The 115,343-nt window shown below is 73.7% G+C and carries 80 protein-coding genes and 3 pseudogenes (2 of these 83 only partly in view); 45 read left to right on the forward strand and 38 right to left on the reverse strand.

All coding sequences use genetic code 11. The features are described 5' to 3' along the window. The 3 genes and pseudogenes from OG618_RS06325 to OG618_RS06335 form a co-directional block, all read right to left on the reverse strand. Positions 1-598: pseudogene (locus tag OG618_RS06325) on the reverse strand (type I polyketide synthase); its annotated part reaches 8,954 nt to the left of the window's first position; the annotation flags it as partial. 140 nt (positions 599-738) lie between these two features. After that, the gene (locus OG618_RS06330) at positions 739-14,907 is read right to left on the reverse strand and encodes an SDR family NAD(P)-dependent oxidoreductase (protein WP_329486223.1); all 14,169 of its coding nucleotides are present in this window, start codon (positions 14,905-14,907) and stop codon (positions 739-741) included. Positions 14,908-15,224: 317 nt separating this feature from the next. Then, positions 15,225-16,208: a quinone oxidoreductase family protein gene (locus OG618_RS06335; protein WP_329486224.1), complete on the reverse strand. Its 984-nt coding sequence runs from the start codon at positions 16,206-16,208 to the stop codon at positions 15,225-15,227. 111 nt (positions 16,209-16,319) lie between these two features. Between OG618_RS06335 and OG618_RS06340 the strand changes: the two genes are divergently transcribed. Then, entirely contained in the window at positions 16,320-16,889 is a 570-nt protein-coding gene (locus tag OG618_RS06340; RefSeq protein ID WP_329486225.1) for a TetR/AcrR family transcriptional regulator, read from the forward strand. A gap of 32 nt (positions 16,890-16,921) precedes the next feature. On the opposite strand, the gene OG618_RS06345 is transcribed toward OG618_RS06340, so the two are convergent. After that, the gene (locus OG618_RS06345) at positions 16,922-17,623 is read right to left on the reverse strand and encodes an SDR family NAD(P)-dependent oxidoreductase (protein WP_329486226.1); all 702 of its coding nucleotides are present in this window, start codon (positions 17,621-17,623) and stop codon (positions 16,922-16,924) included. A 243-nt stretch (positions 17,624-17,866) separates the two neighbouring features. On the opposite strand from OG618_RS06345, the gene OG618_RS06350 reads away from it, so the two are divergent. Then, entirely contained in the window at positions 17,867-18,910 is a 1,044-nt protein-coding gene (locus OG618_RS06350; RefSeq protein WP_329486227.1) for a ketoacyl-ACP synthase III family protein, read from the forward strand. An 84-nt stretch (positions 18,911-18,994) separates the two neighbouring features. On the opposite strand, the gene OG618_RS06355 is transcribed toward OG618_RS06350, so the two are convergent. Then, positions 18,995-20,329, reverse strand: coding sequence for a helix-turn-helix transcriptional regulator (locus OG618_RS06355; RefSeq protein ID WP_329486228.1), 1,335 nt, complete (start codon positions 20,327-20,329; stop codon positions 18,995-18,997). Between the two features lie 908 nt (positions 20,330-21,237). On the opposite strand from OG618_RS06355, the gene OG618_RS06360 reads away from it, so the two are divergent. Further along, positions 21,238-24,522 (forward strand): AfsR/SARP family transcriptional regulator, encoded by a 3,285-nt coding sequence (locus OG618_RS06360; RefSeq protein WP_329486229.1) that lies wholly within the window; start codon positions 21,238-21,240, stop codon positions 24,520-24,522. 126 nt (positions 24,523-24,648) lie between these two features. On the opposite strand, the gene OG618_RS06365 is transcribed toward OG618_RS06360, so the two are convergent. Then, a complete protein-coding gene (locus tag OG618_RS06365) occupies positions 24,649-26,238 on the reverse strand; it encodes an FAD-binding oxidoreductase (RefSeq protein ID WP_329486230.1) in 1,590 nt (529 codons plus the stop codon). Between the two features lie 302 nt (positions 26,239-26,540). On the opposite strand from OG618_RS06365, the gene OG618_RS06370 reads away from it, so the two are divergent. Together OG618_RS06370 and OG618_RS06375 are read left to right on the forward strand one after the other, a co-directional pair. After that, positions 26,541-26,882, forward strand: a complete 342-nt coding sequence (locus OG618_RS06370; protein WP_329486231.1) for a hypothetical protein — start codon at positions 26,541-26,543, stop codon at positions 26,880-26,882. Between the two features lie 436 nt (positions 26,883-27,318). Continuing rightward, complete coding sequence (locus OG618_RS06375) at positions 27,319-28,140, forward strand: AfsR/SARP family transcriptional regulator (protein WP_329486232.1); 822 nt, start codon at positions 27,319-27,321, stop codon at positions 28,138-28,140. Positions 28,141-28,169: 29 nt separating this feature from the next. On the opposite strand, the gene OG618_RS06380 is transcribed toward OG618_RS06375, so the two are convergent. From OG618_RS06380 to OG618_RS06410, 7 genes are all read right to left on the reverse strand, one after another. Beyond that, a complete protein-coding gene (locus OG618_RS06380; protein ID WP_329486233.1) occupies positions 28,170-29,105 on the reverse strand; it encodes a class I SAM-dependent methyltransferase in 936 nt (311 codons plus the stop codon). 11 nt (positions 29,106-29,116) lie between these two features. Continuing rightward, a complete protein-coding gene (locus OG618_RS06385; RefSeq protein WP_329486234.1) occupies positions 29,117-31,336 on the reverse strand; it encodes a glycosyltransferase in 2,220 nt (739 codons plus the stop codon). A 77-nt stretch (positions 31,337-31,413) separates the two neighbouring features. Further along, positions 31,414-32,310: a UbiA prenyltransferase family protein gene (locus OG618_RS06390; RefSeq protein WP_329486235.1), complete on the reverse strand. Its 897-nt coding sequence runs from the start codon at positions 32,308-32,310 to the stop codon at positions 31,414-31,416. Positions 32,311-32,321: 11 nt separating this feature from the next. Next, complete coding sequence (locus tag OG618_RS06395; protein ID WP_329486236.1) at positions 32,322-33,344, reverse strand: NAD-dependent epimerase/dehydratase family protein; 1,023 nt, start codon at positions 33,342-33,344, stop codon at positions 32,322-32,324. Then, positions 33,338-34,738, reverse strand: a complete 1,401-nt coding sequence (locus tag OG618_RS06400) for an aspartate aminotransferase family protein (protein ID WP_329486237.1) — start codon at positions 34,736-34,738, stop codon at positions 33,338-33,340. The genes OG618_RS06395 and OG618_RS06400 overlap by 7 nt, the downstream gene beginning before the upstream one ends. Beyond that, a complete protein-coding gene (locus OG618_RS06405) occupies positions 34,725-35,648 on the reverse strand; it encodes a lysylphosphatidylglycerol synthase domain-containing protein (protein WP_380391484.1) in 924 nt (307 codons plus the stop codon). Before OG618_RS06405 ends, OG618_RS06400 begins: the two co-directional genes overlap by 14 nt. After that, positions 35,648-36,703 carry a glycosyltransferase family 2 protein gene (locus OG618_RS06410; protein ID WP_329486239.1) on the reverse strand — a complete coding sequence of 352 codons (1,056 nt, stop codon included), beginning with the start codon at positions 36,701-36,703 and terminating at the stop codon, positions 35,648-35,650. The genes OG618_RS06405 and OG618_RS06410 overlap by 1 nt, the downstream gene beginning before the upstream one ends. A 102-nt stretch (positions 36,704-36,805) precedes the next feature. Here OG618_RS06410 and OG618_RS06415 point away from each other — a divergent pair, with 102 nt between their 5' ends. Continuing rightward, positions 36,806-37,864, forward strand: a complete 1,059-nt coding sequence (locus OG618_RS06415; RefSeq protein WP_329486240.1) for an endonuclease/exonuclease/phosphatase family protein — start codon at positions 36,806-36,808, stop codon at positions 37,862-37,864. Between the two features lie 30 nt (positions 37,865-37,894). Here OG618_RS06415 and OG618_RS06420 read toward each other — a convergent pair whose 3' ends face one another. After that, positions 37,895-38,470, reverse strand: coding sequence for a hypothetical protein (locus tag OG618_RS06420; protein ID WP_329486241.1), 576 nt, complete (start codon positions 38,468-38,470; stop codon positions 37,895-37,897). A 218-nt stretch (positions 38,471-38,688) separates the two neighbouring features. On the opposite strand from OG618_RS06420, the gene OG618_RS06425 reads away from it, so the two are divergent. Further along, a complete protein-coding gene (locus OG618_RS06425) occupies positions 38,689-39,930 on the forward strand; it encodes a GNAT family N-acetyltransferase (protein WP_329486243.1) in 1,242 nt (413 codons plus the stop codon). Between the two features lie 145 nt (positions 39,931-40,075). Here OG618_RS06425 and OG618_RS06430 read toward each other — a convergent pair whose 3' ends face one another. The 3 genes from OG618_RS06430 to OG618_RS06440 form a co-directional block, all read right to left on the reverse strand. Continuing rightward, positions 40,076-41,014 carry an aldo/keto reductase gene (locus OG618_RS06430; protein ID WP_329486244.1) on the reverse strand — a complete coding sequence of 313 codons (939 nt, stop codon included), beginning with the start codon at positions 41,012-41,014 and terminating at the stop codon, positions 40,076-40,078. A gap of 152 nt (positions 41,015-41,166) precedes the next feature. Beyond that, on the reverse strand, positions 41,167-41,604 hold the full coding sequence (locus OG618_RS06435; protein ID WP_329486245.1) for a GNAT family N-acetyltransferase: 438 nt from the start codon (positions 41,602-41,604) through the stop codon (positions 41,167-41,169). 74 nt (positions 41,605-41,678) lie between these two features. Further along, the gene (locus tag OG618_RS06440; protein ID WP_329486246.1) at positions 41,679-42,374 is read right to left on the reverse strand and encodes a class I SAM-dependent methyltransferase; all 696 of its coding nucleotides are present in this window, start codon (positions 42,372-42,374) and stop codon (positions 41,679-41,681) included. A 360-nt stretch (positions 42,375-42,734) separates the two neighbouring features. Between OG618_RS06440 and OG618_RS06445 the strand changes: the two genes are divergently transcribed. Next, positions 42,735-43,913, forward strand: coding sequence for an ROK family protein (locus OG618_RS06445; protein ID WP_329486247.1), 1,179 nt, complete (start codon positions 42,735-42,737; stop codon positions 43,911-43,913). Positions 43,914-44,052: 139 nt separating this feature from the next. Here OG618_RS06445 and OG618_RS06450 read toward each other — a convergent pair whose 3' ends face one another. Next, complete coding sequence (locus OG618_RS06450; RefSeq protein WP_329486249.1) at positions 44,053-44,826, reverse strand: GntR family transcriptional regulator; 774 nt, start codon at positions 44,824-44,826, stop codon at positions 44,053-44,055. A gap of 284 nt (positions 44,827-45,110) precedes the next feature. On the opposite strand from OG618_RS06450, the gene OG618_RS06455 reads away from it, so the two are divergent. Together OG618_RS06455 and OG618_RS06460 are read left to right on the forward strand one after the other, a co-directional pair. Beyond that, positions 45,111-45,917 (forward strand): exodeoxyribonuclease III, encoded by an 807-nt coding sequence (locus tag OG618_RS06455; RefSeq protein ID WP_329486250.1) that lies wholly within the window; start codon positions 45,111-45,113, stop codon positions 45,915-45,917. Between the two features lie 333 nt (positions 45,918-46,250). Then, a complete protein-coding gene (locus OG618_RS06460) occupies positions 46,251-46,697 on the forward strand; it encodes a hypothetical protein (RefSeq protein WP_329486251.1) in 447 nt (148 codons plus the stop codon). 93 nt (positions 46,698-46,790) lie between these two features. On the opposite strand, the pseudogene OG618_RS38005 reads toward OG618_RS06460, so the two are convergent. Next, positions 46,791-47,139, reverse strand: a pseudogene (locus OG618_RS38005) (transposase); the annotation flags it as partial. Positions 47,140-47,380: 241 nt separating this feature from the next. Between OG618_RS38005 and OG618_RS06475 the strand changes: the two are divergent. Together OG618_RS06475 and OG618_RS06480 are read left to right on the forward strand one after the other, a co-directional pair. Next, entirely contained in the window at positions 47,381-51,022 is a 3,642-nt protein-coding gene (locus OG618_RS06475) for a DUF4132 domain-containing protein (protein WP_329486252.1), read from the forward strand. Between the two features lie 66 nt (positions 51,023-51,088). Further along, a pseudogene (locus tag OG618_RS06480) lies at positions 51,089-51,226 on the forward strand (exodeoxyribonuclease III); the annotation flags it as partial. A 73-nt stretch (positions 51,227-51,299) separates the two neighbouring features. Here OG618_RS06480 and OG618_RS06485 read toward each other — a convergent pair. The 5 genes from OG618_RS06485 to OG618_RS06505 all read right to left on the reverse strand — a co-directional run bounded on the left by OG618_RS06485 (position 51,300) and on the right by OG618_RS06505 (position 56,201). Beyond that, positions 51,300-52,307, reverse strand: a complete 1,008-nt coding sequence (locus OG618_RS06485) for an ArsR/SmtB family transcription factor (protein ID WP_329486253.1) — start codon at positions 52,305-52,307, stop codon at positions 51,300-51,302. Between the two features lie 57 nt (positions 52,308-52,364). After that, positions 52,365-53,309 carry a chlorinating enzyme gene (locus tag OG618_RS06490; protein WP_329486254.1) on the reverse strand — a complete coding sequence of 315 codons (945 nt, stop codon included), beginning with the start codon at positions 53,307-53,309 and terminating at the stop codon, positions 52,365-52,367. 20 nt (positions 53,310-53,329) lie between these two features. Beyond that, positions 53,330-53,599, reverse strand: a complete 270-nt coding sequence (locus OG618_RS06495; RefSeq protein WP_329486255.1) for a hypothetical protein — start codon at positions 53,597-53,599, stop codon at positions 53,330-53,332. A gap of 68 nt (positions 53,600-53,667) precedes the next feature. After that, entirely contained in the window at positions 53,668-55,593 is a 1,926-nt protein-coding gene (locus OG618_RS06500; protein ID WP_329486256.1) for a B12-binding domain-containing radical SAM protein, read from the reverse strand. A 98-nt stretch (positions 55,594-55,691) separates the two neighbouring features. After that, a complete protein-coding gene (locus OG618_RS06505; protein ID WP_329486257.1) occupies positions 55,692-56,201 on the reverse strand; it encodes a phosphopantetheine-binding protein in 510 nt (169 codons plus the stop codon). Positions 56,202-56,655: 454 nt separating this feature from the next. On the opposite strand from OG618_RS06505, the gene OG618_RS06510 reads away from it, so the two are divergent. Then, the gene (locus tag OG618_RS06510; protein WP_329486258.1) at positions 56,656-57,891 is read left to right on the forward strand and encodes an MFS transporter; all 1,236 of its coding nucleotides are present in this window, start codon (positions 56,656-56,658) and stop codon (positions 57,889-57,891) included. A 153-nt stretch (positions 57,892-58,044) separates the two neighbouring features. On the opposite strand, the gene OG618_RS06515 is transcribed toward OG618_RS06510, so the two are convergent. After that, on the reverse strand, positions 58,045-58,950 hold the full coding sequence (locus OG618_RS06515; protein WP_329486259.1) for a phytanoyl-CoA dioxygenase family protein: 906 nt from the start codon (positions 58,948-58,950) through the stop codon (positions 58,045-58,047). A 752-nt stretch (positions 58,951-59,702) separates the two neighbouring features. Between OG618_RS06515 and OG618_RS06520 the strand changes: the two genes are divergently transcribed. The 11 genes from OG618_RS06520 (at position 59,703) to OG618_RS06570 (ending at position 77,072) form a co-directional block, all read left to right on the forward strand. Next, entirely contained in the window at positions 59,703-62,879 is a 3,177-nt protein-coding gene (locus OG618_RS06520; RefSeq protein ID WP_329486260.1) for a non-ribosomal peptide synthetase, read from the forward strand. Positions 62,880-63,178: 299 nt separating this feature from the next. Continuing rightward, on the forward strand, positions 63,179-64,342 hold the full coding sequence (locus OG618_RS06525) for a cytochrome P450 (protein WP_329486261.1): 1,164 nt from the start codon (positions 63,179-63,181) through the stop codon (positions 64,340-64,342). Positions 64,343-64,450: 108 nt separating this feature from the next. Next, positions 64,451-65,671, forward strand: a complete 1,221-nt coding sequence (locus OG618_RS06530; RefSeq protein ID WP_329486262.1) for an ATP-grasp domain-containing protein — start codon at positions 64,451-64,453, stop codon at positions 65,669-65,671. Between the two features lie 137 nt (positions 65,672-65,808). Continuing rightward, complete coding sequence (locus OG618_RS06535) at positions 65,809-67,080, forward strand: LLM class flavin-dependent oxidoreductase (protein ID WP_329486263.1); 1,272 nt, start codon at positions 65,809-65,811, stop codon at positions 67,078-67,080. Then, entirely contained in the window at positions 67,073-68,812 is a 1,740-nt protein-coding gene (locus OG618_RS06540; RefSeq protein WP_329486264.1) for an alpha/beta fold hydrolase, read from the forward strand. Before OG618_RS06535 ends, OG618_RS06540 begins: the two co-directional genes overlap by 8 nt. Further along, a complete protein-coding gene (locus tag OG618_RS06545; protein ID WP_329486265.1) occupies positions 68,809-70,200 on the forward strand; it encodes an amino acid adenylation domain-containing protein in 1,392 nt (463 codons plus the stop codon). The genes OG618_RS06540 and OG618_RS06545 overlap by 4 nt, the downstream gene beginning before the upstream one ends. A 295-nt stretch (positions 70,201-70,495) precedes the next feature. Continuing rightward, positions 70,496-72,001, forward strand: a complete 1,506-nt coding sequence (locus tag OG618_RS06550) for a peptidoglycan DD-metalloendopeptidase family protein (RefSeq protein ID WP_329486266.1) — start codon at positions 70,496-70,498, stop codon at positions 71,999-72,001. Between the two features lie 80 nt (positions 72,002-72,081). Next, positions 72,082-73,467, forward strand: coding sequence for a hypothetical protein (locus OG618_RS06555; RefSeq protein ID WP_329492028.1), 1,386 nt, complete (start codon positions 72,082-72,084; stop codon positions 73,465-73,467). Between the two features lie 212 nt (positions 73,468-73,679). After that, positions 73,680-74,447 carry a serine/threonine protein kinase gene (locus tag OG618_RS06560; protein WP_329486267.1) on the forward strand — a complete coding sequence of 256 codons (768 nt, stop codon included), beginning with the start codon at positions 73,680-73,682 and terminating at the stop codon, positions 74,445-74,447. Between the two features lie 11 nt (positions 74,448-74,458). Next, the gene (locus tag OG618_RS06565) at positions 74,459-75,865 is read left to right on the forward strand and encodes a serine/threonine-protein kinase (protein WP_329486268.1); all 1,407 of its coding nucleotides are present in this window, start codon (positions 74,459-74,461) and stop codon (positions 75,863-75,865) included. 142 nt (positions 75,866-76,007) lie between these two features. Beyond that, positions 76,008-77,072 (forward strand): AfsR/SARP family transcriptional regulator, encoded by a 1,065-nt coding sequence (locus OG618_RS06570; protein ID WP_329486269.1) that lies wholly within the window; start codon positions 76,008-76,010, stop codon positions 77,070-77,072. Between the two features lie 82 nt (positions 77,073-77,154). On the opposite strand, the gene OG618_RS06575 is transcribed toward OG618_RS06570, so the two are convergent. Next, the gene (locus OG618_RS06575) at positions 77,155-77,823 is read right to left on the reverse strand and encodes a cutinase family protein (protein WP_329486270.1); all 669 of its coding nucleotides are present in this window, start codon (positions 77,821-77,823) and stop codon (positions 77,155-77,157) included. Between the two features lie 554 nt (positions 77,824-78,377). Between OG618_RS06575 and OG618_RS06580 the strand changes: the two genes are divergently transcribed. Beyond that, positions 78,378-79,139 (forward strand): maleylpyruvate isomerase N-terminal domain-containing protein, encoded by a 762-nt coding sequence (locus tag OG618_RS06580; protein ID WP_329492029.1) that lies wholly within the window; start codon positions 78,378-78,380, stop codon positions 79,137-79,139. A 219-nt stretch (positions 79,140-79,358) separates the two neighbouring features. Here the strand turns inward: OG618_RS06580 and OG618_RS06585 are convergent, their stop codons facing one another. From OG618_RS06585 to OG618_RS06605, 5 genes are all read right to left on the reverse strand, one after another. Beyond that, the gene (locus tag OG618_RS06585) at positions 79,359-80,393 is read right to left on the reverse strand and encodes a LacI family DNA-binding transcriptional regulator (protein WP_329486271.1); all 1,035 of its coding nucleotides are present in this window, start codon (positions 80,391-80,393) and stop codon (positions 79,359-79,361) included. 279 nt (positions 80,394-80,672) lie between these two features. Then, a complete protein-coding gene (locus OG618_RS06590; RefSeq protein WP_329486272.1) occupies positions 80,673-82,643 on the reverse strand; it encodes a glycoside hydrolase family 5 protein in 1,971 nt (656 codons plus the stop codon). 327 nt (positions 82,644-82,970) lie between these two features. Further along, positions 82,971-83,186, reverse strand: a complete 216-nt coding sequence (locus tag OG618_RS06595) for a hypothetical protein (RefSeq protein WP_329486273.1) — start codon at positions 83,184-83,186, stop codon at positions 82,971-82,973. Between the two features lie 95 nt (positions 83,187-83,281). Then, on the reverse strand, positions 83,282-83,440 hold the full coding sequence (locus OG618_RS06600) for an acyl carrier protein (RefSeq protein WP_329486275.1): 159 nt from the start codon (positions 83,438-83,440) through the stop codon (positions 83,282-83,284). Between the two features lie 52 nt (positions 83,441-83,492). After that, positions 83,493-85,133: an ATP-binding cassette domain-containing protein gene (locus tag OG618_RS06605; protein ID WP_329486276.1), complete on the reverse strand. Its 1,641-nt coding sequence runs from the start codon at positions 85,131-85,133 to the stop codon at positions 83,493-83,495. Between the two features lie 321 nt (positions 85,134-85,454). On the opposite strand from OG618_RS06605, the gene OG618_RS06610 reads away from it, so the two are divergent. From OG618_RS06610 to OG618_RS06660, 11 genes are all read left to right on the forward strand, one after another. Then, positions 85,455-86,711, forward strand: a complete 1,257-nt coding sequence (locus OG618_RS06610) for a hydroxymethylcytosylglucuronate/cytosylglucuronate synthase (protein WP_329486277.1) — start codon at positions 85,455-85,457, stop codon at positions 86,709-86,711. Between the two features lie 72 nt (positions 86,712-86,783). Next, positions 86,784-87,773 carry a cytosylglucuronate decarboxylase gene (blsE, locus tag OG618_RS06615; RefSeq protein ID WP_329486278.1) on the forward strand — a complete coding sequence of 330 codons (990 nt, stop codon included), beginning with the start codon at positions 86,784-86,786 and terminating at the stop codon, positions 87,771-87,773. After that, the gene (gene blsF / locus OG618_RS06620; RefSeq protein WP_329486279.1) at positions 87,761-88,849 is read left to right on the forward strand and encodes a CGA synthase-related protein; all 1,089 of its coding nucleotides are present in this window, start codon (positions 87,761-87,763) and stop codon (positions 88,847-88,849) included. Before blsE ends, blsF begins: the two co-directional genes overlap by 13 nt. Before the next feature lie 174 nt (positions 88,850-89,023). Next, entirely contained in the window at positions 89,024-90,190 is a 1,167-nt protein-coding gene (gene blsG / locus OG618_RS06625; protein WP_329486280.1) for an arginine 2,3-aminomutase, read from the forward strand. Continuing rightward, on the forward strand, positions 90,187-91,368 hold the full coding sequence (locus tag OG618_RS06630; protein WP_329486281.1) for a DegT/DnrJ/EryC1/StrS family aminotransferase: 1,182 nt from the start codon (positions 90,187-90,189) through the stop codon (positions 91,366-91,368). Before blsG ends, OG618_RS06630 begins: the two co-directional genes overlap by 4 nt. Continuing rightward, on the forward strand, positions 91,365-92,606 hold the full coding sequence (locus OG618_RS06635) for an ATP-grasp domain-containing protein (RefSeq protein WP_329486282.1): 1,242 nt from the start codon (positions 91,365-91,367) through the stop codon (positions 92,604-92,606). The genes OG618_RS06630 and OG618_RS06635 overlap by 4 nt, the downstream gene beginning before the upstream one ends. 81 nt (positions 92,607-92,687) lie before the next feature. After that, positions 92,688-94,007: an MFS transporter gene (locus OG618_RS06640; protein WP_329486283.1), complete on the forward strand. Its 1,320-nt coding sequence runs from the start codon at positions 92,688-92,690 to the stop codon at positions 94,005-94,007. A 127-nt stretch (positions 94,008-94,134) separates the two neighbouring features. Continuing rightward, the gene (locus OG618_RS06645) at positions 94,135-96,027 is read left to right on the forward strand and encodes a hypothetical protein (protein ID WP_329486284.1); all 1,893 of its coding nucleotides are present in this window, start codon (positions 94,135-94,137) and stop codon (positions 96,025-96,027) included. 25 nt (positions 96,028-96,052) lie between these two features. Then, positions 96,053-96,673, forward strand: a complete 621-nt coding sequence (locus tag OG618_RS06650; protein WP_329486285.1) for a class I SAM-dependent methyltransferase — start codon at positions 96,053-96,055, stop codon at positions 96,671-96,673. A 100-nt stretch (positions 96,674-96,773) separates the two neighbouring features. Continuing rightward, complete coding sequence (locus OG618_RS06655) at positions 96,774-97,292, forward strand: nucleoside 2-deoxyribosyltransferase (RefSeq protein ID WP_329486286.1); 519 nt, start codon at positions 96,774-96,776, stop codon at positions 97,290-97,292. A gap of 125 nt (positions 97,293-97,417) precedes the next feature. Continuing rightward, a complete protein-coding gene (locus OG618_RS06660; protein ID WP_329486287.1) occupies positions 97,418-98,899 on the forward strand; it encodes a M1 family metallopeptidase in 1,482 nt (493 codons plus the stop codon). A 111-nt stretch (positions 98,900-99,010) separates the two neighbouring features. On the opposite strand, the gene OG618_RS06665 is transcribed toward OG618_RS06660, so the two are convergent. Then, a complete protein-coding gene (locus OG618_RS06665) occupies positions 99,011-100,642 on the reverse strand; it encodes an ADP-ribosyltransferase domain-containing protein (RefSeq protein ID WP_329486288.1) in 1,632 nt (543 codons plus the stop codon). 271 nt (positions 100,643-100,913) lie between these two features. On the opposite strand from OG618_RS06665, the gene OG618_RS06670 reads away from it, so the two are divergent. From OG618_RS06670 to OG618_RS06680, 3 genes are all read left to right on the forward strand, one after another. Beyond that, complete coding sequence (locus OG618_RS06670) at positions 100,914-101,591, forward strand: macro domain-containing protein (protein WP_329486289.1); 678 nt, start codon at positions 100,914-100,916, stop codon at positions 101,589-101,591. 155 nt (positions 101,592-101,746) lie between these two features. Next, entirely contained in the window at positions 101,747-102,184 is a 438-nt protein-coding gene (locus tag OG618_RS06675) for a hypothetical protein (RefSeq protein ID WP_329486290.1), read from the forward strand. A 257-nt stretch (positions 102,185-102,441) separates the two neighbouring features. Beyond that, complete coding sequence (locus OG618_RS06680; protein ID WP_329486291.1) at positions 102,442-103,527, forward strand: restriction endonuclease; 1,086 nt, start codon at positions 102,442-102,444, stop codon at positions 103,525-103,527. Between the two features lie 31 nt (positions 103,528-103,558). Here OG618_RS06680 and OG618_RS06685 read toward each other — a convergent pair whose 3' ends face one another. After that, complete coding sequence (locus OG618_RS06685; RefSeq protein WP_329486292.1) at positions 103,559-103,915, reverse strand: DUF6234 family protein; 357 nt, start codon at positions 103,913-103,915, stop codon at positions 103,559-103,561. Positions 103,916-104,047: 132 nt separating this feature from the next. Here OG618_RS06685 and OG618_RS06690 point away from each other — a divergent pair, with 132 nt between their 5' ends. Continuing rightward, positions 104,048-104,608, forward strand: a complete 561-nt coding sequence (locus tag OG618_RS06690) for a hypothetical protein (protein WP_329486293.1) — start codon at positions 104,048-104,050, stop codon at positions 104,606-104,608. Between the two features lie 84 nt (positions 104,609-104,692). Here the strand turns inward: OG618_RS06690 and OG618_RS06695 are convergent, their stop codons facing one another. Continuing rightward, on the reverse strand, positions 104,693-106,000 hold the full coding sequence (locus tag OG618_RS06695; protein WP_329486294.1) for a cytochrome P450: 1,308 nt from the start codon (positions 105,998-106,000) through the stop codon (positions 104,693-104,695). 77 nt (positions 106,001-106,077) lie between these two features. After that, a complete protein-coding gene (locus tag OG618_RS06700) occupies positions 106,078-106,227 on the reverse strand; it encodes a hypothetical protein (RefSeq protein WP_329486295.1) in 150 nt (49 codons plus the stop codon). A 245-nt stretch (positions 106,228-106,472) separates the two neighbouring features. On the opposite strand from OG618_RS06700, the gene OG618_RS06705 reads away from it, so the two are divergent. The 5 genes from OG618_RS06705 to OG618_RS06725 all read left to right on the forward strand — a co-directional run bounded on the left by OG618_RS06705 (position 106,473) and on the right by OG618_RS06725 (position 110,782). Next, positions 106,473-106,601: a hypothetical protein gene (locus OG618_RS06705; protein ID WP_329486296.1), complete on the forward strand. Its 129-nt coding sequence runs from the start codon at positions 106,473-106,475 to the stop codon at positions 106,599-106,601. A 161-nt stretch (positions 106,602-106,762) separates the two neighbouring features. After that, positions 106,763-107,917 (forward strand): hypothetical protein, encoded by a 1,155-nt coding sequence (locus OG618_RS06710; RefSeq protein WP_329486297.1) that lies wholly within the window; start codon positions 106,763-106,765, stop codon positions 107,915-107,917. Continuing rightward, the gene (locus tag OG618_RS06715; protein WP_329486298.1) at positions 107,914-108,801 is read left to right on the forward strand and encodes a phytanoyl-CoA dioxygenase family protein; all 888 of its coding nucleotides are present in this window, start codon (positions 107,914-107,916) and stop codon (positions 108,799-108,801) included. Before OG618_RS06710 ends, OG618_RS06715 begins: the two co-directional genes overlap by 4 nt. A 27-nt stretch (positions 108,802-108,828) precedes the next feature. Next, the gene (locus OG618_RS06720; RefSeq protein ID WP_329486299.1) at positions 108,829-110,214 is read left to right on the forward strand and encodes an MFS transporter; all 1,386 of its coding nucleotides are present in this window, start codon (positions 108,829-108,831) and stop codon (positions 110,212-110,214) included. Positions 110,215-110,506: 292 nt separating this feature from the next. After that, complete coding sequence (locus OG618_RS06725; protein ID WP_329486300.1) at positions 110,507-110,782, forward strand: hypothetical protein; 276 nt, start codon at positions 110,507-110,509, stop codon at positions 110,780-110,782. Positions 110,783-110,799: 17 nt separating this feature from the next. Here the strand turns inward: OG618_RS06725 and OG618_RS06730 are convergent, their stop codons facing one another. The 3 genes from OG618_RS06730 to OG618_RS06740 form a co-directional block, all read right to left on the reverse strand. Beyond that, the gene (locus tag OG618_RS06730) at positions 110,800-111,801 is read right to left on the reverse strand and encodes a LuxR C-terminal-related transcriptional regulator (protein ID WP_329486301.1); all 1,002 of its coding nucleotides are present in this window, start codon (positions 111,799-111,801) and stop codon (positions 110,800-110,802) included. A 613-nt stretch (positions 111,802-112,414) separates the two neighbouring features. After that, entirely contained in the window at positions 112,415-113,224 is an 810-nt protein-coding gene (locus tag OG618_RS06735; RefSeq protein ID WP_329486302.1) for a methyltransferase, read from the reverse strand. A 288-nt stretch (positions 113,225-113,512) separates the two neighbouring features. Continuing rightward, a protein-coding gene (locus OG618_RS06740; RefSeq protein WP_329486303.1) for a helix-turn-helix transcriptional regulator crosses the window boundary here: on the reverse strand, positions 113,513-115,343 show its 3' portion. The gene runs 1,076 nt beyond the window's last position; 1,831 of the gene's 2,907 nt are visible here — the last part of the coding sequence; its start codon lies off the right edge, out of view — the gene reads right to left on this strand; the stop codon is at positions 113,513-113,515.

A 115,343-nucleotide genomic window follows, 5' to 3' on the forward strand; every position in this document is an offset into this window, starting at 1 on the left:
GCGCCACCAGGGAGGAGGAGCAGGCGGTGTCGACGGTCAGGGTCGGACCGGTGAAGCCGAAGGTGTAGGCGACCCGGCCGGACATGATGCTGGGTGCGCCGCCGGTGAGGACGAGCCCCTCCACCTCGGCCGGGGTCTCGTCGACGCGGGGGCCGTACTCGTGGCCGCTCGCCCCGACGAACACCCCGGTCCGGCTGCCGTGCAGCGCCACCGGGTCGATGCCCCCGTGCTCGAAGGCCTCCCACGCCGTCTCCAGCAGCAGCCGCTGCTGCGGGTCCATGGCCAGCGCCTCCCGCGGCGAGATGCCGAAGAAGCCCGCGTCGAACAGGCCCGCGTCGTAGAGGAATCCGCCGTCCCGGGCGTAGCTGTGACCGGCGGCCTCCGGGTCGGGGTCGTAGAGCAGGTCGAGCTCCCAGTCCCGGTCGGTCGGCAGCCCGCCGATGGCGTCGACGCCGTCGGCGACCAGCTGCCACAGGTCCTCGGGCGAGCCGACCCCGCCGGGGAACCGGCAGGCCATGCCGACGATGGCGATGGGCTCGTTCGCCTTCTCCTGGACCTCTTCGAGCTGCCTCCGCACGTCACGCGCGTCGGCGATCGAACGCTTGAGGTATTCGCGGAGCTTGGATTCGTCGGACACGCGCGGTCACTCCCTGGTCGGTCGCATACGGCAGGCGGTGTGGAACATCGGGCGGTGGAACAGTGGGCGGCGGAAGCACACCCCTCCTTGTCCGAGAAGCCCTAGGGCCGGTCCTGGTCGACCAGGGCGAACAGCTCGTCGTCGGTGGCCGCGTCGAGGTCGTCGTCGTCCCCCGCGCCGTCCGCGGCGGGCGCCGCGCAGGCGTCCAGCAGTTCCCGCAGACGGGCGGTGACGCGGCGGCGCGACTCCTCGTCGGTGAGGGCGCCCGCCAGGGAGTCGCCGACCGCCCGGAGGCCGGCCATCACCGGGTCCTCGTCGTCCTCGGGGAGCGCGAGCGCGCCGAGGATGTGGTCGGTGACCCGGGTCGGGCTGGGGTGGTCGAAGACCAGGGTCACCGGCATCCGCAGGCCGCTCAGGGCGGCCAGCCGGTTGCGCAGTTCGACCGCGGTGAGCGAGTCCACGCCGAGTTCCTTGAAGGCGCGGGCGTCCCGCACCTGGGCCGGGTCGGAGTGCCCGAGGACGGCGGCGACCTGCGCGGTGACCAGGTCGAGCAGCGTGCTGCGCCGGTCCGCCCCGGACAGCCGGGCCAGGCGCTCGGCGAGGGACTGCGATCCGTCGCCGCCCGCCGCGGCGGTGCGCCGGACCACCGCGGTCCGCACCAGGTCGCGCAGCGGCGCGGGCACGCCGTCGGGGTCGGCGCGCAGGGCGCGGGTGTCGAGCCTGGCCGGGACGACCACGGGCTCGCCGGCGGCGAGCGCGGCGTCGAAGAGGGCCAGCCCCTCCTCCGCCGTCATCGGCACCAGCCCGCCGCGGGCCATCCGGGCGCGGTCGGCCTCGGCGAGGTGCCCGGTCATTCCGCTGGCCTGGTCCCACAGACCCCAGGCGAGCGAGAGCCCGGCCCGGCCGCTCGCGGCGCGGTGCGCGGCGAGGGTGTCGAGGAAGGTGTTGGCGGCGGCGTAGTTGGCCTGGCCGGCGGCGCCGTTGACGCCGGCGATGGAGGAGTAGAGGACGAACGCGGCCAGGTCGAGGTCGCGGGTGAGGTCGTGCAGGTGCCAGGCGGCGTCCAGCTTCGGCCGCAGGACGCGGTCGACCTGGGCCGCGTCGAGCGAGGTGAGCACCCCGTCGTCGAGGACGCCGGCCGCGTGGACGACGCCGGTCAGCGGGTGCTTCTCCGGGATGTCGGCCAGCAGGCCGGCCAGTGCCGCGCGGTCGGCGGTGTCGCAGGCGGCGAGGGTCACCCGGGCACCGGCCGCGCGGAGTTCGGCGGCCAGCGGGCCGGCCCCCTCGGCGGCCGCGCCGCTGCGGCTCGCCAGCAGCAGGTGCCGGACACCATGGGCGTGCACCAGGTGGCGGGCGATCATCCCGCCGAGCAGCCCGGTGGCGCCGGTGATCAGGACGGTGCCGTCGGGGTCGAGCGCGGGCGCCACGGTCAGGACGTTCTTGCCCACGTGCCGGGCCTCGCGCAGGTGCCGGAAGGCGTCCCGGGCCCGGCGCACGTCCCAGGCCCGGACCGGTGAGAGGGTCAGCGCGCCGGCCCGGAAGAGGTCCAGGATCTCGCGCAGCATCACCCCGATCCGCTCCGGTCCGGCGTCGACGAGGTCGTAGGCGCGGTAGGTGACGCCCTCGTGGTCGCGCGCGACGTCGGCCGCGGCCCGGATGTCGGTCTTGCCCATCTCCACGAACCGGCCGCCCGGCACCGTCAGCCGCAGCGACGCGTCGACGTACTCGCGGGCCAGCGAGTTGAGCACCACGTGGACGCCCCGGCCGCCGGTCGCGGTGCGGACGCGCTCCTCGAAGTCGAGGGACCGCGAGGAGGCGCGGTGCGCCTCGTCGACGCCGAGGTCACGGAGCACCCCCTGCTTGGCGGGGCTCGTGGTGCCGTAGACCTCCGCCCCGAGGTGGCGGGCCAGTTGGACGGCGGCCATGCCGACGCCGCCGGTGGCCGCGTGGATCAGCACCCGCTCCCCGGCCCGCAGCCCGGCGAGGTCCACCAGGCCGTAGTAGGCGGTGAGGTGGACGACCGGGACGGACGCGGCCTCCGCGAAGGACCAGCCCTCCGGCATCGGGGCGATCATGCGCCGGTCGGCGACGGCCACCGGGCCGAAGGCGTGGAAGAACATCCCGACCACCCGGTCCCCGAGCGCGAACTCGGTTACGTCCGGGGCCACTTCGGTGACGATGCCGGCCCCTTCGCTGCCGAGGACGACCTCGCCCGGGTACATCCCGAGGGCCATCAGGACGTCCCGGAAGTTCAGCCCGGCCGCCCGGACGGCGACCCGGACCTGGCCCGGCTCCAGCGGCCGGTCGGCGGTGTCGGCGGGCACCAGCGCCAGGCTGTCCAGCGTGCCGACCTCGGGGATCTCCAGCCGCCAGGCGGCGGAGTCCGGCACCGGGAGGGCCGGCCGGCTCGCCGCCGGGACGAGCCGGGGGACGAAGCACTCGGCGCCGCGCAGCACCAGCTGGGGCTCACCGGTGGCCAGCGCGGCGGGCAGCGACCGGGCGGCGGCCTCGCCGTCGAGGTCGACCAGCCGGAAGCGCCCGGGGTTCTCGGTCTGGGCGGTCGCCAGCAGGCCGCGGACACCGGCCTGGACCGGGTCGCCGGCGAGGGAGTCGACCGTCAGCACGACGAGTTCGGTGCCCTCCAGCCGCTCGTCCGCCAGCCAGGACCGGACCAGGTCGAGCGTCCGATGCACGGCCCGGCGGGCGGCGTCGGCGACACCCGCTCCGGTGTCCGCCCGGTCCGCCGGCCGGTCCGCGGGCGCCAGGACGACGGCCGGGCGGGGGCCGGCCGACGCGGCCAGGGCCGCCGGGTCGGGGAAGGAGGCCGGCCGGCCCAGCTCGGCGGGCCACCAGTCGGGCAGCTCACCGAGCACGGCCCAGCCGGTGGTGTCGGGGTCCGCCGGCGCGGGCCGCAGCGGCACCAGGTCGACCAGGTGCAGCGCGTCGGGCGTCCCCGCCCCGGCGGCGAGCGCCGCGCGGGCGGCGGGCCGCAGGACCAGCGAGTCGACGGTCAGCACCGGCGCGCCGGTGCCGTCGGCGAGCGCCACCGACACCGCGTCGGCGCCGACCGGGCTGATCCGGGCACGGACCCGGGTGGCGCCGGAGGCGTGCACCCGCACGCCCTGCCAGGCGAACGGCAGTCCGCCCTCCCGGTCGTCGACGAGCAGCAGGGGGTGCAGCGCGCTGTCGAACAGGCCCGGGTGCACGAGGTGCCCGTCGGGCTGCTCGCCCTCCAGCACGGCCTCGGCGTAGAGGTCCTCGCCCAGCCGCCAGAGCCGGCGCAGCCCGCGGAAGCCCGGTCCGTACCGGTAGCCGTCGGCGGCGAGCCGCTCGTACGCCCCGTCGAGGTCCACCTCGGCGGCACCGGCGGGCGGCCAGGCGCGCAGCTCGACCGGGGAGCCGCCGGTCGAGCCGAGTACGGCCTCGACGTGGTCGGTCCACGGCGGCGCGGCCTCGTCCGTCCCGGTGCGGGAGTGGACGCTCACCCGGCGGCGGCCCTCCTCGTCGGCCGGTGACACCACGGCCCGGACCAGGACGCCGCCGCGCTCCGGCACGACCAGCGGGGCGGTGATGGTCACCTCCTCAAGGCAGGGTGCGCCGACCCGGTCGCCGATCGCGGTCAGCAGGTCGGCGAAGGCCGTCCCGGGTACCAGGACGCGGTCGAACACGGTGTGGTCGGCCAGCCACGGCCGGGTGTCCAGGGCGAGCCGCCCGGTCAGGACCAGCCCGCCGTCCGGCAGGTCGACGGCCGTCCCGACCAGCGGGTGGCCGGTGCCGGCCAGCCCGGCGGCGGTGACGTCGGTGGCGGCGGTGACGGGGCCGAGCCAGAACCGCTCGCGCTGGAACGGGTAGGTGGGCAGGTCGACCGGCCGGCCGGGGACGGCGCCGAGCGGGCGCGTCCAGTCCACCGGGACCCCGCGCACGTACAGTTCGGCGGCGCTGCCCAGGAACTGGTCGAGGCCGCCCCGGTCGCGCCGGAGCGATCCGGTGACCGCGACCGCGGGCCGGTCGCCGCTCTCGGCCCGGTCGCGGATCCCGACGGTGAGCACCGGGTGCGGGCTGCACTCCACGAACACGCCGTGCCCGGTGGCCAGCAGCTCGCCGACCACCTCGTCGAGGCGGACGGTGCGGCGGAGGTTCTCGTACCAGTAGGCGGCGCCCATCTCCGCCGTGTCGAGCCGGCCGCCGGTGACGGTGGACCACATCGGCACGGTGCCGGAGACCGGGGCGACCGGGCCGAGTTCGGCCAGCAGCCGCTCCCGGAGCGGCTCGACCTGGACGGAGTGCGACCCGTAGTCGACGGGGATCCGCCGCACCTGGACGTCCGCCGCGAGCAGCTCGGCCTCGAAGGCGTCCAGCGCGTCGACCCAGCCGGACACCACGGTCGCGCGCGGTCCGTTCACCGCGGCGACCGAGAGCCGGCCGTCCCGGCCGGCCAGGGCAGCCGTCACCTCGGCCTCGGGCAGCGGGACGGACAGCATGCCGCCCGAGCCAGCCAGTTCGGTCAGGGCCCGGCTGCGCAGCACCACGATCCGGGCGGCGTCCGCGAGCGAGAGGCCGCCCGCCACGTGGGCGGCCGCGATCTCGCCCTGGGAGTGCCCGACGACGGCGGCGGGGTGGACGCCCAGCGAGCGCCAGAGCTCCGCCAGCGACACCATCACCGCGAACAGTGCGGGCTGCACCACGTCGACCCGGTCCAGCGAGGGAGCGTCCTCGGCGCCCGTCACGACCGCCAGCACCGACCAGCCGGTGAGCTCGCCGATCGCCCGGTCGCACGCCCGCAGGGCCTGCTCGAACACCGGGGCGGTGGCGACCAGTTCGCGGGCCATCCCGATCCACTGGGAGCCCTGGCCGGGGAAGACGAACACCACCTCGCCGGGTTCCTCGGTCCGTTCGCCGAGCACCGCCCGGGCGTGCGGCTCCCCGGCGGCCACGGCCCGCAGGGCCGTCCGCAGGTCCTCGGCGCCGTCGCCGAGCACCACGGCACGGTGCTCGAACTCCGACCGGGTGGCGAGCAGGGCCGCGGCGACCTGCGCCGGGTCGTCCACCGGCCGGTCGGCGAGCTGGCCTGCCTGGGCCCGCAGGGCCGGCAGGCTCCGGGCCGAGAGCACCCACGGCACGACGCCCGGGGCCCGGACGGCGGCCGGGGCGACGGGCACCGCGGCGGGCGGCTGCTCGATGATCACGTGGGCGTTGGTGCCGCTGATGCCGAAGGACGAGACCGCGCCGCGCCGGGCCGCGCCGCCGGCCGGCCAGGGCCGGCTGCCCGCGAGCAGCTCCACCCCGCCCGCCGTCCAGTCCACGTGCGGGGACGGCTCGTCGGCGTACAGGCTCCGGGGCAGCACCTCGTGCCGCAGCGCCATGACCAGCTTGATGATGCCCGCGACGCCGGCGGCGGCCTGGGTGTGCCCGAGGTTGGACTTCACCGAGCCGAGGTAGAGCGGCCGGTCCGCGTCCCGGTCCCGGCCGTAGGTGGCCAGCAGGGCCTCCGCCTCGATCGGGTCGCCGAGCCGGGTGCCGGTCCCGTGCGCCTCGACCACGTCCACGTCGGCCGGGGTCAGCCCGGCGTTCGCCAGCGCCTGCCGGATCACCCGCTGCTGCGACGGGCCGTTCGGCGCGGTCAGGCCGTTGGACGCGCCGTCCTGGTTGACCGCCGAGCCGCGCACCACCGCGAGCACCTGGTGCCCGTTGCGCCGGGCGTCCGACAGCCGCTCCAGGACGAGCACACCGACGCCCTCGGACCAGCCGACGCCGTCGGCCGCGGCCGAGAACGGCTTGGACCGGCCGTCGGGGGCCAGGCCGCGCTGGCGGGCGAACTCGACGAAGGTGCCGGGCGTCGACATCACGGTGACGCCGCCGGCCAGGGCCATCGTGCACTCCCCCGCCCGCAGCGCCTGCGCGGCGAGGTGCACCGCCACCAGGGACGAGGAGCAGGCGGTGTCCACCGTGATCGCCGGACCGGTCAGACCGAAGGCGTAGGAGAGCCGGCCGGACAGCACGCTGCCGGTGTTGCCGGTCAGCAGGATGCCTTCGAGGTCCTCCGGCATCCGGTCCACGCTGGGCGCGTAGTCGTGGTACATCTGCCCGGCGAACACGCCGGTCCGGCTGCCGCGCAGGGTGGCCGGGTCGATCCCGGCACGCTCCAGCGACTCCCAGGCCGTCTCCAGCAGCAGGCGCTGCTGCGGGTCCATGCCCAGGGCCTCGCGCGGCGAGATGTCGAAGAACGCGGCGTCGAAGTCGGCGGCGCCGTGCAGGAAGCCGCCGCCGGTCGCGTAGGTGTGGCCGGGCCGCTCGGGGTCCGGGTCGTACAGGTCCGCCGGCCAGCCCCGGTCCTGCGGGAAGCCGGACACCACGTCGCGCTCCTCGGCGACGACCCGCCACAGGGCCTCCGGGGAGTCCACCTCACCGGGGTAGCGGCAGGCCATCGCGACGATGGCGATCGGCTCGTCGGCCGTGGCCCGGTCAGGCCGGCCCGGCGCCTCCTCGGCCGCGGGCTCGCCGGTCAGCTCGGCCAGCAGGTGGGCGACCACCGCCCGGGGCGTCGGGTAGTCGAAGACCAGCGTGGTCGGCACCCGCGAGCCGAGCGCCGCGGCCAGGCCGTTGCGGAGCTCGACGGCGGTCAGCGAGTCCAGCCCGAGGCTCTGGAAGGTCCGGTCCAGGTCGAGGGCGTCGGCGTCGGCGTGGCCGAGCACGGCGGCCGTGGTGTCCCGCACCAGCCCGGTCACGGCGGCCGCCCGGTCGGCGACCGGCAGCGCCGCCGCCCCGGCGAGCGGGCCGGCGGCGGCGCCGCGCCGCGCGGGGGTCCCGGCGCGGAGCAGGCCGCGCAGCAGTGGCGGCACCGGGCCGCCCGGGACGGCGGCGGTGTCGAAACGCATCGGCACCACCAGCGCGCGGCTCTGCCGCACCGCCAGGTCGAACAGCCGCACCCCCGTGTCGTGCGGCAGCGGGAGCACGCCCGTCCGGGCCATCCGCGCCATGTCGGCGTCCGTCAGGCTCTCGGCCATGCCGCCCGCCTGGGCCCACAGGCCCCAGGCCAGGGAGGTGGCCGGCAGGCCGTGCCGGACGCGGTGCTCGGCCAGCGCGTCGAGGAAGGCGTTGGCGGCCGAGTAGTTGGCCTGGCCGGCCGCGCCGATCTGGGCCGAGACCGAGGAGTAGAGCACGAAGGCGGTGAGGTCCAGCTCCCGGGTCGCCTCGTGCAGCGCCCACGCGGCGTCGACCTTGGGCCGGAGGACGGCGTCCACCCGCTCCGCGGTCAGGGCGGTGACGATGCCGTCGTCCAGCACACCGGCGGCGTGCACCACCGCCCGCACCGGATGCGCGGCCGGGACGTCGCGCAGCACGGCGTCCAGGGCCGCCCGGTCGGCGGCGTCGCAGGCGGCGACGGTCACCTCGGCCCCCAGCTCGGCGAGTTCGTCCCGCAGCAGGGCCGCCGACGGGGCCGCCGGGCCGCTGCGGCTCAGGACCAGCAGCCGCCGGACGTCGTGGACGCGGACCAGGTGCCGGGCCAGCGAAGCGCCCAGCTCGCCGGTGCCGCCGGTGAGCAGCAGCGTCCCCTCCGGGTCGAACCGGAGCTCCGGCGCGTCCGCCGCGGGCGCCAGCCGGGCCAGCCGCGGCGCCAGGACGACGCCGTCGCGCAGCGCCAGTTCCGGCTCGGCCACGTCGGGCAGCGGCAGCGCCGCCGGGCCGGGCCGGCCGGTCACCGCGACGATCCTGAACCGCCCCGGGTGCTCGGTGCTCGCCGACCGGAGCAGACCGCGCACGCCCGCCGCGGCCACATCGGTCTCGTCGAGCACGAACGCCAGGCAGGCGTCGGCGAACCGCTCCTGCGCCAGCCAGCCCTGGACCAGTCGGAGCGCCCCCCGGGTCAGCTCGTGGGCCGAGGCGACGACGTCCGCGCCACCGGCGGGCACCGACACCGTGACGAGCGCCGGCACCGGACCGGACAGCGCGGCCGGATCGGCGTCCCAGGCCAGCTCGACCTGGTCGGCGGACTCGGCCCCGGCCGTCCCGACCGGGGTCCAGTCCACCTGGAAGAGGTGCCTGGCGGCGGCGTCGGCGGGGCCGCGTGCCTCGCGCCAGGTGAGCGAGTCGACGGTCAGCACCGGCCGGCCGGCCGCGTCGGCGAGGTGCAGGCCCACCGCGTCGGGCCCCACCGGGGTGATCCGGACCCGCAGCCGGCCGGTCCCGGTCGCGTGGACCTCCACGCCCTGCCAGGCGAACGGCAGCAGGCGCGGGCCGTCCCCAGTGGTGGCGCCCGGCAGCCACGGGTGCAGGGCGGCGTCGAGCAGCGCGGGGTGGACGACGAAGGCGTCCTCGGCGGGCGCGGCCCGCTCGACCTCGGCGCAGAGCTCCGCACCGGCCCGCCAGAGCCGCCGCAGCCCTCGGAAGGCCGGTCCGTAGGCGTAGCCGTGCTCGGCCAGCCGCCGGTAGACGTCCGTCGCGTCGACCTCGACCGCCTCCGGCGGCGGCCACGCCCCGGCCACCGACGGCTCGGCGACGGCCCGGCCGAGCAGACCGCTCGCGTTGCGCGTCCACTCGTCCTCGGCGTCGGCCCGCGAGTCGACGGCGATGTCCCGGCGCCCGGCGGCGTCCTCGGCCGACACGGTCACCCGGATCAGGGCGACGCCGTGCTCGGCGAGGGGCAGCGGCGCGGTCACCGTCAGGTCCTCGATCCGGGGCGCGCCGACGCGGTCACCGGCCGCGACGGCCAGCTCGACGAAGGCCGCGCCGGGGAGCAGCAGTCCTCCGGGCACCACGTGGTCGGCCAGCCAGGGGTGGGTGGCGAGGGAGATCCGCCCGGTCAGCACCGTTCCGCCGTCGGGGAGTTCGACCACGGCGGCGAGCAGCGGGTGGGCGGCGTCGGTGAGTCCGGCGGAGGCGACGTCACCCGTGACGGGCTCCAGCCAGTAGCGCTCGCGCTGGAAGGCGTACGTCGGCAGCTCGACCAGGCGCGGGTCATGGCCCGCGAACAGCGCCGGCCAGTCGACGTCCGTACCGTGGACGAAGGCGTGCGCGAGGGCCGTCACCGCCTGGCGGCACTCCGGCCGGTCCCCGCGCAGCGCGGGCGCGGCAGCGTCGACGAGGGCCGAGAGCACACCGTCCGGGCCGAGTTCGACCCAGGCGCCCACACCCGCCGCCTCGACCGCGTCCGCGAAACGGACCGTGCGGGACACATGCTCCACCCAGTAGGCCGGGTCACACCACTCACCGTCGACCGGCAGGCCGGTGACCGTCGAGACCGCCGCAACGCGCGGCGGGTGGAAGGCCAGACCCGCCACCACCGCACGGAAGTCCTCCAACATCGGGGCCATCAGCGGAGAGTGGAACGCATGGCTCACCTCCAGCCGCTTGGTCCGGCGGCCCGGCAGCGCCTCAACGACCGCGCGAACCGCGCCCTCCGCACCCGAAACCACCACCGAAGTCGACGAGTTGACCGCCGCGACACCCACCTCCGCAAGCCCGGCGAGCAGCGGGAGGACCTCCTCCTCGGCCGCCTCCACCGCGACCATCGCCCCACCGGCGGGCAGCGCGTCCATCAACCGGGCCCGCGCCGACACCAGCGCACACGCGTCCACCAGATCCAGAACCCCGGCCACATGCGCCGCCGCGATCTCACCCACCGAATGCCCCACCAGCACACGCGGAGCCACACCCCAGGAGGCGAGCAGCCGGAACAGCGCCACCTCCAGCGCGAACAGCGCCGGCTGCGCCAACCCCGTACGACCCAGCCCCTCACCCGAGGCGACGACCTCCGCCACCGGCGCGTCGAGCACCGCGCACACCTCGTCGAACGCCGCCCGGAACACCGGGAACGCCTCGTACAACTCCCGCCCCATCCCCACCCGCTGACCACCCTGGCCCGCGAACAGGAACCCCACACCCGCCCGAACCGCACCCGCCCCGGCGGTGACCACATCCGAGCCCAGCACCACCGCCCGGTGCTCCAGCACCGCCCGCGACGACACCAACGACCACCCGACATCCACCGGGTCGACATCGCCCGAGGACGCCAGCTCCGCCACCCGGGCCAGCTGCCCGCCCAGCGCCTCCGCCGACCGCGCCGACACCACCCACGGCACCACCGGCATCGTCGCCCGGTCACCGCCCACCGCGACCGCCGCCGGATCCCCCTCTTCGAGGATCACATGCGCGTTCGTGCCACTGATCCCGAACGAGGAGACCCCGGCGCGACGCGGACGGTCACCCGCGAACCACTCCCGGGCCTCGCCCAGCAACTCCACCGCCCCGGCCGTCCAGTCGACGTGGGGTGTCGGGGTGTCGAGGTGCAGGGATCGCGGCAGCAGACCGCTGCGCAGCGCCATCACCATCTTGATCACGCCGGCCACACCCGCGGCCGCCTGCGTATGCCCGATGTTCGACTTCACCGACCCCAGATACAGCGGCCGGTCCGCGTCCCGCCCGCGCCCGTACGTCGCCAGCAACGCCTCCGCCTCGATCGGGTCACCCAGCCGCGTCCCCGTCCCGTGCGCCTCCACCGCGTCCACATCCGCCGCCGACAACCCCGCACTCGCCAACGCCTGCCGGATCACCCGCTCCTGCGAAGGACCGTTCGGCGCCGTCAGACCGTTCGACGCACCGTCCTGGTTCACCGCACTGCCCCGCACCACCGCCAACACCCGGTGACCCAACCGACGGGCATCCGAGAGCCGCTCCACGAGCAGCACCCCCACACCCTCCGACCAACCCGTCCCGTCCGCGTCCGCCGAGAACGACTTGCACCGACCGTCCGCCGCCAACCCCCGCTGCCGCGAGAACTCCACGAACGTCCCCGGCGACGACATCACCGTCACCCCGCCCACCACACCCAACGCACACTCACCACCGCGCAACGCCTGCACCGCCAGGTGCAACGCCACCAGCGACGAGGAACAGGCGGTGTCCACGGTCAGCGCCGGACCGGTGAAGCCGAAGGCGTACGCGATCCGGCCGGACATGACGCTCGGCGAACCACCGGTCAGCAGGAAGCCGTTCAGGTGCTCGGGGGCCGCGTGCCGCCGGGGTCCGTACTCCTCGGCACTGGCGCCGACGTAGACGGCGGTCGCGCTGCCGCGCAGGGTGTGCGGGTCGATGCCGGCGTGCTCGAAGGCCTCCCACGCCGTCTCCAGCAGCAGCCGCTGCTGCGGGTCCATGGCCAGCGCCTCCCGCGGCGAGATGCCGAAGAAGTCCGCGTCGAAGTCGGCGGCGCCGTCGAGGAATCCGCCGTGCCGGACCGGTCCGGGCGCCCAGCCCCGGTCGGCCGGGAAGCCGCTGATGACGTCGCGCTCGCCGGCGACCACGTCCCACAGGTCGGCCGGGGAGGAGACTCCGCCGGGGAAGCGGCAGCCGATGCCGACGATCACCACCGGGTCGTCCGCCGCCACCGGCCGGACGGTGACCGGGGCCACCGGGTCGGGGGCGGCGTCGAACAGCGAGCGGTGCACGTGCGCGGCCAGCCGGCGCGGCGTGGGGTGGTCGAACACCAGGCCCGTGCGCAGCGGGAGTCCGGTCTCGGCGACCAGGGCGTCGCGCAGTTCGACCGAGGTCACCGAGGTGAGGCCGAGGTCGCGGAAGGCGCTGTCGACGTCGACACCGGCCGCGTCGGTGCCGAGGACCCGGGCGAGGGCGCGGGTGACCAGGTCGGTGGTGGCGGCGTCGGGGTCGGGCGCGTCGGCCAGCCGCTGCCGCAGCGCTTCGGCGCGGGAGGGCTCGTGCACCGGGTCGTCGCCGCGCGGGATGCCGAGCCAGTGCCGGTCCCGCTGGAAGGCGTAGCCGGGCAGGGGGATCCGGCGGGCGCCGGTGCCCTCGAACAGGCGCGGCCAGTCGACGCCGACGCCGTGCTCGAAGAGCCGGCCGAGGGAGTTCAGCAGCCGCGGCGGTTCGGCCTGGCCGCTCCGGAGCGCGGGCAGGGCGAGGGCCTCGGGCCGGGTGTCGCCGATCGCGCCGGTGAGCGCGGCGTCGGGGCCGATCTCCAGGAAGGCGGTGGCGGCGCAGCCGCGGACCGCGTCCGCGAACCGCACCGGCTGCCGCACGTTGCGGACCCAGTGGTCCGGCGAGGCCGCCTCGGCCGCCGTGAGCGGGGCGCCGGTGACGGTGGAGACCATCGGGACGCGCGGCGGGCGGAAGGTGAGCCCGGCCACCACCTGGCGGAAGTCCGGGAGCATCGGGTCCATCAGGGGTGAGTGGAAGGCGTGGCTGACGGCGAGCCGCCTGACCCGCCGCCCCCGGGCGCGCAGTTGCTCCGCCACCTCGGCCACCACGGTGTCGACGCCGGACAGCACGACCGATTCCGGGCCGTTGACGGCGGCGATGTCGGCGGCGCCGGTCCGGTCGCCGAGCAGGGCACGGACCTCGTCCTCGGCGGCCTCGACGGCGACCATGGCCGCGCCCTCGGCGGGCAGCGCCTGCATCAGCGTGGCGCGGGCCGCCACCAGGGCGCAGGCGTCGGACAGGTCGAGCACCCCGGCCACGTGGGCGGCCGCGATCTCACCGACGGAGTGGCCGACGACGACGTCCGGCCGGACGCCCCAGGAGTCCAGCAGCGCGGCCAGCGCGACCTCGACGGCGAACAGCGCGGGCTGGGTCCGGCCGGTGCGGTCGAGGCCCTCGCCGGTGTCGATCGTCTCCGCCAGCGAGCCGCCGAGCAGGGCGTCCAGCCGGGCGCAGACCTCGTCGAAGGTCCGGGCGAACTCCGGGTAGGCGGCGCGGAGTTCGCGCCCCATGCCGATGCGCTGGGCGCCCTGGCCGGTGAAGACCAGGGCGAGCCTCGGCTCGTCCGCCACCGCGCCGGTCCCGGCGAGGCCGTCCAGACCGGCGAGCAGGTCGGCGGGGTCGGCGCCGACCACCACGGCGCGGTGGGAGAACACCGAGCGGGTGGTGGCCAGCGAGTGGCCGACGTCCACCGGGTCCGCGGCGGCCAGTGCGGTGAGCTTCCCCGCCTGGGCGCGCAGCGCCGCCGGGGTGTGGCCGCTCACCACCCACGGCACGGCCGGCATCGGGGTGGCGGCGGGGCGCTCGGGCCGGGCCGGGGCCTCGGTCAGGACCAGGTGGCAGTTGGTGCCGCCCATCCCGAACGAGCTGACCCCGGCCACCAGCGGCCGGTCGGGGCGGGGCCACGGACGCAGCTCGCGCGCGACCTCCAGGTGGAGTTCGGTGAGCGGGATGCCGGGGTGCGGGGTCTCGTGGTGCAGGGTGGCCGGGATGGCGCGGTGGTGGACCGCGAGCACCGCCTTGACCAGGCCGGCGATCCCGGCGGCGCCTTCGAGGTGCCCGATGTTGGTCTTGACGGAGCCGACCAGCAGCGGAGCCTCGGCGGCGCGCGGGGCGGCGAGTTCGGCGCCGAGCGCGGCCGCCTCGACCGGGTCGCCCACCGGGGTCCCGGTGCCGTGCAGTTCGACGTACTGGAGGTCGGCGGGAGTGACCCCGGCGGCCCGGTGCGCCGCGGCGAGCACGGCGCGCTGGGCGTCGACGCTCGGGGTGGCGAGACTCTCCTCGCCGCCGTGGTTGACGGCACTGCCGAGGATGGTGGCCAGCACGGTGTCGCCGTCGGCGATCGCCGCGGCCAGCGGCTTGAGCAGGACGGCGGCGGCGCCCTCGCCGCGCACGAACCCGTTGGCGCGGGCGTCGAAGGTGCGGCAGACGCCGTCGGGCGACAGACCGCCCCAGGCGGCGAGCAGCGCCTCGTTGTCGGGACCGAGCAGCAGGTTGACGCCGGCGGCGACGGCCAGTTCGGACTCGCCGCGGCGCAGGCTCTCGCAGGCCAGGTGCACGGCGACCAGGGAGGAGGACTGTCCGGTGTCGACGACCAGGCTGGGGCCGGCCGCGCCGAGGACGTGGGAGAGCCGGTTGGCGATGACGCTGCGGTGCACCCCGGTGGCGGTGTGCCGGCCGAAGGTGTCGGGGCCGGCCCGGCGGCTCAACTCGCCGTACTCGTCCCAGATCGCACCGACGAAGACGCCGAGGCGGCCGGCGTCGGCGGGGCGGATCCCGGCGTTCTCCAGGGCCTCCCAGCCGACTTCGAGCACCAGCCGCTGCTGCGGGTCGGTGGCGTCGGCCTCCGACGGGGTCATGCCGAAGAACGCGGCGTCGAAGCGGTCGACGCCGTCGAGGTAGCTGCCCCGGGCCCGGCCGGGGCGCCCGGCGGGGGCGGCGGCGACCGCGTCGGTGCCGGTGCTCAGCAGCTGCCAGAACTCCTCGCCGCCCTGCGCACCGCGGAAGCGGCAGGACATGCCGATGACGGCTATCGCGCCGTCCGTCGCTTCGATCTCACCCACGGAGCCACTCATGCTTCCGGTTCTCCCACCGTCGATATGTTCGGGACAATGGCCGCACAGACGATCAGATACCGATGCTAGGCGTGAGAACCGTTCGGGCACTCCCCTGTCAAACCCCTACCGGAGGGGTCCCCCTTACCCCTTTCCGAATATCTCCGGGGTGCGCCGGGAGTTCTGCTCCGACCTGCGGAAAGGACGCCGGCGAAGGGCCGGGAACGACGAATGCGCCCGGTCCGTGGAACGGACCGGGCGCATGCGTCGTAGGGGTGACCGGCGCGGTGGTCACGGCCGCCGCCGTGACCACCGCGCCGGGGGGACTACGGGACCAGGACGGCCTTGCCGAGGGTGGTGCGCTCCTCGAACGCGCGGTGCGCGGCGGCGGCCTCGGCCAGCGGGAACACCTGGCCGACGACCGGCTTCAGCGAGCCGGCCGCGGCGAGGTCGAAGGCCGTCTGGCGCAGCCGGGCCCCGTACTCGGGCTGCAGGAAGACCCGCGGGCCGAAGCCGGAGACCGAGACGCCGCGGACGTACAGCATCTCGGGGTCGAACTGCGGGGCGGTGCCGCCGGCGGTGCCGTAGACGACCAGCCGGCCGAAGCCCATCGCCAGCAGGTCGAACGAGGCCTTGGAGATCTCGCCGCCGACCCCGTCGAAGGCGACCTGGACGCCGCCGGGGGCGAGGTCGCGGACGCGCTGCTCCCAGCCCTCCTCGGTGTAGTCGAGGACGTGGTCCGCCCCGAGCTCCCGGGCCAGGGTGAGCTTCTTCTCGCCGCGGGCCAGCGCGATCACCTCGGCGCCGGCGTTCTTGGCCAGCTGGACCAGCAGGCTGCCGACACCGCCGGCGGCGGACTGGACCAGCACGACGTCCTTGGGCTGGATCGCGGCGACCTCGGCCACGCCGACGGCGACCACGCCCTGGCCGAAGAGCGCCAGCGCCTCGTGCTCCCCCAGCCCGTCGGGGATCGCCTGGACGGCGCCGGCGGGCAGGACGGCCAGCTCGGAGTAGCCACCGGCGGTCGGGGCGGCGCCGACGACCTTCCGGCCGACCCACTCGTCACCGACACCGGCGCCGACCCGCACGACCGTGCCCGCGACCTCGAAGCCGGGGGCGTACGGCAGCGGCGGGTCCGGGAACCAGGCGAACTGCTGCATCAGGCCGGACCGGATCTGGGTCTCGGCGTAGCTGATCCCGGCCGCGCTCACCCGGACCAGCAGCTGGCCCTCGCCCGGCTCCGGGTCCGGGACCTCGTCGACCTTGAGGACCTCGGGCGAACCGTACTCGTGGAACCGAACAGAACGCATGGGTGCGTCTCCTTGACTCAGCTGCCGTGAACTTCACCATAAGCGGACCGGCGGTCCGCTTGGTTGCGATAGCGTAGCCCCGGATCACCGCTGGATGTCAAGGGAGCTCATGTGGCCGTCAGGGAGCGCGCGGACGCCGCGCACAACCGGCGCAAGATCCTGGCCACGGCCCAGCAGCTGTTCCGGGACGGCGGCGTCGAGCACGTCTCGATGGAGGAGATCGCCGAGGCGGCCGGGGTCGGCAAGGGCACCCTGTTCCGGCGCTTCGGGAACCGCGAGGGCCTCATCGGCGCCCTGTTCGACCAGCTCACGGAGGACTGGCAGGACGGCGCGCTCGACCGGCTGGCCGACCCGGAGGTGCCCGCCCGGGAGCGCGTGCTGCGCTTCGTCGGCGAGCTCTTCGACGAGGTCGTGGTGCCCGGCGGCCCACTGCTGCGCGCCCTGGAGAACGCCTCCCGCTCGCACGCCAACGTGGGCCGGTACCTGCTCTGGCACGACGCCCTCGCCCGGGCGATCGCCGAGGCGCGGCCGGGCGTGGACGCCGGCTTCATGGCCCACGCCGTCCTGGGCGTGCCGCGCGCGGAGTTCGTCGACCTGCTCGTCGGCACCGGGATGACCATGGACGCCGTCCGCGCCGGGGTGCTGGCGCTCACCGACTCGGTGCTCACCGCCCCCGGCTGAGCCCACCGGCCGGGCCGCCGGGCCCGCCCGCGTCACCAGGCCGGCGGGAACGCGTCCACCACCTGGCCGGAGACGTGCGAGGACTCGGCGGAGAGCAGGAAGCGGGCGAGCGGCAGGTTGTCCCGCACCGCCGGCAGCGCGGGGTACGGGGTCTCGCGCCCCAGGGCGTCCGCCTTGCGGGTGAGGAAGTCGCGGGAGAGCGCCGTCTCCGCGACGATGCCCAGCGCGTTGGCCCGCACGCCCGACCCGGTGAGCTCCTTGGCGAGCGTGCGCACGTAGTGCTCCAGCGCCGCCTTGGCCGAGGCGTACGCGCCGAGCATGTCGACCGGCACCCGGGCGCTGTGCGAGCCGAGGGCCAGCACGCTGCCCCGCCCGGCCGCGCGCATCGGCGGCACCGCGTAGCGCAGACAGCGGACGAAACCGAAGAACGTGGCGTCGAAGACCCGGTTCAGCTCGTCGGCGCCGACCTCCCAGCCGTACCCGACCGCCGAGGCGTCGCCCGCGCTGTAGACCAGGCCGTACGGGGCCGGCGAGACCTCCGCCACCTGGGCGAAGAACGCCGCGACGCTCTCCTCGTCGGTCACGTCGACCTGCCGGTACAGCACGCCGCCACCGGACGGGCGGGCGCTGCGGGCGCCCGCGATCACCGTCCGGCCGGCGCCGGCGAGGTCCTCGGCCAGCGCGGCGCCGAAGCCGCTGCTCGCCCCGACTATGACGACTGCGGACTCTTCCACGTCAGACTCCCGGGCTGCGGTGGTGGTACCCCTGCGGCCATTTCCGTCGAACACGGCCGATCGCTATTCTGCACACCGCTCCCGTTCCTTTCCGCGGGAAATAGGACCGGTAGGGGTTGTTTAGGGGCTGCCAGTACCGCGACACCCCGGTTATGCTACTGTCCGCCGCCTTCCGAGCAGGATTTCCGGAAGTCCCGGCATTTCCTCGAATCACCCGTCCGAGCCCGCCGGGAGCAGGTTTCCGTGATATTCGACGACCTTTATCTGGACGGCATCGCCGCCGTCGTCCCGGACTTCGTCACCGTCGCCGACGCGGCCGCCCGGGGGCTCTGCGACGAGGAGCTGGCGACCGGGACGGACTGGCTCTCGGTGGCCGTCGCCGGTGACGTCTCCGCACCCGACATGGCCGCCCGGGCCGGGCGGGACGCGCTGGCGATGTCCCACCACGACGCGGCGGACATCGCCGTGCTGATGCACGCCAGCGCCGGGCACCAGGGCCCCGACATCTGGTCCCCGGCGCACTACGTCCAGCGGCACACCGTCGGCGGGTACGGCCCCGCGCTGGAGGTCCGGCAGGGCTGCAGCGGCATGGTCGCCGCCCTGGAACTGGCCGGCTGCTACCTCACCGCCGCCCCGGACCGCGGCGCCGCCCTCGTCACCGCCGCCGACAACTGGGCGCATCCGCTCATGGACCGCTGGCGCGGCACCAAGTGGGCGCTGTTCGGGGACGCCGCCTCGGCCCTCGTCCTCTCCCGCCGGCAGGGCTTCGCCCGGGTGGTGAACGTCTGCGCCTCCTCGCTGCCGGACCTGGAGGAACTGAACCGCGGCGGGGAGGCGCTCTTCCCGCCCGGGGCCACCATCGGACACCGGGTCAGGCTGCGCGAGCGGGTCGAGGCGTTCCAGGGCGACCAGGCCGAGATGGCGAGGCTCATCGGGCAGGCCGAGGCCGGGCTGATCCGCCGCACGCTCGACGAGGCCGGTCTGAAGCCCGGCGACATCAGCCGGGTGACCCACCAGAGCGCCGGGCGCAGGAGCATCGTCGAGCACATCCTGGAGCCCTTCGACGGCGATCTGCGGCTCGGCATGTGGGAGTTCGGCCGCCGGCTCGGCCACACCGGCGCCAGCGACCAGGTCTGCGGCCTCTACCAGCTGCTCGCCGGGCGGGAGGTCCACCCGGGCGACCACGTCATGCTGCTGGGCACGGGTGTCGGCATGGCGTTCGCCTGCGCGATCGTGCAGGTCCTGGACGAACTGCCCGCCACGGCGGCCCCGATCCCGCTGCCCTGACGCCACCCGCCGGGAACGCCCGGGGGCCCGTCGTTCGACTGCCGCAGGCAGTGGTCGAACGACGGGCCCCCGCCGCGATCCGGCTCACCCCAGCTTCCTGCGCAGCTCGCTCCGGCCGGCCACCCGCAGCTTGCGGTAGGTACGGGTCAGGTGCTGTTCCACCGTGCTGACCGTGATCGACAGGGAGCGCGCGATCCGCTGGTTGGTCTCGCCCTGGGCGGCCAGCAGGGCCACCCGCTGCTCCGACGGGCTGAGCTGGTCCAGGAACCCCGCGTAGCGGTCCGTCACCTTGTAGCGGGCGACCCGGTGCGGGGCGGCGCCGGGCAGCTCGCCCCACTGCAGGGCCCGCAGCGAGGAGAGGAACCCGGGCCGCCCCGAGGTGTCCTGAAGGGTGGCGAACAGCTCCTCGCGCAGCTCCTGCCGGCGCCGGCCGCGGGCCGTCGCCCGGCCGAACACCCGGGACCGGTCGCCGGCCGGCACCGCCCGGTCCAGCTGGGAGTCGACCATGGTGAGCGCGTTGTCGTGGTCGCCGACGCCCAGGTAGGCCGCGGCGGCCGCGAGCCGCCAGGCGTAGAGGTCCGGGTCCAGCCCCCAGGACGCCAGCAGCCGGCCGCAGCTCATGAAGTCGGCCAGCGCGGACCGGTGCTCGCCGGCGGCGAGGTGGAAGTGCCCGCGGGCGTACAGGTAGCCGAGGCAGTGCCGGGTCTCGTACATCGGCGCGGGCACCGGGCGGCGCACCCACTCCTTCGCGGCGCCGGGCTCGGCGAGGTCGGTGTACCCGGCGACCAGGCAGGCCAGCGGCCCGCCGATCCAGGCGCCCCGGCGCTGCGGCGGGACCATGTCCAGCACCGCCTCCGCCCGGGCCAGCCCGACCAGGACGTCGCCCCGGTGCAGCGAGGCCTCCGCGCGGGCCGCCAGCAGCCGGGGCGCCCAGGTGTCGGCGGCGAGCCGGACGGCGTCCGGCAGCACCGCGTCGCACCAGGAGATCGCCGCCTCCGGCCGGTTGCTGTGCACCAGGGCCGTGACCGCCGCGAGCACGGCCGAGGCGGTGTCCTCGCGGAAGGCGCAGGCGGAGAGCGCGGAGGCCGCGCCGTCCGCCGGGTCCGGCAGGCCCGGGTCGCCGAGCAGCCGGCTCGCCAGGGCCCAGGCCGCCCGGTGCCGGACCGGGCCGCTGTCCTCCTCCCCGCCCGCACCGGCCGCCGGGCCGCCGGGCGGGACGCGCTCCGCGTCCGCGGCCACCGCGCGCAGCAGGCTCGGGAACTCACAGGCGACGAGCAGCCGGTCGGCCGCCGCGTCCAGGTGACGCTGATCGTCCCGGGCGCCGCCGCCCGCGTCGCGCCGCCGCTCCAGCACCGCCAGCAGGTCCTTCGCCTGCCAGAGCAACTCGGGGGCCGTCTCGGGTCGTTCGACAAGATTCATCGGTGGTTCGCATCCCTCCGGGACCACGGGCCGCATGGTCCGGTCATGGCGCGGGCACGGCCGGAGCACAGGCTCGGCCCGGCGCGCAGGGGCAGGCATGGGTGACGTACGGGCGGGGGCGGGGTGCGGCACGGAGCCCGTCGTCCGGCGCGAAGGCGTCCGGAAGCGGCGGTCGTCCGGCGGTCGGCCCGCCGATCGGGGTGAAGGGACGAGGGAGGACGCTCCCAGGACGCCCCGGGACGGCGCCTCGGGTGCCGCGACGCGGACGTCGGGCCGCCGGGCCGGGCCACGGGTGGCCGGGAGCGGAAGGAAGGACGGCCGCGGACGGACCGGGCGGGAGCGGCCGACGGACGCCGGGCGCACGGGCACCGGGCCGAACGGGCCGAACGTGCCGGGCGGACCTGCCGTGCGGTACCGGGCCGGTCAGGCCGGGCGGCGGCGCGCGGTCACGAGGCCTGCGGCCACGGCGGCGGGTTCGCGCCCGGGCGGCCGAACGGCCGGCCTTCCGCGGTGTCGGGCGGTCGTGAAGTCTCGGTCATGTGGCGGCCCCCGTCGTCACTGGTACCTGTCTACCTCTACGGACGCTCATCATGGCCGATGCCGTCCTCCGGCCGTCCTCCGGCCGTCCCCGCGCGGTCCTCCCCCGGAGCCGGTGCGATCCGATCGTTCGGACGGAAACTCCGGGACCGTCCGGCGCGTTGGTCCGAGGGCCCGGTAGCCCGGCCGCACGCCCGCGCCGGCAGGCCCGAAGCGGGCCGGTGGTGTCCGAACCGGCCCCGCGCCCGTGCCGGAGCCGCGGCTGTCGACCGTGGAATATGGCATTCGAAGATCCGTTTGAATCCAAGTAGCATCGTGGCGAACAGCCCGCGACGGACTTGGTGACGGCGCGTCAGAACGGGGGAGGCTGAGTGAAATTCCGCATTCTCGGACCGCTGGAGGTCGGGGCGAACCACCGCAAGGTGCCCCTGGCGGGCCCCCGGCAACACCTGGTGCTCGCCCTCCTCCTGCTGAAGGCCAATCAGAGCGTGCCGCTCGGCGAGCTCGTCGACGCGCTCTGGGACGATCCGCCCCGCACGGCCGAGAAGCAGGTCCGCAACGCGGTCTCCATGCTGCGCGGTCTGCTCAAGTCCGCCGGGGTCACCACCCTGCCGACCGCCGTCGGCGCCACCGGCTACCGCCTCGACGTCCCCGACGACCAGCTCGACGCGGCCGCGTTCGCCCACGCGCTCGCGGCGGCCCGGCACCACGCCGCCGCCGGGCAGTTCGCCGCGGCGGTCGAGGAGTTCCGGGCCGGGCTCGCCCTGTGGCGCGGACCGGCCCTGGCCGGCCTGGACAACTCGGCCCTGCAGCCGCACACCTCGCGGCTGGAGGAGCAGCGGCTCACCGCGATCGAGGAGTGCGTCGACCTCGAACTCGCGCAGGGCCACCACCAGGCCGTCGTCCCCGAGCTGACCGACTGGCTCAGCGCCCACCCGCTGCGCGAGCGGCTGGCCGGCCAGCTCATGCTCGCCCTCTACCTCTCCGGCCGCCAGTCGCACGCGCTCACCGTGTACGAGTCCACCCGGCGGCGGCTCGCGGACGCGCTCGGCCTGGAACCAGTCCCGGAGCTGCGCGAGTTACGCCAGCGCATCCTCACCAACGACGCGGCCCTCGGCCGCCCCCGGACCTTCACGTTCGCGCCGCCCGCCCCGCACAGCCTGCCCAAGGACATCAGCCACTTCACCGGGCGGGAGCAGGAGCTGCACACCCTCGCCGACCGGGTGACCGGCCACCACGACCAAGCGGCGCCCAGCAACGTCCTGCTCGCCGCCGTGGACGGCATGGCCGGGGTCGGCAAGACCTCGCTCGCCGTCCACCTGGCCCACCGGATGACCGGGCGCTACCCCGACGCCCAGCTCTACCTCGACCTGCACGCGCACTCCCCCGGCCTGGCCCCCCTCGATCCGGGGGCGGCACTGGAGAAGCTGCTGCGCTCGGTGGACGTCACGGGAGCCGCCGTCCCCGAGGACCTGGAGGAGCGGGCCGCGCTGTGGCGCACCAGGCTGGCCGGCCTGCGGGCGGTCCTCGTCCTGGACGACGCGGCCAGCTCCGCCCAGATCCGGCCGCTGCTGCCGGGGACGGCCGACTGCCTGATCCTGGTCACCAGCCGAAGCCGGCTCACCGACCTGGACGCCGCCGCGGTGCTCTCGCTGGACCCGCTCCCGCCGGCCGAGGCGGAGCGCCTGCTCGACCGGATCGTGGGCGACCGGCGGGTGGCCGCCGAGCCCAAGGGCGTCGCCGAGCTGCTCCGGCTCTGCGGGTACCTGCCGCTGGCCATCCACGTCACGGCCGCCCGGCTCCGCCACCGGCCCGCCTGGACCGTCGCCTACCTCACCTCCCGGCTGCGCAGCCACCGGCGCCGGCTCGGCGAGCTGCAGACCGCCGAGAGCGGCATCGCCGCCGCCTTCGACCTCTCCTACCGCCGGCTCGGCCCCGAACCGCGGCACCTCTTCCGCCTGCTGGGCGTGCTCCCGGGGACGGACTTCGACGCCGACGCGGCGGCGGCCGCCGCCGGGATCGACCGCCGGGCCGCGGACCGCGTGCTGGAGGAACTGCTCGACGTGCACCTGGTCCAGCAGCCGCGCGAGGAGCAGTACCGGCTGCACCCGCTGCTGCACGCCTACACGGTGCACCTGGCCGCCACCGAGGCCGGCGAGGCCGAGCGGCAGGCGGCGCTGACCCGGTTGTTCGACCACTACCGCCGCACCGCGGCGGTAGCCATGGACATCGTCTCCCCGCCGTGGCGGTGCGACCGCCCGCCGCTGCTCCTCCCCGGCGGGCCCGCGGCCTCGCCGGCCGGACTCGACCAGGCCACCGAGTGGTTGGAGGCGCAGTGGCCGAACCTGCTGTCGGCGGCGGAGACGGCCCGGCGCGGCTGGCCGGACCAGAGCGCCGACCTGTTCCGCGTGCTGCGCCACTACCTGCACCTGCGCGGCCAGCACGCCGAGGCGCTCTCGTTGCACAGCCGCACCGTCGCCCTGGCCCGCGACACCGACGACCGGGAGCTGGAGAACCTCGCCCGGTACGGCCTGGGCCTGGCCAACCAGCGGCTCGGCCGCTACGACACCGCCCTCACGCACTTCCGCCAGGCCCTCGACGTCGCCCGCGAGCTCGGCGACCACGTGACGCACGCCCGCACGCTCAGCAACATGGGCCTGGTGCTCCACCGGCTCGGCCGCTACGAGAGCGCCCTCACGCACTTCGCCCAGGCCCTCGACCTGGCCCGCGACACCGGCACCCCGAGCGCGGAGTGCTACGCGCTGTGCGGTCTGGGCCTCGTCCACGAGCGCCTGGGCCGCTCGACCACCGCCGTCATCCACCTGCGCCAGGCCCTGGTGATCGCCCAGCGGATCGACGACCGCGACATCCAGGGCTACGCGCTGAGCAACCTCGGCCGGGTGCAGTGCGGCCCCGGCCACTACGAGCAGGCCTGCGACGACCTGCGCAGGGCCCTGGCCGTGGCCCGCGAGACCGGCGCCCGCGACCTCGAAGGCCACACCCTCTGCGGGCTCGGACTCGTACACCAGCGCCTCGGCGACTTCGACACCGCCCTGACCCACCTCCACCAGGCGCTCGCGCTCGCCCGCGAGACCGGCACCCGCGACCTCGAAGGCCACGCGCTCTGCGGCCTCGGACTCGTCCACGAACGCCTCGGCCACCACGCCCTCGCACTGGCCCACCTGCACGAGGCCCTCGGCCTCGCCCGCGACACCAGCACCCGCGACCTCGAAGGCCACGCGCTCTGCGGCCTCGGACTCGTCCACGAACGCCTCGGCGACCACGACACCGCCCTGACCCACCTCCACCAGGCGCTCGCGCTCGCCCGCGAGACCGGCACCCGCGACCTCGAAGGGCAGGCGCTCGGCGGGCTCGGCGAGGTCGCCTGCCGGCGGGGCGACCCGGCCGCGGCGCTGGACCTGCACGGCCGGGCCCTGGCCATCAGTCAGGAGACCGGCGACCGCCACCGCCAGGGCCGGGCGCACCGCGGCCTCGCCTCGGCCCACCGGGCGCTCGGCGCGCCGGACGCCGCCCATGAGCACGACCGGCTGGCCGACCAGCTCCGGCGGCACTCCGGCGGGTGGCGCCCGGCCGGGCCGGACCGACGGCGCGGCCCGGCCGAGCGCCCGGCCCCGAGGGACCTGGGGCGGGTCTGAGCGGGCCCGGGGCCGGTCCGACCGTTCGCGTCGCATCGTCGCGCGGCGGGAACGGCCGGACCGGCAGGCCCAGGGAGTGTGTGCAAAGTCCCGCCCGGTCCGCGACGCGACGTTGCGAACATCCCCCTACTGCGGGCGGACCGACAGCGCGTGGTGGAAGATGTCGCGCGGGTCCCGGGCGGCCTTGATCTGCTGCAGCCGCGCGTAGTTGTCCTTGTAGTAGATCGTCGACCAGGGGGCGGACGAGGTGTTCCAGGCCGGGTCGGCGAGGTCGACGTCGGGCCAGTTGACGTAGTTCCCGTCGGTGACGCCGTTGGGCACCGGCACGCCGCCGGTGGTCGCGTAGACGTCCCGGTAGAGCTCCCGGACCCACTGCAGCTGGCGCGTCTCGTCCGCGGCGTCGGACCAGTAGTTGGAGAAGGAGGCGAGCATCACCGAATCGCGGTGCGGCACAGCGGTCGCGGTCGGGGAGAAGGAGTTGACCTTCCCGCCGAAGGAGAAGAGGCCCATCAGACCGGAGGCGTACGCGTAGGAGGGGCTGGTCAGGTAGCGGTAGACGGTGCGCAGCTGGTCGGGGGTGTACCCCTTCTTGTGGTAGGCGCCCTTGGTCTTCGAGCGCAGCAGCAGGCTCGGGATGCCGAACACGCCGGCCACCTCGGAGGCGCTGGTGGTCGTGGTGTAGAGCCACGGCAGGTTGCCCGTGGTGCTCGCCGCCGGGGCCGCGGCGACGTTCCTCGTCATCGCGGCGGCGAAGTCGGTCAGCATCTGCTGGGTGCCGGTGACGGTCGGGTCGACCTGGGCCCGGACGATGACGCCGCCCTTGCCCTGGCGGATCGCGATGAGCGAGGCCCAGAGCTGGTTGGCGGCGGCGCCCGGTGCGCTGTTCTGCTCGTGCCAGGTGCCGAAGTTGGTGACGAGCGTGGTGAACGCCGCCTCGTCCAGCTGGGACCAGTCCCAGAACAGCGTGGTGATCATGATGCCGCCCGGGGTCGGGGGCAGCAGCTTGGTCGGATCGGTGCCGGTCGCGCCGGGCGAGCGCAGCCAGAACCGGGTGACGATGCCGAAGTTCCCGCCGCCGCCGCCCGCGTGGGCCCACCAGAGGTCCCGGTTGGGGTCGTTCGCCGAGGAGGTGGCGATCACCGAGCGGGCCATGCCGAAGGCGTCCACCACGACGACCTCGACGGCGTAGAGGTTGTCCGCGACCAGGCCGTAGAGGCGGGACAGCACGCCGTAGCCGCCCCCGGTGATGTGGCCGCCGACGCCGACGCTGGGGCAGGAGCCGCCGGGTATCGTCACGCCCCAGCCGAGGTCGAGGGTGCGGTAGACCTGCGAGAGGATCGCGCCGCCCTCGACCGCGAAGGCGTTCATCGTGGCGTCGAAGTACACCGCGCGCATCTCGGACAGATCGATGACCACCCGGACGTCCGGGTCGTCGACGAAGTTCTCCAGGCAGTGGCCGCCGCCCCGCACGGTGACCCGCTTGCCCGCCGCCACGGCCTCGTTGACGGCCTGCACGACCTGGCTCGTGGAGCCGACCAGCTTCACCGCGTCGGGGTTGCCGGTGAAGCGGCGGTTGTACCCGCGCAGCAGCAGGTCCGGGTAGCGCCGGTCGCCGGGCGCGACACTGACCGGGCCGAAGCCCTGGGTCAGGAACGGCCACGACTGGTCGGCGCCGGCGTCCGGCACCGGCGCGGCCGCCGCGACCCCGCCGCCCACGACGAGATCCGTCGCGGCGATCCCGAGTCCGGCCGCCCCGAGTCCGGCCAATGTAAAGCGTCGACGAGACAACTCCGCCATGAAATCCCCCTGCTGGCACCAGCACGCATCCGAATGTCACGAGAAGGCCCGAAGTCGAATTCCGGCCACCTCGTTCGGCCAAATGATGCTACGTCCGGCGGACCCGTCAACCGGCCCCCTAAGAACCCCCTATCCCGCCCCCGCGAAGGCGTCCGGAACACCGCCCTTCTGGGAGGCTGACCTCACGGTATGTCCGCGCGTGGCAAGAGAGTTGGATTGACATGACCACTTACCTCATCACCGTGCTGAGCAACGTGCACGAGGGCCGGGAGAAGGACTTCCACGACTGGTACGAGAACACCCACATTCCGGAGATTCTCGAAGTTCCGGGAGTTCTTTCGATCCGCCGGCTGGTGCTCAACGACGAACAGATCGGCGCCGACAAAGGGCACTCGCAGGCCCACTACCGCCATCTGACGCTGATCGAGATCGAGACCGACGACTTCGACGCCTCGCTCGCCGCCATCAGCACCCTGGACGGCAGCCGGGCCGAGGAGCTCCTGATCCCGGGCCAGGTGCTCGCCTCGCTGTACCGGGACCCGAAGGTGTACACCCGGTCCTGACCCGGCGCGGGGCCTCGGCGGGGGCGGGCGGACCCGCCCGGCCGGGTCCGCCCGCTCCGCCGTGACCACGGCCCCCGCCCCGCCGTGCCACTCCGCCCCGCCCCGCCCCGCCCCACCGTGACACCCCACCGCGCCGTGACGCCTCCGGCGCGACGCCCTCGACGTGACGCCCCCGTCCAGCGGCCCGCCGACGCCCCGCGCGCGCCCTCCCCCACCCGCCGACCGGACGCCGGCCGGAGGCCGTCCGACGCCCGTGGGGACCGCCTCCCCCGGGCTCCGCAGCGGCCGCGGACTCCGCCGGGGAGCGGGCTTGAGATGCCCTTGACACGTTTATAGGTCTATACCATGCTGCGAGCGGCGCCCCGGCGGCGGGGCGAACTCCGCTTCCGCAGCGGGACTTCGGCACAGGTGACAGCTTCATACGGGGGAGATCGTTGTGCTCGTGCATGTCCTGGGACCGCTTCGTGTCGACGTCGACGGAACCGCCGTGGCCCTCGGTGGCAGGCGGTCGCAGATCGTCCTGGCGACCCTCGCCCTGACCCCGAACTGGGTCGTGCCGCTCGACCGGCTGGTGGACACCGTCTGGGGCCCCGCGCCACCCGCCAGCGCCCGGACGCAGATCCGGATCTGCGTCTCCCAGCTGCGCCGGGCCTTCGCCGAGGCGGGCGCGCCGACCGTGATCGAGACCCATCCGAACGGGTACCGACTCCGGGTCGGCCCGGGCGAGTTGGACGCCTCGGCGTTCAACGAGGAGGTCGCCCGGGCCCGGCTGCTGGCCGCCCAGGGCGCGCCGGAGGAGGCCGTCACCGGCCTGCGCCGGGCCCTCGCCCGGTGGACCGGCCCGGCGATGGCCGGGCTCGCCTGCCCGCCCGTGGAGGCCTGGGCCCGCCAACTGGAGGAGAGCCGGCTGCGCGCCGTCGAGGAGCGGATCCGGCTGGAGCTCGGGCTGGGCCGGCACCAGGACCTGGTCGGCGAGCTGGAGCAGCTGGTCTGCGCGCACCCGTTCCGCGAGCACCTGCACGGCCGGCTGATGCTCGCCTTGCACCGGTCGGGCCGCACGGCCGAGGCGCTGGCGGTGTACCGCAGGCTCCGGACCGCCCTGATCGAGGAGCTGGGCATCGAGCCGGGGCCCGAACTGCGTTCGCTGGAACGGGAGATCCTGCTCGGCGTGGCCGCGGCGCCGCCCCCCGGGGAGCCGGCGGTGCGGCGCCGGACCAGGGCGGGCGACGCCGTCCACTCCTCCTGGTGCCCGGTGTAGCCGCACCGCCGCGCGGGCCGGACGGGGGCTCAGCCCCGGTGGCGCCACCAGAACGAGCCCGGCTCGTAGTGGTCCCGGACGCCGAGGGCGCGCCAGAGCGGTTCGGCGATCCTCCGCAGCTCCGGGTCGGCGTGCACGAAGGCGTCGGGCAGCTCCAGGTCGAAGCGGTCCGGGGCGGCCGTCAGCAGGGCGGCGAGCAGGTACTGCTCGGAGTAGTGCCGCCAGCGCCAGGAGTACGGGTAGTCCGCGGGCAGCATGATGTCGTGGACGTGCACGATCACCCCGGGCTTGAGCCTGGGCAGCACCTCGAAGAAGAACACCGCCACGTCCGACCCCATGTGCAGCCGGTGCGAACCGTCGAAGAAGACGATGTCACCGGGCTCCAGAGCGGCGAAGACCCCGAGGTCCGCGTGTTGCAGCGGGGTGCGGATGACCTCGTCGCAGAGCCGGTCCACGGTGGCGCGCGGCGCCGGGTCGATCGAGGTGATCCGGGTCGCCAGCCCGAGGTCCTCGATCGCCCGGCGGGCGAACTTGGTGGAGTTGCCGGAGCCGATCTCCAGGTACCGGGCCGGGCGCTCCTCGGCCAGGAAGCCGTAGAGCGAGAGCGCGTCCAGCGGCGGCAGCCAGCCGTTGTTCCAGTACGGGGTGGAGCCCGCCGCGGTGCCGCTCAGCGGGATCCCCCGGAGCAGCTCGGTCAGCTCCAGGAAGCCGGTCAGCCGCTGCGCGTAGCGCTCCCGGTTCTTCTCCAACAGGGCCCGCACCTCGGTGAGTTCGGCGCGCGGCTCGGGGGTGACGACGTGGTCCCAGAAGAGCGGCTTGCGCAGCCCGAACGCCCAGAGCGTCAGGCCGTGCAGGACGGGTCGCTCCGCCAGCCAGTCGACCGGCCGGCGCAGCACGGGCAGCCGCTCCAGCAGTTCGACGCCGGAGGCGGTCCGGACGGCGGTCCGCAGATCCTTGAGCACCATCGTTGTTCCTTTCAGAGGGAGAGCCACAGGTCCTGCAGCCGGTGTTCGGAGATGCCGTCGGTCGGCCGGAAGTCGTAGCGGTGCACCCGGACCGGGCCCGCGGTGAAGCTCCAGTCCAGCCGCCAGAACGGGAAGGAGCGGTTGACCGCACTGTCCCAGTCGAAGCCGGCCGGCGCGGAGAACTTCCAACTCAGGGGCAGGAAGTCGTTGTTGGCCCGGATCGCGTCGTCCGCCCGGTCGCGCAGGCCGTCCAGGTCGCGCATCGACGCGCTGGCGTTGAAGTCGCCCGAGACGAGCACCTGGTGGGGGTTGCCGGCGAGGTCCCGCTCCAGGCCGCGGATCTCCGCCCGGCGCCAGTCGAACTTGCGCCGGAAGTAGGAGTCGAAGTCGAAGTCCGAGAACGGGTCGAGGTCGGGCGCGAGCGGCACGGTGACGTGCACGTTGTAGACGCTGAACACCTTCGACCCGACCTGGAGGTCGGTGCGCAGCACCTTGTCCCGGGCGAAGACCGTGCCGAACGGGGCGTCCGGCGCCAGCTCGGCGCCGGTCCCGACGGCCGGCTGGGCGACGATCGGGTACCGGGAGACGGTGAGCAGCTCGCCCCGCCGGGCGATGTGGTAGCCGGGGAACTCGGCGGCCAGCCGCGCGTCGTCGTCCAGCCGCAGATAGCCGTCCTCGCCGCGGCCGGCCTGCCAGACCACGTGCTCCTGGAACAGGTACACGTCCGCGTTCTGGCGGTGGATCAGGTCGTACAGCCGGTTCACGTCGGTGGCGGCGGCCCAGTACTGGGTGTTGAAGGAGACCACGTGCAGGGCGCCGGGCGGCACCGGGCGACCCCCGTGCCAGAGGGCGGGCCAGTTCAGCCCGGAGCCGGTGAGGAGGGCGAGCAGCAGCGGGGGCAGCGCGAGGGCGGCGGCCCAGCGGCGGCGCGGGCCGCAGGCGGCGGCACTGGCGGCCAGGAGCACCAGCGGGACCGCCACCAGGAACACCGGCGGGGTGGCGTCCAGCAGGATGGCCCAGTGCCAGCGGCCGCTGACCGACCGGCGCAGCACGGCGTAGCAGAGCCAGAGCCCGGCCAGGGCGATCAGGGCCCACCCGTACCAGGTGCGCAGCCGCCGGGCGATCCGGCGGGCCCGGCTCGGCGGGTCCGGGTCCGTCGCCCCCCGGTCGCCGTCGGCGCTCCCGCCGGCTCCGTCGTCGCGGGCCGGCGCGGCGGCCACGGCGTCCGCGGCGGCCACGGCGTACATCCGGCGGAACCGGCGGCTGACGGCGAACTGGGCCAGCCCGGCGACCAGACCGGCCAGCACGACGGCGTTCACCAGCAGGTGCGCCAGGGTGAAGAAGGCCAGGAAGCCGAGCCCGCGCTCCTGCCGGACGAACCGGTACTGGCCGAGGTCGGTCAGCACGAAGCCGGCCACCGCCAGGGCCGTGACCAGCGCCGTCAGCGGCTGCCAGGCGATCAGCGGCAGGCTCGCCACCGCCAGCCCGGCCAGCGCCGAGGCGACCGCCCGGCCGGGGGTCTCCATCCCCTGCATCGCCCGGCCCCGGCCCAGGTAGAACGGCACCCGCAGCCGGCTGCGGACGAAGGCCTTCCGGAGCAGCGGCCGCATCCGGCTCTCGTCGGAGAGCCGGCCCCGGACCCGGGAGGTGAGCACCATCGGGTGGAGCGCGGCGAGCCGCTCGGCGTGGTCGATCTCCTCGGTCTGCCGGAGCGCGCCGTTGAACCAGCCGGCCTCCAGGAAGGCCGACCGGCGGACCGCCCCGAGCGCGTAGAAACCGCCGCTGACCAGGCCCTCGGCGCTCTTGCGCCAGTAGTGGTACTGGAGGATCCGGTACTGCCCGACGGCGCCCTCGGGGAACAGCGGCTCCTTGTCGGGAACGCCGAACACCGCGCCGTACTCGGGGTGTTCGGTGAAGATCCGCACCGCCTCGGCGACGGCGTCCGGGTGCATGGTCAGATCGGCGTCCAGGAAGAAGAGGATCTCGCCGGCGGCGTGCCGGACCCCGAGGTTGCGCGAGCCGCCCGGGCCGCCGTTGCGCTCGGCCCGCACCAGGGTGACGGGGTGGGCGGCGGCCAGGTCGGCGGAGTCGTCGGTGCTGGCGTCGTCCACGACGATCACTTCGACGGCCGGGTAGCTCTGCTCCAGGATCGAGCGCAGACAGAGGTCGACGGTGCGGCTGTCGTTGTACATCGGGACGACCACCGACACGAGAGGTGGGGGTGTGGGCATGGGACCTCGTTCGGAGTTCGGAGTTCGGGGTTCGGGGTTCGCACTTCGGGATCCGGCGGCCGCTGCCTGATGGCGCGTCAGAGCAGCTGGAAGGCCAGCAGCAGGCCGGCCCAGAGCGAGGAGTTGGTGAGCATCACGCCGTCCCTCAGCAGGGTCCGGACGGGGTTGCCGCCCTCGCTCTGCACCACCACGATCTGCAGGTAGCGGAAGAGCGCGAGCAGGGCGCAGGGCGCGGTGAGCAGCGCCCCGGCCGCGTAGCCGGACTCGGTGCGCAGGAAGAGCAGGTAGCCGACCACGGTCAGCCCGGAGCAGAGCACCAGGACGAGGTCCAGGAAGTGCGCCGAGTAGCCGACCAGGGCGGGCCGGTGGCCGCTGCCGGAGACGCCCAGTTCGTGCCGCCGCTTGCCCACGATCAGGACCAGGCAGAGCGTCAGCACGGTGAACACCAGCCAGGCGGCGACCGGGCGGCCGCCGGCGCCGTAGCCGCCGAACAGCCGCAGGACGAACCCGGTGGCGACGATGAACACGTCCAGCAGCGGCAGGTGCTTGAGCTTCCAGCTGTAGGCGGCGTTCACCACCAGGTAGAGCAGGACCGGCCAGACCGCGGCGGGCCGGGAGAGCAGCAGGACGGGGGCGAGCAGCCCGGCCAGCAGCAGGATCAGCGCCACGGCCGTGCGCCGACCCACCCGGCCGGCGGCCAGGGGGCGGTGGCGCTTGACCGGGTGGCGCCGGTCCCGTTCGATGTCGGCGATGTCGTTGACCACGTACACCAGCGACGAGGCGAGCACGAAGGCGCAGGTGGTGACGGCGACCCGGGCCACCATGCCCCAGTCCACGTCGGCGCCGAGCAGGGAGAGCGGCACCACCAGGAGGTTCTTCGGCCACTGGCCCGGGCGGAGCAGCTCCAGCGGTGCCGGCAGCCGGGAGGTGGGGCCGCGCCGGAGGGGCTCCGTCTGTTCGCTCAGGAAGGTCATCGCGCACTCCCTCAGAAGAAGATCTTCACGGCGGACAACAGGCCCTGGCTCCACGGGTCCCGGCTGGTCCGGCCGGTCGGGCTGCCCGCCGGACGGTCGTGGCGGGCGGTGCGCCACCAGTCGTAGGTGCGCAGGATCGCGTCCCGGTTGGACAGCCTGGGTGCGAAGCCGAGCCGCTCCCCGGCCTTGTCGATGCTGACGTAGGAGTCCTCCATCAGCTTGTGCAGCAGCCGCCCGTAGACCGGCGAGAGCCTGGCCTTCTGCAGGGTGCTCAGCACGGTCAGCGCGGGCCGGGCGGGCAGTGCGACGACCCGCTTGCCGTGGCCGGCCGCGTCCAGGACGGCCTGGAAGTCCTGGCGCAGGGTGCCGAACTCGGCGGCCGCCAGGTTGTAGGTGTCGTTGGCGACGTCCTCGGGCGCCGTGAGCACGGTGACCACGGCGTCCACCAGGTCGTCGATGCCGAACATCTGGATCCGTACGTCGCCGCGGCCGAGCACGGGGAAGTTCCGGCCCTCCTCCGCCCACTCGAACAGCATCGAGAACAGGCCCATCCGGCCCGGCCCGACGAAGGTCTTGGGCCGCAGGATCGGCACGCACATCCCGGCGGCGCGGTGGCGCTCGGCGATCTCCTCGGCGGCGGCCTTGGCCCGGCTGTAGGTGTCGACCGGCTCGCGCGGATAGGTCTCCGGCGTCGGGACGACCTTGGGCAGGCCGTACACGGCCGTCGAGGAGATGTGCACCACCCGGGGGGTGCCGGCGGCGCGCGCGGCGGCGAACACGTTCTCGGTGCCGCCGACGATGATCGAGCGGATCTGCTCGTCCGGGTAGCTGGGCAGCGCGGCCGCCGCGTGGACCAGCACCTCGGCGCCGTCCAGCGCCCGGGCCATCACGGCCGGGTCGCGGATGTCGCCGACCACCGCCACGCCGGGGCCGGGCCGCAGGTCGACCCCGCGGACGTCCTTGCCGTCCGCGAGCAGCCGTTCGGCGAGCCGCGAGCCGAGCATGCCCGCGGCGCCGGTGATCGCGATCACCACTGGGACCCCACCTTCTGCTTGAGGAACCGCGTCACCAGGTGCCCCAGCCCCTTGCCGAGCACCTCGCCGAGCGCCTCGACCGTGCGCTCCACGTCGGCCGGGTCGGTGACCAGCGAGGGGCCGATGACCAGCGGGTTGAGCCCGTTGAGGGTGTAGTAGGCGAAGATGTCGTGGTCCTGGTACAGGGCGTTGATCACCGCGCAGGTGACCAGCTTGGTCTTGAACCTCGGGTCACGGGCCATCCCGCCCGGCGCCAGCCTGGCGACCAGGTCGAGGATCTTCGGCCCGCCCTCGATGAAGACTCCCCAGAGCGCCCCGGCGCCCGTCACCCGGCCGACCGCCTCCGGGTGCTCCTTGGCCAGCCGGGCCAGCCCGGGCTCCAGGACGGCGCCGATCGCCCGGGCCCGCGCCGGGTAGTCGTCCTCGATGGCGATGTTGACGGCCTCCAGCGCGGTGGCGCACTCCTCGCCGAAGCCGTAGTACGTCGTCGAGGTGGACTGCAGCAGCGCGTCGCCGAGGTTGTCGTAGGCCTTGCGGAAGACCGGTTCGCGGGCGACGAACGCCGAGATCGAGGACTTGCCGCCGCCGAAGGACTTGGAGGTGGTGAGGACGTCCGGGATCAGGCCCGGGTAGCGCATGAAGTGGAACAGGGTGCCGGTCTTGCCCCAGCCGGTGTAGATCTCGTCGAAGATCAGCACGATCTTCTTCCGGGTGCACAGCTCGCGCAGCCCGCGCAGGAACTCCTCGGAGCAGGCCTGCACGGTGGAGGCGCTGAACGGCTCGATCAGGATCGCGTAGACGTCGTCCGGGTGGGCGTCGACGGCGCGGCGGACCGAGTCGAGGTCGTTGTAGGCGAAGGTGTCGATGCCCGGGATGGTGGGGAAGGCGAACTGGCTCTGGCCGGTCAGGCCGCCGGAGCCGAGCAGCTTGCCGTGGAAGGCGCAGTCGGCGCGCAGCACCGTCCCGCGCCTGCCGCCGTGGTACTTGTACGCCAGCTTGACGGCCCCTTCCACCGCCTCGGCGCCGGAGTTGGGCAGGAAGGACATCGAGAGGTCGCCGGGCAGCACCTCGGCCAGGTTGTGGCCGAGCGCGGCGAGGTAGGGCGAGAAGTACGTCTTGTGGACCTCCATCCGGCCGGCCCGGGCGAACCGCTCGCGGGCGGCCAGGATCCGCGGGTGGTTGTGGCCGTGGTTGAGCACGCCGACCCCGCCGGTGACGTCCAGGATCCGGCGGCCGTCGGTGAGGGTCAGATGGGCGCCCCGGGCCTCCGCGACCAGCTCCCGGCCGAAGCCGAAGGAGGTCATCAGCGAGACCTGGCTCTTGTTCACGTACCGCCGGTACAGGTCGTGCACCTCACGGACCTGGAACCGTTCGGCGTCGTCAAGGGTGTACACGGGCTTCCTCTCGCATCGGGGTGGACCTGAGCCGGGCCCAGGTCAGGACGACGGCCGAGCTACCGAGCTCGGCCAGCACGCAGACGACCCGGCTGGCGATCGCCGCGGTGGCCGCGACGCCCCCGGGCAGCACGGTGGCGAGCGCGGCCGTGATGGTCAGCTCGCGCACCCCCCAGCCGTCCGGCACGATCACGGCCAGGCTGCTGACCACGGTGGCGAGCGCGAAGGCGCCGACCGCCGGGCCGAGGGAGGCCCCGGCCGACCCGCCCAACGCCAGGGCCAGGAACCAGAGATGCAGTCCGGAGACCAGCCAGGAGGCGATCGCCAGCAGGACGGCGCGGCGGACGGCGGCGTCCGGCGGCGCCTCGACCGGCCGCCGCAGCAGCCGGGCCGCGGCCGCGACCGGCCGGGTGGCCAGGGCCGGGCGGACGACGCAGGCCAGGAAGCCCGCGGCCGGCAGGCAGAGCCAGACCCACTGCCCCGGCAGCGCGGCCGGCGCCGCCAGCAGCCCGACGCCCGCGCCGGTGAGGAGGGTCAGCGCCAGGCTGAGCAGGTAGGCGGAGGTCATCTGGGCGGCCGGCACCCCGGCCGCCCGGCCGTGCGTGACATGGGTGAGCACGCCCCAGACCCGGCCCGGCAGGTACTTGCTGAGCTGCCCGAGGAAGTAGATTCGGGCGGCGTGGACCCCCCGGACCGCGTGGTCGCCGGGGATCAGTACCCGCCAGGCGTGCACCGCGAGCACCAGGCCGGCCACGTTGGCGGCGAGCGAGGCGGCGAGCGGCGGCAGGGCGTCCGCCCGGGCGAACGCCCTTACGGCGACCGGGCCTTCGTGGCGGAGCAGCAGGCCGAGGCCGACCAGGGCGGCGAGCACGATCAGCGGGGTGAGCACCTTGCGCAGCCGGTCCAGCATCACCGGGCCGCCCCGGTGCCGGGTGCGGTGCCGGGTGTGGCGCCGGGTGTGGCGCCGGGCTCGGCCGCCGTCGCCGAGGCCGCCCCGGCGCCGTCGGCACGGTCCGGGAGCAGCATCCGGACCGTGCCGACGGCGGCGCCGCTCACCAGGGCGGTGATGACCAGGAAGTGGACGCCCGTGAAGAACGGCACGAAACCCGGGCCCCGGTGGCCCGCGACGAACCGCAGCAACCGGCCGTTGGCGGCGCAGAACCCGAGCGCCCCGAGGGCCGGCAGCACCGGGTACCAGGGCGCCAGCGGCAGGGTGGCCAGGGTGAGGGCGGCGGCGGCGACCGACGCCGGACTGTTGGCGGTCAGGTTGCGCCGCCCGCCCCGGCGCGCCGAGGCCAGCGCGGGCACCAGCACCAGCGCCCGCCGGAAGGTCTCGGCCAGCAGCGGCCGGAGCCGGTGCTCCTCGTCGTGCAGCGCGACCACCCGGTCGGTGAGGACGATCCGGTGGTGCGGCGCCAGCCGGTCGCTGAACTCCAGGTCCTCGGAGTCCCGCAGCCGCTCGTCGAAGCCGCCGAGGCGCTCGAAGACCTCGCGGCGCACGGCCGCCTGGGCGAAGAAGGCGGTCTCCACGACGCCCGCGCCGCGCACCCGCCACCAGTGCGCGTGCAGCACCCGGTAGCGCTCCACCGGACCGTCGTCGAACAGCGGATCCGGTGCGATCACTCCGTGTACGCAGCCGCACTCCGGGTCGGCCGCCAGGATTTCCAGCGAGTTGGCCACCGAATCGGGCGTCAGCGCCTCGTCGGAATCGAGGAAGAACAGAATGTCACCGGTCGCCGCGGCGATTCCGGCATTTCGCGCGGCGGACACTCCGCGGTTCGGAGTGCGCCGGATCAGGGTGCACGGATAGCCCTCGGCCACCTCGGCGGTCCGGTCGGTGGAGCCGTCGTCCACCACGATGACCTCGTGGACGGGGGCGGTCTGGGCGTACACCGAGTCGAGACAGGCACCCAGGGTACGAGCGGAGTTGTGGGCCGGTATGACGACCGATACGGAAAACGTCATGCCGCCATTTCAGGCGGGCCGCGTATCGGCCGGGTATCGTCTCGGTATTGGAATGCGGCCGGGTGAAATCCGGGGCGCCGCCGCCCTGCTACTCTCCGCGCCATGGATTCCGCTCGCCCGCGTTCGCTCGGGCCCCGGTCGCTGGTCGCCGTCACGGCCTGCTGGGGTGCTTTCCTCCTCCTCGACCGCCTGCTGAGCGGCCGCTGGTGGTTCTGGCTGATACCGGACCTCGCGCCGCCGCTGCTCTTCCTGGCGGTGCCGGTGCTGCTGCTGGCCCTGGCGGTGGTCACCCGGCCGTCGCGGCGGTGGCTCGTCCCGGTGGTGGTCGCCCTGCTGCTGGCCGGCCTGCCGCGCACCGGGCTCAACCCCGCGGCGCTGCTGCCCGGCCGGGACCGCGCGCCCGGCCCGGCGTTCTCGGTGTTCTCCTGGAACACCGAGTACTGGGACACCACCGACGACCCGGACGCCTTCTACCGCTACCTCCGGAGCAGGGACGCGGACGTCTACCTGCTCCAGGAGTACCTGGCCTGGGTCCAGGAGACGCCGACCCGGATCGACCGGCTCGACCGGATCCGGCAGGAGTTCCCCGGCTACCGGGTGGCGGTGCTCGGCGAGTTGGTCACGCTCTCGCGGTTCCCGGTGCTCGCCACCCCGACGGTCGGCGCGGCGCTGCCGGCCGGTACGCCGTGGGAGGTGACCTTCGCCAGGAAGAAGGTCCTCCGCACCGATGTGGACGTCCACGGCCGGGCGGTGTCCCTCTACAACGTGCACATCCCGGTCCAGGTGGACACCCGGCAGTCGGTGTTCGGCGGCGACTTCTACCGCACCGTCCGCGCGGCCGACGCCGCACGCCGGGAGCAGTACACGGCACTGGAGTCGGACGCCGCCGCCAACCACCACCCGCTGCTGATCGCCGGGGACTTCAACACCACCCCGGCGATGGGCGACCTGAGCGGCCTGCGCGCCCGCTTCCGCGACGCCCGCTCGGCCTCCGGCGACCTCTACCCGGGCAGTTGGGGCGGCCTGCTGGGCAGCGACCTGTGGCGGCTGGACTGGGCGTTCACCGACCGCCGGGTCGCGGTGGAGCGGTACTCCTTCGCGGACCAGCGGGGGATGTCGGACCACCGGGGGCAGCAGCTGCGCGTGGCGCTGCGGCCGTGACACCGGCCGGGCGGGACGGCCGCCCGGCCGTCAGTCCTTCGGCGCCGGGCCGGAACGGCTCAGGGTGAAGGTGAGGTTGGGCCGCTCGGCCTTCGGTGCGGAGATCCGCATCGTCGTGTAGTCGCCGCCGGTCAGACCGCCCAGGGTCACCGTCGCGGGGACGGCGGCCACGCCGCCGGCCGCGTTCTTCTCCCAGAGCCGGCCCGTGGCGGTCGGGCTCAGCCCGCCCCACGCCGTCCAGACCAGCCCGTCCAGCATCGACGCGCCCTTGTCACAGGCCAGTTCCAGGGACTTCGGCGAGATGAGCGGCTGCCCGTCGCACCCGTAGACGGAGCCGGGTGCCTCGGACGGCTCCGGCGGCGCCCCGGGGGCCGAGGCGGACGGCACGGCGGCGGGCGGGGACGGGACCGCGGACGTGGCCGTCGGCGTGGGCGTGGGCGTGGCGGGCTCCGTGGGCCGGACCGACGGCGCGGCGGCGGACGGCGCGGCGGCCGTCCCGCTGCTCGAACAGCCGGCGACCGCGAGCAGCAGCGCGAGCGCTCCGACGGCGAGGCCCGCCGTACCGCGCCGCCGCCCCGCGGCCGTTCGTCTGGCCTGACCTGCCATGGTCCCCCCATTTGCCCGGTGCCGGTCGATCCGCACGTCCGGAAGTCCGCCCAGGCTACCGCTCCCTGAACCCCTGTCAGTACCCCGGGGGCGGAACGGCCGCCGCGGCCGTCGCGGGGCCCGTGCCGAAATTCGCTTGCCCCGGCCGCGGGTCGGCGTTCCAATGTGGCCGGGCACCACGAGCCGTGGTGCCGGTACGCGAGGAGGCGGCGGCGACCATGGAGATCCGTTCCACGACCGACGAGGACCACGACGTCTTCGTCGACACCCTGCTCGCCCCGTTCGGGCTCTTCCGGGAGACCACGGCCGAGGACGGCGGCGGGGCCTGGTGGTCGGCGCTCGAAATGGACCGCGGCCTGCTCGCCGTGTCGGACGACGGGAGGCCCGTCGGCACCGCCGGTGCGTACTCCTTCGAGCTCACCCTGCCCGGCGGGGCCCTCGTCCCGGTCCCCGGGGTGACGGCCGTCGGCGTCCTGCCCTCCCACCGGCGCCGGGGCGTGCTGACCGCGCTGATGCGTCACCAGCTCGCCGGGTTCCGGGCCCGCGGGGAGTTCCTCGCCGTCCTGCTCGCCTCCGAGGCCACGATCTACGGCAGGTTCGGCTACGGACCGGCGACGTACACGGCGCGGCTGACGGTGCCGCACCACCGGGCCGCCCTCGCCGCCCCCCGGGCCCGCCGGGCCGACGCCGCCGCGACCGACCCGGCCGCCCCGGACAGCGGCACGGTCGAGGTGCTGCGGCACGCCGACTGCGGCGAGCTCCTGGAGCAGGTCTACGACCGGTACCGCCGCACCCAGCCCGGCGCGCTGTCCCGGCCGCACCGCTGGTGGGCCCTGCGCGCCGGACAGCCCCCGATCGCGCCGACACCGCGCTACATCGCCCTGCACCGGGACGCCGACGGCGTCCCGGACGGGTACGCCTGCTACGCCAAGGACAAGCCCGACAGCCTGACGGTCGACGAGGTCATCGCCGCCGACGACGCCGTCTTCACCGCCCTGGCCCGCTTCGTCCTCGAACACGACCTGGTCGACCGGGTCGTCTTCAAGCACGTCCCGCCCGACCACCCGCTGCGCTGGCGGCTCACCGACTTCCGCGCCGGCGAGGTGCACCAGGACACCGACTGGCTCTGGGTGCGGCTGCTGGACGTGCCGCGGGCGCTGACCGCGCGCGGCTGGTGCGCGGACGGCGAGCTCGTCCTCGACGTCGAGGACCCGTTCCTCGGCGAGCACGACCGCTATCTGCTGACCGTGCGGAACGGCAGGGCCGACTGCGTCCCGACGGACCGGGAGCCCGACCTGTCCCTGGACGTCCGCGACCTGGGCTCGCTCTACCTCGGCGGCACCGCCCCGAGCACGCTCGTCCGGGCCGGCCACGTCCTCGCCCACCATCCGGGGGCGGCCGCCCGCGCCGACGCCCTCTTCCGGGGCGAGCGCTCCCCGCACTGCCTGCACTGGTTCTGACCGCGCGCCCGCCGGGGGGCCGTACCGCGAACGGCACGGCCCCCCGGCGGCCCCCGGCGGCCCTACCGGCGCCGCCGGGTCCGGCCAGTGGTCAGCGCACGGCCGTTGGTCAGCGCACGGCCGGTGGCCAGAGCATCGCCGGTGGTCAGAGCGCGGCCTCGTCGAGGCGCCGGCGCTGCTCGGCGGAGAGGGTCACCGCCAGGGCGCCCAGCGCCTCGTCCAGTTGGGCGATCCTGCTGACGCCGACCAGCGGCACGATCCGCGGGTCGTGGTCCAGCAGCCAGCTGAGCGCGACCTGGTTCTTGGTCACCCCCAGCTCCTCGGCCACCGCGCCGAGCGCCGCCAGCCGCCTGGGCGTGCCCGGGTGGTCGTAGGCGGCCGGGATCTCCACGTCCTCGCGGGTGTAGCCGCCGGAGAGGATCGGGCTGTAGACCCAGAGCCGGATGTCCCCCTCGGAGCGTACGTAGTCCAGCAGTTCACCGGTCACGTGGACATGGGCCGAGGAGGGCAGCGGGATGTCGAAGCGGGGCTGAAGGTAGGAGTAGCGGTACTGCATGTGGGTGTACCGGGCCCGGTCCCCCGCGAGCGCCCGGGCCCGCTCGACCCGCCAGACGGCGTGGTTGCTGGCCCCGACCTCGCCGGCCTTCCCGGCGGCCACCAGGTCGGCCAGGGTGTCGACCGTCTCGGCGAGCGGCACCGACCGGTCCTCGATGTGCGTCCAGTAGACCTCGACCCGGTCGGTGCCGAGCCGGCGCAGGCTGCCCTCCAGCGCCGTTCGGACGGCCTTGTCCGAGAGGCCCTCGGCGGTCTCCAGGCCGGTCCCCGGGACGGTCGGCCGGGCCCCGACCTTGGTGCTGATCACCACGCGGTCGCGGGCACCCCGGCTGGCCAGCCAGCGTCCGATCACCTCCTCGCTCTCGTCGCCGGTGGCGCCGTCCAGCCAGAACGCGTAGTTGTTCGCGGTGTCGAGCACGGTGCCGCCCGACTCCACGAAGTGGTCCAGGATCTCGAACGAAGTCCGCTCGTCGACGATCGTGCCGAAGCCCAAGGTGCCGAGGGCGATGGTGCGTTGTGGAATGGCCATAGGTCTTCCCCTCCCATGTGGTCTGGACCATTCAAGTCGCATCCCGCCCCGCACGCAACAGAGCGCCACCGGATCACCACCCGCCGTCGGCGCGACCGTGGCCCACCCGCGCGACCGGACCGGCGGACGACCAGCTGCGCGGGCGACCGGCCTCAGGCGGTCAACGGCTTGGCCCAGCGGGTCCACTGCGGCTGCGGCCCGTAACCGGCCGTCCGCCAGGTGCGCTGCCCCTCGGCGTTGTCGTCGAGCACCATCGCGTCGGCCCGGCGGCCGCCGAGGGCGGTGAAGCGGGCCTCCGCCGCCGCCAGCAGGGCCGAGCCGATCCCCCGGCGGCGGTACCGCGGGTCGACGGCGAGGCGGTAGAGGTGACAGCGCCACCCGTCCCAGCCGGCGATCACGGTGCCGACGAGGGCCGCCGGATCGCCGGCCGGGGTGGCGACGATCAGGCACTCCGGGTCGCGCGCGAGCAGGGCCGCCACCCCGTCGGCGTCGTCCGTGATGCTCGTCCCCTTGGCGGCGCGCGCCCAGAGCGCGAGCAGGGCGGGGATCTCGTCGGGAGTGGCAGTGCGCAGCGCGATGTCGGCGGTCATGCCGGTCTGTCTACCAGGACCTCCGGCCGGGCCGCCGGGAATTCCGCACCGCGGGACCGGCCCCGGCCCCGCCCTCAGCGGGCCGGTGCGGCGAGCTCCCAGACGGTGGTGGTCTTGAGCGCGGCGTCCTCCAGGTCCGCCACGACCGGCACCCGGTACGCCGCCAGCTCCGTGAAGTGCCCGCGCGGCAGGTACGCCCGCCCCGGGTCGCCGACGATCACCACCGCGCCGCGCGCCCGGGCCCGCTCCAGGAACGGCAGGAACCGCGCGGCCATCGCCCGCTCGTAGAACACGTCCCCGGCCAGCACCACGTCGGCCGGAGCGCCGTCCCCGTCCAGCAGGTCCTCCACCGCGGCCGCCACCCGGACGCCGTTGGCCTCCGCGTTGAGGCCGATGGCCGCCACCGCGTACGCGTCGATCTCGGCGGCGCGCACCGACTCCGCCCCGCGCATCGCCGCCGCGATCGCCACCAGCCCTGACCCGGCCGCCAGGTCCAGCACCGTCCGCCCGGCCACCACCTCGGGGTGGTCGAGCACATAACGCGCCACCCCGACCCCGCCTGCCCAGGCGAACGCCCAGAACGGCGGCGCCAGCCCCACCTCGCCGCGCGCCGACTCGGTCGTCTCCCAGAGTTCGATGGCGTCGTCGGCCATCCGCAGGCTGATCTCGGGGACGAAGGGCACGGGCGCCGGGCTGGTCGCGTTCCGCACGAACTCCCGGTCGGACAGTGCCGTCGCAGCCGGGCGAGCGGCGTGCGTCTCGTTCAACATGCCCGCAGCATAGAGGCTCCCCGCCCGCCCGGAGCGCCACCGGAGCGCGCTCCCCGACCGCCCGGCCGGCCCCCGGGAGCGGGCCCGCGCGAGCACCCCGGGACGCGAGGCGACCCCGGGTCACGCACCGCCACCCGATGCGTACCATTTCGATACCGAAGCCGGGATGAGCTGCGGAGATGCTCGCCCGCCGGCCCCGGGCCCGGGTAGCATCCGGCACGTGCCCTCCGGGCCCGGCGCAGGCTGCCCAGCGCTGCCGCGCCGCGTTCCGGGTGGCGGACTCTCGCGGGACATTCGGTGGTCTCCGCGCACTCGGCACCGCGCGCCAGAGCTGTCGCGCGAACGGCGAAGGGCAGCATCTTGGCGGATCGGCTCACCGGAGGAGACTCCTCGCTGCTGCGGCGCATCAATGCGGCGGTCACGCTTCGGGCGCTGCGGGCCGGCCACTCGGTGACCCTCACTCAGCTGGTCGGGGACACCGGGCTGTCCCGGCCCACGGTGGAGGGCGTGATCGAGGGCCTGGTCGAGACCGGCCTGGTCGCCGAGGTGGACCAACCCCAGAACGGCGGCCAGCCGGGCGGCGGGCGGCGCGGGCGACCGGCCCGCTGGTTCCGGTTCCGCGCCGAGGCCGGACACATCCTCGGCGTCGAGATCGGCGTGCACGACCTGCGGGTCGTGCTGGCCGACCTCACCGGCCAGGTGGTGGGCAGTCACTTCCGCCCGATCGAGGAGACCCTGGACGCGGAGGAGCGGCTGAGCGCCGTCCGCACCGCGGTCGCGGAGGTGCTGCGCAAGGCCGGCGTCTCCCGCGACAACCTGTGGGCGGTCGGCGTCGGCACCCCCGGCATCGTCGACCGCGACGGCACCATCCAGCTCGGCACCGCCATGCCCGGCTGGACCGGCCTGGACCTGGGCGCCCGGCTGCGCCGGTCCTTCCGCTGCCCGGTCATGATCGAGAACGATGCCAACCTGGCCGCCATCGCCGAGCACTGGCAGGGCGCGGCGGTCGGCGCGGACGACGTCGTCTTCGTGATGGCCGGTCTGAGCCCGGGCGCCGGCTCGCTCATCAACGGCCGGCTGCACCGCGGGTACGGCGGCGCGGCCGGCGAGATCGGCGCGCTGCACCTGCTCGGCCAGGAGGTCACCCCCGAGCGGCTGCTCTCCACCACCGGCAAGCCGCTCAATCCGCTGGACGAGGCGGCCGTCGCCCGGGTGCTGAGGCTCGCCCGCGAGGGCGACGAGGTGGCGAAGGTCGCCATGGACCGCTTCCTGACCCGCCTGGTGCAGAGCGTGGCCGCCCTGGTGCTGGCGATCGACCCCCAGCTGGTGGTCGTCGGCGGCTGGGCAGCCGGCCTCGACGGTGTGCTGGAGCCGCTGCGCGAGCGCCTCGCCCAGTTCACCCTGCGCGCGCCCGAGGTGGCGCTGGCGGCGCTCGGCTCGGAGGTCGTCGCGATGGGCGCCCTGCGGGTGGCGCTGGACCAGGTGGAGGAGCAGCTCTTCGCCGTCGACCCGCCGACCGGCGGCGCCGCCCGGGCCTGACACCCGGTCCGGGTTGCGGAACCGGCGGCTCCGCACCCGGTGCCAGGGTCCGACCGGGGCCGGCGCCGCCGGGAACGACTCAGGCCCGGCTGCCTGCGGGGGCGTCCGGGCCTGGGCCTGAGGGTGTGCGACAGATGGTTCAGGAGGCGGTGCGCACCTCGGTGCCGGCGCTGACGGGGGTGACCTCCACCAGACCGGTCTCGCCGAAGGTGAGCTTGCAGGTGTCCGCGCGGTAGGTGGAGACGGCCAGCGCGACCAGTCGGCCGGCGGCCGCGTACTGGGTGGTCATCACCAGCACCGGCGAGCCCGGCGGACGCTCCAGCAGGGCGGCCTGCTCGGCCTCGGCGACGCCCAGCTCGACCGAGCGGGACTCGCCGTCGACCTCCAGGCGCTCCAGCTGGCGCAGCACCGAGCGGGCCCGGTCGCTCTCGGCGCGGAAGCCGGGCAGGTGCGGCAGGGCGGAGGCCGGTACGTGCAGCGACTCGGTGGCGACGTTCTTGCCCTGGACCATCCGGACCCGGCGCACGGTGTGCACGGTGGCTCCCTCGGCGATGCCGAGGCCCTGGGCGAGCTGCGCGGTGGCGGGGGCGGTGGTGCAGTCCACGGTGCGCCAGGCCTGGCTGCGGGCGGTGCCCGGCCAGCCCTCCTCGTGGCGGTTGACCGGAACGCCGACCCGGGGGGCGGCGATCAGGGTGCCGATGCCCCGGCGGCGGACCAGTCGGCCCTCCAGCTCCAGCTGGTCGAGCGCCTGGCGCAGGGTGGCCCGGGCCACGCCGAAGCGGGCCGAGAGCTCGCGCTCGTTGGGGAGGACCTGTCCGGTGGAGAACTCCGTGTCGATCGCGCGGAGCAGCACCGTGCGCAGGTGCCAGTACTTCGGTTCCGGTACCGCCGTGAGCTGCCCTGTCGTTCCCACCGTGGCCTCCACCCTGCTCTGTCCGCCCTGCCGAAAGGAGGGCGGACCCGGCCCGCTGTCCGCTGTTGCGGCAGGTGGGAGAGCGGGCTTTATCCGTCCTTCTTTATTAAAGGTCTTTGCAGTAAGTGACCCTAGGGGCTGTGTCGGGAGATGGTCAAGACCAATGACGGCGGTTGGTGCCGATGTCGCGCGGATTCATGCCGCGTTCACGACAGGCCGACAAACGGACGGCGCCCCACCGCGTCGGGCGCCGGACCGGACACCGGGCTCGGTAGGCTGCCCGGGTGATCGTGGTGACGAGTGTGAACGTGAACGGAATCCGGGCGGCGGCCAAGAAGGGCTTCATCGAGTGGCTGGCGGCCACCGAGGCGGACGTGATCTGCCTGCAGGAGGTGCGCTCCGAGCCCGGGCAGCTGCCCGTGGAACTGCGCGACCTGGAGGGGTGGCACGCGGTCTGGGCACCGTCCTCCGCCAAGGGCCGCGCGGGAGTGGCCGTGCTGTCGCGGCAGCAGCCGGAGCGTACGGTGGTCGGATTCGAATCGGCAGAATTCGACAATTCGGGCAGGTATGTAGAAATCGACCTGCCGGGGCTCACCCTGGCCAGTCTCTATCTCCCCTCCGGTGAAGCCGGCACCGAACGCCAGGAGGAGAAGGAACGCTTCATGGCGGAGTTCCTGGTGCACCTCGGCAAACTCCGCACCCGCGCCGCCGCCGAGGGCCGCGAGGTCGTGGTGTGCGGCGACTGGAACATCGCCCACCGCCCCGAGGACCTCAAGAACTGGAAGGCCAACCAGAAGTCGGCCGGATTCCTCCCCGAGGAGCGCGCCTGGCTCACCCGGGTCTACGAGGAGGCCGGCTACGTCGACGTCGTCCGCCGCCTCCACCCCGACCGCACCGGCCCCTACTCCTGGTGGTCCTACCGCGGCCGCGCCTTCGACAACGACTCGGGCTGGCGGATCGACCTCATCGTGACGACCCCGGGCCTGGCGGAGAAGTGCGTGGAGGCCCGCGTCGAACGAGCGGCCACCCACGCCGAGCGGTGGAGCGACCACGCACCCGTCACCGCGGCATTCGACTTCGGCGACGACTGACCCGCGGAGAAGGGTAGTTCTGCAGTATCAAGAGGCGGCCCCGACGTGCGGCATTCGACCCGGCGGGGCTGCCTCCCGGCGCCGTGCAGGCCAGCGGCAACGGAATTCGCACGGCACTCCCAGAGTGGATCATTCAGTGGAGTCCCTGTGTACTGACGTTCCGATGGAGCAAGGTTCCTGGCCTCAGGGGTCCGCGAAGGCTCAGGCTTCCGATCCGGTGCGGCGGCGTGATCGAATGAGTCCATGGGGGATGCGCGAAAGACCTACGGGCCGCTAGAACTCGTCCAAGGGCGCTGGGTGGTGGGAGACTTCCGCCGGCCGGACGGTTGCCGGGTGGAGTTCCGCACGGAGGGAATGGTCCGACACGCCGGCGACACCGAGGACGAGTTGATCCTCTGGTCCAGGGTCATGCTGGGGATCAGTATCCAGATAGGGCATGGAACGAAGGGATCCGGCTATCAGGGTGAGCTCGGGCTGACGGGCGTGCTCGGCGGCCTTCCCGGCCCCTTCAAGGGACGTGGTGGTGGCCACCTCGGCATGACCCTCCGCCACCCGTACGAGGACCGGAAGCTGACCTTCGATCGGCACGCCGAGTGGTACAAGCCAACGCATATCCTGCTCCTGGCCGAGCTGATGACGCAGACGGTCGCGGCTGGCGACGCCTACCGGCTCGGCGACGCCGACTGGCTTGAATGGGCGGTCGGACGCCTGGTGCTCGTCACGTCCTGGCCGATCGGCCGTCAGCCGGCGGCAGTGGTGCAAACAGCTCTGAAGGACTGACCGGCTCTCCCCAGAAGGGCAGGCGGCCTCGGCCGGGGGCAGGGGGACTTGCGCTGCGACGCGTCTGGTCCCACCTGGTGCTGCCGGTGACGGTCATGCGGAGGGCGGTACTTCGTCGCGGGTGTGTTCGGCGGGGTAGATCTGGCCCACGCCGCCCTCGGGCAGGTAGCGGCGGGGGAAGGCGATCCATTCGTCGTGCATCTCGAACAGCACGGCGGTGACCAGGCGCAGGAGCGCGTCGTCGTCGGGGAAGACCGGAACGACGTCGGTGCGGCGCTTGGTCTCGCGGTTGATCCGCTCCGGCGGGTTGCAGGGAGCGCAGGAACTCGGCCCGGAACACCTCGGTCTCGCTGTCGCCCACCACCAGCCCCAGCACCTCCCGGCCGCCGTCCTCGGTGGTGCCGGAACCGACGACCACGGCCCGGGAGACGATCTGGTGGTTCGCCCCTCCACCTGAGCCACACCTGGGTCGTGCGGGAGGACAACGCCGAGACCTGGCTCCAGTCACTGATCGACGACGGCCGACACGTCCAGGACGTGTTTACGCTCACTGAGGCACGGGGCGTCGGCGCACGGTGGCTTCGGCGGGGAGGTGAGTGCGGGGGCGGTCGGCCGGGGACTTGTCGGTGGGGCTCGCTAACGTTCGTCTCCTGATCATCAGTTTCGAGGAGAGGGGCGGCGCTGTGCGGCGCTGGGAATTCGTCGAGGGCGGCTCGGACAAGTTCTGGGAGGCCGCGGTCGACGGTGCGGCGGTGACCGTGCGGCACGGGCGGTCCGGTACGAACGGACGGGAGCAGGTCAAGGCGTTCCCGACCGTGAACGAGGCGCAGGCGCACTTCGCCAAGGCGGTCGCCGCGAAGGAGCGCAAGGGCTACCGCGAGATCGGTGCGGGGGCGGGTACGGAGCCCGGTGCGGCAGCGATTCCGGTGCCCGTGGCGGGGCCTGCCGTGTCGCCCACGGCCGAGGCCCCCGGTCCCGAGGACGAGGACGTCTTCGTCATGCCGGACGCCTGGCGTCGGGCCCTGGTCCCGCGCCGGGGCGGCATTCCCCGGAAGCCGTCCGCGCAGGGGAAGGACCCGGTGACCTCGTACCGCGACGGGCTGCGCCAGATGGGGGACTGGCTGGAGCAGACGCTCACCTCGGAGCGCAGTGACCCGGAGCTGGTCGCGGCCGCCCGCGCCCACCAGTCCGGCTGCCGGGACCCGCTCGGTGCGGCGGTGCTCGCCTCCGTGTTCTCGTACCGCAGCAACAACGGGGTCCGTGTGGCCGTGGACGCCTGGGTGGCGGAGTTCGGCCTTCCGTTCGCGGCCAGGGCCACCGCCGAGCTGTTCACGACGGCCGTCGAGACCGACTGGATCCACCAGCGGTCCGTCCACCCCCGTGTCCGGCGCGGGTCCGACCAGAGGCAGGGCGCGTACCGCCCCGCCGCGGACCGGGTCCGGTCGCTGTTGGCAGCCTGCGACGAGGAAACCCACCGCGCGGCGGTGGAGGCCCTGGCGGACTGCCGCAACAGCCTGACCCGCCTGGTGGTGGCGGCGTACCTGGTGCCGTCCGAGACCGCCTGGGTCGACGACTGCGTCGCGTCGGGCTCCCGGCTGGCCGTCGTCGAGTGGTCGATGCTGCTGTGCTCGCTCTCCTCGGCGGAACCGCTGGAGAAGCTCCCCCCGCTGCCGAGCCTGGGCTACGACGGGTGGTCCACCGAGATCATCGCGACCGTGGCGGAGGGCCTCGGCGGCGACCTGGCACCGGTGATGCTGCACGACCTGACCACCAGCTACCACCACAAGGACGGCAGGAAGCGGATCCTGGACGCGCTCGCCGAGCTCCCCTCCGACGAGGGTTTCCGGGGGTTGCTGGCCCAGCAGGACGGCATCAAGTCAACCCGCGCTGCCCTCCTGGCGGGTCTGCGCCGCTTCCCCCGGCGTGCGGTGCGCCTGCTCGCCGAGGCCGCGGTGGCCTCCGTCGACCCGGCCGTGCAGCAGCTCGCCCGGCAGCTCCTCACCGGCCACGTCGCCGTCCACCGCACGACCGCGCTCGAACTGCTGCCGGAGCTGACGCCGGAGCAGGCGGCCTTGGTCGAGCCGCTCACCGACCTTGGCGGGCGGGTGGCGGAGGTCGGCCCCGACTCGTTGCCGGAGCTCTTCACCAGCCCGCCGTGGACTCGGCCGCGCTCCGCCGGCAAGCCCCGCGTGCTGACCGGCCTCGCCGTGCCGCAGGAATCGCAGATGCGCTGGCTGCCCGGTGAGCGCGAGGCGTGGGCGGCGAACTCCGAGTCCTGGTACACGAGCTGGTCGGACGAGGACTGGCAGCGGGTCGCGGCCACGATCCGGGCCAGGATCGGGCAGCCCGAGAACGCGCGACTCCACGGCGGACAGCACGCCGAGCTCGCACTGTTCGCCTACGGCGACGAGGAGTTGGCCCGGCCCCTGCTCGCGCGGTGGCGCGCCGGAGAGCGCATCTGGCACTCCGGGGACTCCCTGCGCCGGGTCGCCGCCCGATTCGGGACGGACGCCGTCGAAACGATCCGGGCCGCCGCGGTGGGGAACCCGGCCACGCACGCGCCCCTGCTCCTTCCGTACCTGGACGCCCAGGTGGCCGAGACCATGACGGACTGGCTGGTGCGCCTCAAGTCGGCCGGGAGCACCGCGCGTTCCTGGTTCGTCCGGCACGGCGTGGATGCGGCCCGGCTGCTGGTGCCCGCCGCGCTCGGCAAGGCCGGGGCGGCCCGGCTCGGCGCCGAGCAGGCCCTGCGGGTGGTCGCCGAGGCGCACGGCGCGGCGGCGGTCTGCGCGGTGGCCGCCGAGTTCGGGCCGACGGCGGAGGAGGCCGTGGGCGCGCTGCTGTCGGCCGACTCGCTGGTGACCGCGCTCCCGGCGAAGCTGCCCCCGCCCTGCGACTGGGCGCAGCCGGTGATGCTGCCGCAGCTGCTGCTGCGCGGCGGCGAGGGCGCCCTTCCCGCCGAGGCGGTGCGGCACGTGCTCACCATGCTCGCGCTGTCCGCGCCCGGGGCGTTCTACCCGGGCCTCGACGAGGTGGCCCGGCTGTGCGAGCCGCGGTCGCTGGCGGAGTTCTGCTGGGCGGTGTTCGAGCAGTGGCGGCTGGCCGGCATGCCGGCCCAGGACGGGTGGGCGCTGCACGTGCTCGGCCGCTTCGGTGACGACGAGACGGTCCGCCGGCTGACGCCGGTGCTCCGCGCCTGGCCGGGCGAGGGGGCGCACCACCGGGCGGTGGACGGCCTGGAGGTCCTGGCAGCCATCGGCACCGACGCGGCGCTGCTGCACCTTCACGGCATCGCACAGCGGGTGAAGTTCAAGGCGCTCAAGACCCGGGCCCAGGAGAAGATTTCGGAGGTGGCGGCCGGTCTGGGCCTGACCGGGGAGCAGCTGTCCGACCGTCTGGTGCCTGACTTCGGGCTGGACGCCGACGGGACCACCGTCATCGACTACGGCACCCGGACGTTCACCGTCGGCTTCGACGAGCAGCTCAAGCCGTACGTGCTGGACGCGGCCGGTGCGCGCCGCAAGGACCTGCCGGCCCCGGGGGCGCGGGACGACGCCGAGCTGGCGCCCGCCGGGCGCAAGCGTTTCGCCGTGCTGAAGAAGGACGTCCGCACGGTGGCGGGGGATCAGGTCCGCCGTCTGGAAGAGGCAATGGTCACCCAACGCTCGTGGACGGCGCAGGAGTTCGACCAGCTCTTCGTCGGGCATCCGCTGCTGTGGCACCTGGTGCGCCGCCTGGTGTGGCTGTCCGAGAAGGACGGCACGGTGACGGCATTTCGCGTCACCGAGGACCGCACTCTGACGGACGTCCGGGACGAGGCGTTCGCGCTGCCGGCCACGGCCTCCGTCCGGCTGGCACACCCGCTCCTGCTCGGCGACGGCCTCGCCGACTGGTCGGAGCTGTTCGCCGACCACGACATCCTGCAGCCGTTCCGTCAGCTCGACCGCCCAGTGTACGCACTGACCGACGAGGAGCGGGCCGGCCACCGCCTCACCCGCTTCGAGAACGGTCCGGTGCTGCCCACCACCCGGTTGGTCGGCATGGAACGGCGCGGCTGGCGGCGCGGCGAGCCCCAGGACAACGGCGTCGAGCAGTGGCTCTCCCGCCGGGTCGGGCCCGACCTCTACGCGGTGATCGCCCCGGAGGACGGCATCGCCGTTGGCATGTTCGACTCCTACCCCGAGCAGCGGGTGGAAACGGTGTGGCTCGACAGGCGACCGGGCGACTACTGGACCCACAACCGCACCTTTCCGACCTTCGCCGAGCTCGACCCGGTGATCGCCTCCGAGGTGATCGCCGACCTCACCGAGCTGACCACGCTGTGACCCCTCGCCACCTCACCGACGCCCCCCGAACGGGTGGACCTTGGACGGAAGGGCGTCGTCCGCCGGCGGATCGACCTCATCGTGACGACCCCGGGCCTGGCGGAGAAGTGCGTCGAGGCCCGCGTCGAACGAGCGGCCACCCACGCCGAGCGGTGGAGCGACCACGCACCCGTCACCGCGGCGTTCGACTTCGGCGACGACTGACCCGCGGAGACGGACGGCTGGCGGGTCCGCGTACCCGCCGGCCCGGCGCCGGCGCCGTGACCGCGCGGCCTCCTCAGCGGCCCGCCTCCGCGGCCGCCGGGCCGACCGGCCCGGCCCCGCCGTCGGCCGTGACGAGACGGGCGAGCTCGTCGCCGACCGGCGTGAGCTCGTAGTACACCGCGCGACCGCTCCGCCGGGTGGTCACGACCCCGGCCTCGCGCAGCGCCGCCAGGTGGGCGGAGACCGTACCGAGCGAGACACCGAGCACGACCGCCAGTTGGGACGGGGTCGCCGACATCCGCAACTCGGCGACGACACTGGCCCGGCCTCGACCGAGCAGCCGGGCCACCCCGCCGTCTCCCCGCGAGTCCGCGGCCAGGGCGCCCTTGGCCGGGTACACGAACGCGATCCGCGAGGGCGACTCACAGGTCCACTGGCCGGACAGCCCGGTGTGCGGGACGAAGACGAGGCCGTCGCTCCCGATGTGGCGGTCGGCGTAGTTCTGCGTGGAGAACTGGATCGCGTCGTGACCGACCCACTGGACGCCGGGCGCCATGCCCTCCAGCGCGTGCCGCCACCCGCTGACCGCGATCACGCCCGCCCGGTGGCGGATGTCGCGTTCCATGACGGCCCGGCGCCGCTGCCAGTCCGGCTCCACGAACTGCGCCCAGAGGTCGGTGAAGACGTCGGCGGTGCGGCGGGTGATCCCGTCGACCTCGGCCCAGGTGATCCCGTCGCTGGTCCAGGCGAACCGCTGCGCCTCGGCGAGCATGGCGCGTGCCGCCGGGTCGTCGATCGCGCGCATGGCCGCCAGTTCGTCGGCCAGGCTGCCGGTGAGCCCCCCGGGCGGTGGAATGGCCACGAAGTCGGGCAGGTACTTGGTGGCCGTCACCAGCCGCAGCAGACCGCCGACGAACGGGCCCGCGGTCAGCCAGCGGCCGAACGCCTCGACGCGGGGGCCCGTGACCCTGCGGTCCCACGCCTGCCGCAGCAGGGTGATCTCGCTGAGCGTCTCGGCGAGCGGGGACACGGCGAACCGGCTCGCCTGCAACGCGTCCGGTCCGAAGCGCAAGAGGGTCACGGCGTGACAGCCTACGACGACCGTCGCGATCAAGGGAATCGCCCGGCCCCGGGCCGCCTACCCGACGCGCCGCCCGCCGTACCGGCCGTCCTTGGCGATCCTGTTGTGGGCGAAGGTGTCCTCGCCGCTCACCAGCACGGCCGCCCACTTCTCCAGGGAGATGGCACCGCCGTACTCCTCGATGTGATCCGTGTCCGGGTAGATCCGCACCTTCGTCGGAACGTACCGACAGGCGAACCCCATCCGGTAGCTGTCCTCGGTGCTGTTCGGCAGCGAGGCGTGCATCAGCGTCGACCAGAAGATGACGCTCTGGCCCTTCTTCATCACCAGGGGGACGGCGTCCTCCTCGCTCGGCCGCCAGTCGGGATCGACCTGGAGCTGGCGGTAGTCGTACCCGAAGAACCCCCGCCTGACACCGTTCTTGACCTCGGTGTTGATGCGCTGCGCGTCGTACTCCATGCGCCGCGTCTCGTCGTAGTTCCGCTCGTGCTGGGTGCCGGGAATGATCTGCAGGCAGCCGTTCTCACGGGTCGAGTCCGTGAAGGCGGTCCACACGGTGAGCGTGCCCGCCCCGAACTCGGTCTCGGACTCTCCGGGCCACAGCAGTTGGGGCTTGCCGCTGGCGTTCGCGAAGGTGTCCGCCTGGTGCCAGTCGGTGCCCTCGTCCCCGGGGTACTTGGGGAAGAACTCGGTGCGCCAGCAGAGCACGTCCGGGCCGAGGATGGACGCCACCCGGTCCACGATCTTCCGGTTCAGCACGTGCCGGGCCAGCACGTCGATGTCGAGGTGGCGGTCGTAGTTGACGATGTTCCCGGCCCCGCTGCCCGCGGCCTCGGGGTACGCGGCCCGCGACCGGTCCAGGGACTCGCGCTGGACCGTCCTCCAGATCCGGTCCATCTCGTCCTCGCCGTAGACGGTCACCGGTCCGAGGAAGCCGCTCCGGTGGAACGACGCCAACTCGTCGGGTGTGAGCGAGAAATCCGTGCGTTCGGAGCTGCTCATGTCCTTCCCCTCCATCGTCTCTACCGCTTCTCCGCCGGCTGCATCTTCGTCACGGCCACGTCGAGCGGCTCGGTGTAGGTCGTCCGGATGTCGAGGGCCACGCCGTATGTCGCGCCGAGGAACCTGTTCAGCTTCGAGAACAACAGCGAGTAGCCGCCGACGTCGAGGAAGTTGTCCGAAGCCGAGATGTTCCCGTCGTTGAGTTCGCCGCGCAGCCAGTCGACGAGCGCCTCCGCGACGTCCGCGGGGTCCGCCGCGCCGGCCTTGCCGTTGTCCGCTGGGGTTTCCATGGACGCTCCGTCCTGTCGCTGCACTCCGTCACCTGCCGGGGATCGACGTCACCTGCCGGGAATCGACATCACCTGCTGGAGATCGACTCGGTCCTGACGCGGCTCAGGGTCGGGAGCACCTCACGGAACCGCAGGACGATGCCCTGGCAGTAGTTCGCGTTGTGCTCCAGACTGCGGCGCGCCATGTAGGGCACCTTCTGCCGGCCCCGGTGGTCGATCCGCACGGTCGTCCCGCCGGTGCCCTCGTCGTTCCCCACCGCCGGTGTCCCGCCGTCCTCGAACACCGCGACCAACTCGGCCAGGCCCTGCGGCAGGCGCACCTGCACCGCGTAGTCGTCCACGGCCTCCGGCTCGACCTCCCGGAATCCGACGGAAGGCAGCCGGAACGGCTCCCGGTAGACGTAGGGCCGGACCAGCAGATCCATCTCGAATGCCGTGCGCGCCACCGGATCGGCCCACCACTCCTGGCCGCTCACGAAATCGAAGAGCAACCGGTCGAACTCGTCGCGGTGCGAACTCAGGATCATGTGGGCGGTGATACCGGTGTTCATGAGGTCATAGTTCGCGAGGTTCTCGATCGACCGGGAGATGAAGTCGCATATCTCGCCGTCGCCCTTCTTGAGGTATTCGGCGAACGAGGCGAAGAGGTCCCCGAAGGACACCACGCCCTGCCGGTCGAGGTACCTGGAGACCAGCAGCAGGCCCCGCATGTTGTACAGGCAGTGAATCGCGTAGTAGAGCCAGAACCCGTCCTCGCACTCACGACGGGAAACCCATTTGGTGGCGACCACCACGTCCGCCTCGGCGATCTCGCTGGGCGCGGACTCCACCTGGAGCCCGAACTCCTCCTGCCGGCCGAACATGGGGGTGTTGTTGAGGAGCAGCTGCGGATAGATGATGAGGGTGTCCGCATCGGACCGGCACAGTTTCGTGACGCCCTCCTTGAACGAGCCGTACGATTCCCCCGGGAGCGGCCAGATCAGCTCGACGTACGAGCTGATTCCCTTCTCGCGCAGCGTCCGCTGCAGACTGGTGTACGTCTCCTGCCGGATGTTCTGGCGCTCGACCATCTTGAGGGCTTCGGGGCTCAGGCTCTGCAGGGAGATCGGCTGGGCGGCCATCAGCCCGCCGCGCACGAAGATCTCCGTGATCTCGGCCATGCGGTCCGGCTTGTTCTTGGCCGCCGCCATGTTCACCATCAACGGGAATCCGGTCAGGTTCTTGCGTTCCACCAGGTACTCGCTCAGTTCGACGTCCCGCGGGGCGAGGCCCCAGTTGGCGTCGGCGATGAAGAGCCCGGCGAACCCGTGGTCGGTGATCCAGTCGAGCTCGGCCTTGATGCGGTCCACCTCGAACTTGTGCACCTTGTCGTTGGTGGCGGCCCCCCAGTAGCAGAAGCTGCAACGGAACGGGCACCCCCGGTTCGTCTCCATGATCGCGAAGCTGAATTCGTGCCCGTCGAAGACGCCGGTGAGGAACGGTGACGGGATCTCGGTCAGGCTCTTGACGCGCGGAGCCGCCTCCGTCGTCACCAGCTCGCCGGCCTCCCAGTACGACAGGCCGGGGACGAGGCTCAGGTCGGCCCGGTCGGCCGCGAGTTGGGTGAGCAGCCCGTGGACCGTCAGCTCTCCCTCGCCGTTGCAGACGTAGACCCGGTCGACGGGTTCGGGCAGGTAACGCAGGGCGTTCTTCATCACCTGGGGACCGCCGAGCAGGAAGTGCGCGTCGGGGCGCTTCGAGATCAGTTCCCGCAGCAGCCACTGCACGAGCTTCGAGTTCCAGATGTAGCACCCGATGGCGTAGACGTCCGCTTCCCGGGAGAGGAGTTCGCCCAGGATGCGCCCACGGTCCATGGCGGCCGGGAACGAGGCGATCTCGAAGCGGTAGGAAGCCCTGAGCTTCGGGTCGTTCTGCGCGTACGCCTGCATGTATCCGGCGGCAAGCGGAAGCATGTTCTCGTAGGTCGGCAGGTCGACAAACACGACCGACTTCATCGTAGGACCTTTCGCTCGGCGTGCCTCGGGGTCGTTCCCTGTCTCCGCGCGGGCGCCCAGGCCGTGGGGCCGAAGGCCCGCCTGCCGCCCGATCCGGGTCAGTCGCGCTCGGCGTGCGACGCCGCGGGGACGTCCGCCGCCCGCTGGTCGACCCAGTGGGCGAGTTCGGAGAGCACCGGGCGCTCGATGAGGTCCCGAAGATTGATCTCGATGAGCCAGGTCCGCCGAATGTGGCCGACGGCCTTGGCCATCAGCAGGGAGTCACCGCCGATGGCGAAGAAGTCGTCCTCGCGACCCACTTCGGATATTCCCAGTACGGTACGCCAGATCTCTGCCAGCCTGGCTTCGGTCGGATTCAAGGTGTCCCTTTTCGCCGGAAGTCTCGCTGTCCACGGGCGGTCCGAGGGAACGCCTTGCCATGACCCTGTGTGGCACCAGGGGAAACCGCCCTGAGCGGTGCGACCTGCCGGAGTGCGGCGGATATGTCCATACCGGACATGAGCCGTGAACCCCCGCAACGCGCGCGTTCTCCTGAGCGGCAGTCGGCCGTGCGACAGCTGGAAACGCACCAATATGTTGCTCCGGTGATCAGAGTCCCCGGTCTTCACTTCGGTGTCAAGAGACGCCCACGGAGCAGAAATTGCCAGTTCTGTACTGGCGTACAAGTCCGGCGGCCGCCGAGATCGATACGGATTCGCCGCGATTCGGTGGTCCGCCGGGATCCGGGGCAGCGGCGGCAGTTCCGCTCACGATTCGTCGCGGACGTGGTTTCGTGGCTGGTGACGGGCCTTTCCGGTGGAGCGCCGGCGCCGCCGCCGACCGGTCCGGAGCAGAACGCGTCCGCGCTCGCGGACGGGCGCCGGCCGGACGACGGCGCATCGGAGGTCATGAGTTCCGGACAGGTCGGCGCCATGGGCCGGGCGGGTCCGGCCGCGCCGCCGGCGCGGCCTTCCCGTCGTCGGCTTCCCCCACCGCGGGGACGCCGGGCGGTTGTTGCGACTGTTGTCGCAAGGATTCACCCGGCCCCCCACCGGGCTCGATATTGTCCGCGTGACAGATACCGTGACATCAGTTCCAACCCCGACGAAACGCCTCCTGAAGGGCCGGTTCGGCTGGTTCTTCGTGGGCCGGACCGTCGACCTGGCCGGCTCGTCCATGACCACCGTCGCGCTCGCCCTCTCCGTGCTCCAGGCATCCGGCAGGGCGGCCGATCTGGGCATCGTCCTGGCCGCCAACATGATCCCCACTCTCGTGCTCCTGCTCCTGGGCGGCGCGGTCGCCGACCGGGTGAGCCGGCGGACCGTGCTCCTCCTGTCCAACCTCTGCACCGCGGCCGTGATGACCACGATGGCCGTCCTGCTGATCACGGATCGCTACCACCTCGTCGCGTTCGTCGGCCTCGCCCTCGTCGGCGGCGTCGTGAACGCGTTCTCGCAGCCCGCGCTCCGCGGCATCGTGCCCGAACTCGTCGAGCGGCAGGACCTCCAGCGCGCCAACGCCCTCCTGGCCAGCAGCCAGAACACCGTGCGCATCATCGGTCCCATGATCGCCAGCGTCCTGGTGGCCACGGTCGGCGGCGGGTGGGCCCTCGCGGCCGATGCGGCCTCCTACCTCCTCGCCGCCGCGGCCTTCACGCGCATCCCGGCAGAGAGCCGGCCGCCCGCGGCGCGCGAGCCGCTCTGGCACGACCTCCTCGACGGCTGGGCCACCTTCCGGTCGATGCGCTGGGTGGTGATCATGACCATCTCGTTCGCCCTGGTCAACGCCGCCAACGTCGGGCCGTGGAACGTGCTGGGGGCGCAGGTGGTGTCGGGGAACGACGGCGCCATGGGCTGGGGCACCGTGCAGACCGTACGCGCGATCGGGCTCCTGGTGATGAGTGTCGTGGCCGTCAAGGTGGTCCTGCGCCGGCCGCTGCGTGACGGCGCGGTCTGGGGGACCCTGGCGGGCTTACCACTGCTGGCGGTCGGTCTGACCGGGAACGCGTGGATCGTGTCGGCGGCCGCCTTCGTCGGGGGGCTCGGCCTCACCGTGGCGTCCATCGGCTGGGAGACGACGCTCCAGGCCGCCGTCCCCGCGGAGTCGTTGTCGCGGGTCGCGGCCTACGACGAGTTGCTGTCCTTCGTGGCGATCCCGCTCTCGCAGCTCGCCGTGGGGCCGCTCGCCGCGGCGTACGGGGCGCGCGAGGTCGTACTCGCCTGCGGAGTCGCCTACATCGCCCTGTGCCTGCTGCCGCTGCTGAGCCGGGAAGTCCGCGCCATGCGGGCGGAGGGACAGCCGGCGACGCCGGCCTCGTAGCGCCCCGGACCCACGGGGGCGAGCGGCCCGATCACCCGTCAACCGCCCTCCTGCGCGCGGACATCGACCCGCAGGAGGGCGCCCGGGCGGTCCGGGGAGGATCCGGCGCCGCCGGACACCGCCTCGACCGACTCCTGTGCCACAGAGTCGGGTTCACCGCTTGACGGTGCCTTCGTGGAGCCGTTCGATCATCCGGTGGGTGGCGTCGAGCGGCGTCTCCGGATCGGCGGCCTCGTCGGAGTTCCTGGCGTTGCGGGCCGCGATCTCCTCGCCCCAGCTCTCCATGCCCGCGAACGGGATCGTCTCCTCCGGAACATAGGAGGGATACCGCCGGTAGCTGTTGATTCCGGCGACGGGCTCGCCCCGCACCAGGAGCGGATTCAGATAGAGGCCGTCGCTGGTGATCCTGGTGGTCGCCGGAATGTATCCGATGTCCAGCCCGCAGCGGCGGCGCGGCGAGGTGTTCGGCCCCGAGCAGTGCAGGATGTTCGGGTGGTGGATCTCGACGTCGCCCGGGTCGAGTTCGATGTCGACGACACCGTTGCGCTCCGACCACTCCCGCACCAGCTCCTCCTCGGAGACCGAGAACAGCATGTTCGGCGAGTCGACCGAGCGGACCGGCGCGTGGAGCGGCATGCGATGGCTGCCGGGGATGACCCGCAGACAGCCGTTCTCGGTGGTGCACCGGTCGACGGCCAGCCAGACGGTGAGTGCGCGCATCGGGTCGAGGTTCCAGTAGGAACCGTCCTGGTGCCAGAGCACCGGCTGGCCGTCCTGGGGGGGCTTGCAGATGTAGTGCGCCGTGAAGCACGCGACGTCCGGGCCGAGGAAGAATTCGGCGATATCCACCAGCCGGGGGTCGGAGACGAGTCTCACCCAGAATGCGTCATTGCGTATCAGCGGATGGTGGAGATGTTCCGGGCGGAGGTCCGGATAGCGATCGGTGAGCCAGCCGACATGGGCCCTGATCTCCTCCAGTAAATCCTTCGGAATGACGTCGCGGATAATGCTGAAGCCCTGCTCCTCGTACTCCGCGCGGACGCTCTCTGGGACGTTCAATGCGACCCCCTAATCGCGACTTCCGTGGCCGCGCCAGTCTCGCACCAAGCCAGGGCGTGTACAAGCTCCCGACGGGTCCGGGCTGCCGGCAGAGCGCTTCCGGGCTTTCGCTTCGGGGTGACGCCACGGCACGGCCGGGGCATTCGCCGGGCCCGGCGATGAGGTTGTCGATCAACGTCGGGCCGATTATGGATCTTCTTGGGCCGGGGGGCCGGTGACTACGGCGGGAGTTCGGGTGGTCCCGCCGGCGGGGCCACCCGGCCCGTTCGCCGGGCCATCCACGCGCGCTCCGTCAATTTGTCATGGTGCGAGGCCAGTTGGGCGGGAGTGTGACCGCGGCCGCGGGACGGTCATCGCGGCGGGATCGTGCCTGGTGACCGTAGCAGTGGGGGGCGTATCACCATGTGTTGGCGGGTCCGAGGGGGGGATGTGAGAACGGATGCCGGTCGACAACGAATCTCGGCCAGTATGAGGCCGGACAAGTCCCGTTCGCCTTCGCCCTTTCGTGTTCCTGACCGGCCAGCACGGCGGGGAGCGCGTGGCGGGCGTGACTGCGGTGACAGCCCGGAACTCGAGCAAAGCCGCTGGCACCAGGCTGGTGGAGTGTTCCGTGTGTTCTCCTGACCGGAATCATTCGTCGACCACTCGAACCGATCGTCGTCGTGTGCGACTCTCCAACGGTGGGCGATCCGCCCGGTGGGGACACGGGGAACCGCTGACGGTGTCCGAGAACGCACCGAAGAGGAGCAGTATTGAACGACATCGCGCCGTTGGCCGAGCCGGAGCAGTCAGGACCCCTGCGACGGCCGGATCCGCTGCCGGTCTCCTCCGGCCAGTTCCGCCTCTGGTTCCTCGACCGGGTGCACGGCACCACGTCGACCCACCAGATCCCGCTCGTCCTGCGGCTCCACGGCGCACTGGACCGGGCCGCGCTCGAAGCGGCACTGACCGACGTCGTCCTGCGTCACGAGAGCCTGCGCACCGTGATCGTGCCCGTGGCGGGGGTGCCGGTCCAACGCGTGCTTCCGGACGCCCGCCCGGTTCTCGACACCCGCACCGTCGCACCCTCCGCCCTGGAGCGGGAGGTCGCCGCCGCCGCGGCGCACACCTTCGACCTCGCGACGGAGATACCCGTCCGCGCCGGCCTGTTCCGGATCGCCGCGGACGACCACGTCCTGGTGCTGTCACTGCACCGCACGGCCTGCGACGGCGGGTCGATGGCCCCGCTCGGCCGCGATCTCACCCTGGCGTACGAGGCACGGTGCCGGGGCACCGCCCCCGACTGGGCGAAGCCGCCCGTGCAGTACGCCGACCACGTGCTGCGGCAACTGCGGCGCCTCGGTGACGCGTCGGATCCGCACAGCCTCGCGGCGCGGCAACTGGCCTTCTGGCGGGAGACGTTGTCAGGGCTGGGCGGCGAGATCGGGCTGCCGTTCGACCGCCCGCGTCCGGCGACGCCGAGTCGCGGCGAGGGCTCGGTGCGCTTCGAGGTCTCCCCCGAGGAGCACGCACGGCTGGTCGAGCTGTCGCACCGTACCGGGACGACGATGTTCATGATCGTCCAGGCCGCGCTGGCCGTGCTCCTCAGCCGGCTCACCGGCGACGTGGACGTGCCGATCGGCACGCTCACCCCGGGGCGCTCCGACGAGGCGTCGGAAGACGTCGTCGGACTCGTGGCGAACACGGTCGTGCTGCGCACCGGTCTCGCGGGAAACCCCACCTTCGCGGAGCTGCTCGACCGGGTTCGCGAGGTCGACCTGGCCGCCTTCGCGCACCAGGACGTGCCGTTCGAGCACGTCGTGCGGGCCGTCGATCCGGCACGGGTCCGGGGCCGGAACCCGCTGTGCCAGGTCCTCGTGACCGCCGGAGCCCGCGCGGTCGAATGGCGGCCGGCCGGGCTGCGCACGACCGCGGACGTGCCCGACCTCGGAGCGCCCGGGTTCGGAGCGTCCGGGTTCGACCTGCACCTGAACGTCGACGCGCGCCACGGGCCGGACGGGACGGCGGCAGGCCTCGTCTGCGACCTGCGGTTCGACACCGACCTGTTCGACCGCGCGAGCGCCCGGACGATCGCGGCCCGGCTGGTCCGCGTGCTCACGGCCATGGCGGCCGACGCCGACCGGACCATCGGCGCCGTCACCATCCTCTCCGCGACCGAGCTCTCGAACGTCCTCACCGCCTGGAACGACACGGCGAGGGACGTGGCGCAGAGCGCGCTGCCCGAACTGCTGGAGGTGCGGGCCGCCGCGACCCCGGACGCGGTGGCGGTGCGGTGCGGGGATTCGGCACTGACCTACGGCGAGCTGAACGCGCGGGCGAACCGGGTCGCCCGTCACCTGGCCGGCCGCGGCATCGGGCCGGAGTCGGTCGTCGCGTTGTCGATGGCCCGGTCCGTGGACCTGATCGTCGCGGTGTGGGGCACGCTGAAGGCCGGCGCGGCCTACTGTCCCGTCGATCCGGAGTACCCGCCGGAGCGGGTGGCGTTCATGCTCAAGGACAGCGATCCCCAACTCGTGCTGACCGGACCGGTCGACGAGCAGGGCATGGCGGACGGCAACCTGACGGACGCGGACCGGGTCACGCCGTTGCTGCCGGCCCACCCCTGCTACATGATCTACACCTCGGGGTCGACCGGGCTGCCGAAGGCGGTGGTGATGCCCGGCTCCGCCCTGGTGAACCTCATCAGGTGGTACGAGCGGGTGTCCGCGACGTCGGACGGCGCGGCCACCCACCGGGTCGCCAACTTCTCGTCGATCAGCTTCGACGTGGCGCTGGTGGAGATCCTGATCGCCACGGTGCGCGGCGGCTGCGTCGAGCTCCCGGACGAGGAGACCCGCCGGGACCTCGACAAGCTGGTGACGTGGCTGGAGAAGAGCGAGGTCGACGAGGTCTTCGTGCCCAACCTCGTCCTCGCCGCGATCGTCGACATCAGTCAGGCCGCCGGGACCGAACTGCCCCGGTTGCGGCACGTGATCCAGGGCGGTGAGAGCCTGGCGCTGACCCCCGAACTGGCGGCGTTCCACCGCGCCGTGCCGGACCGCCGGCTGGCCAACTACTACGGCCCCACCGAAACCCATGTGGCCACCTCGTTCGCCCTGCCCGCCGATCCCGGCGACTGGCCGGAGGAGGCGCCGATCGGCCGACCGGTCGACAACATGCGGACCTACGTCCTCGACCGGTGGCTCCAGCCGGTACCGCCGGGCGTCGCCGGCGAGTTGTACATCGCGGGGGTGCAGCTGGCCCGCGGGTACCTCAACCGGCCCGGCCTCACCGCCGACCGGTACGTCGCCGATCCCTTCGGCCCGCCGGGCAGCCGGATGTACCGGACCGGAGACGTGGTGCGCTGGCGCGCCGACGGGCAGCTCGTGTTCATGGGCCGGGTGGACGACCAGCTGAAGGTCCGGGGCTTCCGCATCGAGCTCGGCGAGATCGAGGCCGTGCTGCGCGGTCACGATGAGGTGGTCCAGGTCGCCGTGCTCGCGGTCAACAAGCACACCCCGGCCACCCGCCTGGTCGCCTACGTCGTGCCCGCGACCGAGGCGCTGACGCCGACCGCCCTGCGCCGACACGCGGCCGAGTCGCTGCCGCTCCACATGGTGCCCACCGGATTCCGGATGGTCGAGGCCCTGCCGTTGACTCCCAACGGGAAGCTCGACCGGAAGGCGCTGCCGGCGCTGACCGAGGAGTCCGCCGGCCGGCCGCCGGCCGAAGGGGTGGAGCAGACCGTCTGCGACGTGTTCGCCGAGGTGCTGGGAGTGCCGGTGGCCGACGTCCACCAGAACTTCTTCGCACGGGGCGGCCATTCACTCGGCATGGTACGGGTCGCGCACGACATTCACGGGCGGCTCGGTGTCGACCTGCCGCTCCGTGACGTGTTCGAGCACCCGACGCCTGCCGGACTTGTGCAACTGCTCGCCGAACGGGGGTGACGTCCATGTCCTACAACCACTGAGACACCGCGGCGCTCGGTGCGGACCTGCCACGCGGGGCCGCGTCCGAGCACCCGACACCTGCCCGGCTCGTGCCACTGCTCGCGGAACGGGGGTGACGTCCATGTCCTACAACCACTGAGACACGGCGGAGGACCGGTGAGCTACGCCCGGTCCCCGGGTCGAGTGATCCCGCAGTGAGAACAAGGAATTCGTGAAAGACACCGGACGCACGCCGCCCCGCGTCGAACGCGCGGCGGCGTGCGTTCTCCACCCCGATGACACGAAGGCGGAGCCTGGTGACCCCCACCCCGACCTACGATCCGCTGTCCCCGGCCATGCTCAGGGATCCCTATCCGACCTACACCAGGATGCTTGAGGAGCAGCCCGTCCACTGGCATGCCGGCATGCGCGCGTGGGTGGTCGTCCGGCACGCGGACTGCGTGCGCGTGCTCCGCGAGCACGCGACCTTCGCGCGGGACCCCAGCCGGGTCGGGGAGAAGATCCCGGACTTCCGCCAGAACGTGCAGATGATGGACCCGCCGGAGCAGAACCCGCTGCGCCAGCTCCTGGTGAGCGCGATGCGCTCGCAGGACAAGGACCGGCTGTTCCGCGAGGCGGTCGACTTCGTGCGCGGGCGACTGGCCGCCCAGCGGCCGGGCGAGCCGTTCGACCTGATGGCGGACGTGTCCGCGCCCTTCGCCCTGCACATCTCCGCGGCCCTGCTCGGCGTCCCCGAACCCGACGACGCGGACTACGCGGAGATCTCGCACGGCATCGCGCTCCGGATGGATTCGGGCCTCGCGCCGGAGAACATCCCGCAGGGAGATGCCGCGCGCAAGCGCCTGAACGACCTCGGCGAGAGCTGGTTCCCGCGCCCCGAGGGCGACAACGGCCTGATCGCGAACCTCATCCGGCGGGCGGACAAGGAGTTCTCCGGCAGCCACTACATCCGGAACTCGGCCGCCATGATGTTCAACGCCAGCTACGGGACGATCTTCGCCATGGTCGGCAACGCGGCATACCTGCTGGCGACCGTGCCCGACCTGCTGCCGGAGCTGTCCCGCCCGTCCCGCTCGGCGACCGGCGTCGACGAGCTGATCCGGTACGACGGGCCGGCGCAGGGAACCAGCAGGATCGCGGTCGCGGACACCCTGATCGAGGGCACCCGCATCGCGGCGGGCGACAACGTGGTGACGCTGCTCGCCGCCGCCAACCGCGACCCCCGGGTCTTCGCCGACCCGCAGGACATCAACCTGGACCGCCGGCCGAACCCGCACCTGGGCTTCGGCTCGGGGCCGCACGCCTGCTTCGGCTCCGAGTTCGGCAAGCTGAGCGTCACCGCGGTGATCAACGCGCTGAGCGACGAGGGCGTACGGCTGCGCCTCGCGGCGGAGCCCACCCGCCGCACCACCGCCACCGTGCGGAGCCTGGACACCCTTCCGGTGTATCTCGACCGCTGAGCGGGGCAGCGCGGCGCGGCGCCGAACAGCGCAGAGCAGTCCCGGGCAAGAGCAGCGCGGACCAGAGCTGAGCAGACACATCCGTCGAACCGAGGGATCTGGTACAAGGTGAACGTCGTTCTTCTAGGTGCGGAACAAGAAGCGATCGAGGAGCTGGCCCGCCTCGGCCACACCGTCACGGTGTTGTACGTGGCGCACGACCGCGTGGTGATGGAGGCCTGCCAGGGCCTGATCACGCACCGCGCGTTCCTCCCCTCCTTCGACCGGCCGGAACTCGCCTGGGCCGCCCTGATCCACCTCGGTGTCGCCGACCAGGTCGACGTCGTCGTCTCGGGGCACGAGTTCGCGGTGACCACCGCCGCCATCCTCAACGACATCCTCGGGTGCCGGAAGCCGATGGACGCCCGGGTGGCGCTCGCCGGTCGCGACAAGCCGCTGCAGAAGACCCTCTGGCAGCGGCACGGCGTACCGACGGCGCGGTTCGTGGTGTTCCCCGAGCGGCCGACCTCGGTCGCCGGGTTCCGCGACGCGCTCGGGGACCTCGCTCCCCCCTACATCGTCAAGCCGACGGCCGACGGCGGCGCCCATCTCGTCTTCCGGGCGGAAACCGCCGAGGAGTTGTTCGACCGGCTGACCGCCACGCCGGAACTCGACGCCTTCATGGTGGAGGAGTGGCAGTCGGGGGACGAGTGGCACTTCGACGGCGTCGTCGTCGACGGCCGGATCGAGACCTTCATGGTGTCGCGCGACGTGAACCCGTGCATCGAGGCGAAGAACGGGAACCCGTTCCGTTCGATCGCGCTCCCGCCCAAGGCGTACCCGGAACTCTACGAGGAGGCCCGTGCCTTCGCCGAACGCTGCCGGTCGGCGCTCGGCGGCCGCAACACCGTCTTCCACCTCGAAGTGTTCGGTGGCCCGGGCCGGTTCGTCGCCGGTGAGCTCGCCTGGCGCCCGGCCGGCGGCCTGGTCAGCATCAGCGCACAGCACACCGTCGGGGTCAGCCTCTGGGCGGCACACGCCCTCGTCCACATCGACGCGCCCGTGCCGGCGCCCGCCTTCGAACCCACCGGCGTCATGGGCTTCGTGTGCCTGCCGGTCAAGTCCGGTTTCCGCAACGGTGTGACGCAGGAGGACCTGGAGAGCCTGCCCGGGGTGCGTCACGTCCGGATGAAGGCGCCCGTGGGCGAGGTCATGAAGGAGCTCAAGACCACTTCCATCGCCGTCGCCTGGGCCCTCGTCGAGGGGGACGACGTCGATCACTGCGCGAAGCGCATGGACGAGGCCATCCGGCTGGTCACCGAGCTGCACGAGGCGAAGAGCCTGCCGTAGGCCGGCGCCATGACGACCGATCCGCCGACCACCACTGCCCCGACCACCGCTGCCCCGACCACCGCTCGGCCGACCACCGCTCCCACGGCGACCGCTCCGACGACCACCGCTCCGACCAGCCGAAAGTGTCAGGCGCCTTGAGTATTCACCTCAACCTGTTCATGCTGCTGCCCGGGCACCATGACTCCGCGTGGCTGCATCCCGGGTGCGACTCGGCCCGTGTCACCGACATCCACTACTACCTCGAACTCGCCCGACTCGCGGAACGAGGGCTGCTGGACTCCGTGTTCATCGCCGACGCGCTCTGGCACAAGCCGCGCAGCAACTACTGCGGCGGGCTCGAACCGCTCACCGTGTTGAGCGGCCTCGCCCTGGGCACCGAGCACATCGGACTGATCGCGACCGCGTCGACCTCGTACTACGAGCCGTTCCACCTCGCCCGGATGTTCTCCTCGCTCGACCACATCTCGGGCGGCCGCGTCGGCTGGAACATCGTCGTGTCCAACAGCGTCAACGAGGCCAGGAACTTCAACCGGCCGGCGATGCTCCCGCACCAGCAACGGTACGACCGCGCCGACGAGTTCCTGGCCGTCGCCCACCGGCTCTGGGAGTCGTGGGACGAGGACGCCGTGGTCCGCGACCGCGCCAACGGGCACTACACCGACCCGGACCGGATCCACCGGATCGACCACCAGGGGGAGTACTTCGCCGTCCGCGGGCCGCTCAACATCCAGCGCAGCCCCCAGTCCCGCCCGTTCCTGGTCCAGGCCGGCGCGTCGGAGGCGGGCAGGTCGTTCGCCGCCCGGCACGCCGACGCGGTGTTCACCGTGCAGGAGAACGTCCGCGACGGCGCGCGGTTCCGCACCGAGATGCGCCGCCGCGCCGCCGCGAACGGGCGAACGGTGAAGGTGCTGCCGGGGCTGATCCCGATCGTCGGTGCCACGCAGGCCGAGGCGGACGAGAAGAAGCGCGAACTCACCGGCCTGCAGGCCGTCGACTACGCCCTGGAACACATCTCGATGATGCTGAACGTGGACATCACCGACTGCGCCGTCGACGCGCCCTTCCCCGTGGAGCGCCTCCCCCCGGCCGACAGCATCCAGGGCAACCGCACCACCTACGAGCTGATCACCGGGATGGCCCGGCGGCTGGGCACCACCGTCGGCGACATCATCGCGCACCAGGGTTTCGGGCGAGGCCACCTGGTGGTCGCGGGCACCCCGGAGCGGATCGCGGACGTCATCGGGACCTGGGTCGGGGAGGGCGCGGCGGACGGGTTCAACCTCATGCCCGCGGTGTTCCCGGCCGGCCTCGCCGACTTCGTGGACGAGGTGGTGCCGTTGCTGCAGGAACGCGGGCTGTTCCGCACCAAGTACGACGAGACCCTGCTGCGACGCCGCTATGAGTGAGCGGACCGGGCGGGACACCACGGCGGACGTGACCGCCCGGCTGCGGGCACACCTCGGGGCCGCCCTGCCGCCCGAGGCGGTCCCGACGCGGTTCGTGTTCGTCGACACGCTTCCGGTGCTGCCCAACGGGAAGACGGACCGGGCCGCGCTCGAACGGCTGGCCGCCGAGACGGCATCCGCGCCGTCGTCCCCGGAGACCGGGGCGGCGCCCGGCGGCGAACCGGCCGGCGACGAACCGCCCGGCGGCGAACCGGTCGGCGACCTCGACTTCCTGCTGCGGCTGTTCACGGCGGAGCTGGCCCGGGCCGACCTCGATCCCGACGAGGACCTCACCCACCTGGGGGTGACGTCGCTGCTCCTGACGACGGCCTGCGCGGCGTGGACGGACCGCACGGGCAGGCGTGTCGACGGCCACCGGCTGCGCCGGAACCCCACGGTCCGCAACATCCTGGCCTTCTCCGCGCCGACCGGTGCGGACCGGGAGCACGACGAGGTCGTGGTCGAGGACCACCGCTTCGAGGTCCCGGTCGACCACGACGACCCGGCCGGCCCGTCGATCGAGCTGTTCGCCAGGACGGTGGTGCGCCGCGCCGCGGTGGACCGTGACCTGCCGTACCTGCTCTTCCTCCAGGGCGGCCCCGGCGGACAGTGCCCCGATCCGCGCACCAGGATCCCCGCCTGGCTGGACGCCGCCCTGGACCGGTACCGGGTGGTGCTGCTGGACCAGCGCGGCGGCGGCCGCAGCTCGCCGGTGACCGCCGCCACCATCGCGGGCATGACGCCGGCCGAGGCGCTGGAGCGGCTCCGGTGCTACCGCGCGGACGCCGTCGTCCGGGACGCGGAGTTCCTGCGCGAGCGGGTGCTGCGGGTCCCGGCCTGGACGCTGTTCGGGGAGAGCTACGGCGGCTCCATCGCCCTGACCTACCTCTCCCACTCCCCGGAGTGCGTCGACCGGGTGTTCATCTCCAGCGGGCTCCTGGGCCCGGTCAGCACGGCCGAGGACCTGCTGCGAGACACCTTGGTGATGAGCAGGAGGAAGAACGCCGAGTACTACCGGCGGTATCCCGGGGACGCGGGGCTCGTCGACCGGATCGTCGACCACCTCGGCGACCACGAGGTGCTGCTGCCGACGGGAGAGCGGCTGTCGCCCGAGCGGTTCCGGTTCCTCGGTCTGAAGTTCGGCTTCGCCGGCGGGATGGCCGCGGTCCACGACCTCCTCCAGGGCGCCTGGGACGGCGACCACCTCACCGAGGACTTCCTGGCCGCGGTGGCGGCGGCGACGTACCTGGTCGACTCCCCGCTCTTCTACCTGCAGGAGTACACCTACGGGCACCCCGGACGCGCCACCGGGTGGGCCGCCGACCGGCTCTACGCGGACGAGCCGGCGTTCGCCGCCGGGGCCCGCCCGTTCCACTTCTACGGCGAAGTGTTCTTCCCGTGGATGTTCCGTCAGTTCGCCGCACTGGCGCCGTTCGCCGAGGTGGCCGACGAACTCGCCCGGTACACCGGATGGACCAGCCTCTACGACCTCGACCAGTTGGGGAGGAACACCGTGCCCGTCTACGCCGTGGCAGCCGCGGACGACCTGTACTTCCCGGGGACGCAACAGGTCCGCACCGCGCGGCGGATCGGCTCCTGCTGGCTGATGCTCTCCTCGGACTACAGCCACGAGGGGCTGATGAACGACCGCGAAGGCGTGTCCCGGCTGCTCGCGTTCGGATCGGCACGGTGACGCCCGCCCTGTTCGGCCAGGTCAGGGCGGTGGCGCTGGACCATCCGACGAGGCCCGCCGTGTCCGACCGGACGACCACGCTCACCTTCGCGGAACTGGCGCTGGCGGCCGAGGCCCTGGGACGGCGGCTCGTCGCCCGGGGGGCCGGGCCGGGCGACCGGGTCGGCGTCATGGTCGAGCGGGGCGTCGACCTGGTGGTGGCCCTGCTCGGCGTGTCCGCCGCCGGGGCCGCCTACGTCCCCCTCGATCCGGGCTATCCGGTCGAGCGCCGGCGGACCGTCGTCGAGGACGCCGACCTCGCGCTCCTCGTCACGGACGGCGGGGGGCGGGAGTTCGACGTCCGCGCGGTGGAGGTCACGCCGCGCCGGGCCGAACCGGGCCTCGCCGAGATCGTGCTGCCCTCGCCCTCCCCCCAGGACCCCGCCTACGTCATCCACACGTCCGGGTCCACCGGTCGGCCCAAGGGCGTCGTGGTCACCCACGCCAACGTGGCCGCGCTGTTCGACGCGCTCGACACGGCCTACGGCAGCCCGTTCGACGACACGTTCCTCGCCGTGACGAGTGTCGCGTTCGACATCGCGGTCATGGAGCTGCTCTGGCCGCTCACCCGCGGCGGAGCCACCATCGTGAGCCCGGCCAGGATGGTGGACCGGCTCGACTCGCCCGGTGACGACGGTCTGCCGAGCCTGGTGCGGCGCTTTCGGCCGACGCTGTTCCAGGCGACCCCCTCGCTCCTTTCGGCGATCGCGTCGTCCGAGGAGGCCCTGCTGTCCCTGCGGCACCTGCGCGCGCTCCACGTCGGCGGTGAGGTGCTCCCGGTGGGACTCGCCCAGCGCCTGGTGACCGCCCTCCCGGGCGTCCGGGTCCACAACATGTACGGCCCGACGGAGGCGACGGTCTGGGCCACCACGCACGAGGTGACACCGGAGGAGGCCCGGTCCACCGCGATCCCGATCGGGCGGCCCCTGCGCCACGCGTCCGTCCGGGTCGTCGGCGACGACGGCTCCGCGGTGGCACCGGGCGAGGTCGGCGAACTGTGGGTCGGCGGTCCCTGCGTCGCCGCGGGCTACTTCCGCCTGCCGGAGCAGACCGGGGAGCGGTTCGTCGAGGAGGCCGGTGCCGTGCCGCGGCGGTGGTACCGGACCGGCGACAGGGCGCGGACCCGACCGGACGGCGCGCTCGAATTCGTCGGCCGGTTCGACCGGCAGGTCAAGATCTCGGGCGTCCGGATCGAACTCGACGAGATCGAGTCGGTGCTGTCCGCCGCACCGGACGTACGGGCGGCCGCCGTCGTCGCGAAGCAAGGAGCGGACGGGAGGCACCGGCTCGTCGCCTACGTCCTGACCCACGCCGAGCCGGTCACGCCGGGCGGGTCCGCCGACGGGTAGCGGTCCGTCCCGCGGCGACCGCGGAGCGGCGCCGCCCGGCGGTGCTTCGGGCGGCGCCGTCCCGAAGGGCGCCGGTCACGGCGGCCGGTCCGCTCCTGTCAGTCCGGATGGTTCCGGGTACTGCGACGCGCGGCGCGCGGCTACCGTCCCAACCGCTCCACACCCGGCGGTCCGGACCGGCCGCCGTCACGCGCCCTCAGGAGGTCACCTTGACCGCGCACCACCTCACCCGCAGGAACACCCTCGCCTCCGGCGGCGTCCTCGGCCGCCGGCGCACGGCGTGAGGGGCGTTCCGGTGCTCCCCTCCCTCTCCCGCCGCACCGCGCGCCTGGCCCTGGCCGCGGTCGCCCTGCTGCTGCCGGTCGCGGTACCGGCCGCCCCCGCCGAGGCCGCCGGGTTCACGGCGTCCTGCCCGGCCTCCGGGTACATCTCCCAGGGCTACACCGAGGAGCACAACGGCATCGACATCGCCAACGACTACGGCACCCCGATCTACGCGGTCGGCGACGGCCGGGTGCTGGTCTCCGGCCCGGCGCAGGGCTACGGCCAGTGGATCCGCGTCCTGCACCCGGACGGGACGATCACCGAGTACGGCCACATGCGGGAGCGGGAGGTGGCCACCGGTGACCAGGTGACGGCCGGGCAACTGATCGCGCGGATGGGCAGCGAGGGCACCTCCAGCGGCCCGCACCTGCACCTGCGGGTCTGGGCCGACGCGAACGCGACCGTGCGCACCGACCCGGTCCCCTACCTTGCGGATCGCGGCATCGCCATGCCCTGCACCCCGGGCACCGGCCCCGGTCCGGCGCCGTTGGTGTACCCGGCGCAGTCCGGCCGGGTGGTGTCCGCGCGTTCGGCGGACGGCCGGCTGGAGGTCTTCGCCGCCGGCGCGAACGGGGTCTCGCACGCCTGGCAGACCGCGGTCAGCGGCGCCTGGTCGGAATGGGAGACCCTCGGCGGACCGGGCGGCGCCGAACTGGCCATCGCCCCCAACGCGGACGGCCGCCTGGAGATGTTCGCCATCAACGGCACCACCTTCCAGCACCGCTACCAACTCCAGCCCTCCGGCAACTGGTCGAACTGGGAGGAGTTCGGCGGCGGCGGCCACGACATCGCCGTCGGCCCCAACCAGGACGGCCGACTCGAAGTCTTCGCCTCCGGCCCCGTCGGCGTCTTCCACCGCTACCAGAACGCACCCAACAGCGGCTGGTCCGGCTGGGAACCCACCGGCGGCGGCCCGGCCGACAGCCAACTCGCCCTCGGCAAAGCCCCCGACGGCCGCCTCGAAGCCTTCGCCCTCAACGGCACCACCTTCCAACACCAATGGCAGACCGCCGTCAACGGCACCTGGTCCAGCTGGGACACCTTCGGCGACGGCGGCCACGACCTCACCGTCGACCACAACCAGGACGGCCGACTCGAAGTCTTCGCCTCCGGCCCCGTCGGCGTCTTCCACCGCTACCAGACCGACCCCACCACCTGGTCCGGCTGGGAACCCACCGGCGGACCCGCCGACGCACAACTCACCAGCCAGCCCACCGCGGACGGCCGCGTCGAGGTGTTCGCCATCAACGGCACCACCGCGCAGCACACCTGGCAGTCCGGCCTGAACGCCCGGTACACCGCGTGGGACAGCTTCGGCGGCGCCGGCACCGAGATCGTCGCGACCGCCAACGCCGACGGCCGCATCGAGGTCTTCGGCACCAGCGCCGCCGGCGTCCACCACCGCTGGCAGACCGGCTTCGCCACCTGGTCCGAATGGACCTGGCTGAACACCACCCCCGGCCCCGCCGTCACCTGAGGAGTCGTCACGTGATCAGCACGCAGCCCTGCCGCGTCCTGCTGGCCGCCCTCGTCTCGTTGGGCGTGGCGGCGGGCCTGATGGTCGGCGCCACGCCCGCGCCGGCCGCCACCGGCAGCGATCTCTGTGCCGAGGTCGGCTACCGCGCGGGATTCCGGGGCGACGCCCTGGTGACCGCGATCGCCGTCGGCCTCGCCGAGTCCAGTTGCAACCCGCTGGCGTCCAACGTCCAGAACAACACCCCGCCGTCCACCGACCGCGGCCTGTGGGAGATCAACAGTTACTGGCACCCCGAGGTCGACGACGCCTGCGCCTACGACGCCCAGTGCAACGCCGACGCGGCCTTCAGGATCTCCAACGGCGGCACCGACTGGCAGCCCTGGTCGACCTACAACGCGCGGGTCCACCTGCGGTACCTGGGCGAGGCACAGGCCGCCGCGGACCGGCTCGGCCACCACGGCCCCGGTCCGGCGCCGTTGGTGTACCCGGCGCAGTCCGGCCGGGTGGTGTCCGCGCGTTCGGCGGACGGCCGGCTGGAGGTCTTCGCCGCCGGCGCGAACGGGGTCTCGCACGCCTGGCAGACCGCGGTCAGCGGCGCCTGGTCGGAATGGGAGACCCTCGGCGGACCGGGCGGCGCCGAACTGGCCATCGCCCCCAACGCGGACGGCCGCCTGGAGATGTTCGCCATCAACGGCACCACCTTCCAGCACCGCTACCAACTCCAGCCCTCCGGCAACTGGTCGAACTGGGAGGAGTTCGGCGGCGGCGGCCACGACATCGCCGTCGGCCCCAACCAGGACGGCCGACTCGAAGTCTTCGCCTCCGGCCCCGTCGGCGTCTTCCACCGCTACCAGAACGCACCCAACAGCGGCTGGTCCGGCTGGGAACCCACCGGCGGCGGCCCGGCCGACAGCCAACTCGCCCTCGGCAAAGCCCCCGACGGCCGCCTCGAAGCCTTCGCCCTCAACGGCACCACCTTCCAACACCAATGGCAGACCGCCGTCAACGGCACCTGGTCCAGCTGGGACACCTTCGGCGACGGCGGCCACGACCTCACCGTCGACCACAACCAGGACGGCCGACTCGAAGTCTTCGCCTCCGGCCCCGTCGGCGTCTTCCACCGCTACCAGACCGACCCCACCACCTGGTCCGGCTGGGAACCCACCGGCGGACCCGCCGACGCACAACTCACCAGCGAGCGGTCGCCGGACGGCCGGGTGGAGGTGTTCGCCATCAACGGGAGTACGGCGGAACACCTCTGGCAGACCGGTGTCAACGCGCCCTACGGGCCGTGGACGGCCTTCGGCGGCGCCGGCACCGAGATCGTCGCTACCGCCAACGCCGACGGCCGGATCGAGGTCTTCGGCACCAGCGCCGCCGGCGTCCACCACCGCTGGCAGACCGGCTTCGCCACCTGGTCCGAATGGACCTGGCTGAACACCACCCCCGGCCCCGCCGTCACCTGAGGGGACAGGTGCCGCGGGCGGGAGCGCGAGCGCTCCCGCCCGCGAGCCGTCCGCCCCCTCGACGACCACCCACCGCCCCCGGCCCACCGATCCCGCCCCGCCGCTCCCCGACCCTCCGTCACGTGGCCTGCGCCACCATACGGTTTATTGTCATGCGCAAGGAGGTAACGTTCGTCCGTCTGGCAATGGTCGGCATGCGAAACGGGGGAACGGTGAGCGGGATTCTCGTCCACCTGCCGGCGGGGAACGGCGACGACGCGGTGACCCTGCGGCTCGGTCCGGGAGAGCGGGCGCGCTTCGGCCGCGGCTCCGCCGGCACGCCGGTGGAGCTCCGGCTCGGCGACGAGACGGTCTCCCGGCTCGCCGGTGAGATCCACGCGACCGACGACCACTGGCAGTTGAGCAACCTCAGCAGCACCCACGCCTACCTGGTGGAGAACCCGGAGGGCGCCGGCGAGTACCTGCGGGTGCCGCCGCGGCGGATCGGCGCACCGATCCCGTTCGAGTTCGCCCGGGTGGTGCTGCCCTCGCGGCGTGAGACCCCGCTGTCCTTCCAGGTGTTCGCGCCCGACCACGTCTACCTGGACCCGCACGCCCGCGGCGGCGGCTCCTGGGAGAGCCGCACCATGACGGCGTACTCGCTGGACGAGACCGCCACCTACTTCCTGGTGCTGGTCGCGCTCTGCGAACCGTGGCTTCGCGACCGCTCCCCCGCGGCCGTGCCCACCACCCCCCAGGTGGTCGCCCGGCTGCGCGGCCACCCGGCCTGCGCCCGGCTCACCGCCCGCGCGGTCAGCTCGCACCTGGACTACCTCGCCGACGAGAAGCTCCGCGTCGACCTGCCCGACGACACCGCCCGCTCGGACCGCCGCAGCGGCAAGCGCGAGGCCGTCGTCGGCGTCGCCCTGAAGTTCGGCATCGTTCGCGAGGAGCACCTCGGGCTCCTGCCGCGCCCCGAGACCGCCGAGCCGGCACGCTAGGGAGGGGCGCCGTGGTGCGCGACCAGGCCTTCGGCAGAGACGACGGGGAACTGCTGCCGCCCGGCCACCGGGTCGGCGACTGGACCGTCACCGGAGTCATCGGCGAGGGCGGCTGGGCGACCGTCTACGCCGCCCGCCGCGCCGGGGACCCGGTCGGACCGCCCGGCTCCGACGACATCGACACCGACGCCGACACCGACGCCGACACCGACGCTGACGCTGACGCTGACGCTGACGACACGGTCGCCCTCAAGGTGCTGCCGGTCGCCGGGCTCGCCCCCCGCCAGGCCCGCCAGGTCGCCGAAGCCGCCCGCCGGGAGGCCGAGTTGGCCCGGACCGCCCCGCACCCCCGGCTGATCCGGCTGCTCGACACCCTCACCCTGGCCGCCCCCGGCCACCCGGCGCTCGACGGCGCGATCGTCCTGGTCATGGAACGCGCCCGGGGCACCCTGCGCGACCTGCTCGCCACCGGCGTCGACGAGGCCCGGGGCGCCGGGATCGTCGCCAGCGTCTGCGAGGGCCTGGCCCATCTGCACCGCTCCGGCTGGGTCCACATGGACCTCAAGCCCGAGAACGTCCTGATCGGCCGGGACGGCGAGGTCCGCCTCTCCGACTTCGGCCTCGCCATCGAACTCACCGGCACCCACGGCCACTCGGCCCCCATGGGCACCCCCGACTACCTCCCGCCGGAACGCTGGAAGGAACCGCTCGGCGAACACGGCGTCAAGATCCGCACCACGGCGGACATCTGGGCGCTCGGCGTGGTGATCCACGAGGTGTTCGCCGCCGGGGTCCCGCCCTTCCCCGGCGCGACGCCGACCACCCGCAGCGCCGCCGCCCAGCAGTACGCCGAGGGCCGCGCCCCGCTGCGCCTGTCCCCCGCCGTCCCGCCGTTCTGGCGCGCCCTCGCTACCGACTGCCTCGCCCCCACCCACGCCGCCCGTACCCCGCACACCGCCGAGAGCCTGCTCGCCCGCGTCCGCGCCCACCGGTCCGGCCGCCGTCCGCGCCGCCCACGACCGCGCACCGCCCTGCTCGCCCTCGCCACCTGCGCCACGGCCGCCGTCACCGCCGCCGCCCTCTGGCCGCACCCGCGGCCGGCCGCGCACCCGTCCCAGATCCGGGTCTTCAACGCCGAACGCGGCTGCCAGGACCGCACCGACCGCGACCCCCAGTGCAGCCTGGGCCTGGCCGTCGACCCCCGGCACCCCTACACCGCCGAGAACGTCGTCCCCACCCGTGTCTGGCACGACGACGTCCTCGACGTCGACTGCCAGCTCTCCACCGGGCTCCCCGTCATCGACGAGGAGGACCGCACCTCCACGCTCTGGTACCGCATCCGCCTCCCCGGACCCACCACCGGCTGGCTCCCGGCCGTCCGCACCAGGGACCGCCCCGTGCTCCTCCCCTGCCCCTGACCCGCCGGTCCGCCGATCCGCCGATCCGCCGATCCACCGGGGGCAGCACCCCGGATCGTTCCGGATTCCCGGCCGACGCCGCTCCTTCTACCGTTTCGACGGCGTCCGCCAGTCCGGCCGGCCCAGCGTCCAGGGAGCAGCGATGCCGACCACCGCCACCACCCGCCGGCCGAGCGCCACCGTCCTCGGGCACGAGGAGCGCGAGGTACTCCACGCGGTCGGCTGCGGCCTGCGGGACGACGAGATCGCCGCCGCCCTGGCCGTCTCCGAGGCAGCCGTGGCCGGGCGCATCGCGCGGATCCTCGGGAAGCTCGGCCTGCGCGACCGGGCCGCCGCCATCGTCCACGCCTTCGACTGCGGACTGGTCGCCCCGGGCCGCGGCCCCCGCCCGCCGGTGGCGGGCCCGGTGCCGCGGAGCTCCACAGGCCGGACGGCCGGAGCGAAGGTGCAGATCTCCGTGCTCGGGCCGCTGCGGGCCCGGTACGACGGGCGGTCCCTGGACCTGGGGCACCTGCGCCAGCAGGCCGTCCTGGCGGCGCTGGCGCTGCGCGGCGGGCGGACGGTCAGTCAGCAGGAGCTGCTCGACGGCGTGTGGGGGTCGGAGCCGCCGTTCTCGAACGTGGTGCCGGTCCACGTCTACCGGTTGCGCAAGACCCTGCGCGGCGGGGGCGGCCCGGACGCGGTGATCGAGCACGACCGGTGCGGCTACCGCCTCGCCCCCGGCGCCGCCGAGGTGGACCTGGCGCGGATGGAGGGCCTGGTCACCGAGGCCGGGACGGCCCATCGGGCGGGTGACCCGGCCGAGGCGGTCCGGCTCTGCTCCCAGGCGCTGGACCTGTTCCGCGGGGAGCTGCTGGCCGGCCTGCCGGGCCCGCTCGCCGAACTGGAGCGGCTGCGCCTCACCGAGCGCAGGATCGCCGTCGCACAGCGGAAGTTGGAGTGGCAGCTGCGGCTGGGCCGGCACTGCGAGGCGATCGCCGAGCTGTTCGCGCTGTCCGCGGAGCACCCCCTCAACGAGCTGGTGGCCGCGATGCTGATGCGCGCGCTGTACGGGAGCGGCCGGCAGGCCGACGCCCTGGCCGTGTTCGACCGCGCCCGCCGCCGGCTGGCCGGCGACCTGGGGGTGCCGCCGAGCCGGATGCTGCGCCGGACGTTCCAGATGGTCCTGCGCGGGGACGAGGCCGGTCTCGGCCTCACCGGGCGCTGAGCCCGGTGGGCCGTCGGCCCCCGGTGGCCGGGGAGTCCCGGCCGCCGGGGGCCGACGGAGGGCCCGCGCGAGCGCCCCTCGGCTACCAGGGGTACCAGGCGCCGTTGTACCACTGCTCGCTGGCGCTGTCGTTGTGGTGGTCCATGTTGAAGTCTTCGGGGTAGTTCTTGACGTGGTTGTTCGGGTAGGTCCAGATGCCGGCGGACTCGTCGCAGACGTAGTCCCAGTGGCAGATCGTCTTGACGGGCACGTTGCCGAAGTTCCGGTCGGCACCGGCGAGCGGCGGGCCGATCAGGCCGCCGAAGGGCACGGCGCCGCCGTTGGCACCGGGCGGGCCCTGGCGCTTGGGGTCGGCGACGAGGATGGCGTTGACGTTGTCGAACGTGTTCCAGTTCTCGCTCACCCAGGTGTGCACCACGCCGGCTCCCAGCGAGTACCCGGCCATCTTGACGTGCTGGCCCGGACACGCGGCGCGCTGGTCGCGGACCAGCCGGTTCAGCTCGTTGACGCCCGCCCGGGCGCTCGCACCGTTGGGGATCTGGGTGGGATACCCGACGTGCTGCTGGATGTTGCCGTAGAACCCGTCGTTGTTCCACGAGCTGCCGGTGCCCCCGACGACGATCGTGTAGGTGCCCTCGCACGGGGCGGTCACCCGCGTGGTGGCCGCCTGTGCCGTGGCGCCCTGTGCCGCCGTGAGCCCGACGGTCAGCAGGATTCCGGCCGACGCGGCCGCGATCCTTCGTGCTCGCATTCGATCCTCCTACGCAGTTGGCGCCGACGCGTCCGCACTCCGGCGCGGTCCGCGGTCGGCCCAGGTCACCGGACCACCGTGGCAGCGACCGATGACATCCCGATGACGCCCCCGGTCACCGGGCGGCCACGGCCCGCGACGCGGCGGCACGGACCGGTGCCGCGGTGTCCGAAGCGGGATTCCTCACCCGCTTCCGCTCCGCCGCCCGGGGTGAAGTCCTACGTTGTCGAGCGTTCCCTCCCGCAGGCGGGGCGAGCGGAGGTACGCATCGTGTCGGACCGGGGTCGGCTGGTCGGCGGGCGGTAGCGGCCGGCCGAACACATCGGGCCGGCGGCATGGGGACGGCCCGGCGGACCGAGGACGAGATGCTCGGCCGGGACGTGGCACTGAAGCCTGCTGATGGGCGATCTGCGGCCCGCCCCCGGTTGACCTGCCGTCTCCCGTCCGCGACGTCCGCCGTCGGTTCGCCGCGGTGGCGCAGGTCCGCCCGTGATGGCGCTGTGAATAATCACTGTCGGATCATCGGAGCGCGGTGATAGTAATTCGGGGTGACCATGACACTCGAGTTCCCTGCTCTGCTGCGACTGATCGACGAACGGTCGACCGCCTTCCGCGCCGCGATCGCCTCCGCGCCCAGTCTCGACGCACAGGTACCGACCTGCCCCGAGTGGACGCTGTTCGATCTGGCACAGCACATCGGCGAGGGGCGCCGTGACTGGGCCGCCACCGTCGCCGCAGGGCCCGCTCCGGCCAAGTCCGCGGCGGAGGGCGCGTCGGCCGCGCCTCGGGAGCGCGAGGCCCTGCTGGCCTGGCTGTCGGAGTCCACGGAGCAGCTGGTGGAAGCGTTGCGGAAGGCCGGCCCGGATCGCGGTTGCTGGTCGTGGTGGGAGACGCTGCAGTCGCCGCACACCACCGGTGCCGTAGCCCGGCACCAGCTCCAGCAGATGGCGGTGCACACGTACGACGCCCAGATCACCGTCGGTACCCCGCAGCCGCTGCCGGTCGAGGTGGCGCTCGACGGCGTCGAGGAGTTCCTGTCCACCTGCGTCGCCACGACAAGTGCCTGGCCCCACAAGCCCGCTGCCATCGACTTCCATGCCTCCGAGGGTCGCTCCTGGCGCCTCTCGCTCTCTGCCGACGGCGCACGGACCGTCCGCCTCCCCGAGCCCGGCACCCCTCCCGCCTCCCTCTCGGCTCGGGGCACGGCCAACGAGCTGGTCCTCATCCTGCACAACCGCATCCCGATCGACTCCCTGGAGCTCGACGGCGACCGACGCGTCTTCGAGCAGCTCAGCGCCTGGGACCCGGGCGAGTAGGACGTGACGGCGCGCCACCCCGCACGCCCCGGAAGCTCAGTTGACATCGTCCTCCTCGAAGAGCACAGCCGTGAACAGGGGCACCGTTCACCCTGCGTACCCTTCCGGGCAACTGATGACAACGGTGTCAGCCGATGGCGGAACCGATAGGGGAGGAGACCGTCCCACACCACGCCGGCTGCGGGTCCGGCCGCCGGAACCGGGAACCGCGTCAGGGCGTCAGCGGGGAAGCTCTCCGGAGCCGCGCTGGATCAGACGGGTCGGGATCTGGAGCCGCTGGGGCTGCGCCTGCTCGCCGTCCATCCGCCGGAAGAGCAGGTCCGCCGCCATCCGCCCCATCGCGGTCGGGTCCTGCGCGACCACCGTCACCGGCACGGGGAGCATGTCGGCGAGCTCGAAGTCGTCGAAGCCGACCAGCGCCGGGTGCGTCCCGCGGGTGGCCAGATCGCGCAGGACGGCGACGGTCGCCCGGTTGTTGCCGCACATCAGCGCGGTCACCGGCTCGGGGCCGGCCAGCATCCGGTCGAGGGCGAAGCGGATGCCCAGCGGGTCGGGCCGGCCCATCGCCACCCAGTGCTCCCCCGTCCCGCACCCCGCGTCCGCCATCGCCTCGCGGTAGCCGGCCAGCCGCTCGGCGGCGGTGTAGATGCCGGGGGCGTCACCGAGGTAGCCGATCCGGCGGTGCCCCTGGCGGATCAGGTGACCGACCCCGTCCGCCACACCACCCCGGTTGTCGGCCAGGACGGTGTCCACCGACAGTCCCGCGGCGGGGCGGTCGACGCAGACCACCGCCGTACCCGCGGCGAGCTCGCCGGCCAGGTAGCCGTGGTCGGCCGAGGTCGGCACGATGATCAGCCCGTCGACCCGGCGCTCGCAGAACTCCAGGGCCAGCTCCTCCTCCCGAACCGGGTCCCCGACGGAGGAGGCGGTCAGCAGCAGCGAGTCGTGCGCGCGGGCGATCTCCTCGACCGCCCGGCCGAGCTGTGCGTAGAACGGGTCGGCGAGGTCCTCCAGGATCAGGCCGATGCACCGCGTCCGGCTGCCCTGTCGCAGCATCCGGGCACCGTCGTGACGGCGGAAGCGGAGCTGCTCGATCGCCGCGCGGACCTTGGCCTCGGTCTCCTTGCTCACGCCCGGCTCACCGTTCACCACGCGTGACACCGTCTTCAGAGCCACGCCCGCGACGGCCGCCACGTCCTTCATGGTCGGTCGCCCGGAGGGTTCCGGCCTGACGCGCTCCGCTCCGACTGGCATGACGAGACCGCCTCTTCCTGGACCTGGGTGCTACCAGCTGGACAGTAAGTCCACCAGGGTAGATAACCTTGCCGAAGGGTGGGCAACCGGGTCCGTCCCGCACCTCCGGATCCGGCCACGGCCGGGGGCGCGGGCCCTCGGCGACGGCGGAGAGGACGGAGAACGGCAGGACCTCCGCGCCGTCGGAAGTCTCCGGGCCGGGGGCACGGAGGTTCCGGGGGACGGAGGTCCCGAGCGTCGATGAAGCCGATCGGCCCCGAGGCGGGGCCGACGGGCGGGTCACTTCAGCGGGCGGCAGAGCAGCGCGTCGGGGACGCCGTGCTCGTTCCAGCGCCAGGTCATCGCGACGCCGGCGATGTACTCGTCGTCCTTGCACTGGCCCTTGTAGTAGCCGGCCGCCCAGTCGCTCTGCACCGACCCGCCGGTGGTGGGCCGGTTGTCGCCGTGGTCGAACCAGATGGTGCGGCCACCGGTCGGCAGCGGCGCGGCGGAGGGCCGGCAGACCAGGGCGACGATCGAGCCGTTGGCGCTGTAGCCGGCGGCGAAGGTGTCGTCCGGGCACTGGATCTTGTTGTAGCCCCAGGCCCAGTCACTGGTCACGTACTTCTCGCTGTTGACGACGGTCAAGTCGCCGCTGCCGGCGGCGGGCTCGTCGGCGTCGGTGCACAGACCGCTGCTGTTGCCGCGCCCGAGGGCGATCAGGCGCTCGCTGTCCGGGCAGGCGGCCTTGTAGTTTCCGTACGACCAGTCGCCCTTGGCGCGCATGGTGATCGAGAGGTTCTGGTCGCCGCCCGAGAGGCTGAGCATGTTCCAGTGGTCGACCTTGTCGACCTGGCCGGTCCTGCCCGGCGCGTTGACGAGCTGGTTCCAGCCGTCGACCCGCCAGTCGCCGCCGTCCTGGAGGCCGTAGCGCTTGCCCTTGGCGTCGTAGGAGATCAGGGCCCAGTTGTCGTTCGGCTTGCCGTTGGCGTCGGTCCAGCCGACCAGCGGCCACATGGCGAAGTCGGTGTCGTGGCTCGCCAGGATGTCGGTGAACCGGTCGAACCAGTCCTTCTCCTTGCCGTTGTCGGACCCGCGGCCGGCGGCGCCGAACTCGCTGATCCACACCGGGGCGGTGAAGTGCTGACCGGCCTCGGTGACGAACAGCGCCTGATCGCCGACGACCTTGACGAGCTCCTCGGGGCTGAGGTCCTGGTACCGGGGGTCGTTGGTCTCCCCGTTCTGCCAACCACCGCTCGCACCGGTGTGGTTGGGCCCGGTGTAGCCGTAGAAGTGCGCGGCGTAGACCAGCTTGCCCGACCGGACCAGGGTGTTCGACAGATGGCCGACCGGGGTGAGCATCGGACGGCCGTGGCTGAACATGCCCTGGGGGATGCCCTGCCAGTTGATGCCCTCCATGACGATCAGCATGTCCGGGTCGGCCTCGAGGATCGCGTTACCGGCCTCCTCGAACGCCTTGTAGAGGTCGTGGCTGTCACCCGTGCCCCAGTTGGGGTCGTCCCAGGTGTCGCGACGGACCTCGTTGCGCAGGTCGGCGCCGACCACCCGCTTGTTCGCCTTGTAGCGGTTCACCAGGAACACCCAGTCGTCGACCCACTGCTGGGTGGACTGACCGCTGTTCCACCGCTCGTTGCCGTCCAGGGAGCAGCAGAAGCGGTAGCTGGTGGTGTGGTTGTTGAGGACGACCGCGAAGCCGTCGGCCGTGAGCGCGGCGACCACGGCGTCGTAGACCTGCAGCGGGGTCTTGCCCCTGAGCTGCGGGTTGGCGGTGACCGCCGCGTCGGGCACCGTCGTGGTGTCGTGGATCATCGCGTTGGCGAACGGCAGCCGGACGCTGTTGATGCCCAGGCCGTGGAAGTCTGACATCAGCTGGGCCATCGGCACCCGGTCCAGACCGAGCGGGATGTTGTGCGACACCTGCCCCGCCTGGTTGTTCGCCGGGTCGTCGACGTCCCCGCTGCCCTCCCAGGTGCCCTGGGCGCCGGCCCAGTTGGCCGACTTCAGCTTGAAGCGGTCTCCCTTGGCGTCGACGGTGTACCGGCCTTGGGTGCTCAGCGGGCCCGTCCAGGACGCGGTGAGCTGTCCGCCCGTCAGCACCGGGGCGGTGACCGCGGAGTCGGCCGCGGCGGCGACCGGCACGGCGGTGACGCCGGGCACGCCCGCGAGGACGAGTGCCGCCGCGGCGACCGCGGCGGGCAGGATGCGGTTGACCGATCGCCGGACAACAGGAGCCGTACTGCTGGATCTCATGGTGCTTTCCCTCCAGGGGTTGGGGACGGTGGCGTCCCGGAGTGGTGCGACCGTGGATTGCTGCGGCCGGACCGTAGGGCGGTCCGGTGTCGGGGCGCGGCTGGTGGTGGCGATGGGGAGTACGGCTCGTCGTCCGACGTGGCCGGTTTCCGCCGTGCACGGCCGGCGGTGACGGGCACCGGCGGTGACGGGCACCGGCGGCTCGGTGCGGGTGTTCGGGCCCTGGTGGCCCGGGAGCGGGGCGGTGGCGCCCTCAGGGGAAGAGCGCCTGGATGCCCACGACGGCGCCGCCGCCGGCCCATTCGTCCCAGGGGAGGGGACGCAGGGTCAGCGGGCATGTCGCGGCCGCCTTGAGCAGCGCGAGGTGCAGGCCTCCTTGATGTGCGCGCCGAAGAGGTCGCAGGTGTCGAGCCCTTCACCGGTGACGACGACGCGCTCGGGCCCGACGAGGCTCACCAGGGTGGCGATGCCGACCCCGATGGCCCGGCCGGCCCGGACGAAGGCTCCCCGCGCGGCCCGGTCCCCGTCCCGCGCGAACTGCACCGTCCTCGGCCAGCATGGCGAGGACGGCGGTCTCGGCAGGCGCGGAGACCAGCGGCTGCGAGTGATTCGGAAACACGGCGGCAACGTACTCGCAATTAAATAACGTTGTCCAGTATTAGGTCGAAGCCCGGTTCGCGGAACGCGCGCCCGCCGTCGGCCTCCGCCTCCTCGCCGTGCCCGAGGGTGGCGGCCGTCTGGACCCGGACGAGGTCGAGGACGGCGCGCGCCCGGCGGTCGTCGGGCAGGTCGGCCATCGGGTGGGACCGCGAGGCGTCGTCGGCGCCGGCCGCCGCGGGCCGGCCGGGGTCAGCTCCGGACGCGGCTGACCCGCCCCTCGTCCCAGACCGGTTCGTCGGCCTCGACCACCCGGCCGTCCGCCCGGAAGACCAGGAAGCGGCTGAACACCCGGGCGAACCAGCGGTCGTGGGTGACCGCCACCACCGTCCCGGTGAACGCCGCCAGGGCCTCCTCCAGCGCCTCGGCCGAGATGAGGTCGAGGTTGTCGGTCGGCTCGTCCAGCAGCAGCAGCGTCGCCCCGGCCAGCTCCAGCAGCAGGATCTGGAACCGCGCCTGCTGGCCGCCCGACAGGGTCTCGAAGTTCTGCCGACCCGCGCCCGCCAGCCCGTACCGGCTCAGGGCCGACATCGCGCGCTCCAGGTCCAGCCCGGGGCGGTCGCCCTCGCCGGCGCCCAGGATCTCGGCCGGCGTCCGGCCGGCCCACTCCGGGTGCCGGTGCGTCTGGGCGAACAGCCCGGGCCGCACCCGTGCGCCCAGCCGACACTCGCCGGTGTGCGCCACCGTACCGGCCGCCTCCCCGCCGGCCTCGTCCAGCAGGCGCAGGAAGTGGCTCTTCCCGGACCCGTTCGACCCGAGCACGCAGACCCGGTCCCCGAAGAACACCTCCAGGTCGAACGGCCGCATCAGGCCGCTGAGTTCGAGTCCCTGGCAGGTGATCGCCCGGATGCCCGTCCGGCCGCCGCGCAGGTCCGGCGCGACCCGCTGGCGGCGCGGCGGCGCGGGCGGCGGCCCGGCCTCCTCGAACTTCGCCAGCCTGGTTTGCGCGGCGTGGTAGCGCGAGGCCATCTCGTCGCTGATCGAGGACTGCTGACGCAGCGTCCGGACCAGCTCCTTGAGCTGCTCGTGCTTCTCGCTCCAGCGCTGCCGCACCTCCGCCGCGCGCTGCCAGCGGGCCTCGCGGGCCTCGGCCCAGGTGGCGAACCCGCCACCGTGCGTCCAGGCCGTGCCGCCCTCCAGGGTGACCACCTGGCCGGCCGTGCGGCTCAGCACCTCCCGGTCGTGGGTGATCAGCAGCACGCCCTGCCGGGTCTGGGCGAGCTGCTCCTCCAGCCAGCGCTTGCCGGGCACGTCGAGGTAGTTGTCCGGCTCGTCCAGCAGCAGCAGTTCGGCCGGGCCCCGGAGCAGCGCCTCCAGGACGAGCCGCTTCTGCTCGCCGCCGGACAGCGTCGCCACCTCGCGGTACTGGGCCACCTGGAAGGGCGTGCCGAGCGCGCCGACCGTCACGGTGTCCCAGAGCACCTCGTAGTCGTAGCCCCCGGCCTCACCCCAGTCCACCAGCGCCTGCGCGTAGCGGAGCTGGGTGGGCTCGTCGTCGGCCTCCATCATCGCGAGCTCGGCCGCGTCGAGGGCGGCGGCCGTGGCCCGCAGCGGCGGTGGCGCGACGGTGAGCAGGAGGTCCCGGACCGTCCGGTCGTCGCGCAGGCTGCCGATGAACTGCGGCATCACCGCGACCGCGCCCTGGCTGCGGAACGACCCCCGCTGCGCGGGGAGTTCTCCCGCGAGGATGCGCAGCAGGGTGGTCTTGCCCGCGCCGTTGTCGCCGATGAGCGCGACGGTTTCGCCTGCCGGTACACGGAACGAGACGTCGTGGAAGAGCTCGCGACCGTCGGCGAGAACATGCCCGAGACTGGCGGCTTCGAGGTAGCCCATGCGCGGATTGTAGCGGCCGGACACTCGGTGGGCGATCCATTTTCGGCGATGCCTCCGGAGCGGGCCCGGCCGAACCGATGGATCACCAACTCTCGTTCATCAGATCATCGTTAGTCGCTCGATCGCGCAATTCACTCGCAAGTCGGAATGCCGGATAAAGGCCTTGTGCCATTCCTTGATCTGCGGAACGGTTGTACCCGAAGGAAGCGGAACCGCAGGGCGGGCGTGATCTCCCTCCGGCTTTCCCCGTGTTCGTCCGCGCCGCCGCGCTCCTTCCGATTCCGACCCTGCCGGCCCTGCCAGGAAGGCGAGAGATATCCCATGCCGTCCGATCTCGCTTCGCACTCCGACCACCACAGCTCGCGGTCCGGTCCGGCCACCGTCGCACTCGTCGGCGCGGAATTCGGCTGGGGCAGCTCGGGGAAGCTCAGTGCCGTGCTCTCCGCCCTGCGGGACCGGCCCACCCCTCCCCTGCGGTTCGTCGGGCTGGCCTCGGGGCTGGGCCGCCCGCTGCTCGCCGAGCACGCGGTGGCCGCCTGGCACGACCTGCCCGCCGATCCCGGGCGACTGGCCCCGGCCGTCGAGGAGTTCGTGCGGTCCCAGGGGGTGCGGGCCGCCGTGGTCGTACTGGACGGCGCCGCCGCGACGGCCCTGCTGGCGGCCGGCGTGCCCACGGTGTTCGTCGACAGCCTGCCCTTCCTCTGGTCCGAGGGCGACCGGGCCGCGCTGCCGCTCGACGCCACGGTGTACTGCGCGCAGAAGAGCGTCGAGCTGCCGCCCGAGTGCCTGGACGTGCTGGCCGACGCCCGGGCGCTGCGCTGGGTCGAGGCGGTCATCGCCGGGCCCCGCGGCCCGGATCCGGCGACCGGCCACCGCCGCCCCGGCCCCCGCCGCCCGTACCGGAGGGCGCTGGTCAGCCTGGGCGGGCTGCGCGCGCCGACGCTCGGCGATCCGGAGCACTACCCGCGCCTGGTCGTCCCCGCCGCCCTGGAGGCCCTCGCCGCCCACGGGGTCGAGGAGGTGCACATCGCCGGCAACCTGCCCGCCGAGCTGGCGGGCCGGCTGGTCGACGAGTCGGTCGCCCCGCCCCGGACGACCACCGGCCCGCTCGGCCACGGCGCCTTCCTGGAACGGCTGGCCGACAGTGACGTCCTGCTGACCTCCCCCGGGCTGACCACCCTGCTGGAGGCGGGCGGCCTGCGCGTCCCCACCGTCTGCCTGCCGCCGCAGAACCTCAGCCAGATCTTCAACGGCCGCTACCACGGCCAGGCGCTCGGGGCCCCGTTGCGGGTGCTCTGGCCCAAGGACGTGCTCGTCGAGGAGGAGGCGCTGGCGCTGCGCTCCGAGGGGGAGGACCGCGCGCTGGAGCTGATCTACGACTCGATCGGGAGGGCCGCGCTCGGCGACGACCGCCCGGCCGTCCGCCACGCCCTGCGCGACGGCGTCCTGGAGGCGCTGCGCCGGTCCACCGCGGTCGACGACTGGGGCGCGCTCACCACCGCGGTCGGCACCGGCGGAGCGGTCCAGGTGGCCGACGCCCTGCTCGGCGTCCTGGCCGCACCGGACCGGCCCGTCTGACCGCCCCTCCCGGGCGCACCGCCCGTCACCCGCCCCGCCCGTCCCGTGAGTCGTCTGGAAGGTCCCCCCTCCGTGCGTGCACGTGATCGCTACCTCTTCATCCGGATCCTGGAAGCCTGCAACGCCGACTGCTTCATGTGCGAGTTCGCACTCTCCCGCGACACCTTCCGCTTCTCCCGCGAGGACTTCGACGACCTGCTGCCCAAGGCCCGGGCGGCCGGCGTGGGCTACGTCCGGTTCACCGGCGGCGAGCCGCTGATGCACCCGCACGTGGTGGAGCTGGTCCGCTCGGGCGCCGCCGCCGGGATGAGGATGTCCCTCATCACCAACGGGTCGCTGCTGCCGCGGATGGCCGCCCCGCTGGCCGCGGCCGGCCTGGCACAGGTGATCGTCAGCCTGGACGGCTCCTCGGGCGCCACCCACGACGTCTACCGGCGCTCGCCCGGGATGTTCGACAGCGGGCTCGCCGGTCTGCGCGCCGCCGCCGAGCTCGGCGTGCTGCCCCGGGTCAACACCGTCGTCGGACCGCACAACTACACCGAGATGCCCGCACTGCAGGAGGTCCTGACCGGGGCGGGGGTGCGCCAGTGGGAGCTGTCCGCGCTCAAGCTCGACCGCAGCATCACCTACCCCGACGCCGACCACGTCCGCAGCGTCTGCGATCCGATCTACGACGCCGATCCGGCCGCGCTGCTCGTCCCGATGGGCAAGCGCTTCTACGGCGACACCCCGCAGGAGCAGGAGCGGTACTTCGCCGACTCCGTCACCCCGCGCGCGGCCGAACCGCTCTGCCACGTCGCGGACGACGTCATCTACGTCGACGGCAAGTACGGGCGGATGTACGCGTGCAGTTGCATCCCGCACCGGGAGGGCGACGACGGGCCGGGTGGCGCCCCGCTGCGGGAGCAGGGGGTGATCCAGCTGGACACCCCGGTCTTCCGGGCCCACGCCGAATGGTTCCGCGAACGCGGTCCCGCGGTGTGCAACGGGTGTTCCACCACCGCCGCCGGATACAGCGACGACGTGGCGCGACTGGGGGCGGTGGGCCCGTGGCACTACTGAGCTCCGGTCGGCAGGCTCCGGCCGCACCCGACCGACCGGCACCCCTGGACCCCGACACCGACCCGGCCACGCCCACCCGGCGCGCGCCCGCCGGCTCGGGGTCGGCGGCGGCCCACGGCTCGCCGCACGGCCCCCGTGTGCTGCTGAGCGCCCGGCCGGACCAACTGGACTCGACGCTCGCCCTGCGGCGGGTGGCCGCCCACCTCGGCGACCTCCGTCCGGTCGGCGCCGAGGACGTCGATCCGCCGCCGGTCGCCGCACTCGTCTGCGACGACGTGGCGAGGACGGAGCACCTGCTGGGCCTGGGCGTGCCGGTGGTGCACCTGATCTCGGGCCACCCGGTCGGCGGCCCGGCGACCGAGCGCCTGGCGGCCAGCACCCCGGCGGCCGACAACCCGGAGACCGACGCGCCGCCGGAGCGCGCCCTGGGGCGGGTCCACCGGCCCGGGTGGCTGCCGGCGGCCGGGCCCGCCGCCCGGGGCGTCCGGCCCACCGGAGTGCTCGCGCCGCAGCGCACCGGCCGGAGCCGGTCCCGCTCGGGCACCCTGCTGCTGCTCTCGCTCTGGCGCGTCCCCGCCGCCGAGGCGGAGGCCTTCGCCGAGGCGTCGCTGCCCGCCCTGGTGGCGGCCGCGCTGCACCGCACCGGGAGCTGCACCGTGGTCGCCGACACCGGGCTCGACCTGCTGCGATCCGCACTGGGCGGCCTCACCGGGCGGCCGGGCCTGCGGCTGGGCCTGGCCGCCGAGACCGACCCGGACGCGCTGCAGGCCGAGGCCGGCGTGTTCCTGGCCTCCCCGGTGCTCGGGGCGCTCGCCCTCGCCCAGGCGCGGCGGGCACCGCTGGCCCTGCTGCCGGCGCTCGGGCCCGCCCAGCGCGCCCTGGCCGGGCAGCTCGCCGGCGTCCTGCCCCTGCCCTCGGCCGAGGATCCCGCGGATCCGGGCCTGTGGGCGCAGTCCGGCGCCGGCGGCGCACCCGCCGCGGGCCCGTGGCACCTGCTCGACCCGGCCCTGGACGACCTGCGCGGCGCCCAGCGGGTCGCCCGCACGCTGCGCCAACTCGCGCTGGCTCCGCTGTGAGCCGCCGCGCGCCCCGATCCGCGCCCCGGACCCCACCCAGGGCCCGGCCTCGCCCTGATCCCCCACCCCGTCCGCCCGCCGGTCCGGCCCCACCCGTACCGGTCACCTCAGCAGCCCCAACCTCAGCACCCTCAGCACCCTCACACCCGTCGACCGCGTCGTACTGGAGCCGCCATGTCCGACACCCTTCGCGAACCCACGGCTGTCACCCGCCCCGAACTGATTCGTCCCAGGGTCCCGGAGAGCGACTGGGACGACTGGCGCTGGCACATGCGTCGGCGCATCACCACCCTCGACAAGGCCCGTCAGTGGATCAACCCGAGCCCCGACGAGGAGAAGGCCATCGCCGGGGTGGCGGGCAAGTACCGCTGGAGCGTCACCCCGTACTACGCCTCGCTGATGGACCCGGACGATCCCAGCTGCCCGGTCCGGCAGCAGGCGGTGCCCGCCCTCGGCGAGCTGATGGAGTTCCCCGGCGCCGAGGTGGACCCGGTCGGTGACACCTTCTACCGCAAGACCAACAGGGTGGTGCACAAGTACCCGGACCGGGTGATCATGCTGATCACCGAGGCGTGCCCGGTCTACTGCCGCCACTGCACCCGCAAGTTCCACACGACCGACGTCGACGGCACCTACTTCCGCGACGACGAGGGCGGTTCCTACGACGAGGACCTCCGCTACATCGCCGACCACCCCGAGATCCGGGACGTCCTGCTGACCGGCGGCGACCCGCTCTCCTACCAGGACGGCAAGCTGGAGGAGATCATCGCCGGTCTGCGGGCGATCCCCAGCGTGGAGATCATCCGGATCGGCAGCCGGTTCCCCGTGCTGCTGCCCCAGCGGATCACCGACGACCTCTGCGCGATGCTCGCCAAGTACCACCCGGTCTGGCTGAACACCCACTTCAACCACCCGAAGGAGATCACCCCGGAGGCCGCGGCGGCCGTCGACCGCCTGCTGCGGCACGGGATCCCGGTCGGGAACCAGACGGTGCTGCTGCGCGGGATCAACGACGACGTCGCCACCATGCGCACGCTGATGACCGAGCTGCTGCGGATCCGGGTCCGGCCGTACTACCTGTACCACTGCGACAACGTCACCGGGGTCTCGCACTTCATGACGTCCGTCGAGAAGGGCTGGGAGATCATGGCCGGCCTGCAGGGCCACATCACCGGGTTCGGCGTCCCCCAGTACGTCCTCACCACGAAGATCGGCAAGATCCCCATCCCGCCGCCCTCCTACACCCAGATCCCCGAAGGCCTGCTGCTCCGCAATCACCGAGGCCAGGAGATGGTCGTCGACGGTTCCGCGCAGCCGATCACGGAGTCGGACACCGCATGAGCTCACTCGACAAGCGGCTCGGGCAGCGCTTCCTGCCCTACGGCGCGAACTACCTCGACTGGTCCGACATGTCGGAGCTGCGGAAGGTGATCGAGCACCAGGTCCTCTTCCGCTACCAGACCGAGACCGAGAGCATGGCCTCCCGGCTGGAGCGGACGGTGGCCGAGCGGCTGGGCGCGGGCCACGCGCTGGCCGTCCACAACTGCACGGAGGCGCTGCGGCTCGCGCTGATCTCCACCCGCCCCGCCGTCGGGGACCTCGTGTACATCCCCGCGGTCACCTTCGTCGCGGTGGCCGGCGCGGTGCTGTCCTGCGGCCTGATCCCGGTGCTCGTCGACGCCGACGACTCGCTCTCGATGGACCCGACGCTGGTGCCGCCCGACGCGCAGCGGGTGATCGTCGCCCACATGGAGGGCACCGTCGCCCCACTGCCGGCCGGGGTGCCGTACCTCGTCGAGGACTGCGCGCAGTCGCTCGGCGCCCGCTTCCCCGACGGCCGGCAGGTCGGCACGGCGGGATACGCCGGGACGTTCAGCTTCCACCACAACAAGGTCCTCACCTCGGGCGAGGGCGGCCTGCTCGTCACCAACGACGAGGACGCCTGGTCGACCATGCGCTGCTACCACGACCACGGCTCGGCCCGGGTGCCGGGCCACTACCCGACGTGGAACCAGGACGCCCACTTCGGCGAGAACTTCGTGACCAGCGAGCAGGTCGCGGCCGTCCAGTGCCAGCAGTTCCGGCACCTCGACGAGCTGCTCGCGGGGCTGGAGCGGATGTACGCCATCGCGATGGGCGAGCTGCCCGACCGGCCCGACCTGGAGGTCCGGCCGCGGGCCGCCGGCGACGTCAAGGTCAGTCTGCGGTTCCGCTGCGAGAGCCGGGAGTTGCGGGACGCCGCGGTGGCGGCGCTCAGCGCCGCCGGCATCGCCAACTGGACGCTCGGGAAGTACCTGCTGCCCGACCACCCGGTGCTCACCGGCCGCCGTTCGCTCTACCGCGACGGCTTCCCGTGGAACCACGCCCCCGACGTCCCCCTGGCCCTCAGCCACGACGGCTTCGCCCGGACCAGGGACGTCCTGGACCGCACGCTGTGCGTACCGCTCTCCCCGGAACTGCCCGAGGAGGAGCAGGCCCTCGCGGCCAAGGCCGTCCGCCAGGTGCTGGAGTCGGTGTGAACGACACCGAGGTGCTGCTGATGGTGGACGACCGGCCGTCCTCCTTCACCCGCTACGCCGCCCGGGAACTGGCCGACCGGCTGGTCCTGCTGCGGTTCGCCGAGACGCGCCAGGACCTCTCGGAGGACTACCTCCTCGAAACCGCGCACCTGCCGGCCTTCTGGGTGCGCGAGGGCGCGGCGCCGGCCCAGGAGGCGCAGCGGTACCGGCAGTGGGCGGCGGGGCTGCCGGTACCGCCCACCCGGTTCTGCAACCCGTCGGAGCCCCGGCAGGCGGCGGCCCAGCGGTTCGCGGCGCTGGCCGGCCTCCCGCACCTGACGGAGCAGCAGGTGACCCTGGTCCGGGACAAGGCCGTCATGAAGGAGCGCTTCCGGCAACTCGGGCTGCGGACGGCGGAGTTCGCCAGGGTACGGTCGGGCGCCGAGATCGGGCGGTTCGCCGACCGGCACGGCTGGCCGGTGGTGCTCAAGCCGGTGGACTCGTTCGCCTGCGTGGACACCTACCGGCTGGCCGGGCCGGGGGACCTCGCCGGGATCGACCTCGGCGCCCGGCGCTGGATGGTGGAGGAGCACCTCGGCGGCACCGAGTGGGAGGTGTGCGCGATCGTGCTCGGCGGCGAGGTGCTGGACGCCTGGCCGAGCGCGATGCCCTGCCGCCCGCTGGACATCGTCGACGGCGCGATGAACGCCAACATCAGCGTCGGCACCGGCGACGGGCCGGCGGTCGACGTGCGGGCGCTGGTCCAGCGCGTCATCACCGGGATGGGCATCGACCACGGGTACGCCCACATGGAGTTCTTCCTGATCGACGGCGAGGTGTACGCGGGCGAGATCGGTGTCCGGCTGGCGGGCTGCGAGATCCCCGCCAACCACGGGCACGCGTACGGCTTCGACGTGTTCGGCGCGACGCTGGCGGTCTACCTCGGCCGCCGGCCGGAGCTCGACTACCGCGAGCGCCGCTGCGCGGGCGACCTGCTGCTGCCGCTGCCCGGGTCGGGGACGATCCGGCGGATCACCTCCCGGGAGGAGCTCCTGGGCCTGCCCGGGGTGGTCGACGCCGTCCTCAAGGTCGGTGCCGGTGACCGGGTGGCGGCCCGCCGGGCCTCGCACAACGCCTCGGGGTACGCCCATGTCGTGGGAGGGTCGGTCGCGGAGGTGGAGACCCGGATGCGCGAGGTGCTCGACCGGTTCACCATCGAGGTGGTACCGGCCCGGGAGGCCGATGCCGTCCCCACCTGACCCCGCCGGGCCGGCCGCCCGCGCAGCGGCCCGGCGCCCGACTCCGCCGCCCCCTAAGGCTGTTGAACGGAGACCGACCGCGTGACCCTCCCCTCCGGCGGCCTGCCCCGTCGCTTCCTCGACCTGCTCACCCGACCCCTGGTGGCCGGGCCGGCCTGGTGGAGCGTGGTCTCCAGGCTGCCGGTCTACCTGATGTCGCTGGCCCTCGTCCTGACGGTCCGTGAGCAGGGCGGCGGCTACGCCCAGGCCGGCCTGGTGGCCGCGCTGTACACGCTGGGGATGGCGCTCGGCAGTCCGCTGATCGCACGCCACCTCGACCGGCGCGGGCGGGCGGCGGTGCTGACGGCGACCGCCCTCGCCTACCCGGCGGCGCTCACCGTGCTGGTGTGGTTCACCCACCCCGGTGGCTGGGCCCAGCCCGCCGCGGCGGTCGTCGCCGGGGCGGTGCTGCCGCCGGCGAACGCCTGCATGCGCTCGCTCTGGGCGCGGCTGCCGCTGCGGGAGGAGGAACGCGAGACGGCCTACCTCTGGGAGGCCCTGCTGACCGAGGTACTGGTGATCAGCGCGCCACTGATGCTGGCGGCGCTGATGCTGGTCGGCTCGGCGGGCCTGGCGCTCACCACGGTCGCGGTGATCGGCGGCCTCGGCACGCTCGGGCTCGCGCACACCCGGCTGCCGGCCGGTACCGAAGCCGCCGGTACCGCCGACATCCGTGCCGACAGCGGCGCCGGCACGGCCCACCATGACACCGGCCCGTCCCGGTCCCCGGCCGCCGACGGACCCGCCGACCGGAGTGACCCGCGCCGGCTGCTGGGCCCCCTGCGGGAGCCGGCGCTGCTGGCGCTGACCGCCGTGATGGCCCTCTCCGCGGTGCCCATCGGCCTGCTGACCCTGGCCATCCCGGCCTTCGTCGACCGGCACGGGGCTCCCGGCGGCGCCGGCGTGGTCTACGCGTGCTGGGGGGTCGGCAGCGCCGTGGGTGCCCTCTGGCTCGGCCGCTCGCAGTCCGAGGTGGCGCCGCAGACGCGCTTCCCCCGGCTGCTGCTGGCCTACGCCCTCGGGACGGGTCTGACCCTGCTCGCCGGTTCCCAGCTCGGCCTCGCGCTGGCGCTGGCCGTGGGGAGCGCACCCATCGCGCTGGTCTCCGCCACCGAGATGACCCTGGTGAGCACAATCGCCGACGGCCGGTCCCTGGCCGAGGCGTTCACCTGGGCCTCGCTCGCCACCGTCCTCGGTGACGCGCTGGGCCAGCAGGCCGGCGGGCTGCTGATGGACCCGCTCGGGCCGCGCGCGGTGTTCGCCGTGGCGACCGGCACCGCCCTGGCGGCCGCCGCCCTGGCCTTCGCCTGCCGGGGGTTGCTGACCCGGCGGGCGGCGCCGATGGTGGAGTGCGCGGTATGACCGCCGGACCCGCCGGCCGCGGCCCCCCTCCTCCCCCCCCGGCTGCCCGGCCGCCTGCGCAGCGGCCCGCCGGCCCGTCGCACCCGCCGTCCCATCCGTCCTTCCCACGCCCCAGAGGTGGTCCACCATGAACGCCGCCCCCGCCGACCAACGGCCCGACCGACGGCCCGACACTCCCGGTCTGGCCGCCCTGTTCCGCACCGTCACCCGGCACCAGTTACCGCGGGCCGTGCGGGAGTTCCTGGACTCCCCGCAGCTCCTGCCGGTGCCGGTGCCCACCGACGACCGCGCCGACCTGGCGCAGAGCGTCGAGCTCGCCGGCCGGCTGTACGGCGGCCGGCGGCAACCGCACCCGCTCGACTTCGGGATCGTCCTCGGCGCGGCCGAGCTGCCCGAGGGGCTCGCCGAGCTGGCCCGACCGCTCGCCCGGACATGGGTGGCCGAGGAGGAGTTGGCGGACGTCGCGTCGTTCCGGGCGCGGCACAGCGGTTCGCTGCTGCTCGTCGGCCGCTACGACCGGCTCACCCTCGACCCCGTCCGGGACCTGCTGCTGGACACCTACCGCGGCCGGCGCCACGGGCTGACGCTGCTGAGCGGCCGGGACGACGCCTCGGTCGGCTGGAACATCGCCAAGCAGTACGCCGAACCGGCCCTCGACGTCGACGCGCTGGGCCTGTTCACCGACACCGACCGGCCGCCCCGGCTGCCCGGGGTCCAGGTCTTCGACGACCGTGACTTCGAGCGCGAGGACATCCAGGCCCGGATCCTCGGCACCCGGTGGCGGCGGGTGGCCTTCCAGGGGCACGGCAAGGACGACAGCGTCAACCTCGGCGAGTTCACCATCTGCGGCCTCAACGGCACGGCCACGGCCGTGCCCGGGCTGCTCGGCCCGCGCTGCGCCTACGGACTGCCCTGCTACAAGCCCGAGGACAAGCTCGTCCCGCTCAACCGGGTGGAGGCCGTGGAGCTGGTGCTCAGCGCGTGCAACAGCGGCCCGCTCGCGGACCTCGCGCTGTACGACCCCAAGTACCAGCTGCTGCTGAACGCGCTCGACGGCCCGGCCCGCACGGTGGTCTCGGCCGTGTCGGTGCACGACTCCGACCGGCCGGAGAACGTCGCCTGGATGCACGGCGCCCTGGTCGGCGCGGACTCCGTCGACACCCTCAACGCCAGCCTGGCCGGCTCGCACCCGTACCCGGCGTTCATGCGCTTCGGGCTGCCGTCGGCGCCGGAGGACACCCCGCCGCCGCCCGCCCCGGCGGACCACCGCCCCGACCCGCTGCTGCTCACCGTGGGCGCCCGGCTCACCGCCTACCTCGGCTCGGAGCTGCTGCCCCACAACCACCCGCTACGGCCCCGGCTGACCAGGCTCGCCCGGAAGGTCGACCTCTGGGTGGCGCGGCCGACCCATCTCGCCGACCAGTCGCCCGAGCAGATCCACGGCTCGCTGACGGCCGACCTGCAGTCCCTCGACCACGTGATCACCGAACAGGTCGCGGCCAACCCCGAGCACGAACTGATGAACTACCCGGCGCACTTCGGTGACCGCAGCAGCCTGGACCCGCAGGTGCGCGAGGTCACCTGCCACTGCGGCCGCCCCGCCCAGGAGTTCACCCGGCGCGGCCTGCTCCCGCACATCCTGGACACCACCTGCGCCGTCTGCATGCGCTGCGGCGACGTCACCTTCCGGCTCCCGGACTCCCCCGCGCTGCTCGCCCACGCCCCCGACGAGGTCGAGCAGGGCGGGGTGCTGGAGATCCGGGCCATGGTCACCGCGGCCCGGAGCGGCCCCGTCCGCCTCGGCCTCTTCGTCCCGAGCTACCTGCGCGAGGACACCACGGTCGAGCCGGTCACCACCCGGCTCCGGCTGACCGGGGGCCGGCCCGAGGAGGTGGGGTTCCGTGTGCGGTTCGCCGCCGACACCGCCCCGCAGGCCTACTACTTCACGGTGTTCGCCGTGCAGGACCTCGCCGTCTCGACGGCCCGGCGCCACTTCGGGGTCGTCCCCCGCAGCGCCTGACCCACCGCACAACCCAAGGAGAACCATGGAGAGCCAGACCAAGCCGGCGATCGAACTGATCGAGCAGAACGGCGAGGTGACCCTCAGCATCGGTGGCGAGCAGGCCATGCAGGCCTGGGAGCGGGACCTGATGTGGGCCAGCGCGGACATGCTCTGCGAGTACGGCAAGGACTTCTACGAGGTGGGGCTGGGCCTCGGCCTGTCCGCGCTGCGGATCGCGGGCAACCCGGCGACCCGCCGGCACACCGTGCTGGAGCTCTTCGACGAGGTCGAGGACCTCTTCCGGGCCCGCCACCCCGAGCTGCCCGGCAACCTCGCCATCGAGCGCGGCAACTTCTTCCAGCGGATCTTCGAGCTGCCGTCCGAGAGCATCGACGGGATGTTCTTCGACCCCGCCCTCGACATGGACGTCTGGACCGACGCCGAGCTGTGGGCCAGGACCATGCCCGAGGTCGTCCGGGTGCTGCGCCCCGGCGGAGTGTTCATCCCCTTCTTCAGCACCAAGCCGGAGCTGCGCTGGCAGTACCTGCCGCACTTCCGCTCGATCCGGGTCGAGCGGCACCCCTTCGTCGCCTACGACACCACCGAGTACACCCACGGCGGCACCAGCGGTGACGCCTTCATCCAGTGCTTCCTCAAGGACTGACCGGTCCACCGCTCCCCCTCGGCCGGTCCGGCCCGTGACCGCCGCCGGCCGACCCCCACCCACCCCGCGCACCGGCGCTGTTCCGGAGGTACCTCCCCCCATGAGCATCACCCTGACCAACGGCTCCCGCCCCGACCTGGGCATCCGGTCGGTGTTCCTCGCCGGCCCGTTCATCCAGCTCCTGGACCCGGAGACCGGAGAGATGTCCGCCGAGTCGCGGGCCCCGTTCGACATCCTGATCAAGCACTTCGAGTCGCAGGGACTCGCCGTGCACAACGCCCACCGGCGCGAGGCCTGGGGGGCGGAGCTGATGCGGCCGGAGCAGTGCACGAAGCTCGACCAGGACGAGATCCGCAAGGCCGACGTGTTCGTCGCCCTGCCCGGCCACCCCGCCTCGCCGGGCACCCACATCGAGATCGGCTGGGCCAGCGCCTTCGACAAGCCGATCGTGCTGCTGCTGGAGCGCGACCGGGAGTACACCTTCCTGGTCCAGGGCCTGCACACGGTGGCCTCGGTGGAGTACGTGGTTCACACGGACCTCGCCGCCGGCCTGGCGGCCGTCGACCGGGCGGTCGACCTGGCGGTACTGCGGCAGCGGGAGGGCAGCGGCGCCCGGTGACCGTCCTCCGACCGACTCCCGGTCCCGTCCCGTCCCGCACCCCGGGCCGGGACGGGACCCGTCCGGCCGTGCCGCCGCACCGCCCGGCCGGACGGCCGCCGTCCGCCGGCGCCCCGGGGCCGTCCGTGGGGCCGTCCCCAGACCCGTCCCCGGCCCCGGCCCCGTCCCCGGCCCCGGCCCCGTCCCTGGGCCACGGCTCCCGGGCGGCCCCCGCGGACTGCCCACCGGGCCGCCCACCGGGCCGTCCGCCGGCCCGGCTGCTGGCCGCGCTGCTCGCCTGCCTGGCGCTGGTCGCCACCGTGACGGGCTTCGCCCCGCCCGGCCGGGAGCGGTCCGCCGAACCGGTCGGCACACCGGCGGCGGCCGCCTACACCGTCGCGCTGACCGGGGACTCCTCGGGCGCCCGCTGGACCGGCCACGAGCGGGTGAGCTTCACCAATGTCTCGGCGGAGCCCCTCCCCGAGGTCTACCTGCGGCTGTGGGGCAACGCCCACGGGGGCTGCCCGGCGCCGGCCGTCACCGTGACACGCTTGGTCGGGGGCGCCGCGGCCACCCTGTCGGCCGACTGCACGGTGCTGCGGGTCGCCCTGCCGGCCCCGCTGCGCCCCGGGGGCCGCCACAGCATCGGCTTCGACCTCGACCTCAGGGCACCGGAACTCGCGGACAAGGCCGGGCGGTTCGGGCGGCACGGGGCGTACAGCCACTTCGGCAACGCCCTGCCGGTGCTCGCCGTGCGGGACGCCGACGGCTGGCACCTCGACCCGTTCACCGACACCGGGGAGTCCTTCTACGCGCTGGCCGCCGACTTCACCGTGGTGCTCGACCACCCGGCGGCCCTAGGGGTCCCGGCCTCCGGAAGCTCGGCCGACGGCCCGGGCGCCGCCGGACGGACCGTGACCACGGCGACGGCCCGGCAGGTGCGTGACTTCGCCTGGTCCGCAGGCCCGTTCGAGAGGAGTTCCGCGGTCTCGGCCGGCGGGGTCAGGGTCACCGTGCACGCGGTGGCCGGAGTCGGTGCGGCGGACGCCCGGACCATGCTCGACCTCGCCGTGTCCGCGCTGGACACGCACGCCCGCGCCTTCGGCGGCTACCCGTACGCGGAGCTGGACGTCGTGCTGGACGACGACCTCTGGTTCAGCGGCATGGAGTACCCGGGCTTCGTCCTGGACCGGGTGAAGACGACCGCCCTCGTCCACGAGATCGCGCACCAGTGGTGGTACGGCATCGTGGGCGACGACCAGTACCACCAGCCCTGGCTGGACGAGTCCTTCGCCGAGTACGCCACCGACCTCGCCCTCGGCCGGGACGGCTCGGACTGCTGGAGCCACGTCGCCTGGTCCGGCCCCGAGGAGCGGATCACCAACGGCATGGCCTACTGGGACGAGCACCCCGACCGGTACGGGGTGGTGGTCTACGACTACGGCGCCTGCGCGCTGCACGACCTGCGGCGGCTGATCGGCGCGGACGCGATGGCCCGCCTGCTCCGCGGCTACACCCGCGCGCACTGGTACGGCGTGAGCGACACCCCCGCGTTCCTGGCCGCCGCCGGGGCCGCCACCGCGGAGGACCTGGCTCCGTTCTGGGCGGCGCACCGGATCGGCGCCTGAGCGGCCCCGGCGCTCCGGATCCGCTCGGAAAAGCCCGGAGCCGCTCGGCAGGAGCCCGGAGCCGCTCAGGCAGAAGCCCGGAGCCGCGCCCGGGCTCCTGCCCGGCCACGGTCAGGAGACCAGGCTCTGCTCCTCCAGCTCCGTCAGCGTCACGGTGCACAGGCCGCCGCGCTCGGCCTTCACGTTCGTCACCTTGAGCTGGGTGCCCGGCAGCAGGATGAACTCCTCCTCGCCGGTGAACGCGGAGTAGCGCTGGATGCCCGCGGCCCGGACGGGGAGCACCTCGAACAGCGTCCGCCTGCCCCGGCTGCCGAGGAACCCCTTCGCCACGCCGAGCTCCGAGGTGCAGGAGGAGACGCCCCACCAGGTGACGGTCCGTCCGAGCGGGTACTGGGCGCGCAGGTCCAGCGAGACCCCGCGCCAGAGCGGCTCGGTGCGGGCCGGGAGCTGCGACACCGCCGAGAACAGCAGCCGCAGGTACGGGAGGTACGGCACGACCCGACTCCGGTCCGGTGCGCGCAGGATCGCGTTGATCTCCCGGTAGAACGCGGACTCGCAGGTGTAGAGGTGGAGCGCCGAGATGGCCTCGGCGGAGAGCCCGCCGGCCGCCGCCTCCTCCGCCCGCCTGCGGCCGAAGGCGTGCGACCGCTCGACGTGCCGGTCCAGACCGGACAGCAGCGCGGCCACCGGGGCGACGGCCTCGCGGAAGTCCATCAGCGGGGTGTCGAACACCCCGGTGATCGCGGGAAGGACGAGCCCCTCGTCCTTGACGCTCGCGAGCCGCTCCAGGTAGAGCTGGTGCAGCTCCATGGTGGAGGTGATGAACGCGCCCATGCGTTCGGCGAGATCGCCGCCCTCCCCGCCGCCCTGCGCCGCGCCCTCGTTCCACCCCTTGGCCGGCAGCCAGTCGATCCCCTCGGCGCCCAGCGAGGCGAGCGCCGCGTTCACCATGGCGAAGTGGTCGCCGTCGCAGAAGATGTCGCCCTGCGCGGCCGGGTTGGCGTGGTCGATGTGCCGGACCTCGACCCCGGGGTACTTCTGCTGGAGCCGGAGCACGACCTTCTTCAGGCTGCGGGCGTGCGCGCCCCACCACGCGAAGACGACGCCCCGGTCCTCCTCGTCCTCGGCGTCCTGCTTGGCCCGGAGGATCTCCTCCACGATCCGCTCGGCGACCGGGCGCCAGAACGCGGTGTGCCGGTCGGTCGCCGTCGATCCGTCGCTGCTCGCGGTGAGCGCCGCGTTCAGCAGCAGCACGCCCTGGGTGAGCATCGCCTGGAACCACTCCGGCGGCTGCACGGTGTCCTGTTCCTTCAGCAGCCCGCGTATGTCGGCGATCGGCGTCTTCTTGGGGATGCCGTGCTTCCACATCGCCGCCGCCTTGATGATGCAGCGGATGCTGACCACCCGGCCGAACTGGCTGTCCTTCCAGTCGTGGAAGGTGTTGTCGAACATGGCGATGCCGGTGGCGCTCTCCGGCCGCGGGTAGGGGTTCTGGCCGAAGACGACGACCTTCCACTTGTGCGGCGCGTTGGGCTTGAGCGCCTGGAAGGTCAGCTCGCGGACGGGGACGACCTCCGGGCCGCGCCCCGGGCCGATGAACGCGGCCGCGTCCGGCTGGGCCTCGATGACCGGCCTCAGCAGCGGAAGCCACGGTTCGCCGCCGCCCTTGAAGAGCTCCGCGAGCGCCAGCGGGTCGCTCGGGTCGGTCGGGGCGGACGGCGCGGGGGCGTGGGCATCGCTCATGGTGGTGTGACTCCGTACAGCCGTGGTTCGGCGGACGTGGCGGGGCGGCCGGACGGACCACCGCCGGGTGCCGGCGGTCGTTCGGTGAGGGCCCGTCACCTCCGCGGCGGACTCCACTGTTGTACCGGCCCGGTCCGACAGTCGGCCGTCCGGCCCCGTCGGCCCGCTTCCGCGCACCGCCGGTGCGGCACGCACCCGTTGTCGCCCTGTCAGTGGTCGGCGATAGCGTCGTCACCAGTTCGAGGAACCGTGTCCCGAAGGGGAGTGGAGCATGACCACCGATCGCCCGCAGACGCCGCTCAGGGTCGTGTTGACCGACCTCAACGCGCCGGTCGTGGAGGCCTGGCGAGCCGCGTTCGCCGACACTCCGGAGATCGAGATCCGCCAGGGGTCGATCCTCGACGAGGTCGTCGACGCCTGGGTCAGCCCGACCAACTCCCGCGGCCGGATGGACGGCGGGGTCGACGCGGCCGTCAAGCGGCACCTGGGCGCCGGCATCCAGTTGCGCGTGCAGCGGGCGATCCGGGACCGCTTCGCCGGGGCGCTGCCGGTCGGGAGCGCGGTGTGCGTGCCCTCCGGCGCCACCAACCCGACGTTCCTGATCTCCGCTCCGACCATGCAGGAGTCCTCGCAGAACGTGAGCGAGACCCTGAACGTGGCCCTGGCCTGCGCCGCCGCGTTCCAGGCCGTCCACCGGCAGAACACGGCGGCGCCGGGCAGTATCCGCTCGGTCGCCCTGGTCGGCATGGGCGCCCGGACCGGCCGGGTACCGGCCCGGGTCTGCGCCAACCTGATGTGGACGGGTTACACCCTGTTCAACGACCACACCTTCGAGGACGACGACGACCTGCGCGCCACCATCACCGCACAGCTCCACGACCTGGAGAGCGCGCCCCCCGCGCAGCGGATACGCATCACCCCGCCCGCCCGCCGCACCGGCCGCCGCTGACCGGGGGCGCCCGGCTCCCCCGCACCCTCCGTGACGACGAGCGCCCGGACCGGCCGCCGGGCCGGGCCGGTCCGCCCCGCCGCGCTCGCGGAGTCCGGCCGACCCCGGCAGGCTGGAAGGGGGACCGAATGGCGTCGCACCGTTCAGGAGGAGCCATGGACGCGGCCGAGCTGACCGGGACCTACACCTACCGGAGCTTCCTGGAGCTGCCGGACCCGGTCCAGGACTTCAACAGACTGCGGTTCGCGCAGTTGGAGCTGAGACTGACGGCCGCGCCGGACGGCACCGTCAGCGGCCTGCTGGTCTTCCCGGCGCCGCCGGGCACCGAGGCCGAGGCCATGGTCATGACCGGCCAGGTGTCGGGCTCCTCGCCGGTGGCCTTCACCCTCACCGGCAAGGGCCGGCCCGGCACCCCGATCTCGGACTTCCACTACGACTACGACGGCATCATCCTGCACCACTGGGACACGGGGGTGAACCAGCGGACCACCCTCGCCGGCACCGTCCTGCGCGCCGAGCCCCACGGCACCGGCGAGAACCTGGCCCCGGCCGGCCAGACCGCCGGCTTCCTCGCGGTGAAGCGCAACGCCTGACCCACCCCGGGCCGGGTCCGGCAGGACCTGCTCCCACCACGGCCGGGCCGATCTGCCACCGGCCCCGCCGTTCCAGGGCTGTTCGTCCAACTCCCTCCGCCCACAAGACAACTGAATCACCGCCAGTCATGCTCATGCTCGCAGGAGCTGTCCAGGCGCAGGCCCTACTATCGGTGGCGACACACGACTGACGCCGCGTCGGCGAGTCGTCCACCGTCACGCCTGCCCCACCAGCCACCCCTGCAAGGGAGCACCGTATGCCCCGGAGCCGGAAGCTCCATCGCCTCAGCAATCCCGACACCAGCGAGCGGCACGCCCAGCGGATGCTGTTCCGCCACCTCCGCGACGACACCAACGCGAACCGCGGCCGGATGGCCAAGCGGGTGCGCGAGCTCCAGCTCCTCCTGGCGATGGACCCGGTCGAGTTCGAGCAGCTGATAGCCCGGCTGATGGAGGCCATGGGCATGAAGGTCGAGCTCACCGCCCGCTCGCGGGACGGCGGCGTGGACGTGCGCGGGATCGACACGGATCCCTTCCGCGGCGGAAACGTGATCGTGCAGGTCAAGCGGTACCGGGACACCGTCACGCCGTCGGCCGTGCGGGACCTCTACGGCACGCTCCAGCACGACCGGGCCGCGACGAAGGGCGTCCTGGTCACCACCAGCCGGTTCGGCCCGAGCTCGCACCAGTTCGTGGCGGGCAAGCCCATCACCCTGATCAACGGCGCCGAACTGGTCGGCCTGCTCAAGCACCACGGTTTCCACGAGGTGTTCGCGGCCGCGCACCACGACTGCGCCGATGACGGTGCCGGTGACCAGGGCGGCGACGGCCTGTCCGGGATCGAGCTGGCCACCGAGCCCGCCCGGCTCCTCCTGCACTGGACCGGCGAGGAGGAGTACGACATCGCCGCCCTGGTGTGCCAGGGGAACAGGGCGCTGTCGGACGAGCACCTGGTCTTCTACAACAACGCCTCCACGCCGGACGGTTCGGTCCGGCTGGTGACCGGCTACGGCGACGCGAACGCCTGTCTGATGGTGGACTTCGACGCGCTCCCCGCCGACGCCGACCGGCTCGTCATCGTCGCCGCGGCCGACACCGCGAACCGTCCGAGCGCCACCATGGCCGGGTTCGCCGGACCGGCGCTGATCCTCGAAGCCGGCGCCGACCAGGCCCCGGCCGTCGTGCACCTGGCCGACGGCGCCGAGACCAACACCGCGATGCGCCTGGGCCGCTTCGACCGCGACCCCGCCGGGAACTGGGACTTCACCCCCGCGCTCGCCGGCTACCAGGGAGGACTGCACCAGGCCGTCGTCGCCTACGGCCTGGAGGTCGAGGACGCGTAGCCCCCGCCCGGGCCCGCGCCCGCCCCCGGCGTCACGCCGACAGATGGGCCTGGGCCACCAGGGCCGCGACCAGGCCCGCCGTGGCCAGCAGGAGGAGGGCCGCCGTCCAGGGGCGGCGGGCCCAGGCGGCCACGGCCGCCAGGACGAGGACGGCGGCCATCTCGCAGCCGATGAAGTCGCCGTCCCGCCGGTGCAGGCGGCGGATCGCCTCCTGCCCGGCCGGGCCGTCGTACGACCGGGCCCAGCCCTCCATGCCGGAGTCGAAGAGCCGGGCGACGAGCGCCCCGGCGACGAGCAGCAGCAGGAGGAGGCCCAGGGCCACATCGGCCCCGGTGCCGGTGCGCGCGGGCCGCCGCAGGCGCCCGGGGCGGGAGGGGGTCTCGTCCATCCGGCGATTCTGCCAAGCCGCCCGGCCGGATTCCTGAGTACCCGTACTCATCTCCGGGCGCGGGCGGGATCATGGCCGGATCCGCCGGGCGGGGCTGCCGCGACGGGCATCGTTTCCCTACGCTCAACCGTCATGCGTATACCCGCCCCCGCACTGAGGCGCGTGCGCCTCATCGCCGTCATCGCCCTGTTCCTCGGCCTGCTGGGCTTCGGCCACCCGGCCTCCGCCGCCGAGCCCCCGCCGTCGTTCACCCTGAGCGTGGACCACCCCGTCGTGACTCCCGGCCAGGTCGGCACGCTGACCGTGACCTTCACCAATCACCAGTCCAGTGACGTGCAGTTCCTCTACGTGACGACCTACGCCTCCGAACAGACCTCACCGACCCCGGCCGGCTCGCGTCCGGAATTCGTCTCCTGCACCGGTGACGCCAGCGCGTGCGGGTTCGAGCAGACCCTGTCGTACTTCAACATGACCGCACCCGTCGTGCCCATCGCCCCTGGCGAGAGCCGCAGCGTGCGGCTCGCCTACCGGTTCACCCCCGAGTCCGACTGCCACAGCCCCTCCGTCGTCGCCTTCGGCGTCCTCTACTTCTACTACGAGTACGCGCAGGGCACGCAGACCTACGAGGGCAGGCAGTGGATCGAGGCGGGCGGCAGCCCGACCATCGCCATGACCTGCCCGGCCGCCGCGTAGCACGGACGCGCCCCCGGGGCCGGACCCGAGTCGGGTCCGGCCCCGGGGGCGGGGGCGGGGGCGGGGACGGGGGCGGGGACGGGGTCAGGGCCGGATCGCGGACCAGGTCGCGGGCAGCGGGTCGAACCAGCCGATGACGCGGCCGCCGGGATCGTGAACCGACCGGGCGTTCGCGACGGGCGCGACGTACAGGTCGTCGACCCGGCGGGCCAGGGCGGCGATGGCGACCTGGAGCTGCATCCGGGCGAGGGCGGCGCCCGGGCAGTGGTGGGTCCCCATGCCGAAGCCGAGGTGGGCGTTCTCGCCGCGCCCGATGTCGAAGCTGTCCGGGTCGGTGAACGCGCGCTCGTCCCGGTTGGCCGCGCAGAGCGCTCCCACCGCGACCTCGCCGCGGCGGATCAGCGTGCCGCCGACCTCGACGTCCTCGGAGGCGTAGCGGGGGAAGGTCGAGGTGCTGTGGAACGGCGTGAAGCGGATCAGTTCCTCGACGGCGGAGGGTACGAGGTCCGGCCGGTGGCGCAGCCGCTCTAGCTCGGAGCGGTGGTGCATCAGCGCGCGTACGAAATTGGACAGCATCAGAACGGTGTTCTGGAGCCCGGGCAGGAGCAACCGCAGTGCGGCTATGACCAGTTGGCGGTCGGAGAGCCGCTCCTCGCCCTCGCCGCGGGCCCGGATCATGGCGCTCAGCAGGTCGTCGGCGCTCCGCCCGGCCGGGTCGCGGGCGGCGATCAGCTCCGCCAGCCGGCGGGCGAGGGCGCGCCGGTCCTCCTGGTCGGCCCCGGACGGGGGCGACGCGGTGGTGGCCGCTCCCAGCAGCCTGGCCCGCACTCCGGGGCGCTCCCCGGCGGGTATGTCGAGCAGTTCACAAAGGACTTCGGCGGCAAGGGGTTTGACGAATCCGGCCATCAGATCGGTGGTCGCCCGGGCCCCGGGTGGCCCGCCACGGTCGAGCCGGCCCAGCCCGTCCAGCAGCTCGTCGGCGATCTTCTCGGTCGCCCCGCGCAGCCGCTCGACCTGCCGGGGCTTGAGGCCGCCCCTGGTCACCCTGGTCACCTGCGCGGAGGTCGGCGCCGGCTCCCGCCCGGGTGCTGCCGCCGTGTTCGCGCCGGTGGCGGCGACCGGGCAGCGCGCGGCCGCGTCGGCGGCCGGACCGGCTCCGTCGGGCGGGGTGGCCGGGTCGGCCGGCGGGGTCAGCCCGAAGCGGCTGTCGGTCAGGATCCGGCGGACGTCGGCGTACCGGGAGCAGAGCCACGCCGAACCGAGGTCCCTGACCTCGACCCGGCCGAGCCCCTCGGTGTCCCGCAGGCCGGCGTAGCGGTGGTCGAGGTCGAGGAGGTGGGGCTCCCCGAAGGGGTAGCGAAGCACCTCCGGTGCGGATTCGGGGTGAGTCACCGTTCGTTCCTTCCTGCGACGCGACGGGCTCGGGCGGCCTGCGTGAGGCGTGCGTGAGGTGTGCGGACCGCGGGCGTTCAGGAGCGCGGCGCGACCTGCCAGCCGAAGCCGTCGTCGTCGCCCGAGGCCCCGCGGCTCCCGGCGGCCGGGGCGGCGGCGGTCGCCACGAGGCGGGCGGGCGACCGCCGCTTGTCCGAACCGGCCTTGGTGCCAGCGAAGTTGCTCATGGTCCTGCCTCCGGGGGTGCGGCGTGGGTGTCGGAAACCTGTATACAGGGGCTTTCCGGGCTGGTCAGCAGATTGCACCGGCCTCGGGCCGACATGGCAGGGACAGTCCGTCCGGCCGCCGGGAGGCCGGTTCAGGCCAGGCCTTCGGGAGTGCAGGAAGTGACCACTACCGCCCGCTCCGACCCGGGCCACAGCATGGGACCAGTCAGCAGCCCGCTGACGACCACCAGCCGAAGGAGACTGCGATGTCCGCGTTCGAGGAGCTTGAGGAACTGGTCAACACGATGGCTGCCGCCGAGCCGGCCGAGGTCGACGAGGACGGCCTCGGCGACGTGGCGTGGAAGGTCTCGTACTCGACCTTCTACAACAACTAGCAGTGCCGGCAGGGGCACTCGCCGCACCGCGCCGGAGGACCTCCTCCGGCCGGGCGACGGGTGCCCCTGCCTCGTCCGCCGCACCGTACCCCTACCGTCCGTGCGCGATGTGCGCCTGCGGATCCGCCCGGCGGGTCCCCGTCGATCCGAGGAGCTCGACCATGAACTTCGTCATTCCGGACGAGAAGGTCCAGCAGGGCGTCAAGGTCCTGCTGGACGACTACGTCCTCGTCAACAGCACCGACACCTTCGTCATCACCTACACCCCGGACAGCCGCGACCCGGCGGCCTGGCTGGCGCTCGCGCTCCGGCACCGGGGCTTCACGGCGCCGATCGTCCCGATGCGCAAGCTGGAGGACCCGGAGTTCGCCGGGCGCCTGGAGGCGGTGCTCCCCGACCCGGAGACGCTGCCGGGCCGTCTGGTGATCCTCACCCTGGAGCGCGACACCATGTCGCACTTCAACGTCTTCGAGAACGCGCTGCGGAGGTTCGGCGGCGACCGCACGATGATCCTGCGGATCATCAGCGCCTCCACCGCGTTCTTTACCAAGTCCCTCAACCTGGCGCCGGCGCAGCTGACCCGGTTCAACGCGACGCTGCTGGAGCGGGTGAAGCCGGCCCGCAAGGTGCGGGTCACCAGCCGGGGCGGCACCGACCTGACGATCGAGCTGGACGCGGACAAGTACCACTGGATCAGCAACCGGGGCGTCTGGCGGCCCGGCGGCTTCACCATCCTGCCGGCCGGCGAGGTCGCGACGTACCCGGTCACGGTCGACGGCGTGCTGGTCGCGGACGGCGCCTTCAACGCCAACATCATCACCCCGCTGAACGCCAGCCTGGCGGCCAACCCGGTCCGGGTGGAGATCGAGAACGGCCAGGCCGTCTCCCTCACCTGCGCCGACCCGGAGCTCGACGCGATGTTCCAGCTCTGCCTGAACAGCCCCTACGGCCGCAACGTCGGGGAGTTCGGCCTGGGCACCAACCGGGGCATCGACGAGTTCATCACCGCCAACTCGCACATCAACGAGCGGCGTTGCGGTGTCCACCTGGGCTTCGGCCAGCACAACCAGCGGGTCAGCAAGGTCCCGTACATCGCGGACGTCCACCTCGACCTGATCACCGCCGGCGCGCTGGTCTGGGTCGACGACGACCCGGAGCCGATCGACCTGGAGACCTTCACCGCGACCGACGCGGAGCACCCGGCGGACGCCTTGGACGAGGACATCACCGGCGACTGCTGCGGCCTGGGCTACGGCCAGCTCGAAGGCCTGGCCGCGTGCGTCGTCCCCGGCAGCCCGGTGCGGGTCCAGCGATGACGGCGGCGAACGGCACCGCCACGGTCGCCCCCGCGCCCGCCGCCGGAGCGTGCGCCGAGGTCTCCGCCCAGGTCTCCGCCGAGGTCTCCGCCCAGGACTTCGCCCGGCGCGGCTACGTGATCCTGCGCGGGGTCCTGGACGCCCCGGAGGTCGAGCGCGCCCGGGCCCTGTGCTCCGGCTACCTCACGGGCACCGGCTCGCAGGAGATGCTCACCAGCGACTTCCTCGCCGACGACTTCCTGGCCGGCATCGTGCTGCGCGAGCGCGTGGTGCGCGCCGCCAAGGAACTGCTGGGCGAGGACCACCCCGTGCTGTACCCGAACTGCACGGCGCGCAAGAACGTGTACGTCCCCTGGCACGTCGACGCGACCTTCGTCGGACCGACCGCCTCGTACGTCTGGGAGCCCGGGTTCGCCCACGTCCAGTGCGGGCTGTACCTCCAGGACAACGACCCGGTCGGCGGCGGCGGCATCGACGTGGTGCGCGCCTCGCACCTGATGTCCTTCGACGGATACGGCACCACCGAACCGGAGTTCGACATCCCGGCGCGGACGGTGGGCGAGTCGGATCTCCGCGAACGCGTCGATACCCGAGCGGGCGACGTCGTGATGTGGAACGCTCGTCTGATGCACACCAGCACCACCGTCCTGCGGGACCCGGGCCGGGAGAAGTTCGGGGTCTTCTTCAGCTACGCCCGGCCCCATGTGCGCGACAACCACCGCTTCCTGAGCCAGATCGCCGTGGACTCGATGCGGACGATGAACGGCGTCTCCCGGCTGATCCCCCGGCTGGCCGAGATCGCCCGGATGCGCTACCCGGAGAGCTTCCCGGCCTGGTTCGCCCAGGGAGCCACCGACGCGGGCGTCCGCATCCCCACGCTCTGAGAGGACCGGCGTGAAAGGACGAGCGACGTGACGACGACGGCACTGGCCGGCGGGGGTGAGCAGACCGCGGACCCGCCGGTCTTCCCCGACCGACCGTTCCGGGCCCTGTGGGCCGCGACCGGTCTCTCCCAGGTCGGTTCGGCGGTCAGCAACGTCACCATCCCGATGTGCGCGGCGGTCACGCTGGGCGCCTCGGCCCTGGAGATGACCTCGCTGGCGGTGGTCGAGGTGCTGCCGTCGCTGCTGATCAGGCTCCCGGCGGCGGCGTGGTCCGACGGGCTGCGCCGTCCGCGCGCGCCGATGATGGCGGCCTGCAACCTGGTGCAGGCCGCCATCATGGGGTCCGTACCGCTGCTCTGGTGGCTCGGGGCGCTGCACATCGTGCTGCTGCTGGCGCTGACCGCGGTGGCCTCGGCGGCGCTCGGGGTGTACTCCGCGCTGTCCAGTCCGCTGCTGGTGCAGATCGTCCCGAAGGCGAACCTGGTGGAGGCCAACGGGAAGATCTCGGCGACCCGCAGCGTCGCGGACATCAGCGGGCCCGCGCTCGGCGGCGCCCTGCTCGCCCGGGTCGCGGCGCCGTACGTGGTGCTGGTCGACGCGCTCTCCTTCCTGGCCTCCGCGGCCCTGCTCACCCGGGTCCGGCCCGCGAGCGCCGACGCCGGGCCGGCCGACGCGGTGGCCGGTGGGCCCGCGGGCGCCGCCGGTCCCACCGGAACCGCCGAAGGCGCCGTGCCGGCCGAGCCCGTGAAGACCGCGGAGACCGCGAGGACGTCCACGACCTGGAAGCAGCGGCTCGGCGCCGCCGCCAACGTCCGCCTCGCCCTCGCGATGGGCCGGCAGTCCGGGGTCCGGGCGGTGGTCACGGTGTCCTTCGTCAACGGGGTCACCCAGCCGGTGCTCGTGCTCTTCCTCGTGCACGCGGTGCACATGGGGCCGTCGCTGATCGGCTCGCTGCTGGCACTCGGCGCGGTCGGCGGGGTGACCGGCGGCATGCTCGTCGGCCGCGCGCAGAAGCGGTTCGGGTCGGGCCGCACGCTCGCCCTGGGCACCGCCGTCAGCCTGCTCTCGCTGGCCCTGCTGCCGTTCGCCGCCTCCGGGCCGAGCGCGATGGCCGGGCTGGTGCTGCTGGAACTCGCGGGCAGCTTCGGGGGGACGCTGCTGATCGCCAGTGTCTTCGGCAGCCTGCAGGCCGCGGCGCCGAAGGACCGGATCGCCCAGGTGATGGCGATGGCCTTCGTGCTGCTGCAGGCCGCCAGCCTGATCGGGGTGCCGGTCGGCGGCGCCCTGGCCGTCGCCTTCGGGACGCGGTGGGCGATGATCGCCGCGTTCGCGGTGATGGCCGCCGCACTGGGCCCCCAACTCGTCCGCTGGGCCCTGACCCGGTGGGCCCCGGATCCGCCCATCATCCTCTGACGGTCCTTCGGGAGCCGGGCCCCGCCCGGGGGCCGGCTCCGGGGGCCGGGCCCTGAACTCCGGCCCCCGGTACCGGTCCGGCCGCCCACCCACCGCGGTTCCGGTTCCTCGGAGCCGCGGTGACCGCGCGGCGGAACCGGCCCGGGACCGGCTCGCAACGACGTACGTGAAGGGGTCGGCGTGAGAACGCGACGCGTGAGGTCTGACCAGCCGGCCGGAAGGGGTCCGGGGCGCGACGGCGCCCGAGCCCCCCGGACCGGACCGCACGCCCCGGCCGGGAGCGGGTCCACCCATGTACTTGACCAAGACCACGGTTGACACCCCGGGCGCCGCGCCGCAGTCCGCGCGCGAGCTGCACCGGCACCTGCTGTGCAGCAGGGCCGGCACCGACTGCCTCCAGCACGCGCGGATCGACGTCCACGAGGGCTTCGTGGTGTTCAACCTCTATGTGCAGGCCCGCGACCTGCTGGACGCGGCGCGGGTGGCCGAGCAGCTCTGCTGCCGGACCATGGCCGGCGCCGGAACCTGCCCGAGCTGGGCCGTCCGCTCCACCGAGGTGGGGCCCTGAGGCCGCCGGGGACCGCGTTACTCCAGGTCGTCCGGGGTGATCCAGGCCCGCGAGACGGCCTGGGCGCCGGCCTGGAACCTGCTGCGCGCACCGAGCCTGGTGTGCAGGTCCGAGGCGACCCGGCGGGCCGTGCGGACCGAGACACCCAGCTGCCGGGCGATCGCCTCGTCGGTCAGCCCCGCGGCCAGCAGCCTGAGCACCTGGCGCTCCTGGCCGGAGAGCCCGACGTCGTCGCGCCGGCGCGCGGCGCCGAGCACGGTCGCGGACCGCCAGACCGAGTTGAACAGCGCGGTGAGGGCCGTGATGATCCCGACGCTGGAGATCACGACCGCCGCGGTGCCCTGCTCGTCGGCCGTGTCGAGCGGCACCACGGCCACCCGCCGGTCGACGATGAGCATCCGCAGGGGCAGCGACGCGGTGGTGCGCACCTCGCTGCCGAGCCCGCTGAGCCACTGGGCGTACTCCAGCGTCGGCCGGTGGTTGCGGACACTGTCCTGGTAGACCGTGCGCAACCGCACCCCGCGGTCGATCGCCTCGGCGTCCAGCGCCCGGCTGGCGTTGATGTTCTCCTCCGACTGGGCGCCGCCCGGCATGAAGGAGCTTGCCTCCCACTCGCAGCCGCGCGCGAGTTCGCTCAGCCGGTCGCGGATCGCCTCGATGCCGGACAGCCGCTCGATGCCCGGCTCCGTCTCGGCCGGGCGGCTCTCCGCGCGCTCGGCCAGCAGGGTGGACAGCGCGGCCGTCCCCTCCTCGATCTGCTGGTGCCGGCGGGCCATCTCGGCCTGCTGACGGGCCACCAGCGCCGAGAGTCCGATCTCCGGCCGGACGGCTCTTGGCCCGGGCCGGCCCGGGAACACCTGGAGCAGCGAGATGCCGGTGAGTTCGTCGAGCGCGACCCGGATCTGGGCGTGGTCCACGTCGAGCCGGCGGGCGAGGACGTCGAGGCTCTCGTCCGGGTGCTGGAGCATCGCGAGGTACACGGACTCGGCGAGGCTGCTCAGCCCAAGCCCTTCGAACATTGACCACTCCCTCCAGGGCTCGTCCGACCGTCCCGCCGGGACGCGGGTCGACCGTCCCGGCGAGGCGCGAATTCCGGACATGCCCTGACTCGGTCCGGCGGCTGACGTCGGCGCACAACCCCTGCTCTCGACGTGCACGCACTGAGTCCGGCAATTGACTTTCACAGACTGGCACTTGACGTGGCCACCCACAAGTGAGCCTGCGACGGCAGGCCGACGGCGGCGGCGCCGGCGGCCGGTGCGCCCCCCGCCGCGCCCGCCCCGGGGCGGCCCGGCCCGGCGGCCCGTCCGGCATCGTCGCGGGTCAGCGGCGCTCCGGGGCCGGTCCTCGGCCGGGCCCCGGCCGGGCCGGCGGCGGGGCCGAACGCCCGGTGGCAGGTTCCGGCCGGGCCGCGGCGCACCGGCACGGGCCCCGGCGCACTCACCCCGGTAGCAGCGCACGGCCACGCGCCCGGCGCCCTTTCGCACCACCGTCGGCCGCCGTTCCCGGCCGGCGGTGGTCACCACCGCGTTTCCGGCCTCCGCGCGGATTCCGGCCTCCGCGCGGGTGCGGGCCCCGCGTGCTTCCGGCCCCGCGCGCTTCGGTCCCCCGCCCGACCGCCGGCCGGTACGGCTACCGGGGCGCGGCGCCGCGCCGGGCCACCAGGTGGAACAGCCGGGCGAACCCGCGGTAGGGATCGCGCAGCCCGGCCTGCCACTCCAGCTCGCAGAGGTCCACGAACTCCTCCGGTGACGGCTCGTCACGGCGGTGGTCGGAGAAGACCCGCACGCCGAACCACTCCACCGTCGGAGCGCCGAGCCCGGCCAGCCGCCGGCCGAGGTCCTGCGGGGTGTCCGGCCGGGTCGGCAGGTACTGCCCGCCCCGCTCGCCGGACTCCAGCAGGGTCGCCAGCGCGCCCCGCCAGTCGCCCTGGAGCCCGTCGCGCATCGCCTGGGAGTCGCGGTTCACGGTGAGCAGCGAGAGCAGGCCGCCGGGCGCGGCCAGCCGGACCAGCGCGTCCAGCATCGGGCCCGGGTCGGTGAGGTAGAGCAGGACGCTGTGGCAGCAGACCAGGTCGAAGCCCGTCCCGACCAGGTCGGGCGCCGCTTCGCCCAGCCCCTGGACCAGGGTCACCCGCCGGCCGACCTCGGGGGGCTCCGCGGCGACCAGGTCGGCGGCGGCCCGCAGCAGGGTCTCGTCGTTGTCCACCACGGTCACCTCGTGCCCGGCCCGCGCCAGGAGGACCGCCTGCCGGCCGAAGCCGCCGCCGATGTCGACCACCCGGCAGGGGCGCTGCGGCAGGTGCCGGGCCAGCGCGCGGGTGACCAGGTCGAACCGGACCTCGCCGCGGATGCTCCGGGCGTGGTCGAGGTAGGCGTCGGCCCGCGCCTGCGCGGAGTCCGTCCAGAGGTTCCGCTCCGGCCAGGCGGCGGGTTTCGTCATCGGGGGTCGGTCCCTTCCTGGATGCCGTCGTGGTGCGGGCGCCGCGGGACCTCGGCCGGCCGGTCCCGGAGAGGCGCCGCGCAGCCAGTGTGCTGCTCCCGACGGGCCGTTGTCCCGGGCCGGCCGGTGGCCGAAACCTGCACCGGCATGAACCGGCCCGTTCCGCCCGGTCCGGCCGCTTCCGCCCGGCCGGAAACCGCCCCGGGCGCCGGTTCCGGGCGGCAGCAACCGACCACTTGCGCGCCGGGCGCCGGACCCCGACCGCGCCCCCGCCGGCCCCGCCCGCCCTCAGGACTGCTGCGCCGCCAGCGCGCAGAGCTCGGACCGGTTCGGCAGCCCGGTCTTGGCGATCAGGCTGGCGACGTGCTTCTCGACGGTGCGCGGCGAGATGTAGAGCCGGGCGGCGATGTCCTTGTTGCTGAGCCGGTCGGCCAGCAGCTGGAAGATCTCGTACTCACGGACCGTCATGCCCTTGAGCCGCAGCTGCGCCGGGATCCGGTTGCTGCCGGTGCGGTGCTGGCGGACGGGCGCGCCGATGGCCCGGAGCAGCGTCCGGCAGGCGCCGACGACGGCGGTGGCGGAGGTCTCCCGGAAGTGGTGCTCGGCCTCCCGGAGCCATCCCTCCGGGTCGCCCCAGCCCAGGGCGTGCGCCTCCTCGGCGATCAGCCGCTGTCCGAGGTGGCGGGCGGTGGGGTAGGGCGCACCGACCTCCTGGGCGAGCTGGGCGGCCCGGCCGGCCGCCTCGGGATCGCCCTCGCGGCCGAGCAGCACGGCGTCGGCGAGCAGGACGAAGTGCCGGTTCCACCGCATCCGGCCGGCCGAGCTGGCGGCCACCCGGTCGAGGCGGCCGCGGTCGAGGCGGCCGTCCAGCAGGTCGAGCAGCAGGCCGAGGCCGTGCCGGCCGCCGAGGTGGAAGGTGCTCGGGTTCTCGGCCTCCAGGGCCTGGAGGCCGGCCATGTCCCGGGCGGCCCGGTCCCGGTCCTCCTCCAGGAGGGCGCAGAACACCCGGGCCAGTCCGAGGGCGAGCGGCTCCTCGGGCGAGCCGCTGCCGCCCCAGCGGCCGAACTCGGTGAGCGACTCCTCCATGGCGGCCCGGTCGCCCTGATGGGCCGCCAGGACGGAGCGGGTCATCAGCAGGTAGCGGGCGACCGGGGTCAGCCGCAGCCGGGCCGCCATGGTCAGCGCCTCGTCGCCCAGCACCCGGGCCTCGGCGAACCGGCCGCAGAGCACGTCGTGCAGGGCGAGGATGCCGTCGAGGGTGTAGACGACGGTGACGGCGCCCAGGCGGCGGGCCTCGGTCCGGGCCTCGTCCAGGGTGGCGGTGCCGCCGTCGGCCAGCCAGCGGCTGCCGCCGAGCCGGGTGAGCGCGTACATCCGCTGGAGCGGCAGGCTGTGCCGCTCGGCGGTGTTCATGGCCCGTTCCAGGTAGGTGACCGCCTCGGCCGGGTCGCGCTCGCGGGCGACGACGCCCAGCAGCTCCCAGGCCTGGCAGGCGACCAGCGGCTGGTCGTGCTTCTCGGCGGTGTCGATCGCGGCGCGGGCCAGCCGTTCGGCCCGCTGAGTGCGGTCCTGGCCGGGGGTGTCGAGGCACAGGTAGGCCTCCACCACGTCGGTCAGCGCGGTGTGCGCCTCGTCCGGGTCCGGTCCGAGCAGGGCGCGGGCCCGCTCGATCTGGTTGTTGCCGTCGGCCCAGCGGCCCGCCATGTAGGCCACCTGTGCCAGCCGGGTGTGCAGGGCCGCCAGCCGGGGCGCGCCCAGACCGGCGCCGACCAGCTCCCGCAGGCTGCTCGCGAGGCTGAGCGCGCGGGTCAGCTCGCCGGTCTCGGCGAGGGCGGGCAGCAGGGCCTCCAGGGCCTCGGCGCGGGCGGCCGAGTCGGTGCCCCCGGCCAGCAGGGTCTCGGCCCGGTCGAGCAGGGTGACCGCGGAGCCGACCGTGCCGTTGGCGAGGGCGCGGCGGCCGGCCTCGGTGAACAGCCGGCCGGCCCGGACGGGGTCGCCGGCGTCGGCGCGCAGGGTCGCGGCCAGCGGGCACCAGTCGCCCTGGAGGTCGGGGTGGAGGGCCTCGATCGCGTCGGCGGCCTGGTGGGACAGGGCGGCCCGGGCGGTCGGGGTGAGCTGG

The sequence above is a fragment of the Kitasatospora sp. NBC_01246 genome (assembly GCF_036226505.1).
Lineage (GTDB): Bacteria > Actinomycetota > Actinomycetes > Streptomycetales > Streptomycetaceae > Kitasatospora.

What these genes read in the sequence shown, in the direction of transcription:
- OG618_RS06335 (WP_329486224.1), bottom strand. Translation starts at nt 16,208, where the DNA reads ATGCGTTCTGTTCGGTTCCACGAGTACGGTTCGCCCGAGGTCCTCAAG.
- OG618_RS06355 (WP_329486228.1), bottom strand. Translation starts at nt 20,329, where the DNA reads ATGAATCTTGTCGAACGACCCGAGACGGCCCCCGAGTTGCTCTGGCAG.
- OG618_RS06370 (WP_329486231.1), top strand. Translation starts at nt 26,541, where the DNA reads ATGACCACTTACCTCATCACCGTGCTGAGCAACGTGCACGAGGGCCGG.
- OG618_RS06380 (WP_329486233.1), bottom strand. Translation starts at nt 29,105, where the DNA reads ATGGTGCTCAAGGATCTGCGGACCGCCGTCCGGACCGCCTCCGGCGTC.
- OG618_RS06385 (WP_329486234.1), bottom strand. Translation starts at nt 31,336, where the DNA reads ATGCCCACACCCCCACCTCTCGTGTCGGTGGTCGTCCCGATGTACAAC.
- OG618_RS06390 (WP_329486235.1), bottom strand. Translation starts at nt 32,310, where the DNA reads ATGACCTTCCTGAGCGAACAGACGGAGCCCCTCCGGCGCGGCCCCACC.
- OG618_RS06405 (WP_380391484.1), bottom strand. Translation starts at nt 35,648, where the DNA reads ATGCTGGACCGGCTGCGCAAGGTGCTCACCCCGCTGATCGTGCTCGCC.
- OG618_RS06410 (WP_329486239.1), bottom strand. Translation starts at nt 36,703, where the DNA reads ATGACGTTTTCCGTATCGGTCGTCATACCGGCCCACAACTCCGCTCGT.
- OG618_RS06415 (WP_329486240.1), top strand. Translation starts at nt 36,806, where the DNA reads ATGGATTCCGCTCGCCCGCGTTCGCTCGGGCCCCGGTCGCTGGTCGCC.
- OG618_RS06420 (WP_329486241.1), bottom strand. Translation starts at nt 38,470, where the DNA reads ATGGCAGGTCAGGCCAGACGAACGGCCGCGGGGCGGCGGCGCGGTACG.
- OG618_RS06425 (WP_329486243.1), top strand. Translation starts at nt 38,689, where the DNA reads ATGGAGATCCGTTCCACGACCGACGAGGACCACGACGTCTTCGTCGAC.
- OG618_RS06430 (WP_329486244.1), bottom strand. Translation starts at nt 41,014, where the DNA reads ATGGCCATTCCACAACGCACCATCGCCCTCGGCACCTTGGGCTTCGGC.
- OG618_RS06435 (WP_329486245.1), bottom strand. Translation starts at nt 41,604, where the DNA reads ATGACCGCCGACATCGCGCTGCGCACTGCCACTCCCGACGAGATCCCC.
- OG618_RS06440 (WP_329486246.1), bottom strand. Translation starts at nt 42,374, where the DNA reads ATGTTGAACGAGACGCACGCCGCTCGCCCGGCTGCGACGGCACTGTCC.
- OG618_RS06490 (WP_329486254.1), bottom strand. Translation starts at nt 53,309, where the DNA reads ATGAGCAGCTCCGAACGCACGGATTTCTCGCTCACACCCGACGAGTTG.
- OG618_RS06495 (WP_329486255.1), bottom strand. Translation starts at nt 53,599, where the DNA reads ATGGAAACCCCAGCGGACAACGGCAAGGCCGGCGCGGCGGACCCCGCG.
- OG618_RS06500 (WP_329486256.1), bottom strand. Translation starts at nt 55,593, where the DNA reads ATGAAGTCGGTCGTGTTTGTCGACCTGCCGACCTACGAGAACATGCTT.
- OG618_RS06540 (WP_329486264.1), top strand. Translation starts at nt 67,073, where the DNA reads ATGAGTGAGCGGACCGGGCGGGACACCACGGCGGACGTGACCGCCCGG.
- OG618_RS06555 (WP_329492028.1), top strand. Translation starts at nt 72,082, where the DNA reads ATGGTCGGCGCCACGCCCGCGCCGGCCGCCACCGGCAGCGATCTCTGT.
- OG618_RS06570 (WP_329486269.1), top strand. Translation starts at nt 76,008, where the DNA reads ATGCCGACCACCGCCACCACCCGCCGGCCGAGCGCCACCGTCCTCGGG.
- OG618_RS06575 (WP_329486270.1), bottom strand. Translation starts at nt 77,823, where the DNA reads ATGCGAGCACGAAGGATCGCGGCCGCGTCGGCCGGAATCCTGCTGACC.
- OG618_RS06580 (WP_329492029.1), top strand. Translation starts at nt 78,378, where the DNA reads ATGACACTCGAGTTCCCTGCTCTGCTGCGACTGATCGACGAACGGTCG.
- OG618_RS06585 (WP_329486271.1), bottom strand. Translation starts at nt 80,393, where the DNA reads ATGCCAGTCGGAGCGGAGCGCGTCAGGCCGGAACCCTCCGGGCGACCG.
- OG618_RS06590 (WP_329486272.1), bottom strand. Translation starts at nt 82,643, where the DNA reads ATGAGATCCAGCAGTACGGCTCCTGTTGTCCGGCGATCGGTCAACCGC.
- OG618_RS06600 (WP_329486275.1), bottom strand. Translation starts at nt 83,440, where the DNA reads ATGGCCGACCTGCCCGACGACCGCCGGGCGCGCGCCGTCCTCGACCTC.
- OG618_RS06605 (WP_329486276.1), bottom strand. Translation starts at nt 85,133, where the DNA reads ATGGGCTACCTCGAAGCCGCCAGTCTCGGGCATGTTCTCGCCGACGGT.
- OG618_RS06610 (WP_329486277.1), top strand. Translation starts at nt 85,455, where the DNA reads ATGCCGTCCGATCTCGCTTCGCACTCCGACCACCACAGCTCGCGGTCC.
- blsG (WP_329486280.1), top strand. Translation starts at nt 89,024, where the DNA reads ATGTCCGACACCCTTCGCGAACCCACGGCTGTCACCCGCCCCGAACTG.
- OG618_RS06630 (WP_329486281.1), top strand. Translation starts at nt 90,187, where the DNA reads ATGAGCTCACTCGACAAGCGGCTCGGGCAGCGCTTCCTGCCCTACGGC.
- OG618_RS06645 (WP_329486284.1), top strand. Translation starts at nt 94,135, where the DNA reads ATGAACGCCGCCCCCGCCGACCAACGGCCCGACCGACGGCCCGACACT.
- OG618_RS06650 (WP_329486285.1), top strand. Translation starts at nt 96,053, where the DNA reads ATGGAGAGCCAGACCAAGCCGGCGATCGAACTGATCGAGCAGAACGGC.
- OG618_RS06655 (WP_329486286.1), top strand. Translation starts at nt 96,774, where the DNA reads ATGAGCATCACCCTGACCAACGGCTCCCGCCCCGACCTGGGCATCCGG.
- OG618_RS06665 (WP_329486288.1), bottom strand. Translation starts at nt 100,642, where the DNA reads ATGAGCGATGCCCACGCCCCCGCGCCGTCCGCCCCGACCGACCCGAGC.
- OG618_RS06670 (WP_329486289.1), top strand. Translation starts at nt 100,914, where the DNA reads ATGACCACCGATCGCCCGCAGACGCCGCTCAGGGTCGTGTTGACCGAC.
- OG618_RS06675 (WP_329486290.1), top strand. Translation starts at nt 101,747, where the DNA reads ATGGACGCGGCCGAGCTGACCGGGACCTACACCTACCGGAGCTTCCTG.
- OG618_RS06680 (WP_329486291.1), top strand. Translation starts at nt 102,442, where the DNA reads ATGCCCCGGAGCCGGAAGCTCCATCGCCTCAGCAATCCCGACACCAGC.
- OG618_RS06685 (WP_329486292.1), bottom strand. Translation starts at nt 103,915, where the DNA reads ATGGACGAGACCCCCTCCCGCCCCGGGCGCCTGCGGCGGCCCGCGCGC.
- OG618_RS06690 (WP_329486293.1), top strand. Translation starts at nt 104,048, where the DNA reads ATGCGTATACCCGCCCCCGCACTGAGGCGCGTGCGCCTCATCGCCGTC.
- OG618_RS06700 (WP_329486295.1), bottom strand. Translation starts at nt 106,227, where the DNA reads ATGAGCAACTTCGCTGGCACCAAGGCCGGTTCGGACAAGCGGCGGTCG.
- OG618_RS06705 (WP_329486296.1), top strand. Translation starts at nt 106,473, where the DNA reads ATGTCCGCGTTCGAGGAGCTTGAGGAACTGGTCAACACGATGGCTGCC.
- OG618_RS06710 (WP_329486297.1), top strand. Translation starts at nt 106,763, where the DNA reads ATGAACTTCGTCATTCCGGACGAGAAGGTCCAGCAGGGCGTCAAGGTC.
- OG618_RS06715 (WP_329486298.1), top strand. Translation starts at nt 107,914, where the DNA reads ATGACGGCGGCGAACGGCACCGCCACGGTCGCCCCCGCGCCCGCCGCC.
- OG618_RS06725 (WP_329486300.1), top strand. Translation starts at nt 110,507, where the DNA reads ATGTACTTGACCAAGACCACGGTTGACACCCCGGGCGCCGCGCCGCAG.
- OG618_RS06730 (WP_329486301.1), bottom strand. Translation starts at nt 111,801, where the DNA reads ATGTTCGAAGGGCTTGGGCTGAGCAGCCTCGCCGAGTCCGTGTACCTC.
- OG618_RS06735 (WP_329486302.1), bottom strand. Translation starts at nt 113,224, where the DNA reads ATGACGAAACCCGCCGCCTGGCCGGAGCGGAACCTCTGGACGGACTCC.